The sequence below is a fragment of the Pseudomonas sp. O39 genome (assembly GCF_045447295.1).
Lineage (GTDB): Bacteria > Pseudomonadota > Gammaproteobacteria > Pseudomonadales > Pseudomonadaceae > Aquipseudomonas > Aquipseudomonas antarctica_A.
Window position 1 is genome coordinate 228,655 of record NZ_JBJGXV010000002.1, and the last position, 111,671, is coordinate 340,325.

General features: G+C 60.0%; 108 protein-coding genes, 1 tRNA gene and 2 pseudogenes (2 of these 111 only partly in view). 69 read left to right on the forward strand and 42 right to left on the reverse strand.

Going from position 1 to position 111,671, the window contains the following annotated elements; genetic code table 11:
- Positions 1-1,273: the 3' portion of an LTA synthase family protein gene (locus ACI77D_RS03495; protein ID WP_064453370.1), read on the forward strand. It extends 815 nt beyond the left edge of the window; 1,273 of the gene's 2,088 nt are visible here — the last part of the coding sequence; its start codon lies off the left edge, out of view; it ends in the stop codon at positions 1,271-1,273.
- A 54-nt stretch (positions 1,274-1,327) separates the two neighbouring features.
- Here ACI77D_RS03495 and ACI77D_RS03500 read toward each other — a convergent pair whose 3' ends face one another.
- On the reverse strand, positions 1,328-1,480 hold the full coding sequence (locus ACI77D_RS03500) for a DUF3309 family protein (RefSeq protein ID WP_015885095.1): 153 nt from the start codon (positions 1,478-1,480) through the stop codon (positions 1,328-1,330).
- A 330-nt stretch (positions 1,481-1,810) separates the two neighbouring features.
- Here ACI77D_RS03500 and ACI77D_RS03505 point away from each other — a divergent pair, with 330 nt between their 5' ends.
- Together ACI77D_RS03505 and csrA are read left to right on the forward strand one after the other, a co-directional pair.
- Complete coding sequence (locus ACI77D_RS03505) at positions 1,811-2,626, forward strand: SDR family oxidoreductase (protein ID WP_064453369.1); 816 nt, start codon at positions 1,811-1,813, stop codon at positions 2,624-2,626.
- Positions 2,627-2,867: 241 nt separating this feature from the next.
- Positions 2,868-3,071 carry a carbon storage regulator CsrA gene (gene csrA / locus ACI77D_RS03510; RefSeq protein ID WP_064453368.1) on the forward strand — a complete coding sequence of 68 codons (204 nt, stop codon included), beginning with the start codon at positions 2,868-2,870 and terminating at the stop codon, positions 3,069-3,071.
- 7 nt (positions 3,072-3,078) lie between these two features.
- On the opposite strand, the gene ACI77D_RS03515 is transcribed toward csrA, so the two are convergent.
- The 5 genes from ACI77D_RS03515 to mnmC all read right to left on the reverse strand — a co-directional run bounded on the left by ACI77D_RS03515 (position 3,079) and on the right by mnmC (position 10,382).
- Positions 3,079-3,306 (reverse strand): YheU family protein, encoded by a 228-nt coding sequence (locus ACI77D_RS03515; protein ID WP_064453367.1) that lies wholly within the window; start codon positions 3,304-3,306, stop codon positions 3,079-3,081.
- 59 nt (positions 3,307-3,365) lie between these two features.
- Entirely contained in the window at positions 3,366-4,550 is a 1,185-nt protein-coding gene (locus ACI77D_RS03520; RefSeq protein WP_064453366.1) for an osmoprotectant NAGGN system M42 family peptidase, read from the reverse strand.
- A 171-nt stretch (positions 4,551-4,721) separates the two neighbouring features.
- Positions 4,722-6,470 carry an N-acetylglutaminylglutamine synthetase gene (gene ngg, locus ACI77D_RS03525; protein WP_064453365.1) on the reverse strand — a complete coding sequence of 583 codons (1,749 nt, stop codon included), beginning with the start codon at positions 6,468-6,470 and terminating at the stop codon, positions 4,722-4,724.
- A 3-nt stretch (positions 6,471-6,473) separates the two neighbouring features.
- A complete protein-coding gene (locus ACI77D_RS03530; protein WP_407016055.1) occupies positions 6,474-8,246 on the reverse strand; it encodes an N-acetylglutaminylglutamine amidotransferase in 1,773 nt (590 codons plus the stop codon).
- 135 nt (positions 8,247-8,381) lie between these two features.
- Positions 8,382-10,382: a bifunctional tRNA (5-methylaminomethyl-2-thiouridine)(34)-methyltransferase MnmD/FAD-dependent 5-carboxymethylaminomethyl-2-thiouridine(34) oxidoreductase MnmC gene (mnmC, locus tag ACI77D_RS03535; protein ID WP_407016056.1), complete on the reverse strand. Its 2,001-nt coding sequence runs from the start codon at positions 10,380-10,382 to the stop codon at positions 8,382-8,384.
- 189 nt (positions 10,383-10,571) lie between these two features.
- On the opposite strand from mnmC, the gene ACI77D_RS03540 reads away from it, so the two are divergent.
- From ACI77D_RS03540 to ACI77D_RS03555, 4 genes are all read left to right on the forward strand, one after another.
- Complete coding sequence (locus ACI77D_RS03540; protein WP_407016057.1) at positions 10,572-15,419, forward strand: NEL-type E3 ubiquitin ligase domain-containing protein; 4,848 nt, start codon at positions 10,572-10,574, stop codon at positions 15,417-15,419.
- Positions 15,420-15,520: 101 nt separating this feature from the next.
- Complete coding sequence (gene pap / locus ACI77D_RS03545) at positions 15,521-17,038, forward strand: polyphosphate:AMP phosphotransferase (RefSeq protein ID WP_064453361.1); 1,518 nt, start codon at positions 15,521-15,523, stop codon at positions 17,036-17,038.
- Positions 17,039-17,129: 91 nt separating this feature from the next.
- Positions 17,130-18,314: a thiolase family protein gene (locus ACI77D_RS03550; RefSeq protein ID WP_064453360.1), complete on the forward strand. Its 1,185-nt coding sequence runs from the start codon at positions 17,130-17,132 to the stop codon at positions 18,312-18,314.
- A gap of 234 nt (positions 18,315-18,548) precedes the next feature.
- Positions 18,549-19,511, forward strand: coding sequence for a DMT family transporter (locus ACI77D_RS03555; RefSeq protein ID WP_064453359.1), 963 nt, complete (start codon positions 18,549-18,551; stop codon positions 19,509-19,511).
- Here the strand turns inward: ACI77D_RS03555 and ACI77D_RS03560 are convergent.
- Together ACI77D_RS03560 and ACI77D_RS03565 are read right to left on the reverse strand one after the other, a co-directional pair.
- Complete coding sequence (locus ACI77D_RS03560; protein WP_407016058.1) at positions 19,474-20,241, reverse strand: AcvB/VirJ family lysyl-phosphatidylglycerol hydrolase; 768 nt, start codon at positions 20,239-20,241, stop codon at positions 19,474-19,476. The genes ACI77D_RS03555 and ACI77D_RS03560 overlap by 38 nt on opposite strands.
- 104 nt (positions 20,242-20,345) lie before the next feature.
- Positions 20,346-21,734 carry a class II fumarate hydratase gene (locus tag ACI77D_RS03565; protein WP_064453357.1) on the reverse strand — a complete coding sequence of 463 codons (1,389 nt, stop codon included), beginning with the start codon at positions 21,732-21,734 and terminating at the stop codon, positions 20,346-20,348.
- 193 nt (positions 21,735-21,927) lie between these two features.
- Between ACI77D_RS03565 and ACI77D_RS03570 the strand changes: the two genes are divergently transcribed.
- The 7 genes from ACI77D_RS03570 to ACI77D_RS03600 all read left to right on the forward strand — a co-directional run bounded on the left by ACI77D_RS03570 (position 21,928) and on the right by ACI77D_RS03600 (position 29,648).
- On the forward strand, positions 21,928-22,446 hold the full coding sequence (locus ACI77D_RS03570) for a DUF2059 domain-containing protein (RefSeq protein WP_003236690.1): 519 nt from the start codon (positions 21,928-21,930) through the stop codon (positions 22,444-22,446).
- A gap of 6 nt (positions 22,447-22,452) precedes the next feature.
- Positions 22,453-22,749: a BolA family transcriptional regulator gene (locus tag ACI77D_RS03575; protein WP_053257204.1), complete on the forward strand. Its 297-nt coding sequence runs from the start codon at positions 22,453-22,455 to the stop codon at positions 22,747-22,749.
- A gap of 118 nt (positions 22,750-22,867) precedes the next feature.
- A complete protein-coding gene (locus ACI77D_RS03580; protein ID WP_064453356.1) occupies positions 22,868-23,809 on the forward strand; it encodes a rhodanese-related sulfurtransferase in 942 nt (313 codons plus the stop codon).
- Between the two features lie 36 nt (positions 23,810-23,845).
- Positions 23,846-24,448: a DsbA family protein gene (locus tag ACI77D_RS03585; RefSeq protein WP_208604477.1), complete on the forward strand. Its 603-nt coding sequence runs from the start codon at positions 23,846-23,848 to the stop codon at positions 24,446-24,448.
- A gap of 10 nt (positions 24,449-24,458) precedes the next feature.
- Complete coding sequence (locus ACI77D_RS03590; RefSeq protein WP_407016147.1) at positions 24,459-26,261, forward strand: ABC transporter ATP-binding protein; 1,803 nt, start codon at positions 24,459-24,461, stop codon at positions 26,259-26,261.
- 71 nt (positions 26,262-26,332) lie between these two features.
- Positions 26,333-28,795, forward strand: a complete 2,463-nt coding sequence (locus ACI77D_RS03595; RefSeq protein WP_407016059.1) for an EAL domain-containing protein — start codon at positions 26,333-26,335, stop codon at positions 28,793-28,795.
- 79 nt (positions 28,796-28,874) lie between these two features.
- Positions 28,875-29,648 (forward strand): TenA family transcriptional regulator, encoded by a 774-nt coding sequence (locus ACI77D_RS03600; RefSeq protein WP_407016148.1) that lies wholly within the window; start codon positions 28,875-28,877, stop codon positions 29,646-29,648.
- A 22-nt stretch (positions 29,649-29,670) separates the two neighbouring features.
- Here the strand turns inward: ACI77D_RS03600 and ACI77D_RS03605 are convergent, their stop codons facing one another.
- Complete coding sequence (locus ACI77D_RS03605; RefSeq protein ID WP_407016060.1) at positions 29,671-30,597, reverse strand: GGDEF domain-containing protein; 927 nt, start codon at positions 30,595-30,597, stop codon at positions 29,671-29,673.
- Between the two features lie 282 nt (positions 30,598-30,879).
- The gene (gene lldD / locus ACI77D_RS03610) at positions 30,880-32,022 is read right to left on the reverse strand and encodes an FMN-dependent L-lactate dehydrogenase LldD (protein ID WP_407016061.1); all 1,143 of its coding nucleotides are present in this window, start codon (positions 32,020-32,022) and stop codon (positions 30,880-30,882) included.
- A gap of 101 nt (positions 32,023-32,123) precedes the next feature.
- Between lldD and ACI77D_RS03615 the strand changes: the two genes are divergently transcribed.
- The 5 genes from ACI77D_RS03615 to ACI77D_RS03635 all read left to right on the forward strand — a co-directional run bounded on the left by ACI77D_RS03615 (position 32,124) and on the right by ACI77D_RS03635 (position 37,703).
- Positions 32,124-33,011, forward strand: a complete 888-nt coding sequence (locus ACI77D_RS03615) for a LysR family transcriptional regulator (RefSeq protein ID WP_064453350.1) — start codon at positions 32,124-32,126, stop codon at positions 33,009-33,011.
- An 82-nt stretch (positions 33,012-33,093) separates the two neighbouring features.
- Positions 33,094-33,169: transfer RNA gene (locus ACI77D_RS03620), tRNA-Asn, on the forward strand.
- Between the two features lie 134 nt (positions 33,170-33,303).
- The gene (locus ACI77D_RS03625) at positions 33,304-33,810 is read left to right on the forward strand and encodes a sigma-70 family RNA polymerase sigma factor (protein ID WP_407016062.1); all 507 of its coding nucleotides are present in this window, start codon (positions 33,304-33,306) and stop codon (positions 33,808-33,810) included.
- Positions 33,807-34,772, forward strand: a complete 966-nt coding sequence (locus tag ACI77D_RS03630) for a DUF4880 domain-containing protein (RefSeq protein ID WP_407016063.1) — start codon at positions 33,807-33,809, stop codon at positions 34,770-34,772. The genes ACI77D_RS03625 and ACI77D_RS03630 overlap by 4 nt, the downstream gene beginning before the upstream one ends.
- Positions 34,773-34,868: 96 nt before the next feature.
- A complete protein-coding gene (locus ACI77D_RS03635) occupies positions 34,869-37,703 on the forward strand; it encodes a TonB-dependent receptor domain-containing protein (protein WP_407016064.1) in 2,835 nt (944 codons plus the stop codon).
- Positions 37,704-37,756: 53 nt separating this feature from the next.
- Here ACI77D_RS03635 and ACI77D_RS03640 read toward each other — a convergent pair whose 3' ends face one another.
- Positions 37,757-39,619, reverse strand: a complete 1,863-nt coding sequence (locus tag ACI77D_RS03640) for a DUF3857 domain-containing transglutaminase family protein (RefSeq protein WP_407016065.1) — start codon at positions 39,617-39,619, stop codon at positions 37,757-37,759.
- A gap of 161 nt (positions 39,620-39,780) precedes the next feature.
- On the opposite strand from ACI77D_RS03640, the pseudogene ACI77D_RS03645 reads away from it, so the two are divergent.
- Positions 39,781-40,065, forward strand: a pseudogene (locus tag ACI77D_RS03645) (hypothetical protein); the annotation flags it as partial.
- Here ACI77D_RS03645 and ACI77D_RS03650 read toward each other — a convergent pair.
- On the reverse strand, positions 39,977-40,636 hold the full coding sequence (locus ACI77D_RS03650; RefSeq protein ID WP_407016066.1) for a TetR/AcrR family transcriptional regulator: 660 nt from the start codon (positions 40,634-40,636) through the stop codon (positions 39,977-39,979). The pseudogene ACI77D_RS03645 and the gene ACI77D_RS03650 sit on opposite strands and share 89 nt — an antisense overlap.
- Before the next feature lie 121 nt (positions 40,637-40,757).
- Between ACI77D_RS03650 and ACI77D_RS03655 the strand changes: the two genes are divergently transcribed.
- The 5 genes from ACI77D_RS03655 (at position 40,758) to ACI77D_RS03675 (ending at position 47,300) form a co-directional block, all read left to right on the forward strand.
- Positions 40,758-41,975 carry an MFS transporter gene (locus ACI77D_RS03655; RefSeq protein WP_407016067.1) on the forward strand — a complete coding sequence of 406 codons (1,218 nt, stop codon included), beginning with the start codon at positions 40,758-40,760 and terminating at the stop codon, positions 41,973-41,975.
- Positions 41,976-42,061: 86 nt separating this feature from the next.
- Positions 42,062-42,970, forward strand: coding sequence for a LysR family transcriptional regulator (locus ACI77D_RS03660; RefSeq protein WP_064453339.1), 909 nt, complete (start codon positions 42,062-42,064; stop codon positions 42,968-42,970).
- Between the two features lie 129 nt (positions 42,971-43,099).
- Positions 43,100-43,864: a glucose 1-dehydrogenase gene (locus ACI77D_RS03665; RefSeq protein WP_064453338.1), complete on the forward strand. Its 765-nt coding sequence runs from the start codon at positions 43,100-43,102 to the stop codon at positions 43,862-43,864.
- Positions 43,865-43,923: 59 nt separating this feature from the next.
- Positions 43,924-46,293 (forward strand): membrane-bound PQQ-dependent dehydrogenase, glucose/quinate/shikimate family, encoded by a 2,370-nt coding sequence (locus tag ACI77D_RS03670; RefSeq protein ID WP_407016068.1) that lies wholly within the window; start codon positions 43,924-43,926, stop codon positions 46,291-46,293.
- Positions 46,294-46,433: 140 nt separating this feature from the next.
- On the forward strand, positions 46,434-47,300 hold the full coding sequence (locus ACI77D_RS03675; protein ID WP_262665675.1) for a DNA/RNA non-specific endonuclease: 867 nt from the start codon (positions 46,434-46,436) through the stop codon (positions 47,298-47,300).
- 34 nt (positions 47,301-47,334) lie between these two features.
- Here ACI77D_RS03675 and ACI77D_RS03680 read toward each other — a convergent pair whose 3' ends face one another.
- From ACI77D_RS03680 to ACI77D_RS03700, 5 genes are all read right to left on the reverse strand, one after another.
- Positions 47,335-47,514 (reverse strand): DUF1289 domain-containing protein, encoded by a 180-nt coding sequence (locus ACI77D_RS03680; RefSeq protein ID WP_064453335.1) that lies wholly within the window; start codon positions 47,512-47,514, stop codon positions 47,335-47,337.
- 32 nt (positions 47,515-47,546) lie between these two features.
- A complete protein-coding gene (gene dmeF / locus ACI77D_RS03685) occupies positions 47,547-48,461 on the reverse strand; it encodes a CDF family Co(II)/Ni(II) efflux transporter DmeF (protein WP_221295290.1) in 915 nt (304 codons plus the stop codon).
- The gene (locus ACI77D_RS03690) at positions 48,458-48,733 is read right to left on the reverse strand and encodes a metal/formaldehyde-sensitive transcriptional repressor (RefSeq protein WP_064453333.1); all 276 of its coding nucleotides are present in this window, start codon (positions 48,731-48,733) and stop codon (positions 48,458-48,460) included. Before ACI77D_RS03690 ends, dmeF begins: the two co-directional genes overlap by 4 nt.
- 90 nt (positions 48,734-48,823) lie before the next feature.
- Positions 48,824-50,041: an MFS transporter gene (locus tag ACI77D_RS03695; RefSeq protein WP_407016069.1), complete on the reverse strand. Its 1,218-nt coding sequence runs from the start codon at positions 50,039-50,041 to the stop codon at positions 48,824-48,826.
- 7 nt (positions 50,042-50,048) lie between these two features.
- The gene (locus ACI77D_RS03700) at positions 50,049-50,189 is read right to left on the reverse strand and encodes a hypothetical protein (protein WP_156526298.1); all 141 of its coding nucleotides are present in this window, start codon (positions 50,187-50,189) and stop codon (positions 50,049-50,051) included.
- A 199-nt stretch (positions 50,190-50,388) separates the two neighbouring features.
- Here ACI77D_RS03700 and ACI77D_RS03705 point away from each other — a divergent pair, with 199 nt between their 5' ends.
- The 5 genes from ACI77D_RS03705 (at position 50,389) to ACI77D_RS03725 (ending at position 54,705) form a co-directional block, all read left to right on the forward strand.
- Positions 50,389-51,600, forward strand: coding sequence for a YeeE/YedE family protein (locus tag ACI77D_RS03705; RefSeq protein ID WP_407016070.1), 1,212 nt, complete (start codon positions 50,389-50,391; stop codon positions 51,598-51,600).
- Positions 51,601-51,627: 27 nt separating this feature from the next.
- Positions 51,628-52,503: a LysR family transcriptional regulator gene (locus tag ACI77D_RS03710; protein ID WP_064453330.1), complete on the forward strand. Its 876-nt coding sequence runs from the start codon at positions 51,628-51,630 to the stop codon at positions 52,501-52,503.
- A 110-nt stretch (positions 52,504-52,613) separates the two neighbouring features.
- A complete protein-coding gene (locus tag ACI77D_RS03715; protein WP_064453329.1) occupies positions 52,614-53,039 on the forward strand; it encodes a VOC family protein in 426 nt (141 codons plus the stop codon).
- A 135-nt stretch (positions 53,040-53,174) separates the two neighbouring features.
- Complete coding sequence (locus ACI77D_RS03720) at positions 53,175-53,717, forward strand: cysteine hydrolase family protein (RefSeq protein WP_064453328.1); 543 nt, start codon at positions 53,175-53,177, stop codon at positions 53,715-53,717.
- Between the two features lie 4 nt (positions 53,718-53,721).
- Positions 53,722-54,705, forward strand: coding sequence for a GlxA family transcriptional regulator (locus tag ACI77D_RS03725; RefSeq protein WP_064453327.1), 984 nt, complete (start codon positions 53,722-53,724; stop codon positions 54,703-54,705).
- Here the strand turns inward: ACI77D_RS03725 and ACI77D_RS03730 are convergent.
- The gene (locus tag ACI77D_RS03730) at positions 54,676-54,843 is read right to left on the reverse strand and encodes a DUF2986 domain-containing protein (protein ID WP_064502998.1); all 168 of its coding nucleotides are present in this window, start codon (positions 54,841-54,843) and stop codon (positions 54,676-54,678) included. The genes ACI77D_RS03725 and ACI77D_RS03730 overlap by 30 nt on opposite strands.
- 222 nt (positions 54,844-55,065) lie before the next feature.
- Here ACI77D_RS03730 and ACI77D_RS03735 point away from each other — a divergent pair, with 222 nt between their 5' ends.
- Positions 55,066-55,254 (forward strand): DUF1737 domain-containing protein, encoded by a 189-nt coding sequence (locus ACI77D_RS03735; RefSeq protein WP_064453326.1) that lies wholly within the window; start codon positions 55,066-55,068, stop codon positions 55,252-55,254.
- A 49-nt stretch (positions 55,255-55,303) separates the two neighbouring features.
- Here ACI77D_RS03735 and cynR read toward each other — a convergent pair whose 3' ends face one another.
- Positions 55,304-56,191 (reverse strand): transcriptional regulator CynR, encoded by an 888-nt coding sequence (gene cynR / locus ACI77D_RS03740; RefSeq protein WP_221295286.1) that lies wholly within the window; start codon positions 56,189-56,191, stop codon positions 55,304-55,306.
- A 111-nt stretch (positions 56,192-56,302) separates the two neighbouring features.
- Here cynR and ACI77D_RS03745 point away from each other — a divergent pair, with 111 nt between their 5' ends.
- From ACI77D_RS03745 to ACI77D_RS03760, 4 genes are all read left to right on the forward strand, one after another.
- Entirely contained in the window at positions 56,303-56,944 is a 642-nt protein-coding gene (locus ACI77D_RS03745; protein WP_064453324.1) for a carbonic anhydrase, read from the forward strand.
- 181 nt (positions 56,945-57,125) lie between these two features.
- Positions 57,126-57,596 (forward strand): cyanase, encoded by a 471-nt coding sequence (gene cynS, locus ACI77D_RS03750; RefSeq protein WP_221295285.1) that lies wholly within the window; start codon positions 57,126-57,128, stop codon positions 57,594-57,596.
- Between the two features lie 77 nt (positions 57,597-57,673).
- A complete protein-coding gene (locus ACI77D_RS03755; protein ID WP_407016071.1) occupies positions 57,674-57,913 on the forward strand; it encodes a DUF2790 domain-containing protein in 240 nt (79 codons plus the stop codon).
- Positions 57,914-57,983: 70 nt separating this feature from the next.
- On the forward strand, positions 57,984-59,207 hold the full coding sequence (locus ACI77D_RS03760; protein WP_221295283.1) for an amidohydrolase family protein: 1,224 nt from the start codon (positions 57,984-57,986) through the stop codon (positions 59,205-59,207).
- Here ACI77D_RS03760 and ACI77D_RS03765 read toward each other — a convergent pair.
- On the reverse strand, positions 59,186-60,247 hold the full coding sequence (locus ACI77D_RS03765) for an alpha/beta hydrolase family protein (RefSeq protein WP_407016072.1): 1,062 nt from the start codon (positions 60,245-60,247) through the stop codon (positions 59,186-59,188). The two genes, ACI77D_RS03760 and ACI77D_RS03765, sit on opposite strands and share 22 nt — an antisense overlap.
- Before the next feature lie 109 nt (positions 60,248-60,356).
- The gene (locus ACI77D_RS03770; protein ID WP_407016073.1) at positions 60,357-60,764 is read right to left on the reverse strand and encodes a hypothetical protein; all 408 of its coding nucleotides are present in this window, start codon (positions 60,762-60,764) and stop codon (positions 60,357-60,359) included.
- Positions 60,765-60,914: 150 nt separating this feature from the next.
- On the opposite strand from ACI77D_RS03770, the gene msrA reads away from it, so the two are divergent.
- The 5 genes from msrA (at position 60,915) to ACI77D_RS03795 (ending at position 64,418) form a co-directional block, all read left to right on the forward strand.
- Complete coding sequence (msrA, locus tag ACI77D_RS03775; RefSeq protein WP_064453318.1) at positions 60,915-61,421, forward strand: peptide-methionine (S)-S-oxide reductase MsrA; 507 nt, start codon at positions 60,915-60,917, stop codon at positions 61,419-61,421.
- 254 nt (positions 61,422-61,675) lie between these two features.
- On the forward strand, positions 61,676-62,575 hold the full coding sequence (locus ACI77D_RS03780) for an alpha/beta fold hydrolase (RefSeq protein ID WP_407016074.1): 900 nt from the start codon (positions 61,676-61,678) through the stop codon (positions 62,573-62,575).
- A 167-nt stretch (positions 62,576-62,742) separates the two neighbouring features.
- Positions 62,743-63,417 (forward strand): Asp/Glu racemase, encoded by a 675-nt coding sequence (locus tag ACI77D_RS03785; protein WP_262665660.1) that lies wholly within the window; start codon positions 62,743-62,745, stop codon positions 63,415-63,417.
- A 58-nt stretch (positions 63,418-63,475) separates the two neighbouring features.
- Positions 63,476-63,952, forward strand: coding sequence for a GNAT family N-acetyltransferase (locus tag ACI77D_RS03790; protein ID WP_221295281.1), 477 nt, complete (start codon positions 63,476-63,478; stop codon positions 63,950-63,952).
- A gap of 127 nt (positions 63,953-64,079) precedes the next feature.
- Entirely contained in the window at positions 64,080-64,418 is a 339-nt protein-coding gene (locus ACI77D_RS03795) for an ASCH domain-containing protein (protein ID WP_407016075.1), read from the forward strand.
- A gap of 114 nt (positions 64,419-64,532) precedes the next feature.
- On the opposite strand, the gene ACI77D_RS03800 is transcribed toward ACI77D_RS03795, so the two are convergent.
- On the reverse strand, positions 64,533-65,006 hold the full coding sequence (locus tag ACI77D_RS03800; protein ID WP_407016076.1) for a DMT family transporter: 474 nt from the start codon (positions 65,004-65,006) through the stop codon (positions 64,533-64,535).
- Between the two features lie 87 nt (positions 65,007-65,093).
- On the reverse strand, positions 65,094-66,425 hold the full coding sequence (locus ACI77D_RS03805) for an amidohydrolase family protein (RefSeq protein WP_407016077.1): 1,332 nt from the start codon (positions 66,423-66,425) through the stop codon (positions 65,094-65,096).
- A 141-nt stretch (positions 66,426-66,566) separates the two neighbouring features.
- On the opposite strand from ACI77D_RS03805, the gene ACI77D_RS03810 reads away from it, so the two are divergent.
- Both ACI77D_RS03810 and ACI77D_RS03815 read left to right on the forward strand, forming a co-directional pair.
- Entirely contained in the window at positions 66,567-67,478 is a 912-nt protein-coding gene (locus ACI77D_RS03810; protein ID WP_407016078.1) for a LysR family transcriptional regulator, read from the forward strand.
- A gap of 169 nt (positions 67,479-67,647) precedes the next feature.
- A complete protein-coding gene (locus tag ACI77D_RS03815) occupies positions 67,648-68,163 on the forward strand; it encodes a hypothetical protein (RefSeq protein ID WP_221295279.1) in 516 nt (171 codons plus the stop codon).
- A gap of 504 nt (positions 68,164-68,667) precedes the next feature.
- Here ACI77D_RS03815 and ACI77D_RS03820 read toward each other — a convergent pair.
- The 5 genes from ACI77D_RS03820 to ACI77D_RS03840 all read right to left on the reverse strand — a co-directional run bounded on the left by ACI77D_RS03820 (position 68,668) and on the right by ACI77D_RS03840 (position 72,534).
- Entirely contained in the window at positions 68,668-69,000 is a 333-nt protein-coding gene (locus tag ACI77D_RS03820) for a DUF6124 family protein (protein ID WP_221296118.1), read from the reverse strand.
- A 326-nt stretch (positions 69,001-69,326) separates the two neighbouring features.
- Positions 69,327-70,577, reverse strand: a complete 1,251-nt coding sequence (locus tag ACI77D_RS03825; RefSeq protein ID WP_407016079.1) for a flavin-containing monooxygenase — start codon at positions 70,575-70,577, stop codon at positions 69,327-69,329.
- 104 nt (positions 70,578-70,681) lie between these two features.
- Positions 70,682-71,122 carry a type II 3-dehydroquinate dehydratase gene (locus tag ACI77D_RS03830; protein ID WP_221295278.1) on the reverse strand — a complete coding sequence of 147 codons (441 nt, stop codon included), beginning with the start codon at positions 71,120-71,122 and terminating at the stop codon, positions 70,682-70,684.
- A gap of 12 nt (positions 71,123-71,134) precedes the next feature.
- Positions 71,135-72,115, reverse strand: a complete 981-nt coding sequence (locus ACI77D_RS03835; RefSeq protein WP_221295277.1) for an NAD(P)H-quinone oxidoreductase — start codon at positions 72,113-72,115, stop codon at positions 71,135-71,137.
- Positions 72,112-72,534 carry a RidA family protein gene (locus ACI77D_RS03840; protein WP_064453305.1) on the reverse strand — a complete coding sequence of 141 codons (423 nt, stop codon included), beginning with the start codon at positions 72,532-72,534 and terminating at the stop codon, positions 72,112-72,114. The genes ACI77D_RS03835 and ACI77D_RS03840 overlap by 4 nt, the downstream gene beginning before the upstream one ends.
- Before the next feature lie 194 nt (positions 72,535-72,728).
- Here ACI77D_RS03840 and ACI77D_RS03845 point away from each other — a divergent pair, with 194 nt between their 5' ends.
- The 7 genes from ACI77D_RS03845 to argE all read left to right on the forward strand — a co-directional run bounded on the left by ACI77D_RS03845 (position 72,729) and on the right by argE (position 79,917).
- Positions 72,729-73,703 (forward strand): LysR family transcriptional regulator, encoded by a 975-nt coding sequence (locus ACI77D_RS03845; RefSeq protein WP_064453304.1) that lies wholly within the window; start codon positions 72,729-72,731, stop codon positions 73,701-73,703.
- A gap of 320 nt (positions 73,704-74,023) precedes the next feature.
- Positions 74,024-75,541: an amino acid ABC transporter permease/ATP-binding protein gene (locus tag ACI77D_RS03850; protein ID WP_064454984.1), complete on the forward strand. Its 1,518-nt coding sequence runs from the start codon at positions 74,024-74,026 to the stop codon at positions 75,539-75,541.
- Between the two features lie 27 nt (positions 75,542-75,568).
- Entirely contained in the window at positions 75,569-76,441 is an 873-nt protein-coding gene (locus ACI77D_RS03855) for a phytanoyl-CoA dioxygenase family protein (protein ID WP_221295276.1), read from the forward strand.
- A gap of 28 nt (positions 76,442-76,469) precedes the next feature.
- On the forward strand, positions 76,470-77,300 hold the full coding sequence (locus tag ACI77D_RS03860) for an ABC transporter substrate-binding protein (protein WP_064453302.1): 831 nt from the start codon (positions 76,470-76,472) through the stop codon (positions 77,298-77,300).
- 50 nt (positions 77,301-77,350) lie between these two features.
- Positions 77,351-78,082: a class II aldolase and adducin N-terminal domain-containing protein gene (locus ACI77D_RS03865; protein ID WP_407016080.1), complete on the forward strand. Its 732-nt coding sequence runs from the start codon at positions 77,351-77,353 to the stop codon at positions 78,080-78,082.
- Between the two features lie 9 nt (positions 78,083-78,091).
- Positions 78,092-78,769, forward strand: coding sequence for a DUF1028 domain-containing protein (locus ACI77D_RS03870; RefSeq protein WP_407016081.1), 678 nt, complete (start codon positions 78,092-78,094; stop codon positions 78,767-78,769).
- Positions 78,766-79,917 (forward strand): acetylornithine deacetylase, encoded by a 1,152-nt coding sequence (gene argE, locus ACI77D_RS03875; protein WP_407016082.1) that lies wholly within the window; start codon positions 78,766-78,768, stop codon positions 79,915-79,917. Before ACI77D_RS03870 ends, argE begins: the two co-directional genes overlap by 4 nt.
- A gap of 160 nt (positions 79,918-80,077) precedes the next feature.
- On the opposite strand, the gene ACI77D_RS03880 is transcribed toward argE, so the two are convergent.
- Positions 80,078-81,316: an acyl-CoA dehydrogenase family protein gene (locus ACI77D_RS03880; protein ID WP_407016083.1), complete on the reverse strand. Its 1,239-nt coding sequence runs from the start codon at positions 81,314-81,316 to the stop codon at positions 80,078-80,080.
- A 271-nt stretch (positions 81,317-81,587) separates the two neighbouring features.
- On the opposite strand from ACI77D_RS03880, the gene ACI77D_RS03885 reads away from it, so the two are divergent.
- The 4 genes from ACI77D_RS03885 (at position 81,588) to ACI77D_RS03900 (ending at position 84,413) form a co-directional block, all read left to right on the forward strand.
- A complete protein-coding gene (locus ACI77D_RS03885; RefSeq protein ID WP_064453297.1) occupies positions 81,588-82,511 on the forward strand; it encodes an ABC transporter substrate-binding protein in 924 nt (307 codons plus the stop codon).
- A gap of 137 nt (positions 82,512-82,648) precedes the next feature.
- Positions 82,649-82,951, forward strand: coding sequence for a type II toxin-antitoxin system RelE/ParE family toxin (locus ACI77D_RS03890; RefSeq protein WP_064453296.1), 303 nt, complete (start codon positions 82,649-82,651; stop codon positions 82,949-82,951).
- A gap of 1 nt (position 82,952) precedes the next feature.
- On the forward strand, positions 82,953-83,327 hold the full coding sequence (locus tag ACI77D_RS03895; protein WP_407016084.1) for an addiction module antidote protein: 375 nt from the start codon (positions 82,953-82,955) through the stop codon (positions 83,325-83,327).
- A gap of 135 nt (positions 83,328-83,462) precedes the next feature.
- A complete protein-coding gene (locus ACI77D_RS03900) occupies positions 83,463-84,413 on the forward strand; it encodes a DHH family phosphoesterase (protein WP_221295273.1) in 951 nt (316 codons plus the stop codon).
- Here the strand turns inward: ACI77D_RS03900 and gudD are convergent.
- Together gudD and ACI77D_RS03910 are read right to left on the reverse strand one after the other, a co-directional pair.
- A complete protein-coding gene (gene gudD / locus ACI77D_RS03905) occupies positions 84,382-85,716 on the reverse strand; it encodes a glucarate dehydratase (RefSeq protein WP_407016085.1) in 1,335 nt (444 codons plus the stop codon). The two genes, ACI77D_RS03900 and gudD, sit on opposite strands and share 32 nt — an antisense overlap.
- Positions 85,717-85,735: 19 nt before the next feature.
- Positions 85,736-87,097, reverse strand: a complete 1,362-nt coding sequence (locus tag ACI77D_RS03910; protein ID WP_407016086.1) for an MFS transporter — start codon at positions 87,095-87,097, stop codon at positions 85,736-85,738.
- Between the two features lie 338 nt (positions 87,098-87,435).
- Between ACI77D_RS03910 and ACI77D_RS03915 the strand changes: the two genes are divergently transcribed.
- The 6 genes from ACI77D_RS03915 to ACI77D_RS03940 all read left to right on the forward strand — a co-directional run bounded on the left by ACI77D_RS03915 (position 87,436) and on the right by ACI77D_RS03940 (position 93,159).
- On the forward strand, positions 87,436-88,146 hold the full coding sequence (locus tag ACI77D_RS03915) for a FadR/GntR family transcriptional regulator (RefSeq protein ID WP_064453291.1): 711 nt from the start codon (positions 87,436-87,438) through the stop codon (positions 88,144-88,146).
- A 24-nt stretch (positions 88,147-88,170) separates the two neighbouring features.
- Entirely contained in the window at positions 88,171-88,902 is a 732-nt protein-coding gene (locus tag ACI77D_RS03920; RefSeq protein WP_407016087.1) for a tRNA (adenine(22)-N(1))-methyltransferase, read from the forward strand.
- A 219-nt stretch (positions 88,903-89,121) separates the two neighbouring features.
- Entirely contained in the window at positions 89,122-89,694 is a 573-nt protein-coding gene (locus tag ACI77D_RS03925; protein WP_407016088.1) for an ATP phosphoribosyltransferase regulatory subunit, read from the forward strand.
- Positions 89,695-89,783: 89 nt separating this feature from the next.
- Positions 89,784-90,083 (forward strand): DUF3144 domain-containing protein, encoded by a 300-nt coding sequence (locus ACI77D_RS03930; protein WP_064453288.1) that lies wholly within the window; start codon positions 89,784-89,786, stop codon positions 90,081-90,083.
- Positions 90,084-91,677: 1,594 nt separating this feature from the next.
- Entirely contained in the window at positions 91,678-92,370 is a 693-nt protein-coding gene (locus ACI77D_RS03935) for a methyl-accepting chemotaxis protein (protein WP_407016149.1), read from the forward strand.
- Positions 92,371-92,532: 162 nt separating this feature from the next.
- Positions 92,533-93,159: a glutathione S-transferase family protein gene (locus ACI77D_RS03940; RefSeq protein ID WP_407016089.1), complete on the forward strand. Its 627-nt coding sequence runs from the start codon at positions 92,533-92,535 to the stop codon at positions 93,157-93,159.
- 38 nt (positions 93,160-93,197) lie between these two features.
- Here ACI77D_RS03940 and solA read toward each other — a convergent pair whose 3' ends face one another.
- The 5 genes from solA to ACI77D_RS03965 all read right to left on the reverse strand — a co-directional run bounded on the left by solA (position 93,198) and on the right by ACI77D_RS03965 (position 96,767).
- Entirely contained in the window at positions 93,198-94,367 is a 1,170-nt protein-coding gene (gene solA / locus ACI77D_RS03945; protein WP_262665622.1) for an N-methyl-L-tryptophan oxidase, read from the reverse strand.
- 301 nt (positions 94,368-94,668) lie between these two features.
- Positions 94,669-95,019, reverse strand: coding sequence for a hypothetical protein (locus tag ACI77D_RS03950; RefSeq protein WP_064453285.1), 351 nt, complete (start codon positions 95,017-95,019; stop codon positions 94,669-94,671).
- A 46-nt stretch (positions 95,020-95,065) separates the two neighbouring features.
- On the reverse strand, positions 95,066-95,605 hold the full coding sequence (locus tag ACI77D_RS03955; protein ID WP_082895926.1) for an NADPH-dependent FMN reductase: 540 nt from the start codon (positions 95,603-95,605) through the stop codon (positions 95,066-95,068).
- 11 nt (positions 95,606-95,616) lie between these two features.
- Positions 95,617-96,243, reverse strand: coding sequence for a LysE family translocator (locus ACI77D_RS03960; RefSeq protein WP_064453284.1), 627 nt, complete (start codon positions 96,241-96,243; stop codon positions 95,617-95,619).
- Between the two features lie 68 nt (positions 96,244-96,311).
- Positions 96,312-96,767 carry a VOC family protein gene (locus ACI77D_RS03965; protein WP_262665619.1) on the reverse strand — a complete coding sequence of 152 codons (456 nt, stop codon included), beginning with the start codon at positions 96,765-96,767 and terminating at the stop codon, positions 96,312-96,314.
- A gap of 131 nt (positions 96,768-96,898) precedes the next feature.
- Between ACI77D_RS03965 and ACI77D_RS03970 the strand changes: the two genes are divergently transcribed.
- Both ACI77D_RS03970 and ACI77D_RS03975 read left to right on the forward strand, forming a co-directional pair.
- Positions 96,899-97,639, forward strand: a complete 741-nt coding sequence (locus ACI77D_RS03970; protein WP_064453282.1) for a BPL-N domain-containing protein — start codon at positions 96,899-96,901, stop codon at positions 97,637-97,639.
- A 275-nt stretch (positions 97,640-97,914) separates the two neighbouring features.
- Positions 97,915-98,988, forward strand: coding sequence for an FAD-binding oxidoreductase (locus tag ACI77D_RS03975; RefSeq protein ID WP_262665617.1), 1,074 nt, complete (start codon positions 97,915-97,917; stop codon positions 98,986-98,988).
- A 345-nt stretch (positions 98,989-99,333) separates the two neighbouring features.
- On the opposite strand, the gene ACI77D_RS03980 is transcribed toward ACI77D_RS03975, so the two are convergent.
- From ACI77D_RS03980 to ACI77D_RS03995, 4 genes and pseudogenes are all read right to left on the reverse strand, one after another.
- Entirely contained in the window at positions 99,334-100,989 is a 1,656-nt protein-coding gene (locus tag ACI77D_RS03980; protein WP_064453280.1) for a methyl-accepting chemotaxis protein, read from the reverse strand.
- Positions 100,990-101,790: 801 nt separating this feature from the next.
- Positions 101,791-102,660: a GyrI-like domain-containing protein gene (locus ACI77D_RS03985; RefSeq protein ID WP_407016090.1), complete on the reverse strand. Its 870-nt coding sequence runs from the start codon at positions 102,658-102,660 to the stop codon at positions 101,791-101,793.
- Positions 102,661-102,783: 123 nt separating this feature from the next.
- Positions 102,784-103,350 carry a GNAT family N-acetyltransferase gene (locus ACI77D_RS03990; RefSeq protein WP_407016091.1) on the reverse strand — a complete coding sequence of 189 codons (567 nt, stop codon included), beginning with the start codon at positions 103,348-103,350 and terminating at the stop codon, positions 102,784-102,786.
- A gap of 313 nt (positions 103,351-103,663) precedes the next feature.
- Positions 103,664-103,789, reverse strand: a pseudogene (locus tag ACI77D_RS03995) (AraC family transcriptional regulator CmrA); the annotation flags it as partial.
- 37 nt (positions 103,790-103,826) lie between these two features.
- On the opposite strand from ACI77D_RS03995, the gene ACI77D_RS04000 reads away from it, so the two are divergent.
- The 5 genes from ACI77D_RS04000 (at position 103,827) to ACI77D_RS04020 (ending at position 108,063) form a co-directional block, all read left to right on the forward strand.
- Positions 103,827-104,750 carry a restriction endonuclease gene (locus tag ACI77D_RS04000; protein WP_407016092.1) on the forward strand — a complete coding sequence of 308 codons (924 nt, stop codon included), beginning with the start codon at positions 103,827-103,829 and terminating at the stop codon, positions 104,748-104,750.
- Positions 104,726-105,727, forward strand: coding sequence for a hypothetical protein (locus ACI77D_RS04005; RefSeq protein WP_407016093.1), 1,002 nt, complete (start codon positions 104,726-104,728; stop codon positions 105,725-105,727). The genes ACI77D_RS04000 and ACI77D_RS04005 overlap by 25 nt, the downstream gene beginning before the upstream one ends.
- Before the next feature lie 95 nt (positions 105,728-105,822).
- Entirely contained in the window at positions 105,823-107,214 is a 1,392-nt protein-coding gene (locus ACI77D_RS04010) for a J domain-containing protein (protein ID WP_407016094.1), read from the forward strand.
- 227 nt (positions 107,215-107,441) lie between these two features.
- On the forward strand, positions 107,442-107,675 hold the full coding sequence (locus tag ACI77D_RS04015) for a hypothetical protein (RefSeq protein WP_221295263.1): 234 nt from the start codon (positions 107,442-107,444) through the stop codon (positions 107,673-107,675).
- An 88-nt stretch (positions 107,676-107,763) separates the two neighbouring features.
- The gene (locus tag ACI77D_RS04020) at positions 107,764-108,063 is read left to right on the forward strand and encodes a hypothetical protein (protein ID WP_053257115.1); all 300 of its coding nucleotides are present in this window, start codon (positions 107,764-107,766) and stop codon (positions 108,061-108,063) included.
- A gap of 77 nt (positions 108,064-108,140) precedes the next feature.
- On the opposite strand, the gene ACI77D_RS04025 is transcribed toward ACI77D_RS04020, so the two are convergent.
- Positions 108,141-108,380: a DUF6124 family protein gene (locus ACI77D_RS04025; RefSeq protein WP_064453277.1), complete on the reverse strand. Its 240-nt coding sequence runs from the start codon at positions 108,378-108,380 to the stop codon at positions 108,141-108,143.
- A gap of 415 nt (positions 108,381-108,795) precedes the next feature.
- Between ACI77D_RS04025 and ACI77D_RS04030 the strand changes: the two genes are divergently transcribed.
- A complete protein-coding gene (locus tag ACI77D_RS04030; protein ID WP_407016095.1) occupies positions 108,796-109,371 on the forward strand; it encodes a nucleotidyltransferase family protein in 576 nt (191 codons plus the stop codon).
- On the opposite strand, the gene chrA is transcribed toward ACI77D_RS04030, so the two are convergent.
- Positions 109,358-110,569, reverse strand: a complete 1,212-nt coding sequence (chrA, locus tag ACI77D_RS04035; protein ID WP_407016096.1) for a chromate efflux transporter — start codon at positions 110,567-110,569, stop codon at positions 109,358-109,360. The two genes, ACI77D_RS04030 and chrA, sit on opposite strands and share 14 nt — an antisense overlap.
- 197 nt (positions 110,570-110,766) lie before the next feature.
- Here chrA and tspO point away from each other — a divergent pair, with 197 nt between their 5' ends.
- Together tspO and ACI77D_RS04045 are read left to right on the forward strand one after the other, a co-directional pair.
- On the forward strand, positions 110,767-111,207 hold the full coding sequence (gene tspO, locus ACI77D_RS04040) for a tryptophan-rich sensory protein TspO (RefSeq protein ID WP_407016097.1): 441 nt from the start codon (positions 110,767-110,769) through the stop codon (positions 111,205-111,207).
- Positions 111,207-111,671, forward strand: the beginning of a protein-coding gene (locus tag ACI77D_RS04045) for an alpha/beta hydrolase (RefSeq protein ID WP_407016098.1). The gene runs 474 nt beyond the window's last position; only the first 465 of its 939 coding nucleotides appear in the window; the start codon lies at positions 111,207-111,209; its stop codon lies off the right edge, out of view. Before tspO ends, ACI77D_RS04045 begins: the two co-directional genes overlap by 1 nt.

Genomic DNA, 111,671 nt, shown 5'->3' on the forward strand with positions numbered 1-111,671 from the left:
GCCGCTGGCCACCCAGACCGTGCGTGACATGCTGGTGCTGCCACAAGAGAAACTGGTGGATACGGAGTCGGCTGCCGTTCGCCGTGACTACACGCCACCGGCCGAAAAAACCCTGCCGATCAAGAACGTCGTAGTGATCCTGATGGAAAGCTTCGCCGGTCATTCGGTGGGTGCATTAGGCCGCCCGGGCAACATCACGCCGTACTTCGACAAATTGTCCAAGGAAGGCCTGCTGTTCGACCGTTTCTTCTCCAACGGCACCCACACCCACCAGGGGATGTTCGCCACCATGGCGTGCTTCCCGAACCTGCCGGGCTTCGAATACCTGATGCAGACCCCGGAAGGCAGCCACAAGCTGTCGGGCCTGCCGCAGTTGCTCAGTGCGCGCAAGTTTGACGACGTGTATGTCTACAACGGCGATTTCGCCTGGGACAACCAGTCGGGTTTCTTCAGCAACCAGGGCATGACCAACTTCATCGGGCGTAACGACTTCGTCAACCCGGTGTTCTCCGACCCGACGTGGGGCGTGTCCGACCAGGACATGTTCAACCGTGGCCTGGAAGAACTCAAAGCCCGCGAAGGCGGCAAGCCGTTCTACGCCCTGCTGCAAACCCTGTCCAACCACACGCCGTACGCATTGCCGACGCCATTGCCGGTCGAGAAAGTCACCGACCGTGGCAGCCTCAACGAGCATTTGACGGCCATGCGCTACTCCGACTGGGCCTTGGGCCAGTTCTTTGAAAAGGCCCGTAAAGAGCCTTACTTCAAGGAAACCCTGTTTGTGATCGTGGGGGACCACGGCTTCGGCAACGAACAGCAAATCACCGAAATGGACCTGGGCCGCTTCAACGTACCGATGCTGATGATTGCACCGGGCATGCAGGAGAAGTTCGGCGAGCGTGACCACACCGTGGGCACCCAGATCGACATCGTGCCGACCATCATGGGCCGCCTGGGTGGCGATACCTTGCACCAGTGCTGGGGCCGTGACCTGCTGAATCTGCCGGAAGGCGACAAGGGCTTTGGCGTGATCAAGCCGTCGGGCAGTGACCAGACCGTAGCGTTGGTTACCGCAGACCGCATTCTGGTACTGCCCAAGGACATGCCACCGAAGCTGTGGGAGTACGAACTGGGCGCTGAGCCGACCGGTAAAGTGATTCCCGAGTCACCGGACGAAGCAGCGCTGAAACAGAAACTCGAGTCGTTCCTGCAGACGGCGACCAAGAGCCTGTTGGATAACACCGCCGGTGTGGTCGACGGCAAGCCGGACTAATAAGTCGGGCATAAAAAAAGAGGCCTCAGTGAGGCCTCTTTTTTTGTCCGGTGTTTATATCCGGCCAAGCAACAGCAGCACCAGCAACACCACCAGTACCACACCCAGAATACCCGACGGGCCATAGCCCCAGTTACGCGAGTGCGGGAATACCGGAAGGCCGCCAACCAACAGCAGGATCAGGATAATGATCAGAATGAGGCTCATAGTTTTTTTCCTTATAGGCCTTCTGAAAAGACCGGTGATTAAACAGTAGGCCTGTCAGTTTAAAGACAGACACCTTATAAAATCCGACTGTGCCATGGGGTAAAAGATTCCGTATTTTTTTAAAGCATTTTGCAAACCGGCTTATTTCTTTTAATGCGTTCACACCTGCAGCGTATTAGTTGAAAAAGATTGAACTTACGCAATAAGTCGCTCTCGTACCCGGCCTCAAGTTTGCCCGAGGCATTCATCAATTGGATGGTGCGTGGGTCGCGGAAAAACCTTCGCTACACTGCCGATCACTTCTTCCGTGAACCACAAGGCAGCTTTCCTATGCAAAATCGCATGATGATCACCGGCGCCGGGTCCGGCCTGGGTCGCGAAATCGCTCTGCGCTGGGCCCGCGAGGGTTGGCAATTGGCCTTGTCGGACGTCAGCGAGCCGGGCTTGCTTGAAACCCTCAAGCTCGTGCGCGAGGCGGGTGGCGATGGGTTTGTCCAACGCTGCGACGTGCGCGACTACAGCCAGCTCACGGCCTTTGCCCAGGCCTGTGAGGTGAAGCTGGGCGGCATTGATGTGATCGTCAACAATGCCGGCGTCGCCTCGGGTGGCTTCTTTGCTGAGTTGTCCCTGGAAGACTGGGACTGGCAGATCGCGATCAACCTGATGGGCGTGGTCAAGGGCTGCAAAGCGTTCCTGCCGCTGCTGGAGAAAAGCCAGGGCCGGATTATCAACATCGCCTCAATGGCCGCATTGATGCAGGGGCCGGCGATGAGCAACTACAACGTGGCCAAGGCCGGTGTGGTGGCGTTGTCGGAGAGCTTGCTGGTGGAACTCAAGCAGCAGGAAGTGGGCGTGCACGTGGTGTGCCCGTCATTTTTCCAGACCAACCTGTTGGATTCGTTTCGCGGGCCTACACCGGCGATGAAGGCGCAGGTGGGTAAGTTGCTTGAGAGCTCGCCGATTTCGGCGGCGGATATCGCCGATTACATCTACCAACGCGTGGCTGAAGGCGAGTTCATGATCTTGCCTCACGAGCAGGGGCGCATGGCATGGGCGTTGAAGCAGAAGAATCCGCAGTTGTTGTATGACGAGATGACGCAGATGGCCGACAAGATGCGGGCCAAGGCACAGGCGGTTAAGGGCTGATGCCGGTCCAAATGTGAAAGAGGGCTTGCGCCCAATGGCGCAGTGATCGTCAACCTATCACCGCTATCGGGAGCAAGCCCCCTCCCGCCTGTTTAAGCGTATTTGGCTTGGGATTTTTATGTGGTCTGTCAGGCAAGTTACCCGTTTATGTAGGTCTCGCCTGATTTAGAGGCAAGCCATTGCTGCTCCCCAGCCGATCACGCATGGTCAACGTCCTGTCACTCCAAAAGGATACCCCGCCATGCTGGTCTTAAGCCGCGCCCTGGGCGAAGTCATTTCCATCGGCGATGACATTACGTTGCACATCCTCGAGTTGAACGGTTCCCAGGTGAAATTCGGCGTCGACGCGCCGGCTGGGGTGCACGTCCATCGCTCCGAGGTTTACCAGAAGATTCTCGACCGCCCAGGCACCGCCACCCCTCCGGTGGCAGTCCCCAATCCGTGAACCCCGTTCAGTCGAACAGATGCTTGGGCACGTCGTGCTTGAGCATCAACTGGCATTGCTCGCTTTCAGGGTCGAACACGATCAGCGCCTGGCCCTTGGTCAGCGCCTGACGCACGCGCAATACGCGGGTTTCCAGCGGTGTTTCGTCGCCATTGTCAGTGCCATCGCGGGTAACGAAGTCTTCGATGAGGCGGGTGAGGGTGTCGACTTCAAGTGCGTCGTAGGGAATCAGCATACAAGCCTCAGAGGTAGGAACCCGGCGATCCTACTGCGCCGGGACCGTAGTTGCCAGTGTCAGGACTTCTGGCCGACCAGGCTGTCCACCGACGGCACGCGTGTGTCGCTCTCCATCTGTGTCTCATGCTCGATCTGATGGCTGAAGCGGTCCAGCGAACCCTGCGCCGGTTGCGCGTCGCTGGCGAATACCGGCGGGCTGAGAATGTAGGCACTCAACAAGCGACTCAGCGCCGCCAGGCTGTCGATGTGCGTGCGCTCGTAGCCGTGGGTGGCGTCACAACCAAACGCCAGCAGGGCTGTGCGAATGTCGTGGCCGGCGGTTACGGCAGAGTGGGCGTCGCTGAAGTAATAGCGAAACAGGTCGCGGCGCACGGGCAGGTCGTTATCCGAAGCCAGGCGCAGCAGGTGACGGGACAGGTGGTAGTCATACGGCCCGCCGGAGTCCTGCATCGCCACGCTCACGGCATGCTCGCTGGAGTGCTGGCCGGGTGCGACCGGGGCGATGTCGATGCCAACAAATTCGCTGACATCCCAGGGCAGGGCCGCCGCGGCACCACTGCCGGTCTCTTCGGTGATGGTGAACAACGGGTGGCAGTCGATCAGCAGCGGTTCGCCGCTGTCGATGATGGCCTTCAGCGCGGCGAGCAGGGCCGCGACACCGGCTTTATCGTCCAGGTGCCGGGCGCTGATATGCCCGCTTTCGGTGAACTCGGGCAGCGGGTCAAAGGCGACATAGTCACCGATGCTGATGCCCAGGGAATCGCAATCGGCGCGGGTCGCGCAGTAGGCGTCCAGGCGCAATTCCACATGGTCCCAACTCACCGGCATTTCATCCACGGCGGTGTTGAACGCGTGCCCGGAGGCCATCAACGGCAACACGCTGCCACGGATCACGCCGTTATCAGTGAACAGGCTGACGCGGCTGCCTTCAGCAAAGCGGCTGGACCAGCAACCCACGGGGGCGAGGGTCAGGCGGCCGTTGTCTTTGATCGCACGCACGGCGGCACCGATGGTGTCCAAGTGTGCGGACACGGCGCGGTCGGGGCTGTTTTTCTGGCCCTTGAGGGTCGCGCGAATGGTGCCACGCCGGGTCATTTCAAAGGGGATGCCGAGTTCTTCCAGGCGCTCGGCGACGTAGCGCACGATGGTGTCGGTAAACCCGGTGGGGCTGGGAATGGCGAGCATCTCCAGCAGCACTTTTTGCAGGTAGTTGAGATCCGGTTCGGGGATGGTTCGGCTCATAAAGACTCCTGATGAAGTGTGGCGAGCAGGTTTGTTGTGGCGAGCGCGCTTGCGCCGCGTTGGGTCGCGAAGCGGCCCCAAACCTGCCAATGAGTTCTGGCTGAAAGACTGCGGTGCATGGGTCAGGGCTGCTGCGCAGCCCAACGCGGGGCAAGCCCGCTCGCCACAGGGTTATTGAGCAGTCGGCTGGCTATGCGGAAACAACAAGTCCACAAACTTCTCCGCAGTCGGTTGCGGCTCGTGATTAGCCAGCCCGGCCCGTTCGTTGGCTTCGATAAATACGTACTCGGGTTGGTCGGCGGCGGGCACCATCAGGTCCAGGCCCACCATGGGAATATCGAGGGCGCGGGCGGCACGCACGGCGGCGTCCACCAGCGTCGGGTGCAGGATCGCCGTGACGTCCTCCAGGCAACCGCCGGTGTGCAGGTTGGCGGTGCGGCGCACGGCCAGGGTTTCCCCGCGCGGCAGGATGCTGCTGTAGTCGTAACCGGCGGCGTGCAGGGTGCGTTGGGTTTCGGCGTCCAGCGGGATTTTGCTTTCGCCGTCGGTAGCGGCTTGGCGGCGACGGCTTTGGGCTTCGATCAAGGCGCCGATGGAATGCTGGCCGTCACCGGTCACCTCGGCAGGACGGCGAATCGCGGCGGCGACCACCTCAAAGCCGATCACCAGGATGCGCAGGTCGAGGCCTTCGTGAAAGCTTTCGAGCAACACACGGCTATCGAACTGGCGGGCCGCTTCGATGGCTTTCTGCACGTCTTCGATCGTCTGTAAATCCACCGCCACGCCTTGGCCTTGCTCGCCGTCCAGCGGCTTGACCACGACGCGCTGGTGTTCGTCGAGAAACTCCAGGTTGTCGTCGGCACTGCCCGCCAATTGTTGTTGCGGCAGTTTCAAACCGGCGGCTTTGAGCACCTTGTGGGTCAGGCTTTTGTCCTGGCACAGGGTCATGCTGATGGCGCTGGTCAGGTCGCTCAAGGATTCACGGCAACGCACGCGGCGTCCACCATGGCTGAGGGTGAACAGGCCGGCACCCGCGTCGTCCACGTGCACATCAATGCCGCGTCGATGGGCCTCTTCGACAATGATCCGCGCGTAGGGGTTGAACCCCGCCTGCGGCCCCGGGCCGAGAAACAGTGGCTGGTTGATGCCGTTCTTGCGCTTGATCGCAAAGGTGGTCAGCGCGCGAAAACCCAGCTTGGCGTAGAGGCTCTTGGCCTGGCGGTTGTCGTGCAACACCGACAGGTCAAGGTAGCTCAGGCCACGGCTCATAAAGTGCTCTACCAGGTGGCGCACCAGCACTTCACCCACGCCGGGCCGGGTGCATTGCGGGTCGACGGCCAGGCACCAGAGGCTGCAACCATTTTCCGGGTCGTGAAAGGCTTTTTGATGATTGAGGCCCATCACGCTGCCGATCACCGCGCCGCTGTCTTCGTCTTCCGCCAACCAATACACCGGGCCGCCTTGGTGGCGGGGCGTCAGGCGTTCTGCGTCGACCGGCAGCATGCCGCGCCCTTGATAGAGCACGTTGACCGCGGCCCAATCGGCCTCGCTTTGTACGCGCCGGATACGAAAACCGCGAAACACCCGAGTCGCCGGCCGGTAGTCGCTGAACCACAGGCGCAGCGTGTCGGACGGGTCGAGGAACAACTGTTGCGGATCAATCCCGAGGATCTGCTGGGGCGCCGCCACGTACAGCGCGATATCGCGCTCGCCAGCCTGCTCGTTCAGCAACTCCTCGGCCAGGCTGGCAGGGTCAGGGAACGTGTGGCCGATCAACAACCGGCCCCAGCCGCAATGCACGGCAATCGGCTCGGCGCCCAGTGGGCTGCCATCTTCAGCCAGGCGGGCTTGCAGGCGTTCGTAGGTCGGCGCCTGGCCCTTCAGCAAGCGTTGGCTGTAAGCCGCTGCAAGAGGTTTCATCAATCAGATTCCTTGTTCGCTGAGCCACAGGTTCAGCGCCGCCAGTTGCCACAGCTTGGAGCCGCGCAGCGGGGTCAGTTGGCCTTGCGGGTCGGTCAGCAAGCGATCAAGCATGGCGGGGTTGAACAGGCCGCGATCCTGGCTCGGGTCCAGCAGCAGCTCGCGCACCCAGTTCAAGGTGTCGCCCTGCAAATGCTTGAGGCCCGGCACCGGGAAGTAGCCCTTTTTGCGGTCAATGACTTCGCTGGGGATGACCCGGCGCGCGGCCTCTTTCAACACCTGCTTGCCGCCGTCGGGCAATTTGAATTTACCCGGCACGCGTGCCGACAGTTCGACGAGGCGGTAATCGAGAAACGGTGTGCGCGCTTCCAGGCCCCAGGCCATGGTCATGTTGTCCACGCGTTTGACCGGGTCATCGACCAGCATCACCGTGCTGTCCAGGCGCAAGGCCTTGTCCACGGCAGCGTCTGCGCCTGGCATTGCAAAATGCTCACGCACAAAGTCACCGGCAGCGTCATTGGCAGTCAGCCATTTGGGCGCGACGGTGGCGGCATAGTCGTCGTAGCTGCGGTCGAAAAATGCATCGCGGTATGCGGCATAGGGATCGCTGGCGCCATCCACCTGCGGGTACCAGTGGTAACCGGCGAACAACTCGTCGGCACCCTGGCCGCTCTGTACCACCTTGCAATGCTTGGCCACTTCCCGCGACAGCAGGTAGAAGGCGATGCAGTCGTGGCTGACCATCGGCTCGCTCATGGCGCGGAACGCGGCCGGCAGTTGCTCGATGATTTCGCTTTCGGCGATGCGCAGCTGGTGGTGACGGGTACCGTAGTGCTTGGCAATCAGGTCCGAGTACTGAAACTCGTCGCCGCGCTCGCCACCGGCATCTTCAAAACCGATCGAGAAGGTCGACAGGTCCTGCACGCCGACTTCACGCAACAGGCCGACGAGCATGCTCGAATCGACGCCGCCGGAGAGCAGCACGCCGACATCCACGGCGGCGCGTTGGCGGATGGCCACGGCTTCGCGAGTGCTGTCGATTACGCGGTCGGTCCAGTCTTCCAAGGTGAGATTTTGCTCATCTTCACGAGGGCCGTAGGGCAGGGTCCACCAGGTTTTCTGTTCGGTCTTGCCATTGGCGTCGATGCGCATCCAGCTCGCTGGCGGCAGCTTTTCAATGCCCGCCAGCAAGGTGCGCGGTGCAGGCACCACGGCGTGGAAATTCAGGTAGTGATTGAGCGCCACCGGATCGAGGATCGGGTTGATATCGCCGCCCTTGAGCAGTGCCGGCAACGCCGAGGCGAAGCGCAGGCGCTGGCCGGTACGCGACAGGTACAACGGCTTTACGCCCAGACGGTCACGGGCGATGAACAGGCGCTGGGCGTCACGCTCCCAGATCGCGAAGGCAAACATGCCGTTCAGCTTGGGGAGCAGTGCTTCGCCCCAGGCGTGGTAGCCCTTGAGCAGCACTTCGGTGTCGCCACCGGAATAGAAGGCGTAGCCCAAGGCTTCGAGCTCTTCGCGTAATTCCGGGAAGTTGTAGATGGCGCCGTTGAACGCCAGCGACAGCCCAAGCTGGGCGTCGACCATCGGTTGGGCCGAGCCGTCCGACAGGTCCATGATCTTCAGGCGCCGATGGCCCAGGGCAATCGGCCCTTGGGCTTGGAAGCCCCAAGCGTCGGGACCGCGTGGGGCCAAATGATGGGTGATGCGCTCAATGGCCGCCAAGTCGGCAGGTTGGGCATCGAAACGTAATTCTCCAGCTAATCCGCACATAAATTCCTTACCGGTTTTTCCGTTGGGGAGGGGTCAATATTCAATGCGCCAAAAGGGCGCGTACCCAGAAACTGACCCAGTGCTATCCGTGGAGTTTTAGACCGATAAGTTATAAGGCAAATAGCCGTGATGGCGTTAAAGCCGCCCTTTGCTTGCCGCTGACTTGCCTTTCACCAACGCGCGCAGGGCAAACCGATTCGGGTGGCAGGCCTCGGCCACACTGGTCGGAACCGGCAACGGCTCAGCATTCAGCCAAGCCGCAATCAGCTCGCCGCACAGGGGCGCGGTGATCAGTCCGCGTGAGCCGTGGCCGCTGTTGATGTACAGACCCGGCAGCCAGGGGCAAGGCGTATCCGGTACTTGCCGGGCGTCTTTGCCGAGTACCGCATACGCCTGTTGGAATGCTTCGTGATCGGCCAACGGCCCGACGATCGGCAGGTAGTCAGGGCTGGTGCAACGAAACGCCGCCCGACCCTCCAGTTGCTCAGGGGCCAGGTGATCGGCGCCCAGGCGTTGCAACAAATCTTCGGAAATCTCCCGCAGCATCGCAAGGTTGCCGGCATGTTCGGTGACGGTGGGCGTGAGGTCTTCATTGGTGAAATCAAAACTCGCGCCCAGGGTGTGTTCACCCAGCCGGGCGGGTGCGACGTAACCCTCGGCGCAGACCACCGTGGCCAGCCCCTCACTCGCTGCCGTTTGCGCCAGTCGGGTGATTTGCCCGCGAATTCGCTTGAGCGGCAAGTCGGCGCTGGGGGGGAATCGCTTGATCTCGGCGGCGCCGGCGAGCACCACCACACTCGCGCTGGCCAACACGCGGTCGGCGTCGCGCGCCTGCCACTGATCATCGACCCGGCGCAGCTCAAGGGCGTCGTGATGGGTGAGCACTTCAATCAGTGGATGTGCCGCCTGCCATTGGCACAGCGCCGGTGGATGCACCCAGCCGCCTTCCGGGAAAAACAGGCCGCCCTGAGCCAGGTCGATTCCGGCCCGTTGTTTCGCCTGCTCACGGTCCAGCAGGTGCAACAATTGGGGCGCAAAGGCCTCGGCCAGTTGCGCCTGGCGCTGAGCTTCCTTGGCGTCAAATGCCAGTTGCAGCACGCCACAGCCATCCCAATCAACACCTCGATGCAAGTGTTCCAGCAGGCGCCGGGTGTGACCGAAACCGCTGAGTATCAGCTGCGACAGTGCCGTTCCATGCGCCGAGAGCTTGAGGTACAGCACGCCCTGCGGGTTGCCCGACGCTTCCTGGGCCAGGGCGGCGTGGCGCTCCAGCAGGCTGACACGCCAACCACGTGCAGCCAGGCTCGCAGCGGTGGCGCAACCGGCCAGGCCGGCACCGATGACCATCGCATGGCGTTCGCCCTCGATAGTCGCCGGGCGGGCGAACCAGGGTTTGGGTTTGGCCGGCGGTGGCGTGTCTTCGGGCCAACCGAGGAACTCACCGCGCAGGATCTCCCACTTGTGGCCGATGCCCGGCGTGCGTTTCATCTTGAACCCGGCGGCATTGATCAGGCGGCGCACCCAACCGGTGCTGGTGAAGGTGCTGATGGTCGAGCCCGGAGCCGCCAGGCGCGCCAGTTCGGCAAACAGCTCGGCGGTCCACATGTCGGGGTTTTTCGCCGGGGCGAAGCCGTCGAGAAACCAGGCGTCGACCTGTGCATCCAGTTGCGGCAATTGCTCCAGGGCGTCGCCGACCAGCAGGGTCAGGGTGACACGGCCGTTATCCAGTACCAGGCGCTGGAAGCCTTGATGGATCGCGATGTACTGCGCCAACAGGGGCTCGGCGAAGGCACTGAGTTCCGGCCAGAGGGCCAGGGCGCGTTGCAGGTCGGTGGGGCTCAGTGGGTACTTTTCCACGCTCACAAAATGCAGGCGCGCACCGGCCACTGCGTGTTGCTCGAACAGCTGCCAGGCGCAGAGGAAGTTCAAGCCGGTGCCGAACCCGGTTTCTCCGATCACCAGCCTGCCACCCTCGGGCAGGGCGGCAAAACGCTCCTGCAAGCGGTTCTGCTCAAGGAACACGTAGCGGGTTTCTTCAAGGCCCGACTTGTCGGAGAAATACACGTCTTCGAAGACCCGCGAGTGCGGGCGACCTTGGTCATCCCAGTCGAGCTGGGCGTGGGTTACGGGGTTCATGGGCGGCTCATAAAATAAAAGCGGGCAAAGGCAAGGTGGCCATTCTAGCCGAAGGGGGTAGCCCCATAGTTTTTACATGGAAAAAACTGCTGCGCGCGTCCTTCCACCCATCAACAATCAGCGTTAATTCCGTGCAGGCGGCCGCGGTATCGTAATGCCTTGATTTATAGGCAATAAAGGATATTGCTGATGCGCACCCAGGATGATTTGAACAACAAGCTGAACCAGTTGACCCAGAGCCAGTTGCAAGCGGCCTTACTGGAAATGACGGGTGATCTGGACAAAGCCCAGGTACTGCAAAAGAAGCTGCCGGGCTGGATGGTCAACGCGCCGCCGGGTGTGTTGGATGCACTGACCCGAGATGCCGCACGCGTGGCAGATGCCCAGGCAACCGCCGCCGAGTGCTTGAAGCCATTGCAGGCGCTGGATGAGTTTTGCAATGAGCGGCTCAAGGACTATTGCCTGACACGATGGCAACTGACCGTGGAACCGAAAAAAGATCTTTTTATTCGTGCGGTCAACGAGTACGAGAAAGAAGTCTTGCCATTGAAGTACGTGAAAACCGTGAGGCTGGTGCAGGACAGCCTGCTGCAGGTGGCGATGCAGAATTTCTCCGAGGATGAAGCTCGAGCGCAATACTTTCCGGCCGGCTCGCTGTTGCAGTCGGGGTCCGGCGCTCGTGGGGTGGTGGGCATTACGCCCCTCGAGTTTGCCCAAGGCTGTCGCGCCCTGGACCTTGGCCGCTTGTATCAGCAGCACCTCAGTGAAGTGCTCAAACTGGACAGTAACCTCACAAGCGATAAGCCCTACGTCAATGCTGTTGCGAGCGATATCGGCCGGATGAAAACCCTGGACGTGAAAATCGACTCTCACATTGCCTTGATGCGGGGAGATATTTCACAGGACACCTACAAGATGGTGTGCACGCTGCTGGACCGCCAGCTGACACCGTCCCAGGCTCAGGCCGCAGGGGTGGTGTTTCAAGGGCGGCCGGTCACTTGGCAAGGGCTGAACACACAGGGCGGCTGCCTGTGGAGCATCCTGGTATTTTCCAGCCGGTCGATTGCGCAATACCCGCAGGAACCCTGTGTGGTTTACATGCCCAATGAGCCGGAACGGCCATTTTTTGAGTATTCCTCGCTGGATGACTTTCAGGTCTACCTCAAGGGCAAGCTTGAAGTGGCCGCGTATCGGGCCTTCTTTACCCGGTACCTGAGCCAGGGCGACCGGGTCGGGTTCTTCAGCCGTTTTGATCAAGCCCGTACCCTGGGGATGCTGGACGCCAACCTCATTACGGTCAGCCTCGCGAGGCATTTTTTTGATACCTACGCCGCAAAACTGCAAGCCGACGCGCGGACCCTGGCGGTGCCGGTGGCCGATCTGGATGAGGAGGTTCGCGAGCAGCGCTTGCAGGCGTATTTGGACGCCGGGTTGACGGTGCTCAACCTCGCCGGGTTGGTCGTCCCCGAGTTGGGGTTATTGATGACCGGCGTGGCGGTGGGCCAGATGCTCGGTGAACTCTACGAGGGGATTGAAGACTGGCGCCGTGGTGACAAGGAAGAGGCGTTCAAGCAGTTGGCGGTGGTAGCGGAAAATATCACCTCGATGGTGGTGTTCGCGGCAGGCAGCAAGGTTGTCGGTTCGGCAATGAGCCGTAGCGGTCTTAACCTGGATAGTTTCTTTAGCAAGTTTGAAGTGATACGCGCCACGGATGGCAACCTGCGGCTGTGGCGCCCGGATATCACGCCGTACGTCCATGATCAGAGCGTTGTCGACGACGAAGTCGCGGATGATTCGGGAATCTACAACGTGGGTGGTCATTCCTACGTCAAGGTCAATGATCGTGTCCATCGGGTTTCGTTCGACTCGAAACTGGATCAATGGCGGGCCAGTCACCTGTCGCGGCACACGGCTTATCGCCCGCAATTGCTGCATAACGGCGAAGGATGTTGGCGTTTTGCGTTCGAAAAGCCTGACGAGTGGGAGGCTCAGGAGTATCTCTTTTCACGCTTGAAACCGGCAGGTCCAGGTCCCTCGCTCCATCCCGGCAAACTTGTACAGATCAAGGCCATTATGGATAAGCCCCATGATTGGGGCGTTTATCAGGCGCAGGAGTGCTTGCCCTTTCCCGCACGTTTTCGCGATCTGTACGAGCGTTTCAAGCTGGATCAGTCCATTCGCGATTTTATCTGGCAGTTGGAAAGCGGTGCCTCCCCCAGCGTCGAAAACTCGAGCTTGCAGATGCACGCCTTGCCCCTGTTAAAAGGTTGGCCCGTAGGACGCTATTTTGAGGTGCTGGATGCCCGGCGCAACGTCAAGGCACGCTACCCCGCCAGCGCAACGGTTAACGCTGCAGGCCAGCGTTTGACGGTCACCGAGCAGATGCTCAGTGACGGGAAAGTGTTTGATGCGCTGTTGTCCGGGTTGGATGAGGCACAGAAGACTGGGCTGTTGGGAGAGGGCATTGCGGCCGATCAGGAGCGCGCTGTTCTGGAGCGTCAGTTGCTCGCGTATCTGAAGGCCGATCGCAAGCCGTTGTTTGAGCAGTTGTATCAGTCTTATGACGGACCCGTACCACCCGAATGGGCGTTGCTCAGGCGCACCTATCCCCACTTGCCCTGCACGTTGATGCGCGAATTGATGGCCGAGACATCAACCGTGCAGCGTGAGTCCCTGCGCGATAACCAACGAATTCCCATGGCATTGGCCGAGTCAGTGCAGCGTGCCCTTGGGGAACAACGTCTGGACCGCGCCTTGATGGGGTTTGATCAGCCAGAATTGGCCAGCCTCGATACCGCGCGGGTCGCGGTTCGAGTCATGCCGCGCGTGGCGGGGTGGGGCGGGGCGCTGCGCCTCGAGTTGCGCCAGGATTCGCCACAGGGCGACTTATTGGCCTTGGGCGCGTTCAACGGGGCTGGGGTGCGGCGCGCAGTGGTCAGGTCGAACGCCGGGTTCGAAGCGTTTGATGACCATGGCCTGAGCCTCGGTGGGCCTTATGCCGGACCGGACGGGCTGTTCGAGGCGATCGATTCAGCGCTGACGGCCAGCCAGCGAGTAGCACTGGGATTACCTCTGAAGGAGCCCAGTAACATTTGGCGCCTGCGCTACATGAGCGGCTCGCAGGCCAAGGGGGAGCGGGAGCTGGCTGGCGAGGCGTTTTCCAGCAGGGTCAGTGAACCTCTGGCAGAGGGGGTTCCCTGTGAAATGGCCGATTCGCCGACGGGGCCGTTGGTGCATCCGCGCGCGCTGGTGCGTAAGGTGAAGCGCTTGTACCCCTTGTTCAGTGACGCACAAGTGTCTTCACTGCTGATGTCGCTGGGCGCTGAGCCTCTTTCGCGGGCCAGGGCGGTAAAGCGTTTGAAGGCCGAGCTAGGGCATCTGCGAGCGCTGCTCAAGCATTGGAAGAACGATGTCCAGGAACTGGAGAAGCAGCCGGGCCTGAGTGACATTCGTATTAGCCGCCAGCAGGTGGCAGAGCGCATTGAAGCCTGCTGGCGGCGTCAAAGCTTTGCTCTGGACGAGCACCAGACCTCCATCGCCAGTTTGAACCTGGACGGGATGCGCATTGGTTCGTTGCCGACGCTGCCGGCCGAGATTCGTTTCGACCATGTCCAACAGTTGTCACTCAAAAATATGCAGCTGGGTGATGACGTCGCTTATTTCCTGAAGTGTTTCAAGGGGCTGAGGCGTCTGGACCTGGACCGAAACCACCTGACCCGGTTACCGGAAGTGCTCTCACGCATGTTTGAACTTGAGAGTTTGTCGATGCCCCATAACCGGTTGGCGCTGACTGACTACACGCGGCTGAAACTGGCGGACCTGAGTGCGTTGCGCCTGCTGGACCTGAGCCATAACCCGCTGGAAAAGCTGGTGGATATCGGCAAGATGCGTGACTTGCATACGCTGTTATTGCAGGACACAAAAATCACCGACCTGCCCGTAGGTCTGGGGCGGCTGGCCCGGCTTGAGCAAATGGATTTGCGCGACAACGCGATTACCGTGTTGCCCGAGTGGTTGTTTGCGACGCCGCGTAGTTTCAGTCAGTCGATTAACCTGGGCGGTAACCCGTTATCCAGTTCGACGGTAACGGCACTCCTTCGTTATCGCGACGATGTCGGTATTGGCATGGGCTACGTGAGGGACGATCAACCACGCAGGACCGAGTTGAGGGCCAGGGCATTATGGTTGCCGCAGGAAACGGCCACCCGGGATATTCACAAGCGTACGGTTTGGGCCAACCTGCGCGATGATCCGGAATCGACACCGTTGTTCGAGTTGCTGGCTCAATTGACCGGGACTGCGGACAGTCAATACGTGCGCGAGGACTTGACCCGGCGCGTCTGGGAGGTGTTGCAGGCGACCCATGACAGCGTCGGGCTGCGCGAGCGGGTGTTTCAACTGGCGGCTCATCCGACGAACTGTTCAGATGGGACGGCACAGATATTCAGTCAGATAGAGGTCTTGAAGGAGGTCGAGAAAGCGACTCTTCAGGCCGGTCGCTCACACAGCAACTCCGGCGCGTTGTTGAACCTGGGCCGTGGTTTGTTTCGCCTCAGTGAACTGGAAAAGATTGCCGCGACTTACGCTGTCGAGCACTTCTCCCTGGACCCCCTGGAAGTCAGCCTGGCATTCCGGGTCGGGTTGGCCCAGGCCCTGGAACTACCGGGGCAGCCCAAGCACATGAATTTTGCATTTTTTGCCAATGTGACCAGCGATGGGCTGGAGGTGGCGCAGTCCCAAGTGCGCACGGCAGAGTTGTCCCCCGCATTCTTGCGCTTTATTACCCAATTGGCGTTCTGGCGAATCCACCTGGAACAGCAATTTCCCGGGGCATTCCAGTCCGCGACGGCGCCCTTTGATGCGCAGCAACAAACACTCTTCGAGAACAGCCAGAACCTCACCGACGGCGAGTACCTCAAGCAAATGGAAGCCCTGCGATCGCCTCGCGGGCAGGCAATCACTGACGTAGTGGAACGCCTGACACAGCAGATGTTGAAACAGCAGGACCTGGGCATTTGCCATGTTCCCGGGAATTAGCCATCGGCCCGCTGATTGATCCACGGCAAGCCGGCTGGAATTCCTTGACCGGCATGCTGCCCAATCCGCTAGTCTTGAGCCATCTTGAAACGGAGCTGCCCATGTTCGAATCCGCCGAAATCGGTCACGCCATCGACAAAGACACCTATGACGCCGAAGTGCCGGCCTTGCGCGAAGCCTTGCTGGAGGTGCAGTACGAGCTGCAACAGCAGAAGCGCTTCCCGGTGATCATCCTGATCAACGGCATCGAAGGGGCCGGCAAGGGCGAGACCGTCAAGCTGCTCAATGAATGGATGGACCCACGCCTGATCGAGGTGCGCACCTTCGACCAGCAGACCGACGAAGAATTGGCGCGCCCGCCGGCGTGGCGTTACTGGCGGCAACTGCCTGCCAAAGGCCGCATGGGTATCTTTTTTGGCAACTGGTACAGCCAGATGCTGCAAGGCCGGGTGCACGGCGACATCAAGGATGCGCGCCTGGACCAGGCTATCGCCGGTGCCGAACGCCTGGAGAAGATGTTCTGCGACGAAGGCGCGCTGATCTTCAAGTTCTGGTTCCACCTGTCCAAGAAGCAAATGAAGGCGCGGCTCAAGGCGCTGGCCGACGACCCGCTGCACAGCTGGCGCATCAGCCCGCTGGACTGGCAGCAGTCCAAGACCTACGACAAGTTTGTGCATTTTGGTGAGCGCATCCTGCGTCGCACCAGTCGTGACTACGCGCCGTGGCACGTGATTGAAGGGGTCGACGCGCATTACCGCAGCCTCACTGTGGGCAACATCCTGCTGGAGGGTCTGCAAAACGCCTTGAAGCAGACCAAAGGCAAGGCCAGCGGCATGAACCCCGCGCCGTTGCTGGCGTCGGTGGATCACAAGAGCCTGCTCGACAGCCTCGACATGACCTTGCGTCTGGAAAAGGATGATTACGAAGAACAACTGATCACCGAACAGGCGCGCTTCTCCGGGCTGATGCGCGATAAGCGCATGCGCAAACACGCGCTGGTCACCGTATTCGAAGGCAATGACGCGGCGGGCAAGGGCGGGGCAATCCGGCGTGTCGCGGCGGCGCTGGACCCGCGCCAGTACCATATCGTGCCGATAGCTGCGCCGAGTGAAGACGAGCGCGCCCAGCCTTACCTGTGGCGGTTCTGGCAAAAGATCCCGGCGCGCGGCATGTTCACGGTGTTTGACCGTTCGTGGTACGGCCGCGTCCTGGTGGAACGCGTCGAAGGCTTCTGCACTCCGGCGGACTGGATGCGTGCCTACGGCGAGATCAATGACTTTGAAGAGCAACTGCGCGATGCGGGTGTGATCGTGGTCAAGTTCTGGCTGGCTATCGACAAGCAGACCCAGTTGGAGCGTTTCCAGGCCCGCGAGGAAATCCCGTTCAAGCGCTTCAAGATTACCGAAGACGACTGGCGTAACCGCGACAAGTGGGATGACTACCGCGCCGCCGTGGGCGACATGGTCGACCGCACCAGTACCGAAGTTGCGCCATGGACCCTGGTGGAAGCCAATGACAAACGCTGGGCGCGGGTCAAGGTGCTGCGCACCATCAACCTCGCGTTGGAAGAGGCGTTCGCCAAGTCCGACAAGCACGACAAGAAAGGCAAGAAGAAGTAGGCCTATCTATGGGGTGAATGATCGTCGCGGTTGGGAGGGCCTGGATCTATCCTCGATCCATCTCCCAACAACGACAAGATCGAGGTAGCCCATGCGTGAAGTAGTGATCGTCGACAGCGTGCGAACCGGCCTGGCCAAATCCTTTCGTGGCAAGTTCAACCAGACCCGCCCCGATGACATGGCGGCCCATTGTGTGAATGCGCTGCTGACTCGCAATGGTATCGACCCGGCGACTGTCGAGGACTGCATTGTCGGCGCCGGCTCCAACGAAGGTGCCCAGGGTTACAACATCGGGCGCAATGTGGCGGTGCTCTCGCAACTGGGCACCGGTACGGCCGGCATGACCCTCAACCGCTTCTGCTCCTCGGGCTTGCAAGCGATCGCGATTGCCGCCAACCAGATCGCGTCGGGCTGCAGCGACATCATCATCGCCGGGGGCGTCGAGTCCATCAGCCTGACCCTGAAAAGCGTGAATACCGACAACCTGATCAACCCGCTGCTTAAAGAGCAGGTGCCGGGCATCTACTTCCCCATGGGCCAGACCGCCGAAATCGTTGCCCGCCGCTATCACGTGAGCCGCGAAGACCAGGACCTGTACGCCTTGCAAAGCCAGCAGCGCACTGCCCAGGCTCAGGCCGACGGTTTGTTCGACGATGAAATTGTGCCGATGGCGGTCAAGTACAGAGTCGAGGACAAGCACACCGGCGAGGTGCAGGTGCTGGAGGGTGTGGTTGAGCGCGACGACTGCAACCGCCCTGACACCACCCTGGCCAGCCTCAGCGGGTTGAAGCCGGTGTTTGCCGAAGACGGTTCGGTGACGGCGGGCAACTCCTCGCAGCTCTCCGATGGCGCCTCTATGACACTGGTGATGAGCCTGGAAAAAGCCCTCGAGCTGGGGCTCAAGCCCAAGGCGTTTTTCCGAGGCTTTACCGTGGCCGGTTGTGCGCCTGACGAGATGGGCATCGGCCCGGTGTTTTCGGTGCCCAAGCTGCTCAAGGCCAAGGGCTTGCAGGTGGCGGATATCGACCTGTGGGAACTCAACGAAGCGTTTGCGTCCCAGTGCTTGTACGCGCGCAACCGCCTGGAAATCGACAATGCCCGGTACAACGTCAACGGCGGTTCGATTTCCATCGGGCACCCGTTTGGCATGACCGGCTCGCGACAAGTCGGGCATTTGGTGCGGGAGCTGCAGCGGCGCAACCTGCGTTACGGCATCGTCACCATGTGCGTGGGCGGCGGTATGGGCGCTACCGGATTATTCGAAGCCGTGCGCTAGGTTTTTATTGGGAATACTGGATCAACGTGGGCGCTGGCTTGTGTGGGAGCCGGGCTTGCCCGCGATGCAGGCACTGCGGTGTGTCAGTCACACCGCAGTGATGCAATCGCAGGCAAGCCAGCTCCCACACACGCCCCAGCTTTGATTTGTGTGTGCTGGAAAATATCGCTCGCCAAGGCACCCCTTGGTCCCCCTAGAATGGCTGTTCCACTTCCTCAGGCATTCGGGGCACTCATGCACATCTCTTCCGGCCGCTGGGTCTATGGCTTTGGCTTGACCCTGCTGACCGCGTTTCTTTGGGGCATTCTGCCGATCAAGCTCAAGCAGGTGCTGCAGGTGATGGACCCGATCACCGTCACCTGGTTTCGCCTGACCGTTGCCGGCGGCTGCCTGTTCCTCTACCTCGCCGCGACCAGGCGCCTGCCCAGCCGCAAAGTGCTCGGCCCCAAGGGCGGCTGGCTGGTAGCCATGGCCGTGTGTGGCCTGGTGGGCAACTACGTGCTGTACCTGGTCGGCCTGAAAATGCTCAGCCCCGGCACCGCACAATTGGTCGTGCAGATGGGCCCGATCTTTCTGATGGTCGCCAGTGTATTTGTGTTCAAGGAGCGCTTCAGCCTGGGGCAGGGCATGGGCCTGGTGGTGTTGATCATCGGCTTCGGCCTGTTCTTCAATCAGCGTCTGGTGGAACTGTTGACGTCGCTGGGTACTTACACGGCCGGTGTGCTGACGATCCTGCTCGCCACCACTATCTGGGTGTTCTATGCCCTGGGCCAGAAGCAGTTGCTGACGGTGTGGAACTCGCTGCAAGTGATGATGGTGATCTACCTGTCGTGCGCCGTGCTGCTCACGCCGTGGGCACATCCGCTGGAGGCGCTGCAACTGAGCCCGCTGCAAGGCTGGCTGTTGCTGGCGTGTTGCATGAATACGCTGGTGGCTTATGGGGCGTTTGCTGAGGCGCTGGCGCACTGGGAAGCCTCGCGGGTCAGTGCGACCCTTGCGCTGACGCCGTTGGTGACCTTTGTGGCCGTGGCGCTGGCGGCGTGGCTATGGCCGGACTTTGTGCAAGCCGAGGAGATCAACGCCATCGGTTATGCCGGGGCGTTGGTGGTCGTGCTGGGCTCGGCGATGGTTGCCCTGGCGCCGTCATTGCTCGCCGGGCTCAAGGCCCGGCGGCTGCGGTTGGGTGTAGCTCGATAAGGCGTCGAGTCAAGTGGGTGAAGTCCCCATTGAAATAGTGAGTGCCGGGGATTTCTGCTGCGCTTACCCACTCGGGAAGCGAGGGCTGACGGCATAACCCAGTGCTATTTTCGGAGGTATGCAAGCAGGTAACAGGCATCAGCCCTTTCAATTGAAACAGTGCCGGTAATGGATCGTGGTGGGTAACTGGCTCGCGCAGATGCCGGTAGGCCTGGGTGATCCGGTTGAGCCAGCCCACGGTGATGTAGTGTTCCAGTTCGATCTCCAGGAACACATCCTGGGTAGGCTCCAGCAATGTCAGTTGCGAGATGCGCACACGGTTCTCGGGTTTAAGCTGGTTGATGAGTGATGGCAGGACATTGGCCCCGAAAGAAAAGCCAATTAACCAGATCTTGGGCGTACCCCATTCCTTGCGGTAAACCGTGATAAGGGCGTCCAGCTGTGCGGCCGAGTCTGCCACGGGTTGTTCATGCCAGAAATAAGCCAGTGTACTGATGCCCAACACGCCGTAGCCACGTTCGTTAAGGTTGTGGCTGATGGCCTGCTCCAAGGGTGCCCAGCCGCCGTCACCGGAGTAGAAGATGACAAGCTCGTTCATGGCGGGTGCTGTCGAGGGGGGCGGCAGAATAACGGGAAACGCCCGCAGCGCGGAGCTGTCGGCCGGGTACCAGGCTGCCAGCCCCATAAGCCCTGTCACCATGAAGAGGATAAACAGGCTGCTTCGCTTCATGCGAGGATCGTCCGTCCAGAGGTTTGTTATGCATTGAACCTCTGGAGGACGGGCGCACGTAACTGTGACAACTGACAGTAGACGCGGATGGTTTCGACGACGTACTAGTGCCCGGCTTCGAGCATGTTTTCCGGGCGAACCCACTGATCGAACTCTGCGTCGGTCAGGTAGCCCAGGTCCAACGCGGCCTCCCTTAGCGTCAGCCCTTCGGCGTAAGCCTTCTTGGCGATCTGCGCCGACTTGTCGTAGCCGATATGCGGGTTGAGCGCCGTCACCAGCATCAGCCCGCGCTCCAGGTGCTCGGCCATTTTCCCGGCGTCGGGCTCCAGGCCGGCCACGCAATGCTCCTGGAAATTATTGCAGCCATCGGCCAGCAGGCGGATCGACTCCAGCAAGTTGTGGATGATCACGGGTTTGTACACGTTCAACTGCAAGTGCCCCTGGCTGGCGGCAATGCCGATGGTCACGTCGTTGCCCAGCACCTGGCAGGCCAGCATCGACAGCGCTTCACATTGGGTAGGGTTGACCTTGCCGGGCATGATCGAGCTGCCTGGCTCGTTGGCCGGCAACTTGACTTCCGCCAGCCCGGCACGCGGGCCGGAGCCCAGCAGGCGCAGGTCATTGGCGATTTTCATCAAGGCCACCGCCAGGGTTTTCAGCGCGCCGTGCAGGGTCACCAGCGGCTCATGGCCCGAGAGGGCGGCGAATTTATTCGGCGCGGTGACAAACGGCAACCCCGACAGGGCTGCCAATTCAGCAGCAATCGCTTCGCCAAAACCATGGGGCGAATTGAGCCCGGTGCCGACGGCGGTGCCGCCCTGGGCCAGTTCGCACACCGGGGGCAGGGCGCTGCGGATCGCGCGTTCGGCGTAATCCAGTTGGGCGATAAACGCCGAGAGTTCCTGGCCGAAGGTGATGGGCGTGGCGTCCATCATGTGAGTGCGGCCGGTCTTCACCAGCTTCATATGCCGTGCCGACAGTTCCGCCAGGCCACCGGACAGATAAGTGATCGCCGGCAGCAGTTGCTTGGTCACGGCTTGCACGGCCGCGATGCTCATGGCGGTGGGGAAGCAGTCGTTGGAACTCTGGGAGCGGTTGACGTGATCGTTGGGGTGCACCGGGCTCTTGCCGCCACGGGGTTTACCCGACAGCTCGTTGGCACGGCCGGCGATGACTTCATTGGCGTTCATATTGCTTTGGGTGCCGCTGCCGGTCTGCCAGACCACCAGGGGGAATTGGTCGTCATGCTGGCCGTCGAGCACTTCATCGGCAGCCTGTTCGATCAGGCGGGCGATGTCGGCGGGGAGGTCGCCATTGCGGTCGTTGACCCGGGCGGCGGCTTTCTTGATCAGCGCCAGGGCGTGCAGTACCGCCAGGGGCATGCGTTGCTCGCCGATGGCGAAATTCACCAGTGAACGTTGGGTCTGCGCGCCCCAGTAAGCGTCATCCGGGACTTGAACGTCTCCCAGGCTGTCGGTTTCGATACGGCTCATCGGGCACACTCCTTCAGGTTCGTTTGCGCAGTTTAGGCCGTGATGGGCCCGTGGGGTTCCATAAAAGACTTTTCATCGGATGCAAGTCCCGCAAATCCCGGCCGAACAAGGCCCGGGGTTGAGCCGCGAGGTTTTTTAGGCGCAGAATGGTCGCCCTTGGGGTCTTACCTCGCCTGCTAGAAAAGGAAACTCGATGACTCGTCTTCGTGCCATCTGTACCGCGGTTGCTCTGGTTTGCGCCAGCGGCCAAGTGTTTGCCGATACCGCCAGCCATAACGCCAGTGCCGAAGCCTTCCTTACCCTGGCCCACGCTGACAAGCTGGGTACCCCGGTGTACATGCAAGTGCAGCAAATGTTCGCCCAGCGTTTCGAACAGACCAAGGCGCCTGCCGCCAAGCAGTCCGTACTGGACAGCTACCAGGCCAAGGCCAACGCTGCTCTGGACCAAGCCATTGGCTGGCCGAAGCTGAAGCCGGACATGGTCAAGCTCTACACCACCAACTTCAGCGAATCCGAGCTCAAGGACCTGGTTGCGTTCTACCAGTCCCCACTGGGCAAGAAAGTCCTGGAAAAAATGCCGCAACTGACCCAGCAATCGGCCCAGATGACCCAGGCCAAACTGGAAAGCGCCGTACCGGTGGTGAACAAGCTGTTGGAAGACATGACCAACGAGCTGACGCCTAAAGCCGCCGCACCGGCCAAGAAGAAGTAAGCAGGAATGACCATGCAACAGCGTATCGAAACGGCGCTCGCCGCTCTGAGCCCGCAACACTTGAGCGTGCTGGATGAAAGCCACATGCACAGCCGTGGGTTGCAGACCCACTTCAAGGCCGTGCTGGTCAGCCAGCAGTTCGAGGGGCTTAACCGCGTCAAGCGCCACCAGACGGTCTATGCCACCCTGGGTGACCTGATGAGCGAATTTCATGCGCTGGCGCTGCATACCTACACGCCCGAAGAATGGGCGAAAATCGACGCAGCCCCGGCCTCGCCGACCTGCGCCGGCGGGCATAGCTGACGCACGGGTGTCTCTGACACCTCGCATTTGCTAGAATCCGCAACGCGCCGCTTAGCCGGCGCGTTTTTTTTGCATCCGGTTCACCCCTTACGAGGGTAGCCACCTGGAGAGAACACCCATGACCCAACCGATTGTCGTGGCGGCACTGTATAAGTTCGTCACCCTCGAAGATTACGTCGCCCTGCGCGAGCCCCTGTTGCAGGCAATGGTCGACAACGGCATCAAAGGCACCTTGCTGATCGCCGAAGAAGGCATCAACGGCACCGTTTCCGGCAGCCGCGAAGGCATTGATGGCCTGATGGCCTGGCTGAAGAACGACCCACGCATGGTCGACATCGATCACAAAGAGTCGTACTGCGACGACCAGCCGTTCTACCGCACCAAGGTCAAGCTCAAGAAAGAGATCGTGACCCTGGGCGTCGAAGGCGTCGACCCGAATAAAAAGGTCGGCACCTACGTCAACCCACAAGACTGGAACGCACTGATCAGCGACCCGGAAGTGCTGTTGATCGACACGCGCAACGACTACGAAGTGTCCATCGGCACGTTTGAAGGCGCGATCGACCCGAAGACCACCAGTTTTCGCGAATTCCCCGACTACATCAAAGCCAACTTCGACCCGGCCAGGCACAAGAAAGTCGCGATGTTCTGCACCGGCGGCATTCGTTGCGAGAAGGCTTCCAGCTTTATGCTCAGCGAAGGCTTCGATGAGGTCTACCACCTCAAGGGTGGCATCCTGAAGTACCTCGAAGAGGTGCCGCAGGCAGAGACCAAATGGCAGGGCGACTGTTTTGTGTTCGACAATCGCGTCACCGTGCGCCACGACTTGAGCGAAGGCGACTACGATCAATGTCATGCCTGCCGTACACCGGTGAGCGTAGAAGACCGCGCGTCCGAGCATTATGTGGCTGGCATCAGTTGCCCGCATTGCTGGGATAAGCTGCCGGAGAAGACCCGCCGCAGCGCGATTGACCGGCAAAAGCAGATCGAGCTGGCCAAGGCCCGCAATTTGCCGCACCCGATTGGCTTCAACTACAAGCAAACCCCCTCCGAGGCCTGACCCATGCCCGCGCGCCTGCTCTATGTGATGGACCCGATGTGTTCCTGGTGCTGGGGCTTTGCCCCGGTGGCGCAGGCGCTGGTTGAGCAGGCCCAGGCGGCCGGCGTGGAGCTGCACCTGGTGGTGGGCGGTTTGCGCACGGGCAGCGGCGCGGCGTTGGAGCCGACGACCCGGCGCTACATTCTGGAGCATTGGCAGGCAGTCACCGAGGCCACCGGCCAGCCGTTCAAGCGTGAAGGTGCATTGCCCGACGGTTTCGTCTACGACACAGAGCCTGCGTGCCGCGCCATCGTCACTGCACGCAGCCTGGCGCCGGACTGCGCCTGGACGTTGCTGGGGCTGATCCAGCGCGCGTTTTATGTCGAAGGCCGGGACGTGACCCTCGCCAGCGTGTTGGTGGAGCTGGCTGAAGAAGCCGGCATACCGCGTATCGAGTTTGCCGGTGCCTTCGACCGTGCCGAGCAGCACGCCGCGACGGCCGCCGATTTCACCTGGGTGCAGGATTTGGGGATTGCCGGTTTCCCGACCTTGCTGGCCGAACGTAATGGCCAGTTGGCTTTGCTGACCAACGGCTACCAGCCGCTGTCCGAGCTGTCGCCGTTGCTTGCCCGCTGGTTGGAGCGAGCCACCTGTGTATGATCAGCCCGACATTTCCGAACCGACCAAACGCACAGATCGCCTGACCTGGGCGGAAATTCGCCGCCTGGCCCTGCGTCACAAGAAATCCCTGTGGATCGCCAACGGCGTTGCCGTGCTGGCGACCCTGTGCAGCGTGCCCATCCCTTTGCTGTTGCCCTTGCTGGTAGACGAAGTGCTGCTGGGCCACGGCGACGCCGCGCTCAAAGTGATGAATAACGCATTGCCCCTGGGTTGGCAGAAGGCCGCCGGGTATATCGGCCTGATGCTGCTGGTGACCCTGTGTTTGCGTTGCAGCGCGTTGGTGTTCAACGTCGTGCAGGCGCGGCTGTTTGCGCGGCTGGCCAAGGACATTGTCTATCGCATCCGCGTGCGCCTGATAGAACGGCTCAAGCGTATTTCCCTCGGCGAATACGAGAGCCTGGGCAGCGGCACAGTCACCACGCACCTGGTCACGGACCTGGATACGCTGGATAAGTTTGTCGGCGAAACCCTCAGCCGTTTCCTGGTGGCCATGCTGACTTTGGTCGGCACCTCGGCAATCCTGGTGTGGATGCACTGGCAATTGGCGTTGCTGATCCTGCTGTTCAACCCGTTGGTGATCTACGCCACGGTACAGCTGGGCAAGCGCGTCAAACACTTGAAGAAGCTCGAGAACGACAGCACTTCGCGCTTCACCCAGGCCCTGACCGAAACCCTCGACGCCATCCAGGAAGTGCGTGCCGGCAATCGCCAGGGGTTTTTCCTTGGGCGCCTTGGCCAGCGTGCCCAGGAAGTGCGCGACTACGCCATTCATTCCCAATGGAAAACCGACGCCTCCAGCCGTGCCAGTGGCCTGTTGTTCCAGTTCGGTATCGATATCTTTCGCGCGGCGGCGATGCTCACCGTGTTGTTTTCCGACCTGTCCATCGGTCAGATGCTCGCGGTGTTCAGCTACCTGTGGTTCATGATCGGCCCAGTGGAGCAACTGCTGAACCTGCAATATGCCTACTACGCGGCCGGCGGCGCGCTGACGCGGATCAACGAGCTGCTGGCGCGTGCCGATGAGCCGCAATATGCCGGGGGCGAAGACCCGTTCACCGGGCATGAGACCGTTGGCATCGAGGTGCGCGGGCTCAACTTCGGCTACGGCGAAGACTTGGTGCTCGACCAACTGAACCTGACCATTGCGCCGGGCGAGAAGGTCGCGATCGTTGGAGCCAGTGGCGGCGGCAAAAGTACCTTGGTGCAACTGCTGTTGGGGCTCTACACGCCGCAGGCCGGCAGCATTCGTTTTGGCGGTGCAACCCAGCAGGAAATCGGTCTTGCGACCATTCGCGAGAACGTCGCCGTGGTGCTGCAACACCCGGCGCTGTTCAATGACACCGTGCGCGCCAACCTGACCATGGGCCGCACACGCACGGACCAGGCCTGCTGGCAGGCATTGGAAATTGCGCAGCTGGATGCTACCGTCAAGGCACTGCCTTTGGGCCTGGACAGCGTAGTGGGGCGCTCTGGTGTGCGCTTCTCCGGCGGCCAGCGCCAGCGCCTGGCCATCGCCCGGATGGTATTGGCCGAACCGAAGGTGGTGATTCTGGATGAGGCCACCTCCGCCCTCGACGCCGCTACCGAGTACAACTTGCACCAGGCATTGGCGCGGTTTCTCAGTGGGCGTACTACACTGATCATCGCCCACAGGCTTTCGGCAGTTAAGCAGGCTGACCGGGTGCTGGTGTTCGATGGCGGGCGTATCGCCGAAGATGGCGACCATCAGCAGTTGATTGCTGACGGTGGGCTGTACGCCAAGTTGTACGGACACCTGCAACAAGTGCGTTGATTTAGCTTAGTCTGTGCTATCGGGATTGGATTTTCGCGTGCGTATTCAGCTGTGCATGTGTAAGGGACTTCATGAAGCAAAAGCGGACTCTCGGAACGCCACGGCTGTTGGGCATCGTTTGGCCCTTTATCGCCGTCGTATTGTTCCAGGCATTGTTAGGCTGCGTCAGTCTCTATGTGCTGTCGGCGGTGCGGGGCTATGTGGCTGGCGAGAGTCTTTGGTCCAAGGGTCAGAAAGACGCTATCTACTACCTGACGCTTTACGCCGATAACCGCGACGAAACCACTTTCCTCAAGTACCAGCAAGCCATTGCCGTCCCGCAGGGCGGGCACGAACTGCGCGTCGCCCTGGACCGTTCCACCCCCGACCTCACTGCTGCGCGCCTGGGTATCCTCAAGGGCGGCAACCACCCCGATGACGTTTCCAGCCTGATTTGGCTGTACCTCAACTTCCGCCATTTCAGTTACCTGGAAAAAGCCATCGAACTGTGGACCGTGGGCGATGGCTACCTGGTGCAACTCGATGACCTGGCCCAGGCAATGCACCGGGCGATCCGCAGTGATCACGTCAGCCCTGGCGATATAAACGAGTGGAAAGAACGCATCATTGCCATCAACGACGGCGTCACGCCGTCTGCCAAAGCGTTCAGCGATGCTTTGGGCGAAGGTTCGCGGATGATTCTGCGGCTGTTGCTGGTCACCAACCTGGCCACCGCCCTGGGCCTGATTGCCCTGGCGTTGCTGCGTACCCACAAGCTGCTGAGTCAGCGCCACGCGTTCGCCACGGCCTTGCAAGCCGAGAGGGAGCGGGCACAGATCACCCTGGAGTCGATTGGCGACGGCGTGATTACCACTGACGTCGACGGAGCCATCGCCTACATGAACCCGGCCGCCGAGGCACTCACCCACTGGAAGAGTGCCCAGGCCCAAGGCTTGCCCTTGGCGGCGTTATTCAATCTGCTTGATGAGGCTGCCGAACCCGACGGCTTCACCCTGCTCGAGCACATCATCAAAGGCCGGCTCAGTGGTGGCAGCGAGCATTCCAAGCTGATCCAGCGCCTCGATGGCAGCACGGTCTCGGTCACCCTGGTAGGCGCGCCGATCCGCAGCGCCGGCAAGGTCAGCGGCGCGGTGCTGGTGCTTCACGACATGACGCAGGAGCGTCAGTACATTGCCAATCTTTCGTGGCAAGCCACCCACGATGCCTTGACCGGTTTAGCCAATCGCCGCGAGTTCGAATTCCGCCTGGAACAGGTGCTGCATAACGTGGGGCGCCAGAAAGGCGGACGCCATGCCTTGATGTTTCTCGACCTGGACCAATTCAAGCTGGTCAACGACACCTGCGGGCATGCGGCGGGTGATGAACTGTTACGGCATATCTGCGCGCTGCTGCAGTCGGACCTGCGCGAAGGCGACACCCTGGCGCGCCTGGGGGGCGACGAGTTCGGCATCCTGTTGGAAAACTGCCCGGCGCCGGTGGCGGAAAAGATTGCCGAGAACCTGCGCCATACGGTGCAAAACCTGCATTTCGTGTGGAAGGGCCGACCGTTCATGACCACCGTCAGTATTGGCCTGGTGCATATCTCGCAGTCCCCGACCACCCTGGAAACGTCGCTGCGCGCTGCCGATATGGCGTGCTACATGGCCAAGGAAAAGGGCCGTAACCGTGTGCAGGTCTACCATACCGATGATTCGGAATTGTCCCTGCGTTTTGGCGAAATGGCCTGGGTACAGCGTTTGCACATGGCATTGGAGGAGAATCGTTTCTGCCTCTACTCCCAGGAAATCTCCCCGCTGGGCCACACTGATGGCGGTAATGGCCATATTGAAATCCTGTTGCGCCTGCACGATGAGGCGGGCCGCATCATTCTGCCCGACAGTTTTATTCCAGCAGCCGAACGTTATGGATTGATGACGTCTCTGGATCGCTGGGTTGTGGAAAACGTATTCAAGATCATCGCCCGTTGTATGCACGAGCGTGCGGGGCGACCTATGGCCATGTGTGCGATTAATCTGTCAGGCATAACTATTGGAGATGATGATTTTCTCGGTTTTTTACGTGAGAAATTCGAGGCTTACAGCATTCCGCCGGAAATGATTTGTTTTGAAATAACTGAGACAAGCGCTATAGCCAATTTGGGCAGTGCAATTCGCTTTATTAATGAACTCAAAGCGTTAGGTTGCCATTTTTCCCTTGATGACTTTTGCGCCGGAATGTCCTCATTCGCTTATCTGAAACATTTACCTGTAGACTTCCTGAAGATCGATGGAAGTTTCGTAAAGGATATGCTGGACGACCCGATTAACCGCGCCATGGTCGAAGTGATCAATCACATCGGCCACGTCATGGGTAAACGCACCATTGCCGAGTTTGTTGAAACACCGCAGATCGAACAGGCTTTACTTGAGATCGGTGTGGATTACGCTCAGGGCTACCTGATTGAACGCCCGCAACTGTTTACCTTTGATAGCTTGCAGTGTCGACCTGTGCGGCCGCAGCCTCTGTTATTCAAGGCGCCCGGCACATTCCGCTGAAACATTTGCTGGTCTGTACAATCACACTTAAAAAAGGAGCCCTACAGTGATCGACACATTCAATCGAACCGGCCCGCTTATGGAAGCCTCAAGTTACCCAACCTGGGCGCAGCAATTGATCCAGGACTGTAGCGAGAGCAAGCGCCGAGTTGTCGAACACGAACTGTACCAGCGCATGCGTGATAACACGCTCAGCGCCAAAACCATGCGCCACTACCTGATCGGTGGCTGGCCAGTGGTGGAGCAGTTTGCCTTGTACATGGCACAGAACCTCACCAAGACCAAGTTTGCCCGCCATCCTGGGGAGGATATGGCGCGTCGGTGGCTGATGCGCAATATTCGTGTGGAGCTGAACCACGCCGATTACTGGGTACATTGGGCGCGCGCGCATGGCGTTAGCCTGGAAGAGCTGCAAGCGCAAAACGTACCACCTGAATTGCACGCACTGAGTCACTGGTGCTGGCACACCAGCTCGGCCGATGCTTTGATCGTGGCGATTGCCGCGACCAACTACGCGATCGAGGGGGCGACTGGGGAGTGGTCTGCCGTGGTGTGTTCGACCGGTGTGTACGCGGCAGCCTTCCCTGAAGAAGACCGCAAGCGCGCGATGAAGTGGTTGAAGATGCACGCCCAGTACGACGACGCACATCCTTGGGAAGCCCTGGAAATCATCTGCACCCTGGCCGGGATGAACCCGAGCAAAGCGCTGCAGGTAGAGCTGCGCCAGGCCGTGTGCAAGAGCTATGACTACATGTACCTGTTTTTGGAAAGCTGCATGCAGTTGGAAAATGAAAAAGCAAAGGCGTCAGCTGCCGTTCGCGAACGCCCGGTTCGCGTCGCCAGCGAGGCGTGATGTAAGCGTGATGGCGGGGTGATTACCCCGCCATTGCCAAGCGGTTGCGACCTTCGCGCTTTGCCACATACAAGGCGTTGTCGGCCCGGCGCAACAGGCTTTCGGCAGACTCGGCAGCCAGCAAGGTCGAGCAGCCCAGGCTCACCGTCAGCTCGATCCGCTTGCCATCGGCCCAATAATCCTGAACCTGCGCAGCCCGGCGCAGGCGTTCGCCGACCATGCCAGCCGCGTCCCGGCCGGTGTTCGACAGCAAAATCAGAAACTCTTCCCCGCCAAATCGAAACACCATGTCTACGTTGCGCAACTGGCTTTTGATCGAACCGGCCACGGCGCGCAGTACGATATCGCCCGCTGCATGGCCGTGGGTGTCGTTGATTTTCTTGAAGTGATCGATGTCCAGCATCAACAAGGACAGCGGGCTCAGGTGTCGCCGGGCCATGTCGATTTCCCTTTGCAGGGTCTGGTCCATCGCAATGCGATTACCGGTTTCGGTCAATGGGTCACGCAGGGCGCTGCGGGTGGCTGCGCGATAGAGCAGGGCGTTGCGCATCGGGTAAAGCAAGGTTGAAAGCAGGGACTCCAGTTGGCCCAGCTCATCTTCCATCAAGCGTTGGTTGCGACGGAATATCAGCTCGCCCAAGTGTTCGCCTTCATGGCTCAAGGTATAGCTCACCGAGTGGTGGCCGCGGTGGCCGAACTCGAGGCGCAAGTCGCTGGCTTCATGGTGATATTGCAGAGCGTCCAGAGGGACCAGGCGCTGAACTTCACGAAAGAACAAGGCCAGGATACGCTGCGGCTCCAGGCTGGTTTGCAATTGCTGGCTCAGTTGCTGATGAAGCTGGGCAAGGGTGGCTGGACGGCGTGGAAGGAGAGCTGGCTGACCAAACCCCAGGCGTTGCAATTTGGCACTGTCGAAGTCAATTGCGTTGGTCTGGGTAGGTGATTTCATAAGCTGACGGCCTCTAAGCACATAACTGTCCTACAGGCTGCACGAGAGTGGCAAATGCCAAGCGTCTTACTGTTCCTTCAGTTCCGTAAAACATTGGAAACAGTTTAAACCGCTTTACCATGGGTTATAACCCCTGGACCGTGCCACACGTCTTGTCATCGCTTTACCTGCTTCAATGGTAATAGAGCGAGATTCATGCCACTTTGCTCAACTCAATAAAAACGCCTTATAAATCAACGACCGTTTTTAAAGGCAAAATTGGTCGCTGAATAACTGCGTCAGTTATTTGGCTGCTTGAACCAACGTGGTGTGGTCAATTTGGTCAATCGACGTAACGCCAGTCAAGGTCATGGCTACGCGCATTTCCTTGGCGAAAATATCCAAGAGGTTTTCCACGCCGTGCTGGCCGGCGGCGGCCAAGGCATACACCGTCGAGCGCCCTAGCAGGCAGCCCTTGGCACCGAGGGCGAGCATGCGCACCACGTCGAGCCCGGAGCGAATGCCTGAGTCCACGAGCACTGTCAGGTCATCGCCCACCGCCTCGGCAATCGGCGGCAACGCTTTGGCGGTAGACAACACGTCGTCGAGCTGACGGCCGCCGTGGTTGGAGACCACGATGCCATCGGCACCGAAACTTACCGCGTCCTTGGCGTCCTGTGGGTCAAGGATGCCCTTGATGATCATCGGGCCCTTCCAGAACTCGCGGATCCACTCCAGGTCTTTCCAGCTGATCGAAGGGTCGAAATTGTTCGCCAACCAGCCGATGTAATCTTCCAGGTGGGTAGGTTTGCCGAGGTACTTGGAGATATTGCCCAAGTCGTGGGGGCGGCCCATCAATCCCACATCGAATGCCCATTGTGGCTTGGTGATGGCTTGCAGCATCCGGCGTGACGCCGCGTACGGCCCGGACATGCCCGAGTGGGCATCTCGATAGCGTGCGCCTGGCGTCGGCATGTCCACGGTGAACACCAGTGTCGTCACACCGGCAGCCTGGGCCCGCTCCAGCGCGTTACGCATGAAACCGCGGTCCTTGAGCACATAGAGCTGGAACCAGATCGACTGCGGGCTTTGCGACGCCACTTCTTCTATCGGGCACACCGACACGGTCGACAGGCAGAACGGTATGCCCTTGTTGGCCGCGGCCTTGGCGGCCTGCACTTCGCCACGACGCGCATACATGCCGGTCAGGCCAACCGGGCTGAGGATAATCGGCATGTCCTGTTCCTTGCCGAACAACGTGGTCTTGAGGCTCAGGTTGTCGACATTGCGCAGGATGCGCTGGCGCAGGCTGATCTCGGCCAGGTCCGAACCGTTGGCGCGCATCGTGTGCTCGGCGTAAGCGCCGCCGTCGATATAGTCGAACAGGAAGCGCGGCAGCTTGCGTTTGGCGGCTGCGCGGTAGTCGGAGGCGGACGAGATGATCATGAACGGGTTCTCCACAGAGCTTGGTCACCCCACCATAAGCAAAAAGCTGGCATGATAAAAACAACTTTTATCACTAGCATCCAGTCGCTAAAGGAATACCAATGAACCTGCGAACATTGCGTGCCTTTGTTGAAGTGGTGCGCCAGGGCGGTTTCTCCCAGGCGGCTGACGTGGTGGCATTGACTCAATCCACTGTGAGCAAGGCGGTCAAGACGCTGGAGGATGAATTGGGCACGCCGCTGCTTAACCGCCTGGGTCACAAGAATGAACTGACAGCCGCCGGGGAAATTGCTTACCGCCGCGCCTTGGTGTTGCTCGCCGAGCAAAACGACCTGGTGGCAGAGATCAATGATTTGCGTGGTCTCAAGCGCGGTGTACTGCGCATAGGCTTGCCGCCGGTAGGCTGCGGCGTACTGTTTGCGGCGATGTTCGCGGCCTACCGCACGCGCTACCCCGACATCGAAATCGAACTCACCGAGTACGGCAGCAAAAGGCTGCGCGAATGCCTGGAAGCCGGGGAGGTCGACCTCGCAGCCCTGCTGCTGCCAGCGGATGAAGGGTTCGACTACCAGCCCGTGCGCAATGAACCGCTGATGGCTGTGTTACCCATGAGCCACCCACTGGCCCGACGCAAACGCATCGACTTCACTGACCTCGCCGACTCCCCGTTCATCTTGTTCGAAGCCGGCTTCGCGCTGAACGCCAAGATCCTCGCCGCCTGTGAGCGCAAGGGCGTCACGCCGCGAGTAACGGCGCGTAGCGGGCAAATCGACTTTATCGTCGACCTGGTTTCCGCCGGATTGGGCGTCGCCTTTTTGCCGCGCATGCTCGCGCTCAAACATCAGCACGCCGGCATTGCCTTGATCCCCCTGGACGAGCCGCACACCGATTGGCACATCGCCCTGGCTTGGCGTGCCAGTGCCCACCTGCCACCCGCAGCCCGCGCATGGCTGGACCTGGCCAAAGAAATGGCCAGCCCTGTGCAGTGAAGGACACCTTCTGTGCGGGTTTTCGGCTGAATTACATCGTAATGCTTGACTTCTTCTTTTTAATCAGTAACATACGGCGCATTCCGCGATAGCTCAGTTGGTAGAGCAAATGACTGTTAATCATTGGGTCCCTGGTTCGAGTCCAGGTCGTGGAGCCAGATAGAGAAAAGCCTGCAGAGATGCAGGCTTTTTTTTGCGTTGGATTTGGCCGAAGGCAGCGACCCCATCCCCTATACAACCCCCATCCCAAAGTCATAAGATGAGAAGCATTATCATTTGATGCGGATCTGACATGCACGACGACAGCATCGCCTCGCCCGTCGCCAACCTGTATGCGAATCACCATGGCTGGCTTCGGGGCTGGCTGAATCGGCGGTTGGGGCACAGTGCCGATGCCGAAGACCTCGCACACGACACCTTTATCCGGGTATTGCGCTCCAAGGAGGATGTGCGCGAGCTGCGCCAGCCCATGGCGTTTCTCGCCACCATCGCCAATGGCTTGCTGATCAATCGCTGGCGTCGCCAGGCGATCGAGCGGGCGTACCTGGAAGCGCTGGCAGCGCGACCGGTGGCCGAGGAACCCTCGCCGGAAGAGCGCCACCTGATGATCGAGACCTTGTTGCAGTTGGACTCGCTGCTGGTCGGGCTGTCGGCACGGGTGCGGCAGATTTTCTTTTTGTCCCAGCTCGATGGCTTGACCTATCCGCAGATCGCCGCGCAGTTGAGCCTGACGGTGGCTCAGGTGCAGCGCGCCATGGGCAAGGCTTTCAGTGTTTGCTATGCGAGTCGGTTCGAATGAGTGGCACCGCTGTCGACCCGCGCGTGCGCGGCAGTGCCATCGATTGGCTGGTGCGAATGCAGTCCGGGTTGATGAGTGCCGGCGACCATCAAGCCTTGCAGCGGTGGCGCCAGGCAAGTGCCGAGCATGAGTACGCGTGGCAGCGGGTCAGTAGCTTGCCGCTGTTGCTGCAACCGGGCGCCAACCTGTTGGCCGATGCCACGGCGCGCCGGGCGTTGCAGTCGGCCGGGGCGGATCCGCAGCGTCGTCGCCAGGTGCTCAAGTGCCTGCTGGCGTTGGGGCTGCTTGGTGGAATGTCCTGGCAAGCGGCGGATTCCACATTGGTGCGTTCGGCGTTGGCGAGTTATCGCACTCGCGTTGGCGAGCGCCGCCAGTGGGCCTTGGCGGGCGGTTATTCGCTGTGGCTGAACACCGCCAGTGCGGTGAACCTGGACTTGAGTGCAGGGCAGCGCAGCGTGCAGTTGGTCGAGGGCGAACTGGCCCTGGATACGCCGGCGGGTTCTGCGTCGCTGGAATGGCTGACCCCAAACGCGGTGCTCTATAGCCATGGCGCCAATCTGCTGGTGCGCCATGATCGCCAAGGCACACAGGTGACGGTCTTGCGCGGTCTGGCGCAGGTGAGCACGCGGCTTCAGCCAACACCTGTACCGTTGCAGGCTGGCTGGCAACTACAGGTTGATGAGCGCGGAGCGGGGCGCCCGACCGCTATCGATGTGTTGCTGGCCCAAGCCTGGATGCGCGGCATCCTGCCCGCCGAGCGCATGCGCCTCGATCAATTGCTGGCTGAGCTTTCGCGTTATCGCCCAGGTTTTCTGCGTTGCAGCGAAGCGGTGGCGGGCCTGCGTATCACCGGCAGTTTTCAGCTGGACGATACCGATGCGGCGTTGGCGCTGGTCGCCAATACCTTGCCGGTGCGTATCGAACGAAGAACGCGTTATTGGGTGACAGTGGTACCCGCGTGAAATTTTTTTTCCGCAACGCGATAGTTTTTTCGATCTGGCTTGGCCTTTAGGTATTACCCACCGGCACAGGTGGGTGTCGACCCTTAGGAGCCTTGCATGATTTCCCCCGCTCGTGTCTTGCGTACCCATACATTCAGCTTGCTGTTTCTCAGTCTCCAGCCGCTCTACGGCGAGCTGGTTTTTGCGGCCGGCGAGCGTGCCTATAGCATCAGTGCTGGCCCGCTGGACAAAGTGCTGTCGCGCTTTGGTGCCGAAGCCGGGATCAGCATGGCGGGCAGTTCGCTGCTCACCGCCGGCAAGACCAGTCAGGGTTTGCAGGGCGATTTTAATACTGAGTCGGGCCTGACCCAGTTGCTCTCTGGCACGGGCCTCGGTTATCAGCGCCAGGCAGACGGAGGCTATGTCTTGCGCCCGCACCAACAGGCCATTTCCCTACCGACGCAAAAGGTGATTGGCGAAAACCTCGATGAGGTGGAGGTCTACCGGGCGCCGCGCTCTTCGGTGTATATCTCCGGCGAAGACATGCAGCGCTTCGGCGTGGTCTCGGTGGGTGATGTGCTCAAGGGCCAGCCTGGCGTGCAGGTCGGCGACAGCCGCAATGGCGGCGGCTTGGATGTGAATATCCGTGGCATCCAGGGCCAGAGCCGGGTGGCGGTCACTGTGGACGGCTCACAGCAGGCACTGGATGTATATCGCGGTTACGCCGGCACCCAGCAGCGCAGTTACATCGACCCGGACCTGATCAGCGACATCACGATCGACAAGGGCCCCAGCCTGACCTCCAGCGCCATCGGCGGCACGGTGAGGATGCGCACCCTCACGGTCGACGACATCCTCAAGGACGGCCAGAACATCGGCCTGCGCCTCAAGGGCGACCTGTGGAACAACGGCGTCGCTCCAGCCTCCCGAGACCCGCATTCCAAGGCCGAAGACCTGTACTCGGAACCGCACCAGAGCCGCGGTGGGCTGTTCGGCTCAGAGGCACAGGCCGGCAGCGTTGCGTTTGCCTATACCCATGAGTTTTTCGACGTCGTGGCGGCTTACGCCAAGCGCAACCAGGGCAACTATTTCGCCGGCAAAAAGGGCCAGGACCGCTACCGTACCTACGACCGTTGGGGTGATGAAGAAACCAGTGTGGCAACCACCTACAACGCCGGCGAAGAAGTGCTGAACTCTTCGTCGAGGACCGACTCGTTCCTGCTCAAGACTACCCTGCGTCCGGCGGACGGGCATACGTTCGACTTGGGTTATCGCCGCTACGACGGGCGTATCGGCGAGATCATGCCCTCGGATATCTTCCGCTTCGGCACCGGCGGCATCTATCAGTCCCCCCTGGGTCATACCAAGATCGATACCTACACCGCGCGTTACAACTACCTGCCTTCGGGCAATCCGCTGGTAGACCTGACCGCCGACCTGTGGCTGACCGATGCGCAAACCAGCCAACTCACTTCGGTACGAGCCCCGGCGTCCCAGGCGTATCGCTCGGACCGGGCCTGGAGTCGCCAGGCTAACCAACGCATTGGCGGCGGCCTGGCCAATACCTCGCGCTGGGAAACCGGCTACGGCGACTTGAAGTTGGACCTCGGCGGCTCGTTCCAGCTTGAGGAGCTGCGCCCGCAAAAAGGCGTGGTCACCCACCAGGACGATATCAACGCCAACCGCATGCTGCGCGAAGGGTCGCGGCAAGAATTCAGTTTCAATGGCAAGCTGGAGTACAAACCAGTGGACAGCCTCACGTTATGGGGCGGCGGGCGTTACACCCACTATCGCAGCAAGGACCACATCGCCAATGCCACGGGGCTGCGTGAGGATCGCGCCCTGCGCTACCTGCGGGTTTACAACGGCGGCGGCTCCGGCAACATGATGTGGTTCCCGAACCAGAACGGCCAGTACACCGACGCCACCGATCCGCGCCTGAATAATGGCATCGTCTTCCAGAACACTAACTATCCCTTCGAGGGCATTCGCTACAACGACTTTGGCGCGGTCGATTCGAGGGTCTTCCCATCCGAGGTCGGCAGCGTCGTCACCGGCTATGAATATTCGGGTAAGGCGAGCAACAGTGGGGGCGCCTTCGCTCCGGCTTTTGGCGTTAATATCGAAGTGCTGCCGGACACCTTCGTCTACGCCTCCTACACCCAGGGCTTTCGTATGCCTTCGCTGTTTGAAACCAGCCAGGGTGTGTTGCAGACCATGCCCGGCAAAGGCCTGAAACCCGAGCGTTCGAGCAACTGGGAGATCGGTGCCAGCACGCTGCACAAGGGGCTGTTGTTCGATGACGACTCGGCGGCGATCAAGCTGGCCTACTTCAACAATACCATCAAGAACTACATTACCCGTTACTACGACCCGAGCCCGGGCCTGTGGGGCTTGATGCGCTTCAGCAACACCGACAGTTACAAGACCAGCGGCCTGGAGTTGCAGACCCGTTACGATGCCGGCCGGGTGTTTGCCGACCTGTCGTCCACCTACTACCTGAAGACCGAAACCTGCGACGCAGCCTTCGCCGCCACACTGCGCGCCACCAGCAACCGCTATCAGCAAACGAGCGATACCCCGAACTGCACGCCGGGCAGCTTCATGGGTTCCTACACCAACACCCAAAACCCGCCGCGGTTTGCGGGCAACTTGACCACCGGCCTGCGTTTCTTCGACCAGAGCCTTACGCTCGGCACGCGCATCACTTACACCTCAGGCCCCACTGTCACCGCCGACAAGCCCTGGCAGACGGGCGCCACCACGCCGCAATTGAATTACCGCGAAGTGGCCCTGGTCGATCTGTTCCTCACCTACAGGTTGCAGGAACACGCCAGCCTCAATGTGTCGCTGCAGAACCTGACTGACCGTTACTACCTCGACCCGCTGGCGCAGAGTTTCATGCCGGCGCCGGGGCGCACGTTACGAGTGGGGGTGCAGGCGAAGTTCTAAGGGCGTAATTCTCGCGCGCCGGCGCATTGGCCGGTCGCGCGCGAACCGAAGCGTTAAAGCGTCTGCACGATAATCTGGCTTTTCAGGTCGTTGAGCATGCCTTCAATGGCCGGCTTCATGGCGACGAAGTCCTGCGGGCTGCACAGCACGTCCGGGTGGTTAAACGCGTAGCTGCGGGTGATCAGTACGCTGTTGCCTTCCTTGACGTAAGTGGTCTTATAGTTGAATCCGCCAGTGTTCAGGACGACGGCCTTGGGCACCGCCAGGATGTTCACTTCTTTGGGGAAATCGAAGCGCGCCTTTTCTTCGATCGTGCCGGAAGCACAGGTGAAGTTCTGAGTGCGGTCCTTTTCCGAGAGGAAGCTGAACACGTTATGGCCAATACCGCCCGCCAGGCTGCTAAGCGCGGGCACGCCCGTAGGCCCAGGCAGGTTGACCAGGTTGTTGGTACGCCCCTTGACCGTGGACTTGAAGGTGGCGGCGTTGCCTTCAAGCGCGTCGGTTTCGATTTTGCCGCTGCCGGTTTGCCCGTACAGGCTGAGGACCTTCTCGGCCAGCAGGTTACGGTCGGCAATGGGCATGGATCTGAACAGGAAACGATTGAGTTCCGTACCCCAGCCCTCCACCGTGGTCCCGTTCGTGAAGTCCGCCGCGCCGCTCGGGTCGATCTTGAAGTGCAGCGTGCCGTCTACCTTGCCCAATTGGTTTGAGGGTGTCCGAGCCAGTTCGCCGCTCTGGGTCAGCAACACGGTTTTGCCCAATTCCGAAATCAGCAAGTAACCCGCTGCGATGGGGGTAGCGGTTGAGTCCAGATAAAGGTCGAGGGTGGGGATGTAAGTGATTGCATGGTTCAGCACACCCAGCGTCGGCACCTTGGGCAGTACATAGGCGTCACCCAGGTTTATCAGCGCGGGCGAGCTTTCGATGGCGACCGCCTTGAGCAGCGCTTCGAGCAGGGCAACATGGTCCTTGCAGTCGCCATAACGGTTATCCAGCACGGCCTGCGCCGAATGCGGCACCACGCCGCCATTGCCGACGTACACCGCGACGTAACGAATGTTCTTGCGCACCCAGTCACTCAATACCAACGCTTTGCTGCGCGGCGTGTCCAGGTTGGCGGTGAGTTTATTGGCCAGTTCGGTGATGGCCGGTGTCACCTCTACCTGCGCCCTGGCGGCATACGCCTGGGCAAACTGTTTGTAGTCGGTGAACGTCGACACGGCCAGGCGTTGCCCGTAATCGGTATAGGCGACGGAGCCGACTTCAACGCGATTTTTCTCGGTGGGCTCAAGGTCCCAACGGTAGACTTTCCGGCCATTGGCAACGGTGGCTTCAGCGGCCTGGAACCCTCTCACGTCAGCGAACAAGGGCATGTCGGCCGGCATGTCGTAGGAGAGGTGGATCTGTTGGTTCTCGTAGAAATTCGGTGCATACAGGTCTTCAAACTGCCCGGGAAACAGCGGGGTGGTGCGATGGCGCTGGTAGTGCAGCACCATGCGGTCACCTACGGCTAAGTCCGGGAAGATCACCACCTTGACGCGTGAGTCCTGAAATATCGGCGCTTCGGCTGAGGCCTGTTCCTGCTGTTCCTTGATCTGGTCGGCGGCGACCGGCACTTTACGGCCATCGGCTTTTTGGGTGTAGGCGTCCACGATGTCCACGGTTTCCAACGTGCGGTTGAAACTCACCGAGTGCTGCGCGTTGGGCTTGATCGCGCGCTCCTCGTTGATGCGCGAGACCCGCTCGAAGTCGAGCACGAAACTGCCGTCGGCATTCACCACGTAGGATTGGCTATTTTTTTCGACAGTCAGGGAGCGGTCGATGTAATCGGCACTTGCCGGCACGCTGAACAGCCCGCCGATGACCACTGCCAGCGCACCGAACAGGCGCGTCGGGAAGAGAGTAGCGCTTTGCATAAAGATCCTTCTAAACGATGACGCACACCGTCTGGAGGAGGGCGCGCGTTCCTTGATAAACCGCTAAATGCGAAACGTTACTATATAGAGCTGGCAATGAGGCTGCTCATTTTTGTTGCTTAAACACGTGTAGGAAGGCTCTGGACGTTTGCCGCTGCACGCGCATTTCCTGGCTGTTTCAAGAGGACTGCAAGGCGCATGAGTTTGGGGGAGGCAGGGCACGTTTGTGCCGACGATATGCTGGCCAAGCCTGGGGCGCGGTTGTTTCAGGCCTGCAAGTGTATCGTCGAGCACGAGCTGGCTGGCGGCACGCTCACGGAAGTGTCGGAACCGTTTGGCGGGGGCGCTCGCGTCCGTTTACGTTGCTATATCCCCATGGCCGATATGTTCCGCAACGGGGGCGAGCGTTGACGCGGCAATGTCCCATGTCAGCAGGAGTTGGCTGATCGCCGCGTCGATCACCTTATGCGGCACATTATCGCGCGCCAGGATCGAAACGCCTTGCAGGAAGCTGTCAAACACCGTCGCCATCACCGGTGCTTCAAGCGTGTCCGGGAGTTGCCCGGCGCGGATTCCGCGCTCAACACACGCCACGATGCCCGCCCGCGTTCGTGCGCGCGATTGCGTCAAGGCATCCGCCACCCGCGCATTTTCAGGGCTGGGTGCGCTCATCACGCCGAGCGCCACCATGCAGCCCTTGGGGTGCCCGTCCTCACACTGCATGCGTGCCGACTGGCGCAGCGCGGTTTCGATGGCCTGGCGTGGAGCCAGGTTTTCGTCCCACAGGCATTCGGTGACCTGGGCGTAGGTCGCGAGGTAGCGCTGCACGCATTCATCGAACAGTGCCTCTTTGGAGCCGAACGCCGCGTAAAAACTCGGCGCGGAGATACCGCCGCCCATGCCGGCCTTGAGCTGGGCGAGTGAGGTGGCGTCGTAGCCGTGCTCCCAGAACAAGTGCAGGGCCTGCTCCACGGCCTGGTCACGGTCAAAATTACGCGGGCGGCCCATCTGTGCCATTTCAAGAGTCCTCTGGATTACGAGATAAATACTAGTCGATACATAAGTCGTTGACAATGCATCACGCCTACCTGCAACATTTGTATCGATCAGTATTTAAGTGGCTCAAAAGGAGTTTCCCGTGACCCCCTCACTCAGCTTATCCGCGTCGTCCGAGCGCCTGCCCATTGGCGCCTTGCTCGCCCTGGCCATGACGGGCTTTATCTGCATCGTCACTGAAACCCTGCCCGCCGGCCTGCTGCCGTTGATCAGCGAAGGCCTGTCGATTTCCCCTTCGGCAGCCGGGCAGATGGTCACCGCCTACGCATTGGGCTCCGTGCTGGCGGTGATCCCCATGACGATTGCCACCCGGGGCTGGCGTCGGCGTAATGTGTTGTTGCTGACCATTGTCGGCTTCCTGCTGTTCAACTCCATCACTGCGCTGTCGTCCCACTATGGCGTCATCCTGGTGGCGCGTTTCTTCGCCGGTGTGGCGGCGGGCTTGGCCTGGAGCCTGCTGGCGGGTTATGCCCGGCGTATGGTCGCGCCGGAGCAACAGGGCAGGGCGCTCGCATTGGCCATGGTCGGCACACCGATTGCGCTGTCGTTGGGCGTACCGCTCGGCACGTGGCTGGGGGGCCTGGTGGGCTGGCGCACCACGTTCAGCCTCATGTCGGCGCTAACCTTGGTGCTGATTGTGTGGGTGCTGGCGAAAGTCCCGGACTATCCGCCGCAGGCGGCGCATCAGCGTTTGTCGCTGGGTAAAGTGCTGACCACGCCCGGCGTGCGGCCGGTGCTGGCGGTAGTGATCAGTTGGATGCTGGCGCACAACATTCTGTACACCTACATCGCTCCGTTCGTGGCGCCTGCGGGATTGGCCGATCGGGTCGATCTGGTGCTGCTGGTATTTGGCATCGCTGCGTTGGTGGGGATTTGGCTGACGGCAAAATTGGTCGAGCCGCTATTGCGCAAGACCGTACTGGTGAGCCTGGCGACATTCGCGCTGGTGTCTGTGGTGTTCGGTGTGTCGGGCAGCGTGCCTTGGGTGATTTACCTCGGCGTGGCTGTGTGGGGCTTGAGCTTCGGCGGTGCTGCCACGCTGCTGCAAACCGCGCTGGCGGATGCCGCCGGGGATGGCGCGGATGTGGCGCTGTCGCTGAATGTGGTGGCGTGGAACAGTGCGATTGCCGGCAGCGGCATAGTGGGAGGGGTGTTACTTGATACGTGGGGTGTCGCAGCTTTTCCATGGGCCATGGTGGTACTGATTGCGCTGTCGTTTGCGATTGCCTGGTGGTCCAGTGAACATGGTTTCAAACCGGGAGCTCGTGGTACCGGCAAGCCAGTGGTGGAAGGCCATTGATACGGTTGCTGAGCACAGCTCATCAATAACCTGCCAAAAACTCGGTAAACTTCCGGGCAGACGTCACCACCGCCCAGGACACTGACATGCAGATCAGCCGCGCCAACCTTGCCGACTTCGTGCTCTTCCTGGCCATTGCCCGGCATCAAAGTTTCAGTCGTGCCGGCCTGGAGGTGGGGATCAGTGCATCCGCGCTGAGCCATGCCATCAAGGGGCTGGAAGCCCGCCTCGGTGTTCGCTTGTTGAACCGTACCACGCGCAGCGTGACGTTGACGGCTGCGGGTGAGGAGCTTCACAGCGTCATCAGTCAGCCTATGGATGACATCGGCCAAGCGGTGGAAGCGCTCAATCGTTATCGCGACGAGCCCACCGGGCGCATCCGCCTGAACCTGCTCAGCGATGCCGCTGACTTGCTGCTCGGTCCGGTGTTGCCGGTGTTCAACGAGCGTTATCCCGACATCCAGGTCGACCTTACCGTCACCAACCTGCTCGTCGACGTGATTGGCGCAGGGCATGACGCGGGTATCCGCTACGGCGGTACGGTGCCGGAAGATATGATCGCCCAGCGGTTGTCTGCAGATATTCGCTGGGTGGTGGCGGGTTCTGCCGAGTATTTGCAGCAGTTTGGTGTGCCGCAGCATCCCAATGACCTGCTCAACCATCGCTGCCTGCGTATTCGCCTGGGCAATGGCTGCATGTACGACTGGGAGTTCGAGAAAGGCACCGAGCAATTGGCCGTTGCGGTGCCCGGCCCGATCACCCTGGATGAAACGCGTGTCGGCCTGTCGCTGGTTCGCCACGGAGCAGGGCTGATGTATGCGCCCGAACCGGCGATGGCGCCTCTGGTGGCGCGTGGTGAGGTGGTTCGGGTGCTGGATGATTGGTCCAGCGTAGCGCCCGGGTTTTATATGTATTACTCCAGCCACCGGCAATTGCCGATGGGCTTGCGACTGCTGATCGAGCTGATCCGAGAAATGCAGCCGCTGGGCGCGTAAATCAGCACAGGGTGCCCCACCTCTACAGTAATTGCTGAGCAGCACTCATCAGTACATCCCGATTTCACCCGGTATTCATCCTTCGCTGCGTTCATTAGCGTGACGCAATGTTTTAGCGAGGAAATACTCATGAGCGTTTCATTCCAAGATCAAGTCGCGCTGGTCACTGGCGGAGCGTCCGGGATCGGCTTGGCAACAGCGAAGGCGTTTGCGCACGCCGGTGCAGCCGTCGCCATTGCCGACGTCAACGCGCAGGCTGCACGCGCCGCCGCCGAGGTGTTGGTGGGCGCGGGTTATCAAGCGATCGGTATCGGCTGCGATGTCTCGGACATTGATCAGGTGCACGCTATGGTCAAAGAGACCGTCGCCACGTTTGGCCGGCTCGACGCGGCATTTAATAACGCAGGGATCCAGAACGTGCTGGCAGAAATCGCCGATGCCAGCGTTGAGGATTACGACCGGGTAATGTCGGTCAACCTGCGCGGCGTCTGGAGTTGCATGAAATTCGAACTGGAACAGATGCGTCGACAGGGCAGCGGCACCATCGTCAACTGTTCGTCCTTGGGCGGGTTGGTGGGGGGGGCGGAGCGGGCCAACTATCATGCGGCCAAGCACGGCGTGATTGGATTGACCAAAAGTGCGGCGCTTGAATATGCCGCGAGAAACATCCGCATCAATGCGGTGTGCCCCGGCTTGATCTGGACGCCCATGGCCGACCAGATGGTCGCTGCAGGTCAAGGCGAAGCGCTGAAGGACATGGTCAAGAGCATCCCCATGGGCCGTCATGGTCGCCCCGAAGAAATCGCGGACGCCGTGCTCTGGCTCAGCAGCTCCACTGCCAGCTATGTCACAGGCCAGTCCATTTCGGTGGACGGTGGTTTTGTCATGCGTTAGGGCAGGCCTCAAACCGCAATTGCAACGCCCGCCATTGCACCACAAGGAGTACCGACCCGATGCCCCAGCCCGTCCTTTCCAAAACGGCCTCGCTACTGTTGTGCGTGCTTGGACTGTTCCTGTTGCTGGCCGGGCTGTGCCTGTTAGGCGGCGGCACCTATCTGATGGCCCTTGGTGGTTCCTGGTACTTCGCGCTCGCGGGCATCGGCCTGACGGTCAGCGGCGTGCTGTTGATGCGTCGCCTCCCGCAAGGCGCAGTGGTTTATCTGGGCGTGTTTATCGTCACCATCGTCTGGTCGTTATGGGAGGTGGGCCTGGACTTCTGGCCGCTGTTTTCACGGCTGGTAGCGCTCGCGGTCTTGGCTGTGTTGGTGCTCGTTGCCAGTGCGCCTCTGCGCAGGAATGTTCGACCTGCCGCCTACGCCGGTGCGGCGGTAGTGACACTCTGCCTGGCGGCCACTGTCTACATGGCCTTGCAGCCACAGCCGATCCAGACAGCGGAGGGCGTGTCCGTACCCGTCGCCGGAAGGGCGGTCGGTCGCGTAGAGCCGGCGACGGATTGGCGTTACTTTGGGCAAACGCCTTCGGGGACCCGGCATGCGCGGATAAACCAAATCACCCCGCAGAATGTTGCCGGGCTGCAAGTGGCCTGGACCTACAGGACCGGTGAAATTCCAACTGGCAGGCAAGGTCATGTGGTCACGCCGCTGCATGTGAATGGTGTGCTCTACGGCTGCACGCAGTCCAGCCAGTTGTTCGCCCTGGATGCCGACACCGGTCAGGAAATCTGGCATCACAACCCGCAGGTACAGGCGAACAACGTTTACCCGCGTTGCCGTGGCGTGGGGTATTACGACGCGACGCACGATGCGCCCACTCAACAGGATGAAGCCTGCACGCGCAGGGTGATTGCGACCACCGTTGACGCGCGCCTGATCGCAGTGGACGCGAAAACCGGGCAAGCGTGTGATGGCTTTGGTGAAGCAGGCAGCGTCAGCTTACGCATCGGTATGGGCAATGCTGATCAAGACCTTTATTTCCCCACCGCAGCACCGACCGTGGTGCGTGATCTGGTGGTGGTGGGTGGGCTGGTTTGGGATAATCAGAAAACCGGCGAACCCTCCGGCGTGGTTCGCGCTTTCAATGTGCGCACCGGAGCACTGGTGTGGGCTTGGGATTTGGGCAACCCGGCGATTACGCGTGAGCCACCCGAGGGCCAAACCTACACGGCGGGTACGCCGAATGTGTGGTCGACGCCAGCTTTCGATGAGGCCCTGGGCCTGATCTATCTACCGACGGGCAATGCCACACCGGACTTTTGGGGTGGTCATCGCACCGAAGCCGATGACCGCTACTCATCCTCTATTGTTGCACTGGACATTGCCACCGGCCGCGAGCGCTGGCGTTTCCAAACCGTGCACCACGACCTGTGGGATTACGATGTGCCGTCGCAGCCCTCGCTGTATGACGTGCCGGATGGCAACGGCGGAACGCTGCCGGCGTTGATCCAGACCACCAAGCGCGGACAGATCTTCATGCTCGACCGACGCACCGGCACGCCGATTGCGCAGGTGCAGGAGCAGGCTGTTCCCCAAGGGGGGATGGCTGACGACCGGACCTCGCCGACCCAGCCGTATTCGGTGGGAATGCCTTCCATCGGCACACAGCCGTTGAGTGAGAAACGTATGTGGGGGCTCACACCGCTGGACCAGTTGGTGTGCCGCATCGAGTTTCGCCAGTCGCGCTACGAGGGCGAGTTCACGCCCCCCAGCGAACGACGGACTCTGCAGTACCCGAGCTGGCTGGGCGGCATGAATTGGGGCTCCGCTTCGATCGCCGAGAACCTCGGCTACATGATCGTCAACGATACGCGGGTAGCGACCTGGAGCCGGATGATCCCGCGCGCCGTTTATGATGAAAAAGCGCTCAGCGGTGGTGGTCACGAAGGCAATGCGCCCCAGGCCGGCACGCCATGGGGCATCGAACAAGGACGCTTCCTGTCGCCCTTGGGCATCCCGTGCCAGGCCCCGCCTTACGGGACCATCAGCGCGGTGGACCTGGCCACGCGCAAAGTCGTCTGGTCGATGCCATTGGGCACCACTGAACAAACCGGGCCGCTGGGCATTGCTACCCACCTGCCCATGCCCATCGGTATGCCCACGCGCGGCGGCCCCGTGACTACCTCCAGTGGCTTGGTCTTCATGGCTGGTACTCAGGACTTTTACATTCGCGCCCTGGATGTGCTTACCGGCAACGAACTGTGGAAGGGCCGTTTGCCGGTCGGCGCAGAAGCGACCCCCATGACCTATATTTCGCCCAAGACCGGGCGCCAGTTTCTGGTCATCAGCGCGGGCGGCAATTCGGCAACCGCACGCAAAGGCGACTACGTGGTGGCCTTCGCATTACCGACGCCGATGATGAAGCATTGAGACGTCGGCACTAAGTCATTAAAGAGTGGGAAGGGGGCAGCACTAATTGGCCTTGCGACGGTCAATAAACCTCGTAAGATCATTCACTTGGCTCCGTTTTTCGGAGCCTGCCGCCTCACTCCCTTTCGAAGAAGTCATGCATGCACCTGCGCAAAATTGCAGTTGGGCTGTCGGCCCTTGTTTTGCTTTCCACTGGGGTACAAGCCCGTGGCCTGCTGGACCTTATCAAGTTACCCGCCCCGGAACACGCCTCTCGCTCCGGCTCGATCAGCCAGCACGCGGCCCTCGACCTTTATTCCAGCAAAGAAAAACAGCCTTCATTCGACGGCTGCGTCGACCTGTTCCCAGGCGCCACGCCCATCAACACGGCCACCGTGCCCGCCACGATGAAACCCCTGGCCCTGTGTTCCGACAACTTTGCGGTGCTCTACTCGCAAACCAGCAAGACGCCGCTGGTGGTGGTCGAACGCTTGAATGCCGCCCAGTTGAAGGAGGCCAAAGGCGAGGAGCGCACCAACCAGTTCTACCCGGACCCGCGCATTCCCAAAGGCGCACGCGCGGAATTGAGCGACTACCGTGGCCAGCAACCGGCTGTGGATCGTGGCCACCAGTCCCCGGCTGCGGATGCGCCGAACGCCAATGCCATGGCCCAGTCTTTCGCGCTGTCGAACATGGTGCCGCAAGACCCCACCAACAACCGCAAGATCTGGAGCAAGGTCGAGGCGGACGTGCGCAAGTTTGCCGTGCGAGCCGGCGGCGATGTGTTTGTGTTTACCGGGCCGCTGTTTGACGCGGGCTACAGCACCGTCGGTGACAACAAGGTCTGGGTACCGACGCGCCTGTTCAAACTGGTCTACGACGCTTCGTCGAAACGCGCCTGGGCCTACGTGCTGCCCAATGCTGAAACCCGTATCCAAAAGCCGATGGACTACGACACCTTCGTGAAAAGCACCGGGCTCAAGTTGCTGGGTAATCTTCCGGTCACAGGCTCGGTGGGGCGCACGTGATGTGACACCCCCAATGCTGGCAGAACCGCCAGCCTTACTTGGCCTTCTTCAGCGCCTTCAACCGCAACGTCGCGCGTTGTACGGCGGCCATTTTCTCCGGGCGTTTCATGCGCTTCCACTTACGGATGTCGTCCTTGCTCCGTCCACAGCTGACGCATAGATCGCCACTGAGCTGGCAGGTGGAGATGCAGGGGTTTTCAATATCTTTAGCCAAGGTCTCACCTGGGTTTGCTAGGGGGCGCGCGGCTAGGCCGCACGAAATTCAACGGTGAGGTGGCTCACTTCATGCACCGGTTTGAGGCGCTCGCGAATGCTTTCGGCATCGGTGGTCGAGCGGCCCACCACGCTGACGATGGCCGCGTGCGCGTCGGGGCCGACGCGCCACACGTGCAGATCGGTAATCGTCGCATCACCGGGTTGTTCGACGAGTTCACGAATTTCTGCGGCGACGTGTTCATCGGTTTGATCCAGCAATACGCCAGCGGTCGTGCGCATCAAACTCCAGGACCACCGCGCAATCACCACCGCGCCGACGATACCCATCGCCGGGTCCAGCCACACCCAGCCCAGATAACGGCCGGCCAGCAACGCGGCGATGGCGAGCACAGAGGTCAGCGCATCGGCGAGCACATGCACGTAGGCTGAGCGCATGTTGTTGTCGTGGCCATGATGGTCGTGGTCGTGGTCATGATCATGCCCGTGGCTGTGACCGTGGCCCAGCAACAGCGCGCTGATGACATTTACTGCCAGCCCCACCACCGCAATCAGCGTGGCTGTACCAAACTGCACTTCAGCCGGCTGCAGCAAGCGCATCACCGACTCGACACCAATGCCCAAGGACACCAGCGCCAGGATAAGCGCCGAGGCGAAGCCACCCAAGTCGCCGACTTTGCCGGTGCCGAAGCTGTAGCGTGAGTTACTCGCATTACGCCTGGCGTAGGCGTAGGCCGCAGCGGCAATGCCCAGCGCCGCCGCATGGGTAGCCATGTGAAAGCCGTCCGCCATTAGCGCCATGGAACCGGTCAAGGCCCCGGCGGCAATTTCCGCGACCATCATCACCACCGTCAGCATCACCACCCACAGGGTGCGTTTGGCGTTTTCGTCATGGGCCGAACCGAGGAAGACATGTTCGTGTGTGTGAGCACTAGGGAGGGCGTTCATTTGGAGTACCGCCGAATGGCTTCCAGCAGTTCTTCAACGCCGCGTGCGCGGGCCTCCTCGCTGAGGGCGGGATCGGCCACATGCGCCCTGGCATGGTCTTCGATAATTTCTTCCATCAAGCCGTTGATGGCGCCGCGTGTGGCGGCCACCAGGTGCAGCGTCTTGGCGCAGTCGAGGTCCGACTCCAGCGCTCTTTCAACCGCCTGGATCTGCCCGGCGATGCGTTTGACGCGCTTGATCAAGCTGTCTTTGTTTGCGGCAATATGGCCCACAATATACCCCCCCTACCTATGAGGGGGCGGATCATTACATACCCCATCCCCCTATGCAACGTGGCGGCTGCGGCGAAGTTCTCAAGGCGGTTACTTGGGCCGATCCAACTGGCGCCTGAGGGTGTAAAGCGCCACGCCAACCGCCAGAATGCCGGACACCGCGCCGACCACCAGTGCCCAGCGCGGGCCCAGGTGGTCGGCCACCCAGCCGACGATGGGCGCGCCAATCGGCGTGCCACCCAGTGCAACGGCGACGCGCAGGGCGATCACCCGGCCGCGCATGGCCGGCTCAGTGGTGAGTTGCATCAAGCTGTTGGTGGTGTTGCTGAACGTCATCGCACCCACGCCGATGATCACCAGCGCAATCGCGAACATCCAGTAATTGGGCGCCAGGGCCGCCAGGAAACAGCCAAACCCGAACACCGCTGCACCGGTCAACAGTGACTTGAACTGCGGTCGTTCACTGCCCGCGGCAATCAACGCCCCGGCGATGGTGCCGATGGCCAGGGTCGACGTCAGCAGGCCGTAGCCACGCGCATCGGCATTGAACACGCTGACGGCCATGGTCGAGATAAAAATCGGGAAGTTCATGCCGAAGGTGCCGATTAGAAACAGCATCAGCAAGATCGCCTTCAGGTCCGGCCGCGCCCACACATAACGCATGCCCTCGGTAAGGCTGCCTTTGGTTCGTGGGGCGCGCGCCTTGGCATGCAGGCCCGATACCCGCAGGAAAAACAGTGACGCCAGCACCGCAAAAAAGCTCGAGCCATTGAGCAGGAACGCCCAGCCGGTGCCGACCGAGGCGATGGTCACGCCCGCCACCGCCGGGCCGATCATGCGCGCCATATTGAACGACGTTGAGTTGAGTGCGATGGCATTGGACAAGTCCTTCTCGCCCACCAGCTCCGCCACGAAAATCTGCCGCACCGGTGCATCGAATGCCGAGGCACACCCTGATAAAAACGCAAACACGTACACGTGCCAGAGCTGCACGAAGCCGGTGATGGTAAACACCCCCAGTGTCAGCGCCAGTATCCCCATGACCGCCTGGGTGGTGATCAGCAGCTTGCGTTGGTCGTAGTGGTCGGCCGCAAAACCGGTCCAGGGCAGCAACAACAGCTGCGGCCCGAACTGCAACGCCATGACGATGCCCACGGCGGCGGCGTTGTGCGGGGTGAGCTGGGTGAGCACCAGCCAGTCCTGGGCGGTGCGCTGCATCCAGGTGCCGACGTTGGACACCAATGCGCCAGCGGCCCAGATGCGGTAGTTGGGGCTGCGCAGGGAGCGGAAAGTACCGAGGAAACTCATGACGGCTTCAGTTCCCCCTTTTTTTGAGCAGCCCGAGGAGGGTCTGCGCCGTGCCCGATTCGCCCGGCGTGGGCAATACGTGTTGCAGGCTGTAGGCGTGCGCTTCGATGATCAGAGCAATTGTTGCGTCCAGCGAGGTGGCAGCCATGCTATTTCCTCAATCAGGTCGTTCAAAAATCAGCGAAGCGCTCCAGCCATTTCATCGCAGCGGCGAGTTCGTCGTGTGCCTGGGGCGACAGGTGTTCATTCAACGTTGCAGGCGTAGGAGCCATGCCCTGAATGGTACCAGTCTGGGTTTATACTTGCCGTCATCCAACTCTCCCGATTCAAACAGACTGAGATTCGCCATGAGCACCTCGCTTCCCCTGACGCCCGCGCGCAAGCCCTTCGCGCCGCTGGTGGCCTTTATCATCCTGGTAGTCGGCGCCGTGTTCCTGCAAAACAGCGTTGGCCCGCGCCAAGTACTGTTGCTGGTGGTCGGTGCCGCGCTGGGCTTGACCTTGTACCACGCCGCCTTCGGCTTCACTTCGGCCTGGCGTGTGTTTATCAATGATCGGCGCGGCGCTGGTTTGCGTGCGCAGATGGTGATGCTGGCCGTGGCGGTGCTGTTGTTTTTCCCGGCGCTGGGGGCCGGCACGTTGTTCGGTCAGCCTGTGGTTGGGCTGGTGGCGCCGGCCGGCGTGTCGGTGGTGTTTGGGGCGTTTATTTTCGGCATCGGCATGCAGTTGGGCGGCGGTTGTGCGTCGGGCACGCTGTTCACCGTGGGCGGCGGTAATGCGCGCATGCTGGTGACACTGTTGTTCTTTATTTGCGGTTCGTTGATCGCTACGCACCATGTTGATTGGTGGTTTGCGTTGCCGGCGTTCCCGGCGGTTTCAATTGTCAAAAGCTTCGGCGTGTTGCCGGCATTGGTCGTCAGCCTGGCTGCGTTCGGCCTTATCGCCGCCATCACCGTACGCCTGGAAAAACGCCGGCATGGCCAGCTTGAGGCGGGCGTAACCAGCGAACACATCGGTCTGCGCCGCTTCCTGCGCGGGCCATGGCCATTGGTGTGGGGCGCGATTGGCCTGGCACTGCTCAACTACGCGACCCTGGCATTGGCCGGGCGGCCGTGGGGCATTACTTCGGCGTTCGCGCTGTGGGGGGCCAAGGTGGCGAGCGGGTTGGGGGTTGATGTGGCCAGTTGGGCGTTCTGGCAGATGCCGGGCAATGCCAAGGCCCTCGCCGCGCCGGTATGGGAAGACATCACCAGCGTGATGGACATCGGCATCGTTCTTGGTGCGCTGTTGGCTGCAGGCCTGGCCGGGCGTTTCGCCCCCAGCCTGAACATCCCGGCGCGCTCGCTGGTGGCGGCGGTGATCGGTGGCTTGTTGCTGGGTTACGGGTCGCGGCTGGCGTACGGTTGCAATATCGGCGCGTACTTCAGCGGCATTGCCTCGGGCAGCCTGCATGGCTGGGTATGGTTGGTGGCGGCGTTTATCGGTAACAGCGTGGGCGTGCGGTTGCGGCCATGGTTTTTTGCGGGCGAGCGGCCGCAGGTGGCGTTGAGCGGTTGCTGAGCGCAAAACAACCAGTAGGGTACCCGCATGATTCGAGAACTAAGGACCTTTGTGAGCGCTGCGCGGCGCGGCACCTTTGCCGCTGCCGGCCAGCACGTGGGGCTGACGCAATCGGCCGTGAGCGCGCAGATCAAGCACCTTGAGGACGCGCTCGGGGTCAAGCTGTTCGATCGCACCGGCCGCTCTGCCACGCTCAACTCCGCAGGGCAGCGTGCGGTGCCGCTGGCGGAGGAGATCCTCGATATCTTCTCGCGTATGGGCACCCCCGACAGCGCGAACAACTTTCAGGGTTCGTTGCGTATCGGTGCCATCGGCAGTGTGCAAACCGGCCTCCTGCCCCAGGCGCTGGTGGCCCTCAAGCGTCGTGCGCCGTTCATTGAGGTCAACCTGGTGCCCGGCGTTTCGCTGAACTTGCTCAGCCAGGTCGACGCCGGCGAGCTGGACCTGGCGATCATGATCCGCCCGCCGTTCAACCTGCCCAAAGACCTGAGTGTCGAAGTCATTGCCCGCGAGCCCTTCGTACTGATCACCGCCAGGGACGTGCAGGGCGAGGACCCGTTGCAAATCCTTCGCGAGCAGCCCTTTGTGCGTTACGACCGCGGCTCGTTCGGCGGGCGCCAGGTCACGCAGTTTCTCAAGGAGCAAAAGCTACACACGCAACCAACCCTCGAACTCGACGAGCTGGATGCCATCGTCAAGATGGTCCGCAGCGGCCTCGGCGTTTCCCTGGTGCCCATGGCCGGCTTGTGGCTGGAGCACGACAGCGACGTGCGGGTATTGCGCCTGGACAAACTCACGTTCTTTCGTGAAATCGTGCTGCTGACCAAGTACACCCAGCGCCAACTGCCACTCTTCGAGTTATTCAGGGCGTGCGTCATGGAAGTGCTGGACGCTGCGAAGTAGGGCGCGAGCATCGAAAAAATTGAGGCTCAGGGTGAAAGATATCCGCTTTATCACCCCGTCGTTCTGGTGAAGAATCGTGTTCTAACCCACAGAACCTGCAGGTAGTCACCGTGAGCCTTTCGCCCTTTCATTTAGCGATTCCCGTCTACGACCTCGCCGCCGCTCGCCACTTCTACGGCGACGTGTTCGGGCTCTCCGAAGGCCGTTCCAGCGCCCAATGGGTCGATTTCGACTTCTACGGCCACCAGCTGGTTATCCACGAACACCCCAAGACTGAATCCCAGGCATCGGTGCACGCCAACTCGGTCGACGGCCACGACGTACCGGTCCCGCATTTCGGCATCATCCTGCACTGGGACCAGTGGGAAGCCTTGGCGGATCGGCTCAGAGCGCGTGAAACCCGGTTTGTGATCGAGCCCTACATTCGTTTCCAGGGCCAGGTGGGTGAGCAGGCCACCATGTTCCTGTTCGACCCCTGCGGCAACGCGCTGGAGTTCAAGGCGTTCAAGGACATGAGCCAGCTCTTCGCCAAGTAATTGCACACGCGTTGCCGGTTGTCATTGATGTCCGAATCGGTCCTTAAGTGGTCCGGCACGCGTCTGTTGCTCATTCGCTTGTGTGCCTACCATGGCTTGCATCACTCACCGTAATGCAAGCCCAGAGGACACATCATGAGCCGCAAAGCCCTTGTCGTAATCGATGCGCAACATTCGTTTCGCCATTCAACCTACTGGTCCGAAAATGACCTGCCGGATTACCTTGAAAAACAACAGGCGCTCATCGACGGGTGTGTTCAACAAGGCATCCCGGTGATACAAGTCTTCCATGTCGAAGACCAGGGGCATTTCTCGCTGGCGTCGGGCAATGTCAGGGCGTTGAGCGAGTTGTCGATCAACCCCGACTTGATCATCCACAAGCGCTACCACAGCGCCTTCGCTGGAACGCCGCTGGCGGCCCGGCTCACGGAGATGGGAGTTACCACGGTGATCATCAGTGGCATTCGGACCGAACAGTGCTGTGAAACCACCACGCGCCAGGCGTCGGACAGCGGCCTCAGTGTGGATTTCGTCAGCGAGGCGACGTTGACCTTCCCCATGACCCACGCCCGCAGCGGTCGGGTTTACACCCCGGCACAGATTCGCGAGCGCACTGAACTGGTACTGGAAGGGCGTTTTGCCCGCATCGTGACGGTGGCCCAGGCGTTGGAGGGGTGAATCCATGACGGTGCCGGTGCTGTTCGTACTCTTGCCCAACGTGCTGATGCTGGACCTGGCGGGCCCTGCCGAGGTGCTGCGCCTTGCCGCTCAAGTCGAGGACCCGGCGGCCATCGACTTCGATTTACAGTACGTCAGCCCGGTGCAATCCCTGCAAACGTCCATCGGCTTGCCCCTGACGGGACTGGCGCCGCTTCCGTCAACCCTGGCGCCGGGCACGCTGGTGGTGTTGGTGGGCTCGACCTCGAAGGTTACGCCGCAGCGCCGGCAGGCGTTCGAGTCGGCCAGCAATACGCTGACCCAGTGGCTGCAAAATGTATTCGCGCCGTCGGGTGAGCGGCTGGTGTGCGTTTGCGCAGGTGCCTTGAGTGCCGCCCGTGCAGGCCTGCTCGACGGACGCCAATGCACCACGCACCACGCGCTATGCCCGACGTTACAAGCCCTGGCCCCCAAGGCCCGGGTGTTGGAAAACCGCCTTTACGTCACCGACGGCCCGGTCAGTTGCAGCGCCGGTGTGACAGCGGGCATCGACCTGATGCTGCACCTTGTCGCTCAGCTGGCCGGGCCCCGGCTGGCCTGCGCCGTCGCGCGGGATATGGTGGTGTACATGCGTCGCAGCGGCGCCGATCCGCAGCTTTCGCCGTGGATAGCCGGGCGCAACCACCTGCACCCGGCCGTGCACCGGGTGCAGGACGCAATCGCCGCTGCGCCGTGTGAGGTGTGGACCGTCACGCGCATGGCCAGCCTGGCCTGCACCAGTAGCCGGCACCTGGCGCGTTTGTTCCACGAGCATGTCGGCATCAGTCCGCTGGACTATCTGCACACGCTGCGGTTAACCGTGGCCCGTGAGTTACTGGTTGAGTCGACCCTGGACATTGAAACCGTCGCCGAGCGCGCAGGCTTTGGTTCGGCCCGCCATCTGCGGCGCATCTGGGGCAAATATGAAGCGGGGACGCCTTCAGCTGGGCGTGTCGCCGGCGCTGGTTGAGGCTTGATCAGCCTCAGCGTCCAGTTTCGCGCGGTCGGCTTTGCTGATGTACTTATCTTTGCTTTTCGGCGCCAATTTGGCGCTGGCTTTTTTGGCTTTGGCCTTAAAGAGCTGCTTGAGTTTTTTCTGGCGATTCATGACGTGCTACTCAGCGGGTAATTGCTTGAATGATATCAGCTTAAGTCACTGACTCAGGTCTCGGCGTTAGGGCGTCGATACCTGCACACGTTCACCCTTGTTGTCGCCCTACATTGTCGTGCCGCTCGTTGACATTGCAAGGATGCTACAGTCGATTCGCCCGGTGGCCTTAAGGCGAGCCTGGGCTTCATCATTTTCATGTCGATTCAGGAAGGCACGCCCATGCAAACCACTCCTCCCGAAGGTTTACCTGTTTACCGGTTACTAACCGGTAAAGATGACGCATCGTTCTGTCATCGAGTCTCCGAAGCCCTCGCGCTGGGCTACCAGCTGTATGGCTCGCCCGCGGCCACCTTCAATGGCGAACACGTCGTGGTGGCTCAGGCTATCGTTTGGAACCCCGCCAAGTAGGTTGGGGATTTCCACTTCGAGACAACAGCGAAGGCAGACCAGGCGCGGTTCATTCCCCCAGCGCCACAGCGACCTCCTTCGCCACCTGCACAAACGCCCGAGACGCTGAAGACTGATAAACCCCTTTGCGCTGCATCAGCACCGCCGTCCGTTGCAGCCGCTCCGGCCCAAGCTCAATCGCCACCAACTCAGGATGCGCTCGCGCAATGGCCGCCGGCAGCAGCGTCGACAACGTGGTCCTGCGCACCACCTCGGTCAGCGCCCCAATCACATTCGCCTCCATCACCACGCGCGGGCGGATGCCGTGTTGGTTGCAATAGCGGTCGATCTGCTCACGCGTGGCGAACTCGGCGCTCAGCAGAATCAGTGCTTCTGCATTCAACGCCTCCAGCCCGATAGCCTGCGCCTCGGCCAGCGGGTGCTGATTACCCACCACCAGCGCGAGTGTTTCGACCAGCAGGGGATAGGCGTCGATATCCTGGGCATGCACCTCATCAAACGCGATGCCCACATCCAGCTCATCGGCCAGCAGTTGCAGCTCCATCTGTTCCTGGGCGACCTCACGCACGTTCAGCGTGATGTTCGGGTAACGGCGGTGAAACGCCTCGACCAGTGGCCCGACCAGGTACGTGGTGAAGGTCGGCGTGACTGCAATCCGCAGCGTCCCCCGGCTCAAGTCGCCGACGTCATGGATCGCACGTTTGCCTTCTTGCAGTTCCTGCGCCGCCCGCAGCGCGTATCGCAGGTAAACCTCCCCAGCATCGGTCAGGCGCGTCTTGCGTCCTGAGCGATCAAACAACTGCGCGCCAAGGCTTTCCTCCAGTTGTCGCACTTGCTGCGACAGCGCCGGCTGCGAGACATGCAGGGCCGCTGCGGCTTTGGTGAAACCTTGATGTTGCGCGACGGCGAGAAAGTACTGGATGTGTCGTGCCAGCATGTTTGCATCCATAAGATTATCTAATGTGCTGGATCATATATGAGACTTTTACCTTATTGCACGGGCTACGTAACCTTTGCTCCATCGCATCGCGAACCAATGGAGTCACCCATGCAAGACATCATCGACGGTTTCCTGAAATTTCAACGTAACGCCTTCCCCGAGCGTGCCGGCCTGTTCAAAGACCTGGCCAACCAACAGAGCCCACGGGCGCTGTTCATCTCCTGCTCCGACAGCCGCCTGGTGCCAGAGCTGGTCACGCAGCGTGAGCCCGGTGACCTGTTCGTCATCCGCAACGCCGGCAACATCGTGCCGTCCTACGGCCCCGAGCCGGGCGGCGTGTCGGCCTCGGTGGAATACGCCGTCGCCGCCTTGCAAGTCAGCGACATCGTGATTTGCGGGCACTCCGACTGCGGCGCGATGACCGCCATCGCCACCTGCAAATGCCTGGACCACATGCCCGCCGTGGCTGGCTGGTTGCGCTACGCCGACTCCGGCCGAGTCGTGAACGAGGCCCGCCAGCATGTCGACCAGCACGCCAAGGTCGCCTCCATGGTCCGCGAAAACGTCATCGCGCAGTTGGCCAACATCCAGACGCACCCTTCGGTACGCCTGGCCCTCGAAGAGAAGCGCGTGACGCTGCATGGCTGGGTCTACGACATCGAAAGCGGCTGCATCCAGGCCTTCGATGGCCGCACCGGCAAGTTCGTTGCCCTGGCCGACAACCCGACCGTACGCGCTGTTTCGTACTGACCCCGCAAGCGAAGAAAGTTAAAGGTGGCAGCGGGCTTGCCTGCGATGGCATCCCCTCGGTCTGCCTGGCACACCCAGTTGCCTGCATCGCAGGCAAGCCAGCTCCCACACTTGATCTTCGGCGCTGTCCCGATTGGCACTAGCCGTTTCACCCTTACTGTTTACCCACGGAGATAACCCCATGATCCAGTCACAAATCAGCCAAAACACTCGCCTTGCCCTGGCCGACGTCATCCTCCTGGCCAAAGCCCGCAAAGACCTGTCGTTCGCCCAGATCGCCGAAGGCACCGGCCTGCACGAAGCCTTCGTCACCGCCGCCTTGCTCGGCCAGCACCCACTGCCGGCCAATGCCGCCCAAGTGGTTGCCGACACCCTGGGTCTCGACGCCGATGCCGTGCTCCTGCTGCAAACCATTCCGGTGCGCGGCAGCATCGGCAACGGTATCCCGACCGACCCGACCATCTACCGCTTCTACGAAATGATTCAGGTCTACGGCACCACGCTCAAGGCGCTGGTTCACGAGAAATTTGGCGACGGCATCATCAGCGCCATCAACTTCAAGCTCGACATTAAAAAGGTCGACGACCCGGACGGCGGCTCCCGCGCCGTGATCACCCTGGATGGCAAATACCTGCCGACCAAACCGTTCTGATCCCGCTACCCATGAGCCCGGCGCTGCACAGGCGCCGGGTTCGACTTTCCTCACGATGCCGAAGAGGTCATCTGAAAATGAAAGCGTTACTTGTACTGATACTCGGCGTGTTTTGCGGCGCGGCGATGGCCGAAGAGCCACTCCCGGTCGAGCAATACAGCTATGCCCAGCACCTGGACATCGCCCGCGTGATTTCCACCAGCGAAGTGCCGGACGTCTGCGCGGTGGTGCCCGTGCGTATGACCTACGAAGACTCCCAGGGCCAGCAGCACATTCTCGAATACCACGTGATGGGTAACGGCTGCTCCAACGGTTGAGCCGTCCATTGTTTGTTTTTTACCGTTGCGCCCGGTGCGCCTGAGGGCCGCAACATTGAGGGTCGGATTCATGGATTTAATCTTTCGCAACGTACGCATTGATGACGCACAACCGCTGATGGACGTGGCGGTGCACAACGGCCACATCGTCGAGGTTGCGCCGAACATCGCAGCCCGGGCCCGGCAGGAAATCCAGGGCCACGGCAACGTGCTGATACCGGGTTTTGTCGAAGGGCACCTGCACCTGGAAAAAGCCCATGTCATGCACCGCAAAGCCAACCGCTCCGGCACCTTAAAAGAGGCGATAGCGGTCACCGCTGAACTCAAACCCACTTTGACCCGCGATGACATCCTCGAACGCTCCACCCAGGTACTGCGCGCACTGGTGCAGTCGGGCACCACCCACGTGCGCGCCCACGCCGAGTTCGACCCCGTACAAGGCTTTACCGGGTTCGATGTGGTGCTGGAACTGCGCGAAAAATTTCGCGACGTGATTGATATTCAAGTGGTCGCTTTCCCACAGGAAGGCATCCTCAAGCTACCGGGCATGCAGGCAATGATGGTCGAGGCCATGGAAAAAGGCGCCGATGTGGTGGGCGGCATTCCCTACAACGATGATTCGCCGCATGAACATATCGACTACGTGTTCAGCCTGGCCAAGCGTTACGGCAAGGACATCGACTTCCACCAGGATTTTGCCGACGACGCCGACCACATGAGCATTGAATACCTGGCACGCAAGACGATTCAGGAAGGCTACCAAGGCCGCGTGTGTGTCGGCCATCTGACCAGCTTGGGCGCCGTGCCGCCGCATAAACAGCGCGAGATTATTGCGCTGATTCGCGAGGCCGGCATCAGCGTCATGTGCCTGCCCGCCACCGACTTGCACCTGGGCGCGCGCGGCGACGGCCATAACGTGCGCCGCACCCTGACGCCGGTGCGGGCACTGCGTGACGGCGGTGTAAATGTGTGCCTGGCCACCAACAATATCCGCAACGCATTTACCCCATTTGGCACCGGCGATTTGCTCAATATTGCGCAACTGGCCATTCCTGCCTGCCACCTGGGCGGGGCGGATGACCAGGCCACGGTGTTGTCGATGCTCACCACAAGTCCGGCGAAAGCGCTGGGGCTGAAGGATTATGGGTTGGCGCCGGGTAAGGCTGCTGATTTGGTGTTGCTGGATACGCGTTCGGTGGGTGATGTGATTCTCGACTTGCCCGCGCGGTTGATGGTGCTTAAACGCGGGAGGGTCGTGGCGACGTCGGTCTGTCAGCGTTCGGTGGTTTTTTGACCCGGTAGGCTGGTCCTGGCCAGAAACTCGCTGATCTGCGCCACCACCTGCTGCTGAATCACCGCCCGTGGCCGAGCGCCTTCATCGTCCCGGCAAATCATGCCATCGCCGGGTGAGCTCTCTTCAATCAACGCCATCCCGCCCGGCTTGCAGATCGACATAAAGCTGAAGTGCGTGGCGTCGCTGATCTCCACATACTGCGTCGATGTGTTTGGCAGACGCTTGACCATGTCGGCGGACTCCAATTCCGGGGACATGTCCTCCGTGGGCACGCCACCCGCAATCACCAGCGCCGGTACCGGCAATGCGGCAAGGCTTGCACTGGTCAGGCCGCGTGACAGGCCCAGGTCCAAAGACACAATCGCGGTGACGCGCTTGTCGCTCAAATCAGCGGCCAGTTGTGCCTTGCCGGCTGGCGTGCCGGCGGGGTTCATCTCCTGGTAGCCGATGCAGCCACCCAATTTAGGGTGTTCGGCGCAGTCCCGGCTGAACAGGTCGGGGTCGAAACGCGCGCCAGCGATTTCCAGCACGGTCCAGCCGCCGAGGGAGTGGCCCACTGCCGCAATCTGATGTTCCGCCACCGCGCCAAATAGCTTCGGCTGAGCCAGCACCGCGTCAATCGCGCGGCTCAGGTCGGCCGGGCGTAGCCATAACTGGGCGGCGGCTTTTGGGCTGCGATCCTTGGTGGTGGTGCCCGGGTGGTTGACCGCCGCTACGATGTAACCCTTGTGCGCCAATGCGCTGGCCAGCCACACCTGCTTGCCCCAATTACCACCGTAACCGTGGGAAAGCACCACCAGCGGATGCTCGCCGGCAGCCGGCGCTGCATCGGGCACGGCGAGGGCGCCGATGAAGACCGCGTTGTCGGCGATCAGCTCGGGTTTGGCTGTGGCGGCGGCGGGGTACCAGACAGCCAGTTCCAGTGGGCGCTGGCTTTTTGTATCCGGCAGGGTGGCGGTTTTGAAACCGACGGGGCTTTCGGCAGCCAAGGCGGGTGTCGCCAGGCACAGCAGGAACAGGGCACGCAGCACTGTTTTCATTGTTTTTATCTTCCTTGATTGGGGTGGCGCATCATCACCTGAAATCCTGTCGCAATGCATCCCCTCCCGGGAAGCACACCACCTGTTCTGACTGCGTTGGAACGCACGCCTATGGCGCCGCGAAACCCTCGTAATCCAGGGAGATATGGTCGGCCTTCGGGTAACTGACATACACCACCACCGCGTCGCTGCTGACGACCAGCGCGTAGGGCCATTTACCGTTGGCCTTACGCATATCCTCATACAGCGGCAGGAAAAAGTCCTTGGTCTGACCGCGTGGATCGTAGGGCGCTTGCACCTGGAAAATCGGGTAGTGGCCGCTGTTGCACAGCTGGATGCGTTCGAGCTGGAAGTTGTTTTTCTCCAACAACGTGCGGGTCGGGTGCTGCCAGGTGGCGAGGTCCACATCGTGGCAGTCTTGGGCGGTGGTGGTGTAGAGCGTGGTGTCTTTGAGGGCGGGGAGGGCGTAAACCAGCCCGGGGAGAAATAACAGCAGCAAGGGGATATGACGTCGCATGGCGCGGTTCCGAGCAGGATAGGCGCGAGAGTGTAGAACTTTTTGCCGCTACAGTTTTGGGAGAGAACCACAACTAACTGCCGTTGAACCTTGGTATTGGCCAACACAGCCCCATAACTATTGTGTATCCATTGAGCGCAAGGACACACCATGACCAACCAAACCGAAACCGCCATCCTCGCCGGCGGCTGCTTCTGGGGCATGCAGGACCTGCTGCGCCGCTACCCCGGCGTGCTGAGCACCCGAGTCGGCTACACCGGCGGCGATGTGCCGAATGCCACTTATCGCAACCATGGCAATCATGCGGAAGCGATTGAAATCGTGTTTGACCCCGCAGTGATAACGTACCGGCAGATCCTTGAGTTCTTTTTCCAGATACACGACCCCAGCACGCCCAACCGGCAGGGCAATGACGTCGGCCCCGGCTATCGGTCGGCGATTTATTACCTGAGTGAACAACAACGCGACATCGCCGAAGACACCGCTGCGGATGTTGATGCGTCGAAGTTATGGCCAGGCCGTGTGGTGACTGAGATTGAGCCCGCGGGGCCGTTCTGGGAGGCGGAGCCGGAGCATCAGGATTATTTGGAGCGGATACCCAACGGCTATACCTGCCATTTCATACGGCCGAATTGGAAGTTGCCGAAGCGGGCTTGAGGGTGAGCAGTGCAAGCGAGCAATGGGGTGGGCGACGATTCGTGGTGAGCGGGAAATAGGCTGCTTTCGACCCGAAGCGGACGCCAAGGATTGCCGGCGGGGAGAGTTTCCTGATGCCTTTGTGCGCCGTATAGTGGCAATACTTTTTCGGTCAAAGGAATGACTATGAACCCGCTAAGCGGCCTACCCGTCGGTGTAATTGGCGACCGTGACACCGTAAATGTCACGTCGCATTGCGCGAAAAGGGGAACGCCATGCGTGCAGGCGTGATCCTTGCCGGGATTGGCACCACGTTGGCGCTGTTGTCTGCATCGCCAGCCCAGCCTGCACCCCTGCCGCCAGTCACTGTCAACCAGGGTGGTATCTCAGTGCTGGTACAAGGCTCGGGAACAGATATCATCTTAATTCCAGGATTTGCGTCGTCCTACGAAGTCTGGGCTGATTTGGCCTCCAGATTACGGCACAGCCACCGTCTCCATCTCGTGCAGGTAGCTGGCTTTGCCGGCTCGCCTGCCGTATCCAATCCAGACGGGGGAGTCGTTGCGCCGACGGTCGAGGCGATCGCTGAATACATCCGCAGCCAGCGCATCGAGGCGCCGGTCATCATCGGTCATTCGTTGGGTGGTGAGGTGGCGCTCATGCTGGGTGCGCGTCATCCCGATCAAGTGGGACGCCTGATGATTGTCGATGCGATGCCCTTTTATACGTTGCTCTTTGACCCCTCCGCGACCAGTGAGGCGGCGACCCCGCATGCTGCTGCGATGCGCGATGCGATGTTGGCGGCAACGCCTGAGCAGGCGCACGCCATGCAGCAGGCCGCCATCGCCCGTCTCGCTAAAACTGAAGCGGTCAGGCCAGGCCTGGTCGCAGCGGGGATGAACTCGGACCGAAAGACGATGGCCGATGCCATGTATGAGCTGATGGTCACCGACCTCCGGCCTGAGCTTGAACGCATCAAGGTGCCTGTCGAGGTCGTCTATGCCTACGACCCGCTTTACGGCGTAGAGGCATCCCACATTGATGCAATGTTCCATAACGCCTATGTCTCGACCCCAAACATCAGCTTCAGGCGCATTGACGGCAGTTTTCACTTCATCATGCTTGATCAGCCAGAACTGTTCGCCAGTGCTGTCATCAAGTTCCTGAACCGGTGAGCGGCGGCGGGGTTGCTAGAGTGATGAATCGCCGTTAAGGGCACAGAATTCGTTGCCGTGCTTGCAGGTCACCGACCGTCCGTTTTGGCCGATTGCTGCCTGTCGTGAAGGGCTGTAAAAACGCTTAGCGATGTTCAAAGATGTTTTAGAGAGAGGTGGAGTGACTCATGCGAATCGCCTGCCTACATACAGCTGAAAGCAACGTGACGGTCTTCGACTCGGCTGCGAAGGCGCTTGGAATTGGGCTAAATATTTTGCAGCATGAGGTTCGTGCTGATCTCCTGGCAGCGGCCGAGCGTTCAGGCGGACTGACTGCGTGTATATCGAATGCAACGCAGCAAGCGCTTCTTTCACTCGCTCACCATGCTGACGCAGTTTTACTCACATGTTCGACCTTAGGCCCGTCTATCGAAGGCCTTACAAAGAGCACTTCACCCACAATTATGAGAGCGGATGAAGCTCTGGCTTGCGCTGCTGTTAATGCGGGTTCGGCGGGTCTTAAAATCGTGGTTTTGTGTGCTGTCGAGACGACTGTCGATCCCACATCGCGTCTTTTCATGCGCGCTGCAGAGAGATCCAAAGCGTTGATTGAAATTCGACTTGTTTGCGGGGCTTGGGCACTATTTAAATCCGGTGACTTCATAGGGTATCTAGCCGCTGTTGCCGAGGCAGTGGACCGAGCATACCTCGACGGCGCATCAGTGGTCGCCTTGGGACAAGCTTCAATGAGTGGAGCTGCATCACTCGTGACAACGGGTCCTTCCCCGCTCACCAGTGCAACGGAAGGCTTGAAGGCAGCAGTGAAAGCCGCATCGGGTCACGGGAAAATAGAAAGGAACTAGGGGGCTGCCCCCGACCTCGCATATTGGTCACGCCAAGAGCCTGCGCAGAGCGCAAAACATGCCAATTTCACTCAGTCAAAACGCCCCTGTCACGTTAGTGCGCGCTCAACACAGCGACATGGACGACCTCGTCGCCATTCGAATTGAGGCTATGCGCGACAGCCTGGAGCGTGCCGGGCGATTCGATCCGGTACGCGCGCGCGAGCGGTTTGTTAGCAGTTTTGAAGCGCGCAACACGCGTTACATTGAAGTAGCTGGAGACCGAGTGGGTTTTGTAGTGGTCAAGCATCACCGCGATGAACTCATGCTCGACCACCTGTACGTGATACCCCGTGCGCAAGGATCAGGAGTAGGTGCTGCTGTGCTCACGCAGATTTTCAAAGAGGCGGATGCGGCCGCGCTTCCTATTAAAGTAGGTGCTCTCAAGGAAAGTGCCTCGAATCGTTTTTATACTCGCCATGGTTTCCAATTCGTCGAAAGCGGCGAATTCGATAATTACTATGTCCGTCAGAGCGCTACGGCGGCCCAATCGTGACGGTTTAATGGGTGCCAAGGCGATCGCCAATAACATGATTTAAAGGGATTTAGTTGTGAACATAATGGATGATTTAAAGGTCAGGTACCCCGGTGCCACGGCATGGTCATTTGGGGATACTCCAGAAATGGCCGATGAACTCGCCGAACGGGTTGCTAAAGGCATAAAAACAGCCACCTGTTGCTCGCTCTCATCATTCAAACATGAAGATGAATCATCCACTATTGGCGGTTACAGCATCGTCCTCAACAGTCAGGGCGAGCCGGTATGTGTCATTCGAGTTATTTCGATGCATATCATTCGTTACTGCGACGTCGATCAAGACCTAGCCAGAAAGGAAGGCGAAGGGGATCTCAGTCTCAGGTACTGGAAGCAGGGCCATAAAGATTTTTTCCAACGAGAGGGGGCGTTCGACGAGGCTATGGAACTTGTGGCAGAAGAATTTGAGTTGGTGGAAGTATTGTAGAGGACAAGGTCCTCTAGCCAACGGCCTCTAGCCTATATATAGGGTTGAGAAGGCTAGGAAGTTGGGGTAGACCACTGTTCTTCCTACGTGATGTGGTGGAGTAAACCGCAGCCGTCATCTGGAGAAAAGCGCTGACCAACTATCGCCGAATAGGGCGATGCCCAGGCCTGCCAGCATCACCATCGAGCCGACCAACTTGACGGGAAACACCGGTCTTTCAACTGCCCCCATCAGCCCAAAATGATCGATAGCCAGCGACGATGTAATCTGCCCGGCGATAGCGAGCCCAAGCAATGCTGACAAGCCGATTTTGGGCGCAAGCACCACGTAACTGAGCAGCGCACCGGCACCGAGCAGTCCGCCCAGCAGGCTCCACCAGGGCTGGGTCGGTATGGCTGCCAGTGAGGTTAATGTTCCGCCCCGCATCAGTGAACATATGCCGAGGCACACCGCACCGGCGGTAAAGGAGAATAGAGCTGCCGCTACCGAATCGCCCCCTACACCTTTAGCGAGTTGACCGTTCAGCGTGGTCTGCAGGGTTATGCCCAGTCCTGCGCCGATGGCCAACAGGTGATAGGCTGCACTCATTTCGCGCCTCCTTACCGGGCCGTTTCAAGCGGCACGAACGTTTCGGAAAAAATGTCAGGTTGGTAGCCAGCAGCGGCAAATAGATGCTCACGGGATTCGTCGATCGCCGCACGCAGCCGCACGCAGCCGCTCGCTGCCCACGCCCAGTACCTTGCCGTTGCGCTTGACGATGCGTCCGCCAATCATGACCGTGTCAACATTGCTGCGTTCGGCCGCGTGTACCACGGTGCCGAATGCATTGCCCGACGGGTAGAGGTTGAGGTCCTGTGCATTGATAAGGATCAGATCAGCCTGTTTTCCGGGGGTGAGGCTGCCGATTTTGTCCTGCAGTCCTGCACAGGCAGCGCCGTCGGCAGTGGCGGCTTTCAGCAGGTTATGGGCAGGCAGTGTCACCGGATGATGTTCTAACCCGCAGCAACGTTGCTGGTGCATGCCCATGACGCGTTGCAGGTAAAACGCCACGCGCATCTCCATAAACATGTCGCCACTGTAGGACGTTTCGTTATCCACGCTCAGCCCCGGGCGGATACCGTGACGCAGGGCTGACTGCATGGCGAACATGCCATCCTCGATGCCGTAGTGGGCATCGGAGCGCGGGCATACGTTGACCCGTACGCCAGCATCGCGAAGGATTTGCCATCCTGCGTCCGGCAGCGCGGTGCAGTGGTTAAAGATGTTATCGGGGCGCAGCAGTCCTTCCCGGTGCAGCCCTTGCAGCTCAGCGGCCATTTCTCCGCCAAAAAACTCGGTGATAATCGGCAGGCCCAGCCGCCGGGCTTCAGCCCACAGCTCAGGTTCCAGCTGTGCCATCACCGCCAGCGAGACCAGCTCGTTGTCCCCGGGTTTGAAATATTTTTCCTGCAGGCGCTCCAGGTTGCCGGGCCAGTGGGCTTTGTCCCACTCCCCAGAAACCGGCGCGCCGGAGGCGTGTATGGACCGGATTCCAGCGTCAAGCAGGGCCTCGACCGCTGCGTCGGAGTGCGCGCCGGTGCGGCTGTTGTGCGAGTTATCAACCACGGTGGTGATGCCAGCATCGATGCAGCCCAAGGCGGTCAGCAGGTTGCCGATATACATGTCGGCCGGACGATAGTATTTGGCAAACGAGTAATGCGTTGCGTTGCAGTAGTCTTCAAGCGTTTCGGCATTCGGATTCAGCCGGCGCAGTTGCCCCTCCCAGGCGTGGCGATGCGTATCGACCATGCCCGGCATGGCAATCATGCCGGATGCCTCAATAACCATGGCGTCGTCGGCCTCGATGTTTTCATGTATGGCCGTGATGGTGCTGCCGTCGATGAGGATATCGCCGCGCACCAGATTGCCTATATCAGCGTCCATGCTGAGCACAGTGGCTCCGCGGATAAGGGTGCGGCCGGCCGGTGAGGCAGGGGCCTGCATGATGTTGCGGCTATATTCAGTCATTTCGCTTCACGTTTTGAATGTCGTGAAGAAAAGATACGGAATGTGATACTCCCGAAAAAGAGGGCTAAACTGTTTTGATTATTCAGCAATCACGAACAATAGTGTTCAGGCGGTTGCTTCCGTTGTGGCTCATGGAAAAAAATGGACCGTATCCAGGCAATGCAGGTTTTCGTCCGTGTGGCAGAGGCGGGGAGCTTTATTCACGCGGCGCAAACGCTCTCTTTGCCGGCGTCAACGGTGACCAGCAGTATTAAAACTCTGGAAAAGTACCTGCAGGTGCGCCTGCTCAACAGAACAACGCGGCAGGTCAGCCTCACATCCGAGGGGGCACGTTACCTGGCGCAATGCCGGGAAATACTCGAACTGATTGAGCAGACGGAGTCCGGCCTGACGGATTCTGCAAAACGACCGCAGGGGCGTTTGCGGGTTGATATGCCGGGCGGCATTGCACATTTTATTGTCATGCCGAACCTGAAAGACTTTTACCGGCGATACCCGGATATCTACCTGATGATAGGCGTTAATGATCGGCAGGTGGATCTCGTTCAGGAGGGGATTGATTGCGTCATTCGCACAGGCGAACTCAATGACTCAACGCTCGTTGCACGCCCCCTCGGACAGTTTCGCTGGGTGACGTGTGCTTCTGCGGCCTATCTCAACGATAACGGTATTCCCCAGACCCCGGACGACTTGTCTCACCACCGGGCCATTCATTATTTTTCAGGCAACTCCAGGCGAACGGGTGAAATGTGCTTCTTAAGCGGCACTCAAAAAATCTCAGTCCCGGTCAACGGTACTGCGGCGGTGAATGAGACAGGACTCTACATAAAACTGTGTCTTGAAGGTTTCGGGCTGGTGCAGCTTGCGGAGAGGGTGGTCTCGGAGCATCTGCAGGAGGGGCGGCTGATCGAGGTGCTCGCGGACTGGCAGCCTGCGTCCGTGCCTGTCACCTTGCTCTATCCGCATCAACGTTTTCTCTCGCCAGCCGTGAGCGCATTTGCTGATTGGGTAACCGAACTTATCCGCGACGGCAATTCGGCAATTGGCGAATAAGGGGAAGGCTGCCTTTTCCCCTGGCTCAGACCCAGTCAGTTCGACGATGAAACAAATTCAAGGTGGACGTTTCGCCCGACCAGCATGCCGGTGAATGCGCTGGCAACGGCGAGTGCTGAAGTGATTAATAGCGGAGCTCTACGGCCCCCCAGTCCAGAATAAGGAAATTATGAAGCCTCTTTACCTGTGTTCAATTCTGCTGCTGGCAGGCTGCGCCCCAGCGCCGAAATACCTCGTGCCCGCGGGGGCGCCTCACGCGCTTATCCGCAGCGAATTAGTGTCGATGGAGAATTATCGAAACGGTGTGTCGCTGGTCGAGGCGGATGCCATCGGCTGCAAATACGGCAAACCCGTGGCGACTGCGTCGGGGGAGGGCAAGCAGCTGGTTTCCGTTCACAAGAATGTATCGACGCCGGAGGGCTTTTTTCCGATTGAAGCCGGCAAGCCGCTGCACTTGGAGTTGCGCGGCGCGGCCAATGCCAATCGCTCGTGCAGCATATCGTTTGTCAGCGAATTTGCACCGGGCGCACGTTACGTGATTAAAGGCGGGATTGTCGACATCCCGGGCTCGCTAAGCCGTTGTTACATTGACATATTCAATGTCGATTCGGGCGCGCGCGTCCCCATGGCCAATGAGCCGAAAATGGAGAGCAATTGTGCGCAGGATCGGCTACCGACGCTCTAGTGGGAAATTTCACCCTGCCTGACGCTCCCATGTGCGTTCGACTTAACCCTTTATGTGCATCATTTTTGACCGGCAAGATGAGTGGAGACATGACCGGCAGCAATCGGCCGAGGCTGTGTAAAAACGTTTTTGAGCGCGCCAAGTGCTCAAAACCGGACTGGAAATCGCGTTTCTAAGCGAAATCCACATCTGCAGACGTGCCGATAAATTTCAGATTTAACGTAGACGCGCACACTTCAATTTTGGCGAAGCGTTTTTACACACTCTGGGCCGGTTGCTGCCGTTCGCGACCGGCAACTCTCGGCCAACATCGACCTTTCACCGCCATAAATGAATGACCCAATACAGTCCTGTTTTTTCATGTCTTTCACCCCGCGACTGTCAGCAGGGCATGTGTATTAGACGCCCTCGGACACTAACCCAGTAAAGCCACAAAAAAGCGCCGATTCGTCATCAAGGGCATTGCGACGAATCGGCGATTTTTCGGGTCGTGCTGTTGAACGTTTAGCCGCCTGTTACAGCGGCCTCGCGCTCCATCAGTCTATCGATCAATAAAACCCCCAATTCACTCAACTGGTGAATCGCCAGCGCCACATCGCGCTGTTTCCCGGTCAAGTCCTCCGACAGGTCGAGCAGCAAGGCGGTGACGGAGGAAAAGGTTTCATAGCTGTTGGTGATCAGGGTTTCGCTGCTGGCGTCGACGGCAACGCTGAATAAACCCGGCGGTGATGAAGGTGGGGCGGTTTCTGGATTGAGATAGCGATCAATCGCACGATGTGCAGCCTGATTGAGTTTCAGATCCGGTTCGTTCGGAGGGTTGGGCGTAACTTTGAACATACTTGGAATTTCCCACTTTAGGGCCGCCACCTCTGAGCTACTAAACAAAGGGGTGGCAGCTGTGCGCAGGTTAGTAGACCGGGGAATTCCAAGAAAGCCGGCGCGCCCGAGGACGCCCTGCACACAGCCACCATCAAGCACGGACTAGACCGTCCGACAGATGATGCTCATGCACTGACTGGAATAACCCCAGGCTACTAAACCCGATCACTGAGTGTTCAGCGACCGAGCAACCTTAGAGACGCCCACTCAAGCGCACAAGCCGGCGGATTCTGACGCAAGCGTAGGCAAGGGAGCAAGGCGCTGTCGCCTCGGACTTTGCTGTTTCAGGGCTTGTTGTAGGACATGTACTCATTCTGCAAAACAATATGATCGGCCACGTACTTCGCATCGTGCCAAACCCCATAGATAAACGACGACGCGCGGTTCACCAGGTTCGGCAGGCCGAGGAAGTAAATCCCGCTCTGTGCCGAGATCCCGCGCTTGTGGAACGGCTCGCCTTTTTCGTCAAACGCATCGACCTTCAACCAGCTGAAATCGAACGTGAAGCCGGTGGCCCAGAGAATGGTGGTCACGCCCGCTGCGGCCAGGTCCAGGCTGAGGATAGGGTTAACCAGGCACTCCGGGTCTGGCAGCAGTTCCCAGGCGTCGGGTTCGAGGGGGAACGGTAAACCGTTGGCTTCGATATAGGCGTCGGCGTCGCGCAGTACATCAAAGTAGGCGCGGTCGCCTTCGGCCACGTTGTCGGCCAGGCCCGGTGCAAAGGTCATCACGCCGTCGTCCCAGCTGCGCGTCACGCCTACCAGGTTGATGCCTTGGTGTGCCAGGCGGCGGAAGTCGACGGTCTTACCGCCTTCGTAGCCGCTGACGGCAAAGGCCACGTGCTTTTTCTTCGGCTGTATTTTGACTTCGTCCCACAAGCCCAGGGCGCCAAGCCACCAGCAATAGTCACGGCTGCGGTAGGCGCGGGGCGGGCGGTAGTGTTCGCCCACGGAGAGGTACACGGTCTTGCCGGCCTTTTGCAGTTCTTCGGCGATTTGCGAACCGGAGGCGCCGGCGCCTACAACCAGTACCGCGCCTTCGGGCAACTGAGCAGGATTTTTGTAGGAGGATGAATGCAGTTGATGCAACGGCGCAGTGGCGGGAACGATAGTCGGCATCGACGGGCGTTGGAACGGGCCGGTGGCGGCCACGACATTATTGGCCTCGATCACGCCTGCGGAGGTGGTGACTTTGAAGCCGGGGCGGCCCACCTGGCGTTCCACTTGCTGGACTTCCACACCGGTGCGCACAGGGGCCTGCAATTTTTGAACGTAGGCTTCGAAGTAGTCGGCCATGCGCTCTTTGGGCGGGAAGGCTTCGGGGGAGATGCCTTCGAATTTCAGCCCCGGAAAGCGGTCGTGCCAGGCCGGGCCGTTGGCGACCAGCGAATCCCAACGCTCCGAGCGCCAACGTTCGGCGATGCGGTGGCGCTCCAGCACGATGTGCGGCACGCCCATCAGGGACAGGTGTTCGCTCATGGCGACGCCGGCCTGGCCTGCGCCGACTACCAGGGTGTTGATTGTTTCGACGGTCATTGGCGTTTCCTGAGAGTAAGAGGTTGTCTGTAACACCGAAGATCCAGTGTGGGAGCAGGCAAGCCATCTCCCACATTCGAGTGGCTGTGTTTTCGAGCCTGTATTTAAGGTTTGAGCAACGCGGCCACCGCCGTCAGTGCCAGTTCATAACCCAACGCTCCCAACCCGGCGATCACGCCGGTGGCGGCCTTGGACACGTAGGAGTGATGCCTGAAGCTCTCGCGCTTCCAGATGTTGCTCATGTGCGCTTCGATGATCGGGCCGTCGAACGCCAGCAGTGCGTCGAGGATCGGCACGGAGCTGTAGGTGAGCCCGGCGGCGTTGATCACGATGGCGTCGGCGTTCAGTCGGGCCTCTTGAATCCAGTCCACCAGCACGCCTTCGTGGTTGCTTTGGCGAAAGTCCAGGGCCAGGCCGAGCCCGGTGGCGTGGTGCTGGCAGCGGGCTTCGATGCTGGCGAAACTCTCGCTGCCGTAGGTGCCGTTTTTATCCAGCCCGTAGAGGTTGGCGTTGGGCCCATTGAGGAAAAACACGCGGTGGGGCATGGGGCTCTCCCGTTATTTAGCGACGGTCAGCAGGACTTTGCCGACGTTGGCGTTGGCTTCCAGCAGTCGGTGGGCCTCGGCTGCTTGAAGCAGCGGTAGCTGCGCGTGGATCTGCGGGCGCACCGCACCGCAGGCCAGCCAGGGTAAAAAGCGCGAGCGGATGCACACCGCCAACCGGGCTTTTTCGGCGTGGCTTTTGGGGCGCAAGGTGGAGGAGGTGAGGCTGAGGTTTTTGCGCATCAGCACCTGCAAGTCCAACTCGATGTGGGCGCCCTGCAGGAACGCCAGGCTGACGTGTCGCCCACCCATTGCCAGGGCGGCGAGGTTGCGCGCGACGTAAGCGCCGCCGACGTTATCCAGCACCACGTCCACGCCACGCCCTTCGGTGAGGTGGTTCACCACGTCGACGAAGTCTTCGCTGTGACGGTCCACCGCTCGCCACACGCCCAGCGTTTGCAGCATCGCGACTTTCTGCGGGCCGCCCGCGGTGGCGATCACCCGTGCGCCGGCCGCCTGCGCACACTGCACGGCAAAACTGCCGACGCCACTGGCGGCGCCGTGGATCAACAGCGTGTCGCCCGTGCGCAGGCGGCCCAGTTCAAACAGGTTGTGCCACACGGTAAAGGCTGCTTCCGGCACCCCGGCGGCGTGTTGCAGCGATAATCCCGCCGGTACCGGCAGGCAATGCGCCGCGTGGGCCAGGCAATACTCGGCGTAGCCACCGCCGTTAAGCAACGCCATCACGGCGTCGCCGGGTGCGAACTCGTCCACACCGCTGCCCACCGCAACCACGGTGCCCGCCGCTTCCAGGCCGAGCACATCGGTGGCGCCAGGGGGAATCGGCGCGCCGCTGCGTTGCATCAGGTCCGGGCGATTCACGCCAGCGGCCGCCACGCGAATCAGCACCTCGCCTGCCTGGGGCGTCGGCACCGGGCGCTCTACCAGGTGCAACACATCAGGCCCGCCCGGCTCGCGGGCAATCACCGCTTTCATACGGTCCAGTCATCCGGCACGACGGCGATCACATCGATTTCCATCAACCATTCCGGCTGGCCCAGGCCGGAAATCACCAGGCCGGTAGAGATCGGGAACACGCCTTTGAGCCATTTACCCACCTCCTGATACACCGGCTCGCGATAGCGCGGGTCGATCAGGTAGGTGGTGGTTTTCACGATATGCGACAGGTCGGAGCCTGCCTCTTCAAGCAGTTGCTTGACGTTTTTCATCGCCTGTTCGGCTTGGGCGCGTGGGTCGCCGAGGCCGACCAGGTTGCCGTCGAAATCGGTGCCGATCTGGCCGCGCACATAGACGGTGTTGCCGGCGCGCACGGCCTGGCACAGGTCGTTGTCCAGCGCCTGGTTGGGGTAGGTCTGTCGGGTGTTGAACATGCGGATGCGGGTGTGGGTGGGCATGGCGGGTTACTCATCGCAAGCGGGATGAAACAAGCTTCACATCGCCCTCGTTCTCACGAAACCAGCATTTGCGCGGGGTAGTGCTTAGGAAAAACCGAAGCCTGTGCCCCTCATCGGGGGAGCGCAGGGCCGGCGATGACCCGGCACGAACCCTGCAACGCGACCCACACAGTCATTGTTGAGGGGCAGGCGTAATGCTCAGTCGTATTACTCAGCGTCAACTGGAGTATTTTGTGGCGTCGGGAGAGGCAGGCAGCATCAGTGCTGCGGCTGAACGCATTCACGTGTCATCGCCTTCCATCTCGGCGGCCATCACCCATATGGAGGCCGAGCTGGGCATTCAGCTGTTTATTCGGCACCACGCGCAGGGCATTTCCCTCACGGCGGTGGGGCGCCAGGTGATGCAGGAGGCCAAGCTGATTCTGGAGCAGATGACCAACCTCTACACCATTGCCTCGGAGTCGTTGAACACCGTGCGCGGGCCGTTGCGGGTGGGCTGCCTGGAGTCGCTGGCGCCGATGATCACGCCGGAATTGGTGTTCGGGTTTGGCCGCGCGTTTCCAGGTGTGCGGCTGACGCAGGCCGAAGGCAACCATGAGGAACTGCTGGAAAAACTGCGCAGCGGCGAGCTGGATATCGCCCTGACCTACGACCTGGTGACCAGCCCGGATATCGACTTCCAACCCCTGGCGCACCTGCCGCCGTATGTGATGGTCGGCGAGTATCACCCGCTGGCGAACCTGCCTGCGGTGAGCATGCAGGACCTTGAGGCGTACCCGGTGGTGCTGCTCGACACGCCGTGGAGCCGCGACTATTTCCTCAGCCTGTTCATGCAGGCGGGCACCACGCCGAACATCATCATGCGCTCCACCAACCTCGAAACGGTGCGTGCGATGGTGGGCAATGGCATTGGCTACTCCTTCGCCAATGCACGGCCCAAATCGAACATGTCGCAGGATGGCAAGCGCGTGATTCGCCTGCGCCTGGCCGGCGCCCATCGGCCGATGCGGCTGGGCTACGCCACGGCGAGCAACACTCAGCTGTCGCGCGTGGTGTCGGCGTTTGCCGAGCGCTGCCGGATGTTTGTGTCCGACCAGTACATCCCCGGCATGGCCCCGCCGAGCTTTTTTGACCCGCATGCGGTGCGGGTGCTGAGTGGTGTGAGCTGAGCTTGCACCAAAAGGTGGCGGGTTCGGTGTGGCGCATCAAGGCGTGCACTGTTTCGGTCAGGGCGTAAAGCTTCCAGCACCACCTGTTCAGTGTGGGAGCGGGCTTGCCTGCGAGACAGGCACCGCGGTGTGGCAGGTCCACCCAGGTGATGCCATCGCAGGCAAGCCAGCTCCCACATTGGAATTTCAGTGTTTCCTGGCTGCATAGGTTCTGCCTACCCAGTGGGCCGGGTTTTACGAATTGACCCCAAGTGCCTCCCGCCACGACTCTCATCCCATCGATGCAGATCAACTTCTTTTTTGTTCAGGGCACCGCGACGATGACATTCGACTGGAACTACATGTTTGGTTTGCTCGGCGACGCCGAGTTCTGGCGAGCCACATGGACGGTGATCAAACTCAGCACCCTGACCTGGCTCTTGAGCATTGCCCTGGGCTTTCTGCTGGCGCTGGCCAAGCAATCCAAACAGCCGCTGCTCAGCTTGCCGGCCCGTGGCTATATCTGGTTGTTCCGCAGCTTGCCGCTGCTGGTGCTGCTGATCTTTATCTACAACTTGCCCCAGGCGCTGCCGGGCACGTCGGCGGTGCTGGCCGACCCGTTCTGGTCCGGCCTGTTGGCGCTGGTGATTTGCGAAACGGCCTATGTGGCCGAGATCCATCGCGGCGGTTTGCTCTCAATTCCCAAAGGGCAGGGCGAAGCGGCGCGCGCACTGGGCTTGAAGTTCTTCGGCACCCAGTGGCGCGTGGTCATTCCCCAGGCCTTGCGCGTGGCGTTGCCGTCGCTGGCCAACGAATACATCTCGATCGTCAAGCTCACCTCGCTGGTGTCGGTGATCTCGCTGACCGAAATCCTGATGGTCGGCCAGCGCCTGTATTCGCAGAACTTCCTGGTGATCGAAACCATGGCGGCGGTGGCGTTCTTCTATGTGTTGATCGTCACCGTGTTCGATTTTTTGCTCAAGCGCCTGGAGCGCTTTCTCGACGTCAACCAACGCAACGTGTCCCGCGTGCCGGACGCGGCGGTGCTGGCCCTCGCCACGCAACAGCGCACGGCGTTGCAGCGCCCGGCGAGCACCGGTGCATCGGCGCTGCAAGCCACGCGGTTGCACAAGGCTTACAACGATATTGAAGTGCTGGGCTCGGTCAATTTGCAGATTCAGCCGGGTGAAGTGGTGTCGGTGATCGGGCCGTCCGGCTCAGGCAAGACCACGCTGATCCGCCTGCTCAATGGCCTTGAACAGCTGGACAACGGCGAGATCACGATCAACGGCCAGCCGTTCATACATCTCAACAAGGTCGGCGCGCAGAAACCGCAGTACGTCGAGCACGCCGAGCATCGCCTGAACATCGGCATGGTGTTCCAGAGCTTCAACCTGTTCCCGCATTTGAGTGTGCTCGACAACCTGCTGATGGCGCCGAAATACCATCGCCTCGGCCGTACTGACGCGCTCAAGCAACAGGCCTACGCGCTGTTGCACAAGGTGGGCATGCTCGACCACGCCTGGAAGTACCCGCACCAGTTGTCCGGCGGCCAGCAACAGCGCGTGGCCATCGCCCGCGCCTTGATGATGCGCCCGCAAATCATGCTGTTCGACGAGCCCACCTCGGCGCTCGACCCAGAAAAAGTCAACGAAGTGCTGCAGGTCATCGAAGCCCTGGCCGGGGAGGGCATCACCATGGTGATCGTCACTCACGAGATGAACTTCGCCTTCAAGGTCTCCGACCGCATCGTGTTCATGGAGAAGGGCCGTGTGGTGTGCGACGACACCCCGCAGGCTTTGCGCAGCGGCCACAACCCACGCGTGGAGGCGTTCCTCAAGGACGTCTCGCTGGCGTGATCTCTTTTACGTTCAGGACACAACAATATGATCGAGCAAGCTCAAATCGAACAGTTCCAGCGCGACGGATTCCTGGTGGTAGAAGGCGTGCTGTCGCTGGACGAAGTGGCCGCGCTGCAACACGACTTCGACCAGTGGGTGGAAGAGAGCCGCCGCCACGACCAGGGTTGGGGTGCCACGGTGGACGGGCGCGCACGCTTTGACCTGGAGGGCGACCACCGCCCGGATCACCCGTCGTTGCGCCGGGTGAGTTCGCCCACCGAGATTTCCCCGGTGTACGAGCGCGTGGCGTTGCACTCACGGATGGCGGCGATTTCTGCGCAGTTGATCGGCGCTGGTGGCGCGCGTTTTCATCACAGCAAAATCAATTCGAAACTGCCGCACACCGCGACCCAGGTGAAGTGGCACCAGGACTTTCTGTTCACGCCCCACAGCAACGACGACATCGTGACGGCCTTGCTGATGGTCAGTGAAGTGACCCCGCAAAACGGCCCTCTGAATGTGATCCCCGGCAGCCACAAAGGCCCGCTGTGGTCGCACTGGCAGAACCAGCGGTTCACCGGTTCGGTAGAGGAGGCGGTGGTCGAAGAACACTGCCAGCAACCGGTCGCCTGTTACGGCCCGGCCGGCTCCGTGTGCTTCATGCACACGCGCCTGTTACATGCATCGAGCCCTAACGAGACCGAACTGCCGCGCACTCTTTTTATCAGCGTATACGCCGCTGAAGACGCGCTGCCATTCGGTGAAAACCCGTTGCCCAGTGCACACGCCGGCGTGTTGGTGGCCGGTGAAGAAAGTGGCTTGGTGCGCTCCACGGACAACCATCTGCGCTTGCCGCAGAAACCCCGTGGCGCGTCCTTTTTCGTGCAACAGGCCGGCCAAGATTCCGCGACTGCCTAACCCCCTAAAACCCTTGCAGGTAATGACCATGACAGCGTCTAAAAAAAGTGTTCGCCCTCTTGCCGTGTGCCTGCTGGGCGCTGCGGTTGCACTGACCTCGTTGGCGGCTTCGGCGTTCCAGCAGGAAGGCAAGCTCATCGCCGGTTCCGATGTGACGTTTTTTCCCTATGAGTACATGGATAACAACAAGCCCGCAGGCTTTGATATCGAGTTCATGGACGGCCTGGGCAAGGTCATGGGCCGCAAGGTCGAGACCCTCGATACACGCTTTCCCAACCTGATCACTGGCCTGCAGGCCGGGCGGTTCGACCTGACCAACTCGTCGATGTACATCACTGCAGAGCGGGTCAAAGTCATCGATATGATCCCTTACCTGAAAAGCGGCGAGTCGATCCTCACCCTCAAGGACAGCGCCTTCCAGCCCAAGACTCCGGAAGAATTCTGCGGCCACAAGATCGGCTCCATGGGCGCCACTTCCTGGCTGGCGCAGATGAACAAACTGTCGGCTGATTATTGCGTGGCCAAGGGGTTGAAGCCGATTCAGATCAGCGAATACAGCACCGACCCGCAAACCACTCAGGCCTTGCTCGCACACGCCGTGGAAGCGCAGATCACCGACGCCGCCGTGGCCCGTGGTGTGGTCGACAAGCTGGGCAGCCGCGTGGTGATTTCTTCCGACACCCTGATCTACCCGGTGCTTAACGGCTTTGGCGTGAAGAAGGGCAATGACACGGTGAAGAAAGCCCTGCTCGACGGGCTGGAAAAATACCGCGCCACCCCGGAATACGCCGCCTTGCTCAAGAAGTATAACTTTGAGGCCCCGACCGACGCCGACATCGCAGCGCTGATGCCCCAGTAAGCCTATCGCGCGGCCGCAGCCCTGCGGTCGCGCCTTGCGGAGACCGATTCATGGCGTTATCCCTTGAAGAACAGACGCGCATCGACCTGGCGGCGACCTTTCGTATCATTGCGCATGTGGGCATGCACGAAGCGGTGGCCAACCACTTCAGCGCCGCCGTGTCGGCCGATGGCAAACAGTTTTTGCTCAACCCGAAGTGGAAGCACTTTTCGCGTATCCGCGCCAGTGACCTGTTGCTGTTGAACGCCAACGACCCCGCCAGCGCCGACCACCCGAATGTGGACGCCACCGCCTGGTCAATCCACGGGCAGATTCACCGCCTGTTGCCGCAAACCCGCGCGGTGTTGCACTTGCACCCGGTGTACACCACGGCAGTGGCCTGCCTGGCCACACCGCATGTGCCGCCGATCGACCAGAACACCGCGCGGTACTTCAACCGTGTGGCCGTGGACGAACTGTATGGCGGTATGGCGGACACCGAAGCCGAAGGCGCGCGCCTGGCCGGGTTGCTTGATGGCAAGCGTCGCTTGTTGATGGGGAACCACGGTGTGATGGTGACGGCGGCGTCCATCGGTGAAGCCTTTGACGACATCTGGACCCTGGAGCGCGCCTGCCAGATTCTGGTGACGGCGTGGTCCACCGGCCAGCCGCTGCGGGTGCTGTCGGATGAGGTGGCGGAAAAAACCGCGCGGGGCTGGGAAGGCATCGCGGATTTTTCGCAGCAGCACTTTGAAGAAATGAAGCAAATGATGATCGACGCCGATCCTTCGGTGCTCGACTGAGGGCTTTTTATGACGTTTTCCGTTGTGGCTCGCTGCGCCGAGACGGGCCAGTTGGGTATTGCGATCAGCTCTTCAAGCATTGCCGTTGGCGCGCGTTGCCCGTGGCTGCGCCCCGGTGTGGGCGCGGTGGCGTCGCAGAACATCACCTTGCCGAGCCTGGGCCCGCAGATCCTCGACGTGCTCGGGCAGGGCGTGGCGCCGAGTGAGGCGCTGGCAGAGGTATTAGCCGGTCAGGCGCATAGCCAATATCGCCAGGTCACCGTGATTGATCATCAGGGCCGCACCGCACATTTCAGCGGCGCACAGACCCTCGGCATTCATGCGGCGCAGAGCGGTGAGCAGTGCGTGGCGGCGGGCAATATGCTGGCTGACGCCAGTGTGATCGAAGCCATGGTGCGTGCTTTCGAACGTGCGCCGGGGCAGCTTGCCGAGCGCTTGCTGGCCGCGCTGCACGCCGGGCAAGCCAGGGGCGGCGAGGCAGGCCCGGTGCATTCGGCCGCCTTGGTGGTGGTCGATGACCTGCTGTGGCCCATCGTCAATTTGCGGGTGGACTGGGCCGATGAAGACCCGATCGGCGCCCTCGACCAACTCTGGCAGGCCTATCGCGGCCAACTGCAGGATTACATCGACCGCGCCATCAACCCGCAACACGCACCGGGCTATGCGGTGCCGGGAGATGACCGATGAGCAACAGCCGTGAGTTACTCGCGCAACTGGTGCGCTTTGATACCACCAGCCGTGAATCCAACCTGGCCTTGATCGACTTCGTGCGCACCTATTTGCAAGGCCACGGGGTGGCCTGTGAGCTGGTGTTCAACGCGCACAAGAGCAAGGCCAACCTGCTGGCGAGCATTGGCCCGGCCGGGCTGCCCGGCATTGTGTTGTCCGGCCACACGGATGTGGTGCCGGTGGATGGCCAGCGTTGGACGGTCGCGCCGTTTGACCTCACGGAACAGGACGGCAAGTTGTATGGCCGTGGCACCGCCGATATGAAGGGCTACATCGCGTGTGTACTGGCCAGCGTGCCGTCGCTGGTGCAAGCGCCGTTGCGGATGCCGGTGCATATCGCGCTGTCCTATGACGAAGAGGTCGGCTGCCTGGGCGTGCGTTCGTTGATCGAGAGGTTTCACGCGCAACCAGTCAAGCCGCTGCTGTGTGTGATCGGTGAGCCGACCGAACTCAAGCCGGTGCTGGGTCACAAGGGCAAGCTGGCGATGCGCTGCGAAGTGCATGGCGCGGCGTGCCATTCGGCCTATGCGCCGTCCGGTGTCAACGCCATCGAATACGCCGCCCGGTTGATCAGTGAACTGGTGCGGCTCGGTGAAACGCTCAAGGCGCCGCAGCAGCTTGACGGGCGATTTGACCCGCCGTTTTCCACGGTTCAAACCGGCGTGATAAGCGGCGGCAAGGCGCTGAATATCGTCCCGCAAAATTGCACGTTTGATTTTGAAGTGCGCTCGCTGCCGGCCCAGGACCCCTGGCAAGTGGCGGACGCGTTACGCGGCTACGCTGAACACACCTTGTTGCCGGCAATGCAGGCCGTGAGCGAGCAGTGCGCGATCAGCTTCAGCGAACTGTCGAGCTACCCGGGCCTGGCCACTTCGGCCGAAAGCCAGGCGGCTGCCTGGGTTGCCGAGTTCTGTGGTTCGCCGGCGTACGGCACGGTGGCCTTCGGCACTGAAGGCGGGTTGTTTGATCAGGCCGGTATCCCGACGGTGGTGTGCGGGCCGGGCAGTATGGAGCAGGGGCACAAGCCGGATGAGTTCATCAGCCTGGAACAGTTGGCGGCGTGTGATCGGATGCTGGCGCGGGTGGTGGAGTTTGTGAGGAGGTGACTCCAACACTTGTCCCAAGCCATGCGCGGGTAACCCTGTGGGAGCGGGCGTGCTCGCGAATGCGTCGTGTCAGTCACCCACTCTATTGACTGGCCCACCGAATTCGCGAGCACGCCCGCTCCCGCCTTTGCCCGGTGTTGTGGCTTCAACCGGGCAATGCTCAGCCCTTGGCCACGCCCACTCGCCACTGCGCCGGTGGCAGCAAACCGTTCACCAGGTAATTACCCACAATCCGCGACTTGTACACCCGTGGATTATGGTTCGCCAACGTGCGCGCATTGCGCCATAGCCGGTCCAGCGCCTTGTTGCTCGCCGTTGCACTGGCGCCCAGCGCGTCAAACAGCGCGGTGGTCGCCGCGAGTGTGGCATCCACCACTGGGTTGACTGCCAGGCACACCTCCAATTCCGCCAATGCCACGTGTGGGTCATCGTCATGCAACGGCTGCTCGTGGGCGATCACATACTGCGCGGTCTGCTCCAGGCGCTGCGCCGCTTGCTGGCTGATGGCTTGCGCGGCATACGCCTGGCTGGCGACTTCGCCGATGACTTGCAGCAGTTGCACGTCGTGCGCGGCGGTGTCGGCATTGCCGGTGGTGAAGGTCCGGGCGCGCTGGCTGAGTTCTTGCGCACCACTCAACGCAGCGCGGCGGGCGATGCCGGCGAGGGTGCTGAGGTGGTAGATCTGGAAGAAGGATTGGCCGTAGCCGAAGCGCTGGTGTGTGGGGCGCAGGTCGTCTTCCACCGGCGCATTGTCAAAGACGCATGTACCGCTGGCGGTGAGGCGTTGGCCGAAGCCGTTCCAGTCGTCGATGATCTGAACGCCAGGGGCTTTGAGGTCGACCACCACGCTGTACACCGTGCCGTCTTCGCCCGTGGCGATAGTGTTGATCAGGTCACTGTAGAGCGCGCCGGTGGTGTAGAACTTTTTGCCGCTGATGCGCAACGTGTCCTGTGCATCGCGGTGCAGGCGGGTGTCGAAATCGCCCCGGGTCTGGTTGCCGACTTCCGTGCTGCCGGGGGAGAGCAGCGCGCCCTGGCCGAGTCGGTGCAGCCATTTGGCGCGCCAGTCGAGGTCTTTGGCGCAGAGTACGTCTTCGCAAAAACCAAAATGCCCGCGCAGGGCCTGGGTGATGTTGGAGTCGGCGGCGGATAACTCGGTGAGCAGCGCGAGCAGTTCAACCAGTGTCGCGTCCTGGCCGCCCTCACTCACGGGTAAGCGCCAACGGGGCAAGCCCAGTTTATTCAGCTGCTGGATAACGTTAGTGAGGCTGGCGCGGGTTTGATCAGCCTCGGCGGCTTGGGCAAGGATCTGCGCAAACAGTGGGCGAAACGGTGCGGCCAGTTGTTCGTAACGGGCGGAGGGCGCGCAGCCCCAGATATTCAAAGCGGGAGTCGACATGCAATGGACCTTGCAGAAAGGGATTCAGGCGCGGGGTCCAGTGGTCTGGTGGCGTCACCCTAACGCAGGGAGGGCAAAGTTTTTAATACGGAAAAAACCTATCGAGCTGCGCCGCAGTTCTATCGATAGTGCTCAACAGTATTAATCACTGCGCCTTTATTGCGTTAGCTTCTAGGGGCGCCACACTTGGCGACCGACCAGACCCTCCCTCATCACCAGACTGCATGCGCACAGATGGTTGAGTCAGCCATTAACCGTGTGGATGCCTTTCATGATCAATCGTCAAACAATGCTCGCCCTGCTGGGCCTGGCTTCGCTAACGCTGCACGGCCCTTCGGCGTGGGCGGCAGAGCCCCAGACCCTGACGGTGGGCGACCAGTTTTTCTCCAATCGCATCGTCCTGGAACTGTCGGGCGAGCTCAAAGACTTGCCGTACAAAATCGACTTCAAGCGCTTTAACACCGGTTCGCCGGTGGCCTCGGCGGTTGCCAGTGGTGCGCTCGACGTGGGCATTGTCGGCGACACGCCGGTGATCAGCCTTGCCGCCAATGGGGCGCCGGTGAAAGTGGTGGCCAGCACCCAGACCAGTCTTGACGGTGTAGGCATCGTCGCGCGTAAAGGCATCCATTCGGTGGCCGACCTGAAAGGCAAAACCGTCGCGATCTGGAACGGCTCGTGGAGCCAGCAACTGGCCTATAAAGCGCTGGATGAAGCCGGCGTACCGCGCAACAGCGTGACCTTCAAATTCCTGTTGCCAGCCGAAGCCAGCCTGGCACTGACCCAAGGCGACATTGATGCCTTTGGCACCTGGGAACCCTATGTGTCGTTGCAAGAGAAAGAAGGCAGCACGCTGATCCGCAATGCCAAGGGCTTGATGAGCGCACCGACCTACATCGTTGCGTATGAACCGGCGCTGGCGCAAAAAAGCGCGATCATCAAAGACTTTGTCGCGCGCCTGACGCGTGCTCGGGTCTGGAGTAACACGCACGTTGATGAGTATGCCGAGGCGTGGTCGAAGGCCAACCAGTCCTCGCCGGACATTGCCAAGGTGTGGTTCAAGCGTGACGCGATCAAGGTGCTGCCGATCTCGCCGACGATTGTCAGCGAGGCCCAGGCCACGGCGGATTTCCTGGTGGATGCGCAGATGCTCAAACAGCGGTATGACGTGACGCCGTTGTTTGATCGGGCCCTTTAAAAGCGAGGGAAACAAGCGCTAATAGTATTGACCGCCTGATCGCACGGGGGCTGGGCTAGGGTTTTTTATTCCGGTTAGCGCCGGGATAAAAAATCACTGGCATCAGCAAGGAGTAGCCAGTAGGCTACAGGTGAAACGTGACGAATTTGATCGGCAGGACGCCGGAGTTTGATACATGGCTCGACGGTATGAGGGATGTTTGGGGAAAAACTGCAATTCTGACCCGGCTGGATCGAGCCGAGGAAAACAATTTTGGCGATTGCGAACCCGTAGGCGATGGATTGAGTGAAATGCGTGTCTTCGTCGGGCCCGGCTACAGGGTGTACTTTGTGCGCACGGGAATCACCGCTTACCTGATGCTGTGGGGAAGCGATAAAACCGATCAGAGGCGAGGAATCAAGCGGGCAAAAGAGATACTCGATGCCCTGAGAGGTCAATGAAATGAGCAAATCGACATTCAAACCCGAGGACATGCCGATCCTCGATCTCGACACATCAGGCACTCATGTCTATGAGGCTTCGCGCTTCCTGGACAGCCCCGAAATCATCAGTGCTTACCTGGCGCAAAGCCTTAAGTCCCAAGACCCGCAGATACTCATGAAGGCGCTCGCCGAAGTGGTCAAGGCCCAGGGCGTTAACAAGGTTGCCGAGGCGGCGGGGGTTAATCGGGAGAGTCTGTATAAAACCCTCAAGGGCGGCTCAAAAACGCGCTTTGAAACCATCAAGAAGCTGATGCTGGCGTTGGGCGTGGAGCTCACTGTGCAACCTGTTGCAACGAGCGCACTTAAAAAATTGCCACGGCAAAACGGGCAATAGCCAGCAAAAGGCAAGGGTCACCGTATCTTTCTGCCTGCCGTCATGTTCTTGTCACGCGCTCATGCGATTTTCCCTCACCCCCAAAAAAACAAAGCAACTGACTGCGCTTGAGCCGCACTTCAAGGAGATTCAATCATGAGGGTAGTGACCTCCGGCTCGGCCTATCTGGACATCGATGCGTACGCCTGCTGCATTGCGTACGCCGAACTGCTTAATCACCAGGGCATTGAGGCGCGTGCCGTGAGCAGCGCACCGTTGAATTTCAGTATTTGCAGGAGCGTGCTCGACTGGAACGCTTCGCTGGACGATTACCTGCCCATGGCCGGCGATGAGTTCGTGTTGGTGGACGTCTCCGACTACCATCACTTCGACCCGAGCGTGGTGCTCGATCAGGTGCGGGAAGTCATCGACCATCATCCCGGCTTTGAAATCCATTGGTCGCAAAAGCTTGGCGCGGGTGCCGATATCCGCCCAATCGGCGCAGCGGCGACGCTGGTCTTCCAGCGTTGGGAAAAATCCGGCCTGATGCCGCAGATCAGCCGACACAGCGCGGCATTGTTGGCCACGGCGATTCTGGACAATACCCTGAATTTCACCGGGAAAATGACCACAGCCCTGGATATCTGGGCATACGAGGTGCTCGCGCAGCGGGCGGGCTTGTCTGCAGACTGGCCGGTGCGCTATTTCAGCGAATGTCAGGCCGCGATCGAGGCCGACCTGCTGAACGCCCTGGCGGCCGATATGAAACAGATGAGTGCCACACGCAACTTGCCGCGGCTTATCGCGCAAATGACGGTGTGGGATGCACAGGCGTTGGTCCAGCGGCATCGCGCAGCCATTGAACAATGGCTGGCGGCGCAAGGTGAGGACTGGCTGTTGAACGCCATCAGCATTCGCGAGCGCAAAAGCTATTGGCTGGCAGGGCCGTTGCTCAGCCAGCAAAAGCTGAGTCTGCTGCTGTCGCTCAACTGGCAAGGTGCACAGGCGGTGCTGGGGCGCGCCATGCAGCGCAAGGAGCTGGTGAAGCTGGCCTTGGCTGCCATGAACGAAGGGCTCAACGTACCAGGCAAGGCTGTTTGTTGTTGAAGACCCAGCCTGGAATCAAAAACTGCATCGCCACGCTGTCATTCCGTGCCCCAAGGCCCATGCCTTTGTACAGCTCATGGGCCTTGGCCATCGCGTCCATGTCGATCTCCACGCCCAGGCCCGGCTTGGCCGGCACCTTCACGTAGCCGCCTTCGATTTTCAGTGGCTCCCTGGTCAGGCGCTGGCCGTCCTGCCAGATCCAGTGAGTGTCGATGGCGGTGATGTCGCCCGGCGCCGCCGCCGCCACCTGGGTGAACATCGCCAGGGAAATATCGAAGTGGTTGTTGGAGTGCGAACCCCAGGTCAGGCCCCAGTCATTGCACATCTGCGCCACACGCACCGAGCCTTGCATCGTCCAGAAGTGCGGGTCGGCGAGTGGGATATCCACCGATTGCAGCTGGATGGCGTGGCCCATTTCGCGCCAGTCGGTGGCGATCATGTTGGTCGCGGTTTTCAAACCCGTGGCCCGGCGAAATTCAGCCATGACTTCGCGGCCCGAGTAGCCATTTTCCGCGCCGCACGGGTCTTCGGCGTAGGCCAGCACGTGGTGTTGATCGCGGCACAGGCGGATGGCTTCTTTCAATGACCATGCGCCGTTCGGGTCGAGGGTGATGCGTGCATCCGGGAAGCGTTCGGCCAGTGCCGTCACGGCTTCGATTTCTTCATCGCCGCTCAATACGCCGCCCTTGAGCTTGAAGTCGTTGAAGCCGTATTTGTCTTTGGCGGCTTCGGCCAGGCGCACCACCGCTTCGGCCGTCATGGCTTTTTCGTGACGCAAGCGAAACCACGCGTCATCCGCGTCCGCCTCGTTGCGGTAGGCCAGGTCGGTGGCGGTGCGGTCACCCACGTAGAACAGGTAGCCAAGCATTTTTACCGCGTCGCGCTGCTGGCCTTCGCCGAGCAGGGCGGCCACCGGCACTTCGAGGAATTGACCCAGCAGGTCGAGCAAGGCGGCTTCCATGGCGGTGACGGCATGAATGGTGATGCGCAGGTCAAAGGTTTGCAGGCCACGGCCGGCGGCATCCCTTGAGGCAAAGGTGGTACGCATCTGGTTCAGGATGCGCTGGTACTGGCCGATGGGTTGGCCAATCACCAGGCTGCGCGCGTCTTCCAGCGTTTCGCGAATGCGCTCGCCACCGGGCACTTCACCGACACCGGTATTGCCGGAACTGTCTTTGAGAATCACGATATTGCGCGTAAAAAACGGCCCGTGTGCGCCGCTCAGGTTCAGCAGCATGCTGTCGTGGCCTGCCACCGGGATGACGTGGAAGTGGGTGACGACGGGTGATTTGGACGTGGTCATGGCAAATTCCTGAATAAGCTTAAAGAGGTTTGCTGAGCGGGGCGCCCGTGGGCACGCCGCTATGTGGCGTCAACACCGCAGAGGGCGAGGTCTTGGCAAAGAACACCAGGATTGCGGCGAGCACCGAGGTGCCGGCCAGGCCGTAAAGGCCGCCCTGAATCGAACCCGTGGTCTGTTCCAGAAAGCCGAAAGTGGTGGGTGCTACGAAGCCGCCCAGGTTGCCGATGGAGTTGATCAGCGCAATCACGGCGGCGGCGATGCGCACATCCAGGTAGCCCTGGGGGATCGGCCAGAACAGCGACGAAGCGGATTTGAAACCGATGGCCGCAAAGCAAATCGCGACAAAGGCGAAGATCGGCCCGCCGGTGGTGGACATGAACATGCCGACTGCGGCAATCAACAACGCGGCGGCCACCCAGGCTTGCTGGAACTTGAACTTGCCCGACAGCGCAGCGAAGGCGTACATGGCGATGATCGAGATCAGCCAGGGGATCGAGTTGAAGAGGCCGATCTGCACGTCACTCAGGTCGCCCATCTTCTTGATGATGCTCGGCAGCCAGAAGGTGGCGGCGTAAATCGTCAGTTGGATGCAGAAATACAAGGCGCAGAACAGCAGGATCTGGCGGTCCTTGAGCAGCTTGCCGAGGGTCGGTTTGACGCTGGTCAGCGCTTCACGCTCGCGCTGTTCCTGGTCGATGGCGCCCACCAGCGTGTCTTGCTCTTCGCGGGTCAGCCATTTGGCGTCGTGGGGTTTGGAGTCCAGCCAGAACCACACGAAGAACCCCAGTGCGACGGAGGCCAGGCCTTCAAGGGCGAACATCCACTGCCAGCCGTGAAAGCCGAACCCTTCGATTTGCAATAAGGCGCCCGACAATGGGCCGGAGATCAGCGACGCAACCGCCGAGCCGCTGAGGAAGATCGCAATGGCTTTGCCGCGCTCCACACCGGGCAACCAGCGGGTGAAGTAGTAGATCACCCCAGGGAAAAAGCCGGCCTCGGCCACGCCCAGCAGAAAGCGCAGGACATAGAACTGGGTTTCGTTCTGGATGAACGCCATCAGCGTGGCGACGATGCCCCAGGTGAACATGATGCGGGTTAGCCAGATTCGCGCGCCGACCTTTTGCAGCAGCATGTTGGAGGGCACTTCAAACAGCGCGTAGCCGATGAAAAACAGCCCGGCGCCCAGGCCGTAGGCGGCCGCGCCAATGCCCAGGTCATGCTCCATGTGCGTACGCACGAAGCCGATATTGACCCGGTCGATGTAGTTGAGGATGAACATGATCACGAACAGCGGGAGCACATGGCCCTTCACTTTACTCACGGCGCGCGCGAGGACCGAATCACGTTCTGAAGCGACAGATGCATGGCTTGAATTGTTCACAATTCAAAACTCCCCCTGATTTATTTTTATGCGGGTTTGCGTGTTTTGTTGATAGACATCATACAAGTTGATTTCTTGGCTTCGCAATCCGGTGGGTGATGTATTTGTTCTTATAAGGCCGTCAGCCAACTGGGTTTATTGGTTATTAGCTTATATATAAAGGGTTTGGCCGCCTTTTTTGAGAAGGTTTATGTGCGCTGGTACCTTCACGTACAGAAAAAGAGGTGTGACTCGAAAAGGTTGGTTGTCATACAAGATGGGTGGTTCTTTAATCTAGCCAACGTCGCCGCCAAACAGGGTGTTAAGCTCCCATCAGCCCAACCCCGTGGACCCTGATGATGCCCATTGAAAACCCAAGCCTTGTGCGTAAACGTCCCAATAACCTGGCCCAGGGCGTGGTCGACGCGCTGACCCAGCGCATCCTGCTCGGGCAACTCAAACCCGGTGAAAAACTGCCGTCGGAATCCACCATCGTCCTTGAGCACGGCGTGAGCCGAACGGTGGTGCGCGAGGCGATTTCCAAGCTGCAGGCTTCCGGGCTGGTAGAGACGCGTCACGGCATCGGCACCTTTGTGCTGGAGCCGCATGCCCAGCAGGGTTTGCGTTTGCATGTGGACACCGTCGCCAGCGTGCGTAACATGCTCGAGCTGCGCCTGGGCCTTGAGGTGCAGGCCGTGGCGCTGGCCGCCCTGCGCAGGAGTGACGAGCAACTTGCGCGCATGCGCGAGGCGCTGAACGACTACCAGGCCTCGCTCGCCAACAACGACAGTTGCGTGGAGGAGGACAAACGCTTTCATCAACTGATCGCCGAGGCCACCGGCAACACCTTCTTTACCGAGATCATGCTGCACCTGGGCAATGCGATGATCCCGCGCACTCAGGTCAAGGGCGTCGAACGCGGCGGGGCCGATTTCGCCAAGCTGGGGCAGTTGGCAAACCTGGAGCATGAGGCGATCTTCAATGCGATCAAGCGTCAGGACCCCGACGCGGCGCGGGCTGCCATGGTGTTGCACCTGACCAACAGCCGGGACCGGTTTTCGGGTGAGTAAACTTGTGGTGATAAGGAACAACCGTTGAACGAACACACATTGTCCATGCGCCTGGAGCGCGTGGCGGCGCAGGTGCCGGTGGGTGCGCGCCTGGCCGATATCGGCTCGGATCACGGCTACCTGCCGGTGGCGCTGATGCGCCGTGGCGTGATCACGGCGGCGGTGGCGGGGGAGGTCGCGACCACACCGTTTTACGCGGCCGAACGCACGGTGCGCGACAACGGCCAGGAACAGCACATCAGCGTGCGCCTGGCCGATGGTTTGGCGGCCATCGAACCCAGTGACGGCATCACGGCGATCAGCCTCTGCGGCATGGGCGGCGAGACCATTCGCGACATCCTCGACCGCGGCACGGCGCACTTGAGCGGCCGCGAACGCCTGATCCTGCAACCCAACGGCGGCGAACAACCCTTGCGCCAGTGGCTGATGGACAACGGCTACCAGATCCTGCACGAAGAGCTGCTGCGGGAAAACCGTTTTTACTACGAGATTATTGTCGCCGAGCGCGCCGAGCCGGTTACCTATACCGCCGAGCAGCTGTACTTCGGCCCGCTGCAAATGCAGGCCCGCAGCCCGGTGTTCCTGGCCAAATGGCAGCGCATGCTGCGCCAGAAGCAGAAGACCTTGGCCGGCTTTGAGCAGGCGCGCCAGGCCGTGCCGGAGCAAAAGCGGCAAGAGATCGCCCGGCACACGCGATGGATTACTGAGCTGCTGGCTTGTAACCTTTCCCAGGGCTGTGCAAAGATCAGCCCATGACTGAATTTTCGCAAAGCAACCGCCATCACCACCACGGACCTTCCCTCAGGTGCCGCGGTTGCTTGCGCTCACTGATTGACCAGAACCTCTGATCATTCAATGAACCACCCCCAAGGCGCCCACGGCGCCTTTTTTATTGCCTTGAAAAAATGGAGATTCAACACATGACCATGCTGCGCGGAACGCGAATTGTGACGGGTAAAGAAGCGCAAATGATGCGTGAAACAGAGGGCCGTTTCCGGAGCTATCTTCATCGAAGCGGGTGCTGAAGAAGCCATCTTGCCGGCACTGTGGGGCCAGGACACGTTTATCGAAAAAGCTGGCGGCAGTGAAATCATCGGGCAGATGTGGGCTTTCGACGACAAGGCGGGCCGCCAGTGCTGCCTGATCCCGGAAGCCACCGCACTGTTCCAGAAACGCAGCGCCGTTTTGCTTGATGGGCGAGCAGAGGCGATGTTTTTCTACGTCGCGCGGTGTTACCGATATGAGCGGCCTCAAGCCGGTCGCTATCGCGAATTCACCCAGCTGGGGTTGGAGATTCTCAGCTCCGACCCTGCGTTGGCGTTGCAGCGCAGCCAAGCCCTTTGCACCGGGTTTCTGAATACGCTCGGGCTCGACTATGAGCTGAACCTGGCGGTGAAGCGCGGGTTGAGTTACTACCTGCAAGGCAATGGCTTCGAAGTGCGCTGCCCGACATTGGGTGCGCAACAGCAGGTCGTGGGCGGCGGCGCTTATCGAGAGGGCGCCGGTTTCGGCATCGGCCTTGAGCGGTTGGTGCTTGCTTTGGCGTGATGGTCAAAGACGCCTCCCCGGAGGCGTCTCCTCGGCGGCGGCCGGATATGCTCCAATAGCGGCCTAATTTGCCCTCCAGGAACCCGATCATGGCCGACGCCACCGACCAAGCCTTCTACGACCGTGCAGACGCCCATATCGAACTGTCGAACGAACAGCTCAAAACCTGCGAAAACCTCGGCGAGGTCAGCGCCTCAATGATGTTCGGCACCACCCGCTTCAACGCCTGGGCCAGCGCACGCAATTTCAAGTCCGGCGCCGAAATGGCCGAGGCACGGGAAGCGATGCTGAAGTATTTCTGTGATCAGTACCGGATGATGCTCGAGGATAATCTGGACGATCACATTAATAATTTCAGTCAGTACATGCTGGTTAAAGCAACGGATTGAATGACGCGTACCGGGGCGAGCGGTGGGTGATGGCGGGTCGAGTTACCGTTTCACTCTCCCATTGAGTGCTTTCGCCCCATTTTCGCGCACGCCCGCGCATATTCTCCTCGCCGCACGGCCTATCTGCGGCCTCTGCACCAACGGCCCGTATCTTGCTTGAGCCAACTTAATCAATGACATGGCATTTTGCTTCTAGTCATTTCCAGGTTGTTTTCGGGAGCGGTCAGTCATGCACACTCTTCTATCACCCGGTATCCGCTTGCTCGGCCGTTTCGGTTTCGCGCGCAAGTTCCAGGTGCTGTTCTTCCTGTTCATGCTGCCCCTGGCCGGGAGCCTGTGGATGATCGGCCAGGACTACCGCGACAAACTCGCGGTGATTTCCAGCGAGCAGTCCGGCGTTCGCCAACTGTTGGCGCTCGATGCACTCGATGGCCAACTGACCGCGCAACGCAACCAGGCGGCCCGCTGGAAAGCCCTGGACATCCTGCACACCCCGACGCCCGCCGCCCAGGCGGCGATGGACAAGGTGGATGCCGGCAATCCCGTCATTATGCAAAGCCTGCAAACCCTGGGTGATGCGCTCAAGGCCCAGAACGCCAGTGTCGATACGTTGGCGCGTTTCGAGGCGTTGCAGGCGACGGTCAAGGGGATGGACACTCAGTCCCTGCGCACTGTGGGCTGGTGGCCGGACGGTTACGACCGTTTCACCGCTGCCCTGACCGCCATGCAAACCCTGCGCGAGCAGATCACCCTGGACACGGGCCTGATCCTCGATCCCTGGCTGGAAACCTACCTGCTGATGCAGATTTCCAGCCAGCACACGCCGGACTTGATCGAGCGCATCGGTCGCACGGCAAGCGTTGGGCAGTCGTCCATCGCGTCCGGCCAGTTCACCTTGCAAAGCCGCTTGCAGATGCGTGACCTGCGTGGCCGTATCGGCGATGCACGGGACCAGTTGGTCAAGGCCGCCGCTTCGCTCAAAGCTAAGCAATACGCGGGGCTTGAGCCGTGGACGGCGCAATACGAAAACAGCCTGCAGTTGTTGGATAACGAACTCAAGTCCCTGGACGACGGCGTATTTGGCGGCACGATCAAGCTCGACACCGCCGCCTTTGATCGCAGTGTCGACGGCATGCTGGGCGCGTTGGGTGCGTTGCGCAGCCAGTCGCTGCACTCACTGGATGAGCGCTTGAGTTATTACCACGACCGTTCACTCAAGCAGTTTATTCCAGTGGTGGCCACGTTCAGCCTGCTGGCCTTGGCGGCGCTGTACTTGTTCAGCTGCCTGCAAGCCTCGATCCGGCGCAGCGCCAGTGGCATCACCACGCTTGCCGAGTCGTTGCGCGACGGCAACTTGTGCGTCGAGGTGGCGGTAGAAGGGCGTGACGAACTGGCGGCGATCAGCACCGCGCTCAACGTCGCGGTGATGCAACTGCGCACCAGCCTGCTGGGCGTTAACCACGAGACCCAGCAACTGGGTTCAACCGTACTCACCCTTAATTCGCAATCGGGCAGCACGCTCACCGAGGTCGAAGACCAGCAGCACCAAATCAGCCAGATTGCGGCCGCCGCGACGCAACTGGCAGCCACCTCGATGGGGGTCGCCAAAAGCTGCGAACAGGCGTCGGGCAGCGCGCAGCAGACTCGGCGCATTGCCGAAGACAGCAGCCGTGACAGCCAGCGCACCACGGCCAGCATCCAGCAACTCAACCAGCGCCTGACCGACACGGCCAACGCGTTGGAACAAGTGAGCCAGCAGGGCCAGCAGATTCAATCAGTGGTCGACACCATTCGCGGCATTGCTGAACAGACCAACCTGCTGGCGCTCAACGCCGCGATTGAGGCTGCGCGCGCCGGCGAACAAGGCCGTGGTTTTGCCGTCGTGGCAGATGAGGTGCGCAGCCTCTCGCAACGCACTCAGGCCTCCACGGCGCAGATCGCCGGCACGGTGGACAGCCTGCGCGCGACCGTGAGCCAGGCCGTGAGCCTGATGAGCGCCGCGTGCGAACAGGCGCTGACCGACGCTGAGTCGGTCACCGGGCTGGGCACACGCCTGGGCGAGATCGCCGGCGCGGTGCAAAACGTCACCGACACCCTGGCGCAGATTGCCGCGGCGGTGGAAGAACAGGCGGCGACGGCGGATGAAGTGAGCGGCAATATCCAGCAAGTCGATCAGGCCGCAGGGCGTTTGCTTGACGGCGCACGTGCAGTCAACCAAGCCGCCGATACGCTGAGCAAAGGCAGCAAGGCGTTGAGTGAAAATACCGCGCGGTTCCGGCTGGTCTGATCCCCCATCCCGAGCTGACGGTGTATTTATTGGGGCGAGCGGGGCAAACCCGCTCGTCACCGCGTCGGCGTTGATCCCGGTTATACATTCTCTTGAGGGCACTCCCTGCTGCCAGTGTAGTCTGCTCTTACACACCCTGGTTTTTGCCCAACGGAGCCCCTCATGATCACTGTTCACCATCTCAACAACTCCCGCTCGCAACGTATCCTCTGGTTGCTCGAAGAGCTCGGCCTGCCTTACGAGGTCAAGCGCTACCAGCGCGACCCGAAAACCAACCTCGCGCCGCCTGAGCTCAAGGCGATTAACCCACTGGGCAAATCCCCGGTCATCGAAGACGGTTCCCTTGTCTTGATCGAATCTGCCGCCATCATCGACTACCTGATTCGTCGCCACGGCCAAGGTCGCCTGCAACCTGATCCTGCTACCGCCACCTACGACAAATACGTGCAATGGCTGCACTTCGCCGAAGGCTCGGCCATGCTGCCGCTGATGCTTAACCTCTACGTCGGCCGATTGGGTGAGGCGGGCGCACCGTTGCATCCGCGTATCGAATCGGAGTTGGCCAATTACCTGGGCTATTTGAACGACGTGCTGGCGGATACGCCGTACCTGGTCGGTGACGAGCTGAGTGGCGCGGATGTCCAGATGAGCTTTATCGGCGAAATCGCCAAGGCGCAAGGCAAGTTGCAAGCCTATCCGAACCTGTCAGCCTGGGTGCAACGCTTCCAGGCACGCCCCGCTTACCAGAAGGCAGTGGAGCAAGGTGGGGAATACGCGTTCGCCAAATAAAGCAGGTCAGGGGGCCGGTGTGCCCCCATTCCCTGTGCCTACCGACCTTCGAAGCGCTTCAACGAAAACGACGACAGGTCGAGGTCACTCGAACCACGTATGCACCATTGCGCAAACGCCTCGCCCAGCGCCGCCGAATGCTTGAAGCCGTGCCCCGAACATGGCGAGACCACCAGGGTGTGCTGCAGCGAAGGGTGTTCGTCGATGATGAAATGATGATCCGGTGTCACGGTGTAGGCGCACACCGCCGACTTGACCACGTTGGCCGTGACCCCGGCGATACGACCTCGTACCTGCTGTTCGTACATCTCCTGCCCTTGCGCCGCCGAGACCGTGCGGTCCAGTGTCTCGGGGGTGGACGTGGTGTGATATTGCGCCGTGGCAAGTTTCAAGCTGCCTTCCCCGGGCTGCGCGGGAAAGCCATAGTGGCACTGATCCTCGCGCCGGCCGTGTGTGAGGATGTACGTGGGTGATTTCCCCACCAGATCCGCGTCCGGCTCAAGCTCAAACCAGAACAACTGTTGCCGATAGACGCTGAGCAGCCGATCAAACGGCGCCCCGAGCAAACCTCCCGCCCAGTTGCCCGCACTCACCACCAGCTTGTCGGCCTGTAGCGTGCGCCGGTCGGTGGTCACCGTCACGCCGTGCGCGTCGGAGCTGATGTGAGTCACCGTCTCGCCCTTGTACAGCGTGGCGCCGTGTTGCTCGGCCAGCTTGAGTTGCACCTCAATACAGCGCTCCGGGCGCACAAACCCGCCGCCCGGCTCGTAGTAGCCGATGGCGCTGTCCGCCACCTTGGCGAATTGGGGGAAACGTTGGCGAATCTGCGCGGCATCCAGCACTTCATGGTCGATGCCATAGGTTTGCGCCAGGCCAATCGTACGCAGGGTGAAGTCGGTTTTATCATGGGGGTCAACGTCATCGCTGGACGTCAGCACCAGCAACCCAGACTGCTCAAACAGTGCTTCTCCCGACACCGCTTCCAGCTCGCGCCATATACGGTGCGAATTGCGCACGATGGGCACGTATTGCGCGCCTTCGCCGACTGACAGCCGCGTGATGCGAGTGTCGCCGTGGCTTGAGCCAAACGTATGGGGCGGGTGATGACGGTCGATACCCGCGACGTTTACACCGGCTTTCGCCAGTTGGTAGACCGTGGCGGCACCCATGGCACCCAGGCCGATGACCAATGATTCATAGCGTTCCAAGGTTGATCCTCGCGTAGGGGGAGGCGAACAGTTGAAGGGAATGTGCAAGAAAAACAATGAAAATTGGGGCTGGCCTTGAGGGGCTGGATTTTCCTAATAGACACTCAAGGCGTGGAAACATCGAAGCGGCCTCACCTGCGTCGTTCGTGATGCAACACGAATACTTTCCAGAATCGCCCGGGCTTGCTAAGTCGAATCGTTTGTCGGCTCATCTTCGCAATAGTTACGCTGATTCGGTATGCAGTTTCATCGTCGCACTGCGCTTGAGCATGTGCGTGCTCTTTCATGGATGAGTGGAGGCTCAGGCCAGGCGTCGGCGCCAATCGCCGCCATGCTGGGCGCTGCAGGCCTCTTCTGAATCGAAGCGTACGCAGCGCTCCATTGGCACCGGAGCCACTTCGGCGTCGTGCAACGCAGCAGCGGTCAGTTCCCGCATGCGTTGCTCGGCTCCGGTTGCCAGGGCGTGGTCCAGGTTGGCCCGCGTGTCGAACACCCAAATCACCCGCAGGCTTTGAGGGAAGGTGGCGTAGTCCACGGTGTGCGTCAGCCAGTCGAAGCCTGGAATTTCGGCTTTGGCGATTTCACAGGCTTCGGTGAGGGTGGCGACCAGGCGGCGTTCGATACGGGCGTTGTCGCGTTTGGTTGAGGGCATAGGAACTCGGGTGAGGGCAATGATTGAAGAGTGTTCTGAGCGTGTTCTAAAGAACGCTCATCCGTGAATCAATATGCGTCGCCATGTTTTCCAGGGACAGCCGGATGCACTCACTGACTTCGTGATCTTGCACCAACTGATCAAGCGAGGCTTTTGATGCCAGCAAATTCACCGTGAATGACGCGTCATCCACGATCACGGCTGACAGGGTTTCCAGCACCAGGCGTAAAGCCGCCTGTGCAGCGCTGGCCCTGGGGGAGGCGTTGTACAGCGCAACGGGCATGCCCGCAAACGCCTCCAGGCTCACCAGCCAGTCCAGCATGTTCTTGAACGACCCGGGTATTCCCCGTGCGTATTCCGGGCAAGAGATCAGCAGGCCATCGGCCCGGCTGATTTGGTCGTACAGATCCAGAACAGCTGCGCCCGGCGTATTCAGCAGGTCCGGATTGAAGTGCGGTAACTGGCCGATGCTGTCGTAGGAGGTGATCGAAACACCCTGTGGGCAAAGCCGGACAGCAGCGGACAACAGCATCGAGTTGGAGGAAGCCTCTCTCAGGCTTCCCGAGAGTGCGAGAAGATGAATCATCCAAGGTGTCCTTATCGCTGCTGGAGCGCAATTTTCAGCCCCAGGCCCATAAACAGCGTGCCGATGATTTTGCCTTCCCACTGGCGCAGCCTGGAAAGCCCTTTGAACCCTCGGCTCAACGGGCGGACGGCGATGGCAAGCAAACTGGTGTAAACCGCGCTGAGCCCCGAAAAGATCAAGCCCAGTAGCGCAAACTGTACCAGCGACGAGCCTGATTCCGGATGAACGAATTGCGGCAGGAACGCCAGAAAGAAGATCGCGGTTTTCGGGTTCAGCACCTCTGCGCCCACGGCCTGGAAATACGCCTGACGCGGTGTCACCGCAGGCAACTCAAGCCGTGCATGTGTGCCGGTTTTGGCCATGAACGCCCGCACGCCCAGGTAGATTAAATAAGCCGCACCCGCCCATTTCACCGCGTTAAACGCCGCCGCCGAAGTCATCAGAATCGCCGATAAACCCAGCGCCGCGCACAGGGTGTGAATCAGATCGCCCGAAGCCACCCCCAGCCCGGTCGCGATGCCGACCCTGCGCCCGCCTTGAATCGTGCGGGTGAGCACCAGCAACACAGAGGGGCCAGGGATCAGGAAAAGGCCAATCACCACGGCGACGTAAGTGACGAGGGAGGCGAGTTCAAACATGGCGGGCTATCTCGAAATAGGGCTCGGCGTACAGTTATCCTCATGTCTTGGGGCAATGCAACGTCATTTCAGGCAAACGCCGCGACGATAAACGCCTCCAGCCCCTTCTCCTCCAGAATCTCGATAGAGAAATGCCCAAAGCGCTTGGGCAACCAGATGATGCGTTTGCCGGAGGGCGAGCGCAGGTCCTCAAGGCTCAATGGCCTGCCGTTTTCATCCTCCGGTTGCACACCGGAGGCGACCAATTCGGCATAGGCCACTTCGATGTCCGGCGTCGTGTAGCAATGCCGATAAATCATCCCTTCGCCGTGGGCGTCCAACAGCTCTCGCAGGTTGCCCGCCAACGGCTGAACCAACATGAACCGCTCCTGGCCCATCAACGCAATCGCAAAACGCACATGCAGGCCGCCGCGCTCCCACACCTGGGTGCTGGAGATTTTGGCGTTGAGAATCTTCGCGTAGTAGGCGCATGTCGCTTCAAGGTTCTCGACCAGCACGTCGACGTGACTGAATTTCAGATCCATTGCTTGCCCTCTGGCGGATGTGGGTACACGCGACAGTAGCCGATTTACAACTGTTAACGTATTCAAAACAGCATTCGAGATAGGCTCTGGCGGGCACGTCTGGATCAGCCCTGTTTAATGAGCCCACTACCATGCACCTGCCCGCCACCGCCGCTGCGCTTCTTGCGTTTGCCACGCTGCAAGTGCCTTTCGTACATGCCGCCACGCCCATCACCCATGTCGCCATCTACCGTGGCCCGGCAGGCTGCGATGACTGTTCCGAGAGCGTGAAAAGAGCATTGCAGCGGCTCAGCCCGACTTATCAGATCGACTTTGTGGGCGCCGATGAATCCGTCGACATCACGCCACACAACCTCGCGCGCTATGACCTCTATGTGCAACCGGGCGGCGGCCAGGATATCCCCGCCGCCCTCGACAGCCTGGGTAAGGCGCGCGCTGAAGCCATTCGCGACTACGTCGCCAAGGGCGGGCGCTATTTGGGGCTGTGCATGGGCGCGTACCTGGCGGATAACAGCAACCTTGGCCTGATACCCCAGGACCTTGATTCCGAAGCGGGCAGGCCCGGGTTTGAAGTGGCGGGCATTGCGGATGCGGCGGTGCGGGTTGTGTGGGAGGGGAAGGCCGACAGTGTGTTTTATCAGGATGGGCCGTACTTTCCCAAAGCGGATGGGGCGTCGCCTTACACAACCATTGCGACCTATCACAACGGTGACGTGGCGGCGGCGCGGTATACGTATGAGAAGGGCGTGGTGGTGCTGAGCGGGCCGCATCCGGAGGCGGGTGAACAGTGGTTTGAGGATGCGGGGGTAGCGGTGAGTGAGATGCCGCGGGGGGAGTTGTTTGGGTCGCTGATGCGTGGAGTGGGGGAGTAGTGGCGTTTTTGGAGAGGCTGCGATTTGTTGTCGTGGTCTGAGCTCTAATTCCCGTCCGTTCTAACCGTGCATTAAGTTCTCAGTAGGGAGCGCCTGCCTGGGTCTGCCAATTTGGGTCTCCTACGAACGATCAAATTTGGCTGAAATCGGTTAGTCGTAGCTGGCAGCTATCGGCCGCAGCAGACACTCAGAAAGCGTCCTGAACGATAAGGTTCTCATGTCATGAAATCATCCAGCTGTCGTACCATCGATACATCGACAGAACGGAGGTTGATATGGGAAATGGTCAGGGCAAACGAGTCGTTGTCATTGGTGCAGGCATCGTTGGCGCGTCATTGGCGTATCACTTGGCAGTTAAAAGCGCGAATGTCACTTTGGTAGAAGCTGAAGATATAGCGTCGGGAGTGACAGGCAGCTCATTCGCTTGGCTCAATGCCTCACACCCCGAACCTGACCCAATTGCGCAACTGCGCGGTTCTGCCATCAAGGAGTACCGGCGACTCGAAACGCAGCTGCCAGGTCTGGAGATACGATGGACAGGTGCCTTGTCTTACAGCGTGATGGCGATTGGAGCGCTACCGATCTCAGGTCACCAGGCTTCGGCAAACCTAGTGTCTCGATCGCAAATTCTCGACCTTGAACCAAATCTCAAGAACCCTCCCCAGTCTGCTATGTATGCGGCTGAAGAAGGAGCGCTGGACGCAGTGGCAGCTACGCATGCGTTGATCGCAGGTGCCCAGGCGCATGGGGCGAAGATTCTCACTCAGACGCGCGTGCTCGGTTTTGTAACCCAGCGTGCAACGGTTACCGGAGTGGAAACAACAATAGGCATCATCAATGCCGATATTGTCGTACTGGCAGCCGGGACAGGCATCACGAAGCTGGCAGACATGCTTGGAGCGTCCCTGCCAATAGAGGCATCTCCTGCCATTTTCATCCGTTACAAGTCACAACCCAACCTCGTGCACACCATCATCTCCAGCCCTGAAATGGAAGTGAGGCAAAGTTCGGATGGTACGTTGCTGGCAGCAGAGGATTACCTGGACGACGCCGTGGAAAATCAGCCGGCAGCGATAGCGCTTCGAACTGCCAAGATAATCCAGAACGAACTCCATGGTGTTGTTTCCATAGATACGGGACGGGTTTGTGTCGGACTCAGGCCCATGCCTGCCGATGGCATCCCCATCATCGGTTATCTACCCAAAGTGGGTGGCGTCTACGTTTGTGCAATGCACCCTGGAATTACTTTGGCGGCGACAGTGGGACGTCTGGCCAGCGAGGAGATCATCGATGACAAGGCGTCCAGTGCCCTTTGCCCGTGCCGGCCAGATCGATTTTTGCAAGCGTAGGGGCATCCTCTTGTGAGGCAGAAATCGGCCAAAGGCAGACGCTCAAAAATGGCAGGTACTGCAAAATTGGGGTCAGACCAAAAATCTTTCCCCTTTTTTCTTGGGGCAGACCACGAATATCTCCCCCTCTTTAAAAGCATGAACCAAGCTGGGCAGACTTTCTCAAGTCCGATGATATGCTCGGCGCGAAAGTGGGTTTATTGGGTATTGAAAATAATCCGGGACAGACCACGGTTAATCTCTCCTGTTAGTCGTCTGTCACCTAATGCCTACGGCCTGCTAGCAGTAGGGGCTGTTGCCGTTTCACTCGCAGCAACGCGGCTCGCGATGAAACGGCAACAGACCCTAAAGCTGAAAGCGCGAGATGTTCTCTCGCAATGTCACGCTGGTGCGTGCCAGTCCTTCGCTTTCCTGCTGAGCGCTGCGGAAGGCTGCAGCGGATTGCTCGGCGCTTTCGCTGACGGTGACGATGCCCCGGCTGATCTGCTCGGCAACGGTACTCTGCTGCTCGGCGGCAGCGGCGATTTGGTGGTTCATGCCGTTGATTCGCTCGATCATGGTTACGATTGTGCTTACCGCGTCACCGGCCTCGGAAACGCCGGACACCGACTGCGCACTGGAGCGTTTGCAGCGTTGCATATGCTGCGAGGTCTCGTCGGCAATTTTCTGCAGACTGGCGATCAGTCCCTCAATCTCTGAGGTGGCCTTCTGGGTACGCTTTGCCAGGCTGCGCACCTCGTCGGCTACCACTGCGAAGCCGCGTCCGGCCTCGCCAGCACGGGCAGCTTCGATGGCTGCATTGAGGGCCAGCAGGTTGGTCTGGTCGGCCACCGACTTGATCACTTCAAGTACGCCGCCGATATTGCCGGTTTCATCCTTCAGCCGGACCATGGCCATGTTGGACTGTTCTATTGTCTCGGCCAGCTCGCCGATCATGTTGACGGCATCTTTGGCCTTCTGCTGGCTGTACAGGGCCGCGCTATCGGCCTCGCTGGCGGCACTGGCGGCGGATTCCGCATTGCGCGCGACATCCTGCACGGTGGCGGCCATTTGGTGAACGGCGGTGACGATCTGCTCGACCTCGCCCTGTGCCATGGCCACGCTTTCGGCGTTTCTCAGGCTCGATTGGCTAAGCTCCTGGCTGGAATCGGCCACGGTCTGTGAGGACAGGTTTATGCCCTTGGTCATGTCCCGCAGGTTCTCCTGCATGCTCAGCAGGGCGGCCATGATGCTGGCTTGTGGTGGCTCAATCGTGCGCTCGCTAGCGCGCAGATCGCCCTGGGCAACCCGTTGAGCGAGCTGGTTGAGTTCACTCGGTTCGGCACCCAGCGCGCGCAGCAGGTTGCGGCTGATGACGTAGCCCAGTACCGCTGCTAGTAAGATGGCCAGCGCAGTAATGACGAGCAGCAGGTTGCGTTGAGAAAGATAGTGTGCGTCATTTTCGCTGACCTGCAGGTCTGCCTTCTGGTTGGTGTAGCGCAGGTATTGGCCAATTGCCTGGGTCAGCTCGGCCAGTAATGGTGTGCACTGCTCGCTGACCATGCGCAGGGCCTCGTCGTTTTCACCCTTGAACAGGTGCTCGGCAATGGTGTGCGCTACCGGTTCGTAGCGGCTCTCGACCTGCTCGATGGTTGAGAACAGTTCACGTGCTTTGGGCGACACATCATCATGGTTATCAATTGCCTGGCGTAGCGCGGCGAGGCTGCTGGCCACCATTTGTTCGTTGGCGGCAATCGCGCCCCGCTGCTGTCCTCTCGCGGTGACATTGCTGTTCAAGGCGATGTTACGCAGGGCAATCGCGCGCTGGGCGGCGGCGTCGTTTAGTGTGTTGGCCAGGCGGGTGCGTGCATCAATGCCATTAACGTAGAGAAAAAAGTCCTTATTGCTGTTTGCAAGGGCGTACAGCGAGATAGCGGCGATCAGCAACATAAACGCGAGCAGGCTGGCATAGCCGGCATAGAGACTGGTCCGTGTAGAGAGCCGGGGAGTGTGCGATGGCATGGCGTACCTGCGTAATGGGAGGAGCAATTTAGGGACACCTGCAAGGGTATGTATTCGCCCTTTGTCCGCATCCTGCGCAGGTATTCTTTTGTTCGACGGCAACGAGTAGCGGCGTTATTTCCTGTCTGGGTAAAACTTGTACAGGTTCTGATACTTGTACAAGTCTTGTACAACTATATTGGGGTGATGTCGTCATGACATCATCTAATCCAGATGAACGGTCAGTGACCTCCTGTTTCTGGCAGGCGCGAGAAATAGAGGCCTGGCTATCGGGCTGACTGGTGTTTGGCGGCGATACAGCCCAAGGCCATCCTTGGGCCGATAGAATCCTGCGAGCGCTGTAAAAATGCGTAGCGCTATTTCTGTACAAGTATTTTGTAGGGGGGGGAGCTAGGGCGCGCTAATTGTGAGCCTGCGCTGCGCTAAGGGCTGTTGCCGTTTCATCGCGAGCCGCGTTGCTGCGAGAAATGGCTCCCGGTTATGGGGGGGCGAGTTCATTCTCGGATCTGCATGCGAGATGGCGGGGCAGGTTTGCCCAACGTGCGGCGAGGGGGTTAGGCAAATGGCGAGCCATGGCGTTGACTGACCACTTGCGGGACATTCATGCCGGCTGGTGAGCATGAGAGGGACTAGCGGATTGATCGACATGAACGTCTGATTGGTCGATTTTGCCAGCTTATCAGCCGCCAGTTATCTCCGACGTTAATGTCTACTTTTGGCCGATAGCTGCCTGTCACAAAAAACCATCACCTGAACGGACACTCGCCAACACCAGCCAAGCTCAAAAAGCAGCTCGCCCCCTTACTGCAACGGAACATATACATCCGTTTGCCATTGGTCCTGCGGTGTTTGCGGATACACGCTCAGGTAGTGGAAGAACAGTGGCTGATCACGCAGTTCTTCGCCACTGGCTGGCAGCCAATCGCGGTAGATCGGATAGATCGATTCGCCGATGTGGTCCGGCGACCCCACGTGCCGCACGACGACGTAGCGTCCGCCGGCAATGACCCGTTCGTGCACGCCGAACGCATTCGGTTTCACCGCCTCGTGAATCTCGCCGCAAATGGCGAAGCGGAATGCGTCTGCTGGCGTGGTGTCGGGGTTGCCGTAGGGGATGCCAAAGCTGCGACTCGATGCCACCGGCGATTGCCCGCTCTGCATGCGCCACTCGATGAACCTGCTCACGCTCTCATTGACGAGCCTGGGGGCGCCGCAATGTTCAAGCGCTGCGACCCGGACTTCGGGGAATTCGACGATTCGTACTTGCATGATGATAGTCCTGGAAAAGTGAGGGATGGCGAACACCGCATGCCAGACCTGCCAGTTCGGCGCCTTCCTGAACGCACTCGGCGTCATACCGACCGCTCGCTTGAACGCCCTGCAAAATGCCTCGGGACTGTCGAAACCGGCACCGAGTGCCGCCTCCAGTACCGAGTGATCCGCAGCGGCGGCCAAGCGATGGGCGGCCCGTCGTAGCCGCATAAGTTGCACATAACGTGAAACCGGCACGCCGACGAACGCGGTGAATTGGCGATGGAAGTGAAACGTCGAAAAATTCGCCACATGGCTCAGCGTCTTCAGCGACAGATCACCTTCGAGATTCTCATCGATGTAGGCGAGTACGGCGTTGAAGCGCTTCGTGTAAGCGACGTTGATCGGCGTGTCGGACACTGGGACAAGCTCCTGGAAGTAGGGTCGGCAATAGAGTCGACTATAGCGACGGGAGCCTGCCTAGCCGGGTTTGCTCAACGCGGGTGTTGGGTTGGAAATTCCATAGATAAGTGACCGTCCCATTCACCCCAGCGACGTCTCCCATTGAGCGCGCGTCAGTCCGTAACACTTCGCCAAGGCCGGCGCAGCGGATATTTTCAGTTCGGCGTCATACAAATGCACCGCGCCCAACTTCAGCGTGGCCGTTTGCGAACGAATGTTCGTAGGCGCTATGTGGAAATAGACGATGTCGTAAGCCCTGAATGCGTGCTCCAGCATCAACTGCTTAAGCTCGCGGTTGGCATTGCCACCCCACTTCGCACGCACCAGAAAGGTAAAACCGATGGCAATGCTTTTCGGTAGATCCGGCGGCGTGTAGTAGCTTGATGTGCCAACGATATCCCCTGAGGCAATATCAATGACCGCGAGCGCTTTCTTCGTGGCGAGTAGAGAGGCGAAGTACGCCTCGAACACATCGCGTTTATAGCGATCCCTGGCGGGATGGCCGCCCCAGATGTGTGGATCAGTCGCCGCGTGAAACATACCTTCAAGATCACTGTCTGCCAGAGGTTTGAGCCTCAGGGTGCTGCCGCGCAGATCGGGTTGGCAGTCGAAGTCGGGGCGGACATGGGGTTCTTTCCGATGGGCCAAGGGGTTGGAGCCAGTCTAGAGCGGCAGTTTGATAAAGAAAGATCCAATGTGACGGGTAATGAGGGGGCCATCACTGTAGAAAAAGGGACGGATTTGTTTTCCGGTTGGAAAGCGCCCTCCGTTGGAGGCGACGCATTGAAGATCACAAACACCGAGTCGTTCCCAAGGCCAACACAGCCGCTCTAATCCGATGCCGAGCACCGCGCCTTCTCGATAGACACCGCCGCTGCCAACTTGTTTTTGTGTAAAAACGGTGTAAAAACGGGGTCAGACCACGTTTAATAATAGTGGTCTGACCCTATTTTCGCTGCTATTTCCGCTGATAGTGCAGTGGAATCATGGCCGTCACAGCCTTAAAGCGATGATGCGGCGTAGAGCTTCCCAAATTAGCTGTCCGGGCGAGTTCTTCGATGCGTAATGGTTGGGTGTAATGGTTGTTCTATTTGCTACCATATATTTAATGGATTATAACTCAAGTGAAAATAGCTCCCCGTAAAGTCCGCTACATCAAGCTAGGTTTTGGTGGTGAATGGGAGTCGTCTTGTATAGAGCAGAACACAATTAGGCTGGGGTATCGAAGCCCCCTGCACCAGGATTCGCTTGACGGCAATTGGGATGCTATACATTCGTATTGGGTTGATGAGCGTAAAGGTGATCGAGGAACGGCGACTCGAGATATCAATCAGATCCGAGACTTCTACGAGCTTGATGAAAGTGATCTCTGGATTACCTTCCACAAAAAAAAACTTTACTGGTGTTGTGCTTCCAAGGAAGTGATTGAGCAAGACGATAAGAGTCGCATCAGGAAAGTCGTCGGACATTGGTCGTCCTGCGATATTTACGGCAAGCCACTCCGTGTGGAAAATATGGATGGGCGCCTTACGAAGGTTCAGGGTTTTCGTGGCACCATTTGCGGTATAGGGATGCAAGACTACCTGATTGACAAGATCAACGGCCATAATCCGCCCGAGGTCGAACAGGCGAAATCTTCCTTAGAGAGGCTAAAGGAGGATGTCCAAGAAGTTATCAAGGGTTTGTGGTGGCACGACTTTGAACTGCTGATCGACTTGATATTTTCAAAATCGGGCTGGCAGCGATTTTCTGTTCTAGGGAAAACAGAAAAAGATATTGATCTAGATGTATACTCTCCTTCAACGCAGCGCCGCGCTTTTGTTCAAATAAAGTCATCCACAACTCGGGCAGAACTGCAGTCCTATATCGAAATCTTTCGAGAATACGATCAGTTTCACGAAATGTACTTTGTCTACCATACATCTCGTGAACAATTGATGGATATTGGGCTTGCAAATGATCGAGTCCATCTCTGGGATTTGAAGGCAGTTGCCTCGTTGGTTGTGAGTGCCGGTTTGGTCGAGTGGCTTTTAAACAAGCGATCTTGATTACTCTCCGTCATGATGGCTGGATTAATTTTAATCAGTGGAGGATGGCATTAATGCAGCAGAGATTATTCTTTGACTCATCGAAGACGATTTACTCTGAGGTGACCGCTATTTTTGATTTTATTTGGCCTACAGCTGCCGCGATGTGGAATCTACGTTGGCAGGTAAAGGGTTTGGTTGGGGAGAGCCCAGATATTAGTCAAGAAGTTCTTCTCGGGAGATTTGTGGTTGGAAGTGATATTCGAGGGGCCAACTTAAGGCGTTCATGTATTGATAATACGTGGGGACAGCAAAAAGAACAGTTCGCAAAAATCATGTTGGCGGAATTTTGCGCGCTGTATGAGGCGTGGTACTCAGCACTAAACGAAGAACTATTGGGGTTGTTCAAAAGTAAGAAGAAGAAGATTTATGAGTATCCCGAGATTTTGAAAGAACTTGCGTCTATGCCGAATAGCACGCCGCTTGAGGCAGTGATTTATTTGGCGCTCACGGGCAATAAAAAGTGCGATCTTAAAGCGCTTCCTCATATGATTTCATGTTATAGATTTTTTAAAGAGTTGAGGAATGGTTATATACATAATGGAGGAGTCGCGGGTCAGCGTCAGCTAGATGCCTATTTGTTGTACAACTCGCTGTCGGCAACGGATTTGGGTGTCTCTGAGGTGCCTGAACATCCAAATATTAAACTTGGGCATAAGTATCAGTTGACGCTGAGGGGGGTGGTGGGGTTTGGTGATGTTCTGTTGCGACTCATTGTTACGCTTGATGCTGAGTTTGCGAGAAAAAGTTTGGCGGAACATGTATTTGTCAAAAAATGGAAGGTTAATGTTTCCCAACGATACATTTTGCCGGCAAATGAGCAAGATGCTGACCGAATGATCCGAAAGCTTATTTTGAAAATGCATTTGAAAGCACCCAAGACGGCGCTGGCCTTGAAGGGACTTTTAAAGGAGCATGATTTGGTCGGTGCGTTTTAGATGAGCACTGATTGCTAGTGGGTAAAAAGCGGGGGGCAGCCCCCGTTTAATAACAGTGGTCTGACCCCTTTCCCCACTTTCCCTAGGACCGTTCAATGCACCACGATAAAGACGACTCTAAAGGTTACTACTCAGTCTTGGGTCTAACATCGATCGTCAGCGCTGCGCAGATCAAAAAGGCATACCGCAGACGCGCCATGGAACTGCACCCTGACCGCAACCCGGACAACAACACGACTCAGCAATTCCAGTTTTTGAATGAGGCGTATGCAGTGCTTTCGGACCCTGTGTCTAGAGCCGAATACGATACTCAGAGCATCGCTGCAGAACTCGCGACACCTAAAGTACCAGACCCCATCGTATGCTCCGTTTGCGCCAAGGTATCAGCCCAGCCAAGAGTAGTGGTGTTCCGTTCCGTAAAGAGCTTTCTCTTTCTCACAATTCGTAAACCCATCGCCGGTGTGTACTGCAGTTCCTGCGCACAAAAGCAGTCTCTCAAGGCGTCGGCGACCAGTTGGCTGCTTGGATGGTGGGGATTTCCATGGGGACCGCTGTATACGGTCCAGGCATTGGTCATCAATATGTTCGGTGGATCACATCCACCACTGGAAAACGCCAAAATGCTGGGTTACCAGGCATATTATTTCTACACAATCGGTCGTCCAGACCTAGCGCGTTCAATAGCCCAAAACGCGATGAGGTACTGCAAGAAGATCCCTAAGACTCTTGGCCGCAATGCCGAAGGGATCAACGAAAGAGATAGCCTGACCACCAACCTCGAAGCCTTCATAGATGAGTTGGGCGGTGACAAAGACAATCGCTTGAAGAGTAGTTGGGGACTCATTCATGGCCGATTCTTCATCCATTTCGGCGTGGTGGCTGCAATGACTGTGGCGATCATCATTACGGTAATTAATACCTCCGCAATGCATTACTCCCTTGCACGGAGTCCTATGCCGTATTCCGCTCAAGCCGTTCCACCGGCAGCGGCCGCTAATAGCTCAGGCACCCACCCCGCTCAACGCCCTTTAAGCGCCACCAATCAACGCGAGCTAGCAGCGAAGATTCCGACTTATGTTCGGCCGAAAACCGCGCCCAATGGCAAGCCATGGCCTCGTACTGCCAGTTACCTGATAGGTGAGCCACAGACGCACAAAACCGGCCATTCAGAAGTAACCATCGACAATGGGCAGAACAACTCAGACGTGTTTCTAAAACTCGTCGCTCTGCAAGGTATGGTGGCCAAGCCGGCAAGGCAGATTTTAATTCCCGCACGAAGCCGCTTCACCATCAAGAATCTCACCCCAGGCGATTACGACGTTCGGTATCGGGACCTTACGTCTGGGGGGCTTTCACGCTCTGAAGTAATGACACTCACTGAAACCCCCACGAGCAGAGGCACCCAATATAGCGTTGTCACGCTCACCCTATACAAAGTTGCTAACGGCAACACTGCGACTTACGGGCTTTCAGAGGACGAGTTCTAGACAGACGTGGAACAGGTGCAGGACCTTCGATAGCTCATACCTAATCGATTGACCGAGTTGGGAGAGCTGTGAATAGGTTGCTACTTGAATGAATCATTCCTAGTTTTGTGGTTGCTGGGTGATCGCTGTTGGCCAAAAGCACCCCCCTTTCTTCGCCAACCGGTCTACCATGCCACCCCCGGCAGTGATTCCACGCGCTACCGACCACTCTTCTTAAAGGTATCGCAATGTCCATCGACCAAATCTCCCTTCCAAAAGGCGTAGGCCCTCACGCCGCCAAGCTGCTTGACGCTATCACCGGCGCCTCCACCCATGAAGAACTCAACCGCGCTGGCGGTAAGGCTGAGGGTTTTGTGTTGGGTCTGGAATCCGCCAAAGCCATCAAAAGCCAAATCGCCGAGTCGCTGTATGTGGCTTATGACGATGCGGCGAGTAATCGGGCGGGTGAGTTGAAGGGCTGATCATTCGCCAGGCAGCGCGTTTCTCTCTGCGATTTTTTGCGCGAGGGTCGTTAGAATGGCGCCTTTGATTTCTCAGGATGAGGCTGTCATGTTTAAAGTTGCTCTGGCGTCAGTGTTGCTGACCTGTACCTTCTGCGCTTCGGCGGGTACGAGTGTTGATGTGTCGAAGATTTACGGCAATATCCAGTTCGTCGATAGCTACCCTGACTACAAGGTTCAGGTTGTCGATCACTACCCCGATCTCAAGGTTCAGAAGGTCGATCATTACCCTGACTCAGCCGGCAAATGGAAAACCGTCGATCACTACCCGGACTACAAGATCCAGATTGTCGATCACTACCCCGACTTCACCATTCAGTACGTAGATCACTACCCTGGCGCTAATTGAAGGCAGCGCCATCGGCGGCGCTGCCGCTCACACGGCCATCACTCGCCAATTCGGCGGGTGAGGTGAAGGGCTAACCATCAGCCAGGGCAGGGTGCTTCGCGGTCGAGCAATTTGGCCGTGAGCAGCACGCCCAGTTCGCTCAGTTGGTGGATGGCCAGCGCGATGTCACGGTGTTTGCCGCACAGGTCTTCGGACAGGTCGAGCAATAGCGTGCTGACGCAGGCGAAGGTTTCGTAGCTGTTGGTGATGAGGGTTTCGGTGCTGGCGTCGGGAACGACGGTGAAGAGAGCAGTTGAATCCGGTTTGACGTTAACCATTGTTAAGTTCCTTGCTTGGGCCACAACCTCATCGCTACTAAACGAAAAGGCGGTAGCTGTACGCAGGTTAGTAGACCGGTGGAACCTAACAAAACCGGCGCACCCAAGGGTGCCCTACGCACAGCCACCATCAAGCACAGACAGGAACGTCTGATAGATGAAGCTTATGCACTTGTTAGGTTAAACCTTGGGCTACTAAAGCCGATCACTGAACAATTCAGCGACCGAGCAACCTTAGAGACGGCCACCCCAGCGCACAAGCCGGCGGATTCTGACGTAAGCGTAGGCAATGGAGCAAGGCGGCGACGTTTCGTTGCGCACACCAGAGCCTTTGCCTACGCTGCGATTCATCAATCAGACTCCGCGCTGTTGTAAAGTCGGCCTCTGCAACCGGCCAGCTTCTTAAGGATTCAACATGACATTGACCGTCAAAACCCTGCTCGAAATCGCCATGGCCAACCCGATCAACGCCGAAATTACCGCGCGCCTGCCTGACCTCGGTGTGGATCAGTGCATGCTGACCGCGGGCTGCCTGTTCCAGGCGGTGTGGAACCATCAATCCAACCGTCCGGTCGCTCAAGACGTGAAGGACTACGACGTTTTTTACTTCGATACGGACCTGTCCTACGAAGCAGAGGACAGGGTCATACGCGCGGCCGAGCGGCTGTTTCAGGACTTGGGTGTCAACGTCGAGGTCAAGAACCAGGCGCGGGTTCACCTCTGGTATGGCGAGCGCTTTGGCCGGCCGTATCCGCAATTGCACACGGCCAGACAAGGCGTGGATCGCTACTTGGTGGCGGGCACGTGCATCGGGCTGGAGATTGCGACGGGCGAGGTGTACGCGCCCTATGGGGTGGCGGATGTGGAGCAGGGCATACTGCGGATTAATCCGCAGCACCCCGAGCCCGAGTTGTTTGCGCAAAAGGCGTTCAGTTATCAGGCGCGCTGGCCGTGGCTCAAAATCGTCGCGCCTGGCCCTATCCCAGCGTAACGCTCAATAGCCAACCCAGCCCGCCACTGCCGATCACCACCAGCCACGGCGGCAACTTCCACACCATCAACGCCACCAGTGCGACCAGTGCCAGGCCGAAATCCCGCGCGTTGAAGATCGCGCTGGTCCACACCGGTTGGTACAACGCGGCCAGCAACAGGCCGACCACCGCCGCGTTCACGCCCGCCAACGCGGCCTGGGTACGGGGGCTGCGGCGCAGGGTTTCCCAGAAGGGCAGTGCGCCCATCACCAGTAAAAACGATGGCGCGAAGATCGCCAGCAGGCAGAGCAGGCCGCCGAGCCAGCCCGTCGGCGCCTGCTGCATGGACGCGCCGAGGAACGCCGCGAAGGTGAACAACGGGCCGGGCATGGCTTGGGCGGCGCCGTAGCCGGCGAGGAATACATCGTTGCTCACCCAGTGAGTCGGCACGACCTCGGCTTGCAACAGGGGCAGCACCACGTGGCCGCCGCCAAACACCAACGAACCGGTGCGGTAGAACGCGTCGATCAGCGCCAGGCCTTGGCTGGGCGCCAGCTCGGCCAGTAGCGGCAAGCCCGCCAGCAACAGCAGGAACAACGCCAACCACATCGCCCCCACGCGGCGGCTTAGCGTGATAGGCAGGGCGTCATGGGCGGTGGACGGCGGAGTATTGAGCCACAACAGGCCCGCCACCGCTGCGGCGCCGATCAAGCCGACCTGGCCCCAGGCCGAGGTTTGCAGCAGGGCCACGCAGGCGGCGATCAGCATCAGGGTGATGCGCGGAGCATCGGTGCACAGGTTGCGCGCCATGCCCCACACGGCCTGGGCGACCACGGCGACGGCCACCACTTTTAGGCCGTGCAGCACGCCGGGCGGGATGGCGCTGCTGTGTTGCGCAAGGCCCAGCGCGAACAGAATCAGCAGCAGGGCCGACGGCAAGGTAAACCCGAGCCACGCCGCCAGCGCGCCGCCGTAGCCCGCGCGCGATAGCCCGAGGGCAATGCCCACCTGGCTGCTGGCCGGGCCGGGCAGGAATTGGCACAGCGCCACCAGGTCGGCGTAGCTGCGCTCACTCAGCCAGCGCCGCCGGGTGACGAACTCGTCGCGAAAGTAACCCAGGTGCGCCACCGGGCCGCCGAAGGAGGTGAGCCCCAGGCGCAGGAAGATCAGGAATACCGACCAGGGGCTGGCGCGGTGATCAGCGGAGGAAGTGGCCAAGGCGCAGGGTCTCGATGAAGGCAAAACGGGCTAAAGTGTAGAGGCACCCTAGCGGATTTCGATGACGCGAAGAAGAGGCGGTTGTTGGCGAAAATTGCTCCGCTGGATTGAATTTATACGCACGCGTTTGAGTCATTTAAGGGGCATGGAAAAAGGCCCTCTCACCCCTCACAGCTGATTTCAGCTAAGGACAGACCATGATCTTCCTTATTTTCCTGATTGCCTGCGGCGCCGCCGCCAGCACAGGCATTATTTTCAAACCCGGTCAGTGGTACGAGTCCCTCGTCAAGCCCGGCTTCACACCGCCCAACTGGCTGTTTCCGGTGGCCTGGACGGTCATCTATTTGCTGCTCGCCTGGGCGGGCTATCGCCTCACCCTGATCCCCGGCAGCCAATTGACCTTGGGCCTGTGGGCGGCGCAGATCGCCTTGAACACGCTGTGGACGCCAGTGTTTTTTGGTGCGCATCAGCTTTTCGCCGGGATGGTGGTGATCGTGCTGTTGTGGCTGGTGGTGGCGGCGCTGGTGGTGATGGCGTTGCGTCTGGACTTGATCACCGGGTTGATCCTGTTTCCCTACCTGGCGTGGTTGAGTGTGGCGGCGGCATTGAATTTCTCGATTTTGCGTAATAACCGCTGATGGCTCATTCACTGTGGCCTGCCAGCGCGCCCGAACTGGCCGAGATGCGCCGTTTCAATAAAAAGCTCGCCTGGCTGCCGCGCTTCAAAATCCGCAACCGCATTACCCCGCGCCTGATCCAGGCGCTGCTGGTGGCCAGTCAACGGGTCAAAAAGGCACCTGCGGCTGAAACTCGGCGCGTGGCTGGCGTACCCGTGCGCATCCTGCGGCCCGAGGGCAAGGCCAAGGGCGTGGTGCTGGATATCCACGGCGGCGGCTGGGTGATCGGCAATGCACAGATGGATGACGACCTGAACCTGGACATGGTGCGGGCCTGTGATGTGGCGGTGGTGTCGGTGGACTATCGGCTGGCGGTCGACACGCCGGTTGAAGGGTTGATGGAGGACTGCCTGGCGGCCGCGCGCTGGCTGTTGGGCGACTGCCCGGAGTTTGCCGACTTGCCGGTGTTTGTGGTGGGTGAATCC

Excerpts from the sequence above, each read along its gene's own strand:
- ACI77D_RS03500 (WP_015885095.1), bottom strand. The coding sequence starts at position 1,480 with ATGAGCCTCATTCTGATCATTATCCTGATCCTGCTGTTGGTTGGCGGC.
- ACI77D_RS03505 (WP_064453369.1), top strand. The coding sequence starts at position 1,811 with ATGCAAAATCGCATGATGATCACCGGCGCCGGGTCCGGCCTGGGTCGC.
- csrA (WP_064453368.1), top strand. The coding sequence starts at position 2,868 with ATGCTGGTCTTAAGCCGCGCCCTGGGCGAAGTCATTTCCATCGGCGAT.
- ACI77D_RS03515 (WP_064453367.1), bottom strand. The coding sequence starts at position 3,306 with ATGCTGATTCCCTACGACGCACTTGAAGTCGACACCCTCACCCGCCTC.
- ACI77D_RS03520 (WP_064453366.1), bottom strand. The coding sequence starts at position 4,550 with ATGAGCCGAACCATCCCCGAACCGGATCTCAACTACCTGCAAAAAGTG.
- ngg (WP_064453365.1), bottom strand. The coding sequence starts at position 6,470 with ATGAAACCTCTTGCAGCGGCTTACAGCCAACGCTTGCTGAAGGGCCAG.
- ACI77D_RS03530 (WP_407016055.1), bottom strand. The coding sequence starts at position 8,246 with ATGTGCGGATTAGCTGGAGAATTACGTTTCGATGCCCAACCTGCCGAC.
- mnmC (WP_407016056.1), bottom strand. The coding sequence starts at position 10,382 with ATGAACCCCGTAACCCACGCCCAGCTCGACTGGGATGACCAAGGTCGC.
- ACI77D_RS03540 (WP_407016057.1), top strand. The coding sequence starts at position 10,572 with ATGCGCACCCAGGATGATTTGAACAACAAGCTGAACCAGTTGACCCAG.
- pap (WP_064453361.1), top strand. The coding sequence starts at position 15,521 with ATGTTCGAATCCGCCGAAATCGGTCACGCCATCGACAAAGACACCTAT.
- ACI77D_RS03550 (WP_064453360.1), top strand. The coding sequence starts at position 17,130 with ATGCGTGAAGTAGTGATCGTCGACAGCGTGCGAACCGGCCTGGCCAAA.
- ACI77D_RS03555 (WP_064453359.1), top strand. The coding sequence starts at position 18,549 with ATGCACATCTCTTCCGGCCGCTGGGTCTATGGCTTTGGCTTGACCCTG.
- ACI77D_RS03560 (WP_407016058.1), bottom strand. The coding sequence starts at position 20,241 with ATGAAGCGAAGCAGCCTGTTTATCCTCTTCATGGTGACAGGGCTTATG.
- ACI77D_RS03565 (WP_064453357.1), bottom strand. The coding sequence starts at position 21,734 with ATGAGCCGTATCGAAACCGACAGCCTGGGAGACGTTCAAGTCCCGGAT.
- ACI77D_RS03570 (WP_003236690.1), top strand. The coding sequence starts at position 21,928 with ATGACTCGTCTTCGTGCCATCTGTACCGCGGTTGCTCTGGTTTGCGCC.
- ACI77D_RS03575 (WP_053257204.1), top strand. The coding sequence starts at position 22,453 with ATGACCATGCAACAGCGTATCGAAACGGCGCTCGCCGCTCTGAGCCCG.
- ACI77D_RS03580 (WP_064453356.1), top strand. The coding sequence starts at position 22,868 with ATGACCCAACCGATTGTCGTGGCGGCACTGTATAAGTTCGTCACCCTC.
- ACI77D_RS03585 (WP_208604477.1), top strand. The coding sequence starts at position 23,846 with ATGTGTTCCTGGTGCTGGGGCTTTGCCCCGGTGGCGCAGGCGCTGGTT.
- ACI77D_RS03595 (WP_407016059.1), top strand. The coding sequence starts at position 26,333 with ATGAAGCAAAAGCGGACTCTCGGAACGCCACGGCTGTTGGGCATCGTT.
- ACI77D_RS03600 (WP_407016148.1), top strand. The coding sequence starts at position 28,875 with ATGGAAGCCTCAAGTTACCCAACCTGGGCGCAGCAATTGATCCAGGAC.
- ACI77D_RS03605 (WP_407016060.1), bottom strand. The coding sequence starts at position 30,597 with ATGAAATCACCTACCCAGACCAACGCAATTGACTTCGACAGTGCCAAA.
- lldD (WP_407016061.1), bottom strand. The coding sequence starts at position 32,022 with ATGATCATCTCGTCCGCCTCCGACTACCGCGCAGCCGCCAAACGCAAG.
- ACI77D_RS03615 (WP_064453350.1), top strand. The coding sequence starts at position 32,124 with ATGAACCTGCGAACATTGCGTGCCTTTGTTGAAGTGGTGCGCCAGGGC.
- ACI77D_RS03625 (WP_407016062.1), top strand. The coding sequence starts at position 33,304 with ATGCACGACGACAGCATCGCCTCGCCCGTCGCCAACCTGTATGCGAAT.
- ACI77D_RS03630 (WP_407016063.1), top strand. The coding sequence starts at position 33,807 with ATGAGTGGCACCGCTGTCGACCCGCGCGTGCGCGGCAGTGCCATCGAT.
- ACI77D_RS03635 (WP_407016064.1), top strand. The coding sequence starts at position 34,869 with ATGATTTCCCCCGCTCGTGTCTTGCGTACCCATACATTCAGCTTGCTG.
- ACI77D_RS03640 (WP_407016065.1), bottom strand. The coding sequence starts at position 39,619 with ATGCAAAGCGCTACTCTCTTCCCGACGCGCCTGTTCGGTGCGCTGGCA.
- ACI77D_RS03650 (WP_407016066.1), bottom strand. The coding sequence starts at position 40,636 with ATGGCACAGATGGGCCGCCCGCGTAATTTTGACCGTGACCAGGCCGTG.
- ACI77D_RS03660 (WP_064453339.1), top strand. The coding sequence starts at position 42,062 with ATGCAGATCAGCCGCGCCAACCTTGCCGACTTCGTGCTCTTCCTGGCC.
- ACI77D_RS03665 (WP_064453338.1), top strand. The coding sequence starts at position 43,100 with ATGAGCGTTTCATTCCAAGATCAAGTCGCGCTGGTCACTGGCGGAGCG.
- ACI77D_RS03670 (WP_407016068.1), top strand. The coding sequence starts at position 43,924 with ATGCCCCAGCCCGTCCTTTCCAAAACGGCCTCGCTACTGTTGTGCGTG.
- ACI77D_RS03675 (WP_262665675.1), top strand. The coding sequence starts at position 46,434 with ATGCACCTGCGCAAAATTGCAGTTGGGCTGTCGGCCCTTGTTTTGCTT.
- dmeF (WP_221295290.1), bottom strand. The coding sequence starts at position 48,461 with ATGAACGCCCTCCCTAGTGCTCACACACACGAACATGTCTTCCTCGGT.
- ACI77D_RS03695 (WP_407016069.1), bottom strand. The coding sequence starts at position 50,041 with ATGAGTTTCCTCGGTACTTTCCGCTCCCTGCGCAGCCCCAACTACCGC.
- ACI77D_RS03700 (WP_156526298.1), bottom strand. The coding sequence starts at position 50,189 with ATGGCTGCCACCTCGCTGGACGCAACAATTGCTCTGATCATCGAAGCG.
- ACI77D_RS03705 (WP_407016070.1), top strand. The coding sequence starts at position 50,389 with ATGAGCACCTCGCTTCCCCTGACGCCCGCGCGCAAGCCCTTCGCGCCG.
- ACI77D_RS03710 (WP_064453330.1), top strand. The coding sequence starts at position 51,628 with ATGATTCGAGAACTAAGGACCTTTGTGAGCGCTGCGCGGCGCGGCACC.
- ACI77D_RS03720 (WP_064453328.1), top strand. The coding sequence starts at position 53,175 with ATGAGCCGCAAAGCCCTTGTCGTAATCGATGCGCAACATTCGTTTCGC.
- ACI77D_RS03725 (WP_064453327.1), top strand. The coding sequence starts at position 53,722 with ATGACGGTGCCGGTGCTGTTCGTACTCTTGCCCAACGTGCTGATGCTG.
- ACI77D_RS03730 (WP_064502998.1), bottom strand. The coding sequence starts at position 54,843 with ATGAATCGCCAGAAAAAACTCAAGCAGCTCTTTAAGGCCAAAGCCAAA.
- ACI77D_RS03735 (WP_064453326.1), top strand. The coding sequence starts at position 55,066 with ATGCAAACCACTCCTCCCGAAGGTTTACCTGTTTACCGGTTACTAACC.
- cynR (WP_221295286.1), bottom strand. The coding sequence starts at position 56,191 with ATGCTGGCACGACACATCCAGTACTTTCTCGCCGTCGCGCAACATCAA.
- ACI77D_RS03745 (WP_064453324.1), top strand. The coding sequence starts at position 56,303 with ATGCAAGACATCATCGACGGTTTCCTGAAATTTCAACGTAACGCCTTC.
- cynS (WP_221295285.1), top strand. The coding sequence starts at position 57,126 with ATGATCCAGTCACAAATCAGCCAAAACACTCGCCTTGCCCTGGCCGAC.
- ACI77D_RS03755 (WP_407016071.1), top strand. The coding sequence starts at position 57,674 with ATGAAAGCGTTACTTGTACTGATACTCGGCGTGTTTTGCGGCGCGGCG.
- ACI77D_RS03760 (WP_221295283.1), top strand. The coding sequence starts at position 57,984 with ATGGATTTAATCTTTCGCAACGTACGCATTGATGACGCACAACCGCTG.
- ACI77D_RS03765 (WP_407016072.1), bottom strand. The coding sequence starts at position 60,247 with ATGAAAACAGTGCTGCGTGCCCTGTTCCTGCTGTGCCTGGCGACACCC.
- ACI77D_RS03770 (WP_407016073.1), bottom strand. The coding sequence starts at position 60,764 with ATGCGACGTCATATCCCCTTGCTGCTGTTATTTCTCCCCGGGCTGGTT.
- msrA (WP_064453318.1), top strand. The coding sequence starts at position 60,915 with ATGACCAACCAAACCGAAACCGCCATCCTCGCCGGCGGCTGCTTCTGG.
- ACI77D_RS03780 (WP_407016074.1), top strand. The coding sequence starts at position 61,676 with ATGCGTGCAGGCGTGATCCTTGCCGGGATTGGCACCACGTTGGCGCTG.
- ACI77D_RS03785 (WP_262665660.1), top strand. The coding sequence starts at position 62,743 with ATGCGAATCGCCTGCCTACATACAGCTGAAAGCAACGTGACGGTCTTC.
- ACI77D_RS03790 (WP_221295281.1), top strand. The coding sequence starts at position 63,476 with ATGCCAATTTCACTCAGTCAAAACGCCCCTGTCACGTTAGTGCGCGCT.
- ACI77D_RS03795 (WP_407016075.1), top strand. The coding sequence starts at position 64,080 with ATGGCCGATGAACTCGCCGAACGGGTTGCTAAAGGCATAAAAACAGCC.
- ACI77D_RS03800 (WP_407016076.1), bottom strand. The coding sequence starts at position 65,006 with ATGAGTGCAGCCTATCACCTGTTGGCCATCGGCGCAGGACTGGGCATA.
- ACI77D_RS03805 (WP_407016077.1), bottom strand. The coding sequence starts at position 66,425 with ATGACTGAATATAGCCGCAACATCATGCAGGCCCCTGCCTCACCGGCC.
- ACI77D_RS03810 (WP_407016078.1), top strand. The coding sequence starts at position 66,567 with ATGGACCGTATCCAGGCAATGCAGGTTTTCGTCCGTGTGGCAGAGGCG.
- ACI77D_RS03815 (WP_221295279.1), top strand. The coding sequence starts at position 67,648 with ATGAAGCCTCTTTACCTGTGTTCAATTCTGCTGCTGGCAGGCTGCGCC.
- ACI77D_RS03820 (WP_221296118.1), bottom strand. The coding sequence starts at position 69,000 with ATGTTCAAAGTTACGCCCAACCCTCCGAACGAACCGGATCTGAAACTC.
- ACI77D_RS03825 (WP_407016079.1), bottom strand. The coding sequence starts at position 70,577 with ATGACCGTCGAAACAATCAACACCCTGGTAGTCGGCGCAGGCCAGGCC.
- ACI77D_RS03830 (WP_221295278.1), bottom strand. The coding sequence starts at position 71,122 with ATGCCCCACCGCGTGTTTTTCCTCAATGGGCCCAACGCCAACCTCTAC.
- ACI77D_RS03835 (WP_221295277.1), bottom strand. The coding sequence starts at position 72,115 with ATGAAAGCGGTGATTGCCCGCGAGCCGGGCGGGCCTGATGTGTTGCAC.
- ACI77D_RS03840 (WP_064453305.1), bottom strand. The coding sequence starts at position 72,534 with ATGCCCACCCACACCCGCATCCGCATGTTCAACACCCGACAGACCTAC.
- ACI77D_RS03845 (WP_064453304.1), top strand. The coding sequence starts at position 72,729 with ATGCTCAGTCGTATTACTCAGCGTCAACTGGAGTATTTTGTGGCGTCG.
- ACI77D_RS03850 (WP_064454984.1), top strand. The coding sequence starts at position 74,024 with ATGACATTCGACTGGAACTACATGTTTGGTTTGCTCGGCGACGCCGAG.
- ACI77D_RS03855 (WP_221295276.1), top strand. The coding sequence starts at position 75,569 with ATGATCGAGCAAGCTCAAATCGAACAGTTCCAGCGCGACGGATTCCTG.
- ACI77D_RS03860 (WP_064453302.1), top strand. The coding sequence starts at position 76,470 with ATGACAGCGTCTAAAAAAAGTGTTCGCCCTCTTGCCGTGTGCCTGCTG.
- ACI77D_RS03865 (WP_407016080.1), top strand. The coding sequence starts at position 77,351 with ATGGCGTTATCCCTTGAAGAACAGACGCGCATCGACCTGGCGGCGACC.
- ACI77D_RS03870 (WP_407016081.1), top strand. The coding sequence starts at position 78,092 with ATGACGTTTTCCGTTGTGGCTCGCTGCGCCGAGACGGGCCAGTTGGGT.
- argE (WP_407016082.1), top strand. The coding sequence starts at position 78,766 with ATGAGCAACAGCCGTGAGTTACTCGCGCAACTGGTGCGCTTTGATACC.
- ACI77D_RS03880 (WP_407016083.1), bottom strand. The coding sequence starts at position 81,316 with ATGTCGACTCCCGCTTTGAATATCTGGGGCTGCGCGCCCTCCGCCCGT.
- ACI77D_RS03885 (WP_064453297.1), top strand. The coding sequence starts at position 81,588 with ATGATCAATCGTCAAACAATGCTCGCCCTGCTGGGCCTGGCTTCGCTA.
- ACI77D_RS03895 (WP_407016084.1), top strand. The coding sequence starts at position 82,953 with ATGAGCAAATCGACATTCAAACCCGAGGACATGCCGATCCTCGATCTC.
- ACI77D_RS03900 (WP_221295273.1), top strand. The coding sequence starts at position 83,463 with ATGAGGGTAGTGACCTCCGGCTCGGCCTATCTGGACATCGATGCGTAC.
- gudD (WP_407016085.1), bottom strand. The coding sequence starts at position 85,716 with ATGACCACGTCCAAATCACCCGTCGTCACCCACTTCCACGTCATCCCG.
- ACI77D_RS03915 (WP_064453291.1), top strand. The coding sequence starts at position 87,436 with ATGCCCATTGAAAACCCAAGCCTTGTGCGTAAACGTCCCAATAACCTG.
- ACI77D_RS03930 (WP_064453288.1), top strand. The coding sequence starts at position 89,784 with ATGGCCGACGCCACCGACCAAGCCTTCTACGACCGTGCAGACGCCCAT.
- ACI77D_RS03935 (WP_407016149.1), top strand. The coding sequence starts at position 91,678 with ATGGGGGTCGCCAAAAGCTGCGAACAGGCGTCGGGCAGCGCGCAGCAG.
- ACI77D_RS03940 (WP_407016089.1), top strand. The coding sequence starts at position 92,533 with ATGATCACTGTTCACCATCTCAACAACTCCCGCTCGCAACGTATCCTC.
- ACI77D_RS03950 (WP_064453285.1), bottom strand. The coding sequence starts at position 95,019 with ATGCCCTCAACCAAACGCGACAACGCCCGTATCGAACGCCGCCTGGTC.
- ACI77D_RS03955 (WP_082895926.1), bottom strand. The coding sequence starts at position 95,605 with ATGATTCATCTTCTCGCACTCTCGGGAAGCCTGAGAGAGGCTTCCTCC.
- ACI77D_RS03960 (WP_064453284.1), bottom strand. The coding sequence starts at position 96,243 with ATGTTTGAACTCGCCTCCCTCGTCACTTACGTCGCCGTGGTGATTGGC.
- ACI77D_RS03965 (WP_262665619.1), bottom strand. The coding sequence starts at position 96,767 with ATGGATCTGAAATTCAGTCACGTCGACGTGCTGGTCGAGAACCTTGAA.
- ACI77D_RS03970 (WP_064453282.1), top strand. The coding sequence starts at position 96,899 with ATGCACCTGCCCGCCACCGCCGCTGCGCTTCTTGCGTTTGCCACGCTG.
- ACI77D_RS03975 (WP_262665617.1), top strand. The coding sequence starts at position 97,915 with ATGGGAAATGGTCAGGGCAAACGAGTCGTTGTCATTGGTGCAGGCATC.
- ACI77D_RS03980 (WP_064453280.1), bottom strand. The coding sequence starts at position 100,989 with ATGCCATCGCACACTCCCCGGCTCTCTACACGGACCAGTCTCTATGCC.
- ACI77D_RS04010 (WP_407016094.1), top strand. The coding sequence starts at position 105,823 with ATGCACCACGATAAAGACGACTCTAAAGGTTACTACTCAGTCTTGGGT.
- ACI77D_RS04015 (WP_221295263.1), top strand. The coding sequence starts at position 107,442 with ATGTCCATCGACCAAATCTCCCTTCCAAAAGGCGTAGGCCCTCACGCC.
- ACI77D_RS04020 (WP_053257115.1), top strand. The coding sequence starts at position 107,764 with ATGTTTAAAGTTGCTCTGGCGTCAGTGTTGCTGACCTGTACCTTCTGC.
- ACI77D_RS04025 (WP_064453277.1), bottom strand. The coding sequence starts at position 108,380 with ATGGTTAACGTCAAACCGGATTCAACTGCTCTCTTCACCGTCGTTCCC.
- ACI77D_RS04030 (WP_407016095.1), top strand. The coding sequence starts at position 108,796 with ATGACATTGACCGTCAAAACCCTGCTCGAAATCGCCATGGCCAACCCG.
- tspO (WP_407016097.1), top strand. The coding sequence starts at position 110,767 with ATGATCTTCCTTATTTTCCTGATTGCCTGCGGCGCCGCCGCCAGCACA.